Raw genomic sequence first — 112,735 nt, 5'->3', positions numbered from 1 at the left:
ACGTTCCGCAGAATCGGCGGATTGCCGTCAGGGCGTGGAGGCGCTGTCGGGTTCCGCCTCATCCTCGCTGACATGATCGACCATGTCGCCCAGCATGGAGCGCACATGGCCGTCGCTGACGGCATAGAAAACCTGCCGGCCGCGCCGCTCGGCCTGCAGCAGCCGCGCCGCGCGCAGCAGCCGCAGATGGTGCGAGGCCAGGCTGCCGGAAATGCCGATCCGCTCGGCCATCTCGCCGACCGGCGCGGGCGTGTCCAGGCAGGCGAGGATGATCCGCAGCCGGGTCGGGTCGCTCATCAGCCGGAACATCTCGGCCAGTTCCACGACCTGATCCTCGGCGATGGGCGCCCTCACCGCCGGCCGCCCCGCGTCAGGCCGCCGCGACGGCCTGACCGTCCAGCGCCACCGCCGGCGCGGTGTTGCGCAGATGCACCAGGGTGAACAGCCCACCCGGGCGGCAGGGCTCCATCGCCTCAACCTGCACCGCATCGCGGTCGAACAGGTCGCTGAAGGCGAAGTCCGGGTGCCAGCCGAGCAGGCGCGAGAGCGGCGCCATGGTGCGCTCCACCCACCAGCGCGGCCCCGCCTCGGCGGCGAAGTGGTTGACGAACAGCAGATGTCCGCCCGGCCGCACCACCCGCTGCATCTCGGCGAAGAGCTTCTTCGCGTCCGGCACCACGCTGGCGGTGAACATCGCCACCGCGATGTCGAAGGCGCCATCCTGGAACGCCATCGACTCGGCGTCCATCTCCAGCAACCCTTCGACATGGGCGAGCCGCTCGCCGGCCACCCGCTCCTGTGCCTTCAGCAGCATGTCGCGCGAAAGGTCGATGCCGATGACGCGCTTCTCGGGCCGGTAACGTGGCAGGGCCAGACCGGTGCCCACCCCCACTTCCAGAACCCGCGTTCCGGGCAGGCGGTTCACCGCCGCCACAGCCCTGCGCCGGCCGAAGGAGGAGACGCCGCCGAAGACCGCGTCATACACCCCCGCCCAGCGGCGGTAGGCTTCCCTGACCGAATTGGCATCCAGTGCGGCGCGCGGATGGTCCCGCAGCGCCTGATCGACCGCCTGGTCGCGCGGTGTTTCGAGTGTCGTGGCCATTCCCTGTCCTCGCCAGCCTCCCGCTACCCGCTTGCCGCCCGCGGCGCAAGCGCCCGCGTGAGGGCCAGCTTCTCCGGCCGTCCTGAAAGGGGCAGGCACACCCATCGTAACGCCCCCGCGCGCCGGGGGTTACGCCGGGCGCCGCGGCGCCCGGCGCGAAGGCCAGGCCACCAGCAGTCCGCCCACGGCGATGATCGCCGCGCCGAGCAAAGTGAAACGATCCGGCTGGTCGCCAAAGACCAGCATGGAGGCCAGCACGGCCCAGATCAGCTGCGTGTAGCTCATCGGCGCCAGCAGGCTGGCCGGGGCGCGGGCGAAGGCCAGCACCAGCAGCCCATGGCCGACCGCCCCCAGCGCGCCGAGCGCCAGCAGCCCGGCCCAGCCCCAGCCGGTCGGTGTCTGCCACACGAAGGGTTGTGCGAGCGTGCTCAGCGCCGAGGCCGCGAGACCGGTGTGCAGAATGGTGGTGCGCGGGTCGTCCACCGACGCCAGCTTGCGGGTCAGGATCTGATAGACGCCGTAGAGAAGCGCTGTCCCGAGCGGCAGCACGATGGCCCAGTGCGGCAGCGGCCCGCCGGTCAGGAAGGGCGGCCGCAGCGCCACGCCAACGCCGAGCAGCCCCACCGCCACGCCCAGCCAGCGGCGCGGGCTGACCTTCTCCTGCAGCCACACCGCTGCCATCGCCACCGTGAACAGCGGCGAGGCGAAGTTCACTGCCGTGGCGTCGGCCAGCGGCACATGCGCCAGGGCATGGGAGAACAGATAGTTGGCCGAGGCCAGGCAAAGGCTGCGCACCGCCTGCAGCCCCGGCGCGCGAGAGCGCCAGGGCAGCGCGCCGGTGAACACCCGCAGCAGCAGGGCCACGAGCAGCACATGCCCGAGGAAGCGCGCGAAGATGAGCTGCCCGATGGCATAGTCCGCCGCCATCAGCTTGGTGGTGGTGTCCATCGCCACGAAGAAGGCGACGGCGGCGAGTTGCAGGGCAACGCCGGTGAGGATGGCGGACATGTCGCGCGCATCATGACAGGAGCAGCGCAACCACGGCAGTCCACGAGCGGTAACATTTTCCGCGCCCCGAGCGGGAAGGGGAAGGCTCCCCTCCCCCTTTCCACGCGTCAGGCGGCGTCGGCGTGCAGGTGCTCCGCCCGCTTCGGCGACTCGTGTTCCGCCGCCAGCGCGTCAAGCCGGGCCTGCAGGGCGTCCACCTTCTCCAGCACCGTCAGGATATGGGTCTCGGAGCGGAGATTGGTGTCGTAGTCCAGTTCCGCCGCCGCACGGTCACGCGCCGCCTGGCGGTTCTGCGACATCAGGATCAGCGGCGCCTGGAAGGCCGCCAGCATGGACAGCACCAGGTTCAGGAACACGAAGGGATAGGGATCGAAGGCGTGCTCGGCCAGCACCGCCGCGTTCACCAGCGCCCAGAGACCCAGGAGCACGCCGAAGCCCGCAATGAAGCGCCAGGAGCCGCCGAAGGCCGTCACGCGCTCGGCCAGGCGCTCTCCGAAGGTCAGGCGCTCCTCCAGTTCGTCGTTCAGGTCGTGCACCTGGGCGCGGCGGGCGATGCGCTCGATCATCCGGCGCTCGCGCGGGGTGAGCGGCGCGCTGCCGCGGCGCAGCAGGGCCTGAGCGAGCTGGCGGACTTCGCCCTGGGTCTCGATGAAGTCGTTCATGGCGTCCCCCTTCGGGCTGAGGGATTGCGGGGCTGGCGGTTCCTCGTTCCTGAGCGCGCGACGCGCGGGCCCGCGCGGCCTGTGCCGCGTGGCGTCCGCGCGTCAGCGCGATCGGGGGCGCCCGCTTGCCCGGGGACGCGAGAGACGATGATGATGAAGCGGGAGATGGGCCATGGCGGTGCCGCCCCTGACGTCTGTTCCTGGATCCAAGCGCTGCGCGGAACGGCGCGGCGGCTGGGATGCCGGGCGCCGTCAGTGGGTGGGACTACTGCCAGGTTCCATCGTGATCCTCACATGCAGGCGCCCAGCCAAATCCGGTAATGGCGGGGCTCGTGTGCTAACGGCGAGCCGTGTAGCGCATTCCATGTCGCGGCGCAAAACCTGCCGCGCGCCGCCCATGCCCGGAGCGGCACGCGGCAGGCAGTCAGGGCCGCAGGACAAACTCGCCGCTCACCGTCGCGCTCACCGGAACGGCCTCCGGCGCCGAGACGGGCGGCGCGGCCTCCTGGCGCGCCGCCATCATCGCCACCCGCATGCGCGGCATCGGCTGGCTGGCCACGTCTACCTGCAGCTTGCGGAGGTTGGCCACATGCAGCCCGAGCTGCCCCGCCACCGCCTCCGCCCGCTGCCGCAGCGCCGTGATCGCCATCTCGCCCGCCTCTTTCCGGGCCTCGACCTCCCGGGGGCGGGAGAGCGTCCAGTCCAGTCCGGCCATGGCGAGCCCCTGTCCCTGGAGCGCCCCGGTCAGCTCCAGCAGCGGCGTTGCCTCGGTGCTGCGCAGCATCAGCGTCTGGGTGGCCGTCCAGTCGCGCTTCTCCTCGTTGCGGCTGGTCCAGTAGCCGCCGGTGCTGGCCTGCACGCCCTGCACCCCCCGCGCCTGCTCCAGCGCCTTCGCCATGGCCCCGTTCACCTGCGCCTGCACCGCCGCCGCGCTGGCGCCGCGCGCCTCCACCCGCAATGTCGCGCGCACCTCGTCCGGCGCGCGCAGCACCTCCGCCGTCTCCGACAGGGTCAGCACCGTCGCCGCCTCGGGCGCCGCCGCAGGGGCGGGAGCCTGCGCCCAGGCGCTGCCGGCGGCCACGATGCCGCCGAGGGCGAGCGCAGGGAGGGAAGGTCGGACCATGCGGATCTCCTCACTTTGGTTTGCACCCCATATCGGTGCCCTGTGCGGCGGAGGGAAGCGGGGCTATTCCCCTTCGCCCGCCGCGCCCCCGCCGGAGAGCTCCGGCGGGGGCGCCCAAAGGAGCCATGGCCACGTCCGACCGCCTTCCCGATCTCAACCTGCTGCGGCTCTTCGTGGCCCTGGTGGAGGAGCGCCACGTCACCCGCGCGGGCGAGCGGCTGTTCCTGTCGCAACCGGCCGCCTCCGGCGGTCTGAAGCGCCTGCGCGAGCAATTCCAGGACCCGCTGCTGGTGCGCGAGGGCCACGACCTGCGCGTGACCGCCCGCGCCCAGGCACTCTACGACACCATCGCACCGCGGCTCGAGGATCTGGCCGCCGCCGTGGCCGCCGGCAGCCCCTTCGACCCCGCCAGCGATTCGCGCACCTTCCGCCTCGGCTGCACGGACGCGGTGGCCTATGCCATCCTGCCGCCCTTGCTGGCCCGGCTGCGCGAGGCCGCGCCGAACTGCCGACTGGCGGTGCGGATCGGCGATTTCCGCAGCCTGCCGGGCCTGCTGCTGCACGGCGAGATCGGCACCGCGCTCGGCTATCTGGGCGAGGAGCTGCCGGCGAACGCAAGAATCCGGGTGCTGCGCCACGCGCAGTGGGTGTTGCTGCGCGATCCCGCCACGCCGCCCGTCGCGACGCTGGACGACTACTGCGCCCGGCTGCACGCCATGGTGACGCCGCGCGGCGAACTGGAAGGCTTCGTGGACGCGCTGCTGCACCAGCAGGGCCGGTCGCGGCGGGTGGTGCTGGGGGTCAGTTCCTTTGGCCTGCTTTCCGTCGCGCTGCCGGGAAGCGATCTGGTGACCACCCTGCCGGACTTCGTGGGTGAGCGGCTGAGGCTGCGCGCCGGCCTGACCATCGAGCCGCCGCCGATCGCGCCGCCGCCGCTGCCCAACGCCCTCGCCTGGAGCGATGCGCAGGATCGCGACCCCGCCGAGCGGTGGTTCCGCCAGCAGGTGACGGACGCCTTCACCGGCGTGTTCGGCCGGAGCTGACGCACGCCCTCAACAGCCGCGCCCCGGCTCCCTAAGCTGGCGGCCTCCGCCACGCCGGGACTCGCATGCCGCTCTGGATCGCCGTCACCCTCTCCGCCGCCCTGTTCCAGACCTGGCGGACCGCCATGCAGCAGAAGCTGCGCGGCCAGCTCTCGGTGAACGGTGCGGGGGTGGTGCGCTACCTCTACGGCGTTCCCTTCGGGGTGCTGCTGCTGCTGGCCTATGCCGGCCTGACCGGGCAGGCGCCGCCGGCCCCTTCCCTCCCCTTCCTGGCCCTCGCCGCGGCCGGCGGGCTGACGCAGATCCTCGGCACCAACCTGCTGATCCTCTCCTTCGGCGCGCGCGGCTTCGCCGTCGGCACCGCCTATGCCAAGACCGAGGCGGTGCAGGGCGCCATCCTGGCGCTGCTGCTGCTGGGCGAGCGGATCTCGGCCCTGGCCTGGATCGGTATCGCCGTCGGTGTGGGGGGTGTGCTCTACCTCTCCCTCGCCGGGCGGGAGACCAGGCCACGCGGGCTGCTGCGCGCAGCCCTGCAGCCCGCGGCACTCTATGGCCTCAGCGCCGGCACCGGCTTCGCCCTCACCGCCGTGCTGGTCAAGGCGGCCAACCAGGAGCTGCCGCACCCCGACCCCGTCCTGCGCGCCCTGACCACGCTGGTGGCCGCCAACATCCTGCAGACCATCATGCAGGGCGGCTGGCTGGCCTGGCGTGAGCCCGAGCAGTTCCGCGCCGTGTTCCGCACCTGGCGCGACAGCCTGCCGGTGGGCGCCCTCTCGGCCTTCGGCTCGGCCTGCTGGTTCACCGGCTTCGCCCTGGCGCCGGTGGCCATGGTGCGCGCCCTCGGGCAGACCGAGATCCTCTTCACGCTGCTGTTCAGCCGCTTCTACCTGCGCGAGACGATGACGCGCGCCGAGGTGACGGGGGCCGTGGTGGTGGTGCTGGGCGTCGTGCTGGTGCTGATCGGGCGCTGAGCGCCCCGCCGGCTTCCATCGGGATGTCACGCTGGAGTCATCGCCCTGTCATCGGCGGCGCCTATACGCCCCGGGCGACGGCAAGGGGCCAGGGATGCTTCAGCTTGAGAACCTTTCGCGCCGCTTCGGCTCCACCGCGGCGGTGGCGGGCGTCAGCCTGACCGTTCCGGCGGGGCAGATGGTCGGCGTCATCGGCCGCTCGGGCGCCGGCAAATCGACCCTGCTGCGCATGGTCAACCGCCTGACGGAGCCCTCCGAAGGACGCATCCTGCACGAGGGCCATGACGTCACGCGGCTGCGCGGCCAGGCACTGCGCGACTGGCGCACCCGCTGCGGCATGATCTTCCAGCAGTTCAACCTGGCGCCGCGGCTCGACGTGCTGACCAACGTGCTGGTCGGGCGGCTGAACCATCATCCCGGCCTGCTCGGCACGCTCGGCACCCTGTTCAAGCACTTTCCCGCCGAGGAACGGGCCATGGCGCTGATGGCGCTGGACCGCTTCGACCTCGCCGGCCAGGCGCTGCAACGTGCCGACACGCTTTCCGGCGGCCAGCAGCAACGTGTCGCCATCGCGCGCGCGATGCTGCAGCAGCCGCGCATCCTGCTCGCGGACGAACCGATCGCCAGCCTCGACCCCCGCAACGCCCGCACCGTGATGGACGCGCTGCGCGACGTGAACCGGCGCGACGGCATCACCGTGCTCTGCAACCTGCACCACCTCGACACCGCCCGCGAATATTGCGAGCGGATCGTCGCGCTGCAGGCCGGGCGGGTGATGTTCGATGGCCCGCCGGGCGAGCTCACCGCCGGGCGGCTGCGCGAGATCTACGGCGTCACCGAAGCCGAATTCGACGAACAGAGCGCCGCACCGGCCGCCGACAGGGTGGCCGGCGAGCAGGCCGGCTCCAGCCGGGTGGATCCACTGCCCGTCTGATCGCCCATTTGCCGCGGCCCGCGCGGGGCCGCGACCGAAGGAGAAGCGCATGATCACCCGCCGTACCCTTGCCGGCCTGCTGGCCGGCGCCGCCCTGCTGCCCGCCGCTCTTCCCACCGGCCTGCGCGCCGAAGGCGCCGACACCGCGCCGATGCCGAAGCCCGGCAAGCGCGACTGGGCGAGCGAGGTGCCCCAGATCCGCATCGGCCTGCTTGGCGGCGAGAACGAGGCCGACCGTCTCGGCCGCTTCGACGAGTATCGCAAGCTGCTGGAGGACACCTTCAAGGTACCCGTGCGCCTCTTCCCCGCCGCCGACTATGCCGGCGTGATGCAGGCCTTCTCGGCCGCACAGATCGAGGCCTCCTCGATGGGTGCCTCCGGCTATGCCGGCACCTGGCTCGACACCAACGGCGCCGTCGAGCCGCTGGTCGTGCCGGTCGAGGCCGACGGCTCGATCTCCTATATCTCGGTGATGGTGACGCGGAAGGACTCCGGCATCACCAGCCTGGAGCAGATGCAGGGCCACTCCCTCGCCTGGGCCGACCCGAACTCCACCTCGGGCTACCTGATCCCGCGCTCCGAGCTGCGCGGCCAGGGCATCAACATCGACAGCTACTTCTCGCGCACCGGCTTCGCCGGCGGGCACGAGCAGGGCGTGGTGGCGGTGCTGCAGAAGCAGTACGACGCCTGCTGCACCTGGGCCTCCGGCATCGGCGACCAGAGCAAGGGCTTCAGCCGCGGCAACCTGCAGGCGATGGTCGAGAAGGGCATGCTCGACATGGCCACGCTGAACATCATCTGGAAGTCGCGCCCGATCCCGAATGGCCCGCTCGCGGTGCGCAAGGCGCTGCCGGCGAGCTTCAAGAAGGACTTCACCGACTTCCACCTGGCGCTGCCGACCGAGCACCCGAAGGTCTATGCCGATATCGAGCGCGGCGGCGGCAAGGGCTATGCCCGCGTCACGCACGAGCAGTTCGAGCCGATCGTGCAGCTCCGCCGCGAGGAAGCGGCCGAGCGCCGCCGCCGCTCCTGAACACGGCGCCAGCGCATGGCTGAGGCCGGCATGAGCGCCCTTGCCGCGCATCTGCCGGCGGTGCGGCGCGGAGAGGCCGCCTACCAGGCCCTCCGACGCCGCCGCCGCCGGGCGACCCTCGTGGGGCTTGCGGTCCTCGCCGTCGCCTTCCTGGCGGCGGCCCGGATCAGCGAGTTCTATCCTTCCTCCCTGGCGGCCGGCCTGCCGCGCATCGGTGAGTATTTCCACCGCATCCTGCCGACGCTGCAATGGGATGCGCTGTTCGCCGGGACCAAGACCGAGGGCAGCCTGGCCTTCTGGCTCTACCGTCTCGACTCCTGGTTGCTGCTGCTGCTGCAGACCGCGCAGATGGCGGCCCTGGCCACGATCGGCGGCACGGCGGTGGCGCTGCTGCTGGCCTTTCCGGCGGCGCGCAACCTCGCCCCCTCCCGCTGGCTGCACCACCTGACGCGGCGTGGCCTGGAGGCGACGCGCACGGTGCCGGAGATCGTCTATGCGCTGATCTTCGTCTGGGCCTTCGGCGTCGGGCCGCTGGCCGGCATCCTGGCGATCGGCCTGCACACCGCCGGCGCGCTCGGCAAGCTGTTCTCCGAGGTGATCGAGAACGCGCCCATGCAGAGCTGGGACGGGCTGCGCGCCTCCGGCGCCAACTGGGCGCAGGCCTGCCGCTACGCCATCCTGCCGCAGGTGGCGCCGAACCTTCTGAGCTACGCCCTGCTGCGCTTCGAGATCAACCTGCGCGGCGCCACCGTGATCGGCTTCGTCGGCGCCGGCGGCATCGGGCAGGAACTCTATCAGGTCATCGCCTTCAACTACTATGAGGAGATCAGCGCCATCGTCGTGCTGGTCATCCTGTCCGTGGTGCTGATCGACCTGCTCTCCGAGCGGCTGCGGCATCGCCTGATCCACGCCACGGGAGCGCGCTGACGTGCCGCCGACCTCTTCCGCCATCGCCGCCTGGCAGGCGCGCGAACCCCGCGCCTTCGGCGCCCCCCCTGCCCTGCGCGCCCTGCGCTGGCTGGGCGCCGCCGCCTTCCTCGCCTGGCTCGCCTGGAGCTTCTGGCTGTTCGACATCACGCCCACGCGGCTGTGGAACGGCTTCACGGGCCTGCTGGCCATCCTGCGCCTGATGATCCCGCCCAGCCCCGGCGAGCTGTGGATGGATATCCTGAAGGGCATGGCGGAAAGCGTCGCCATGGCCTTCCTCGGCACGGTGCTGGCAAGCCTGGTGGCGCTGCCGCTGGGCTTCCTCGGCGCGCGCAACATCGTCACCGTGACGCTGCTGCGCTTCTCCGTGCGGCGGCTGTTCGACGGGCTGCGCGGCGTGGACCAGCTCATCTGGGCGCTGGCCTATGTGCGCGCGGTGGGCCTCGGCCCGCTGGCCGGCGTGCTCGCCATCTTCAGCAGCGACGTCGCGGTGCTGGCGAAGCTCTATGCCGAGGCGATCGAGAATGCCGAGAAGCGGCAGAGCGAGGGTGTCACCGCCACCGGCGGCCACCGGCTGCACGCCATCCGCTTCGGCATCCTGCCGCAGATCCTGCCGGTGATGCTGGCGCAGGCGCTCTATTTCTTCGAAAGCAACACGCGCGCCGCCGCCATTCTCGGCGTGGTGGGCGCGGGCGGCATCGGCCTGCAGATCGCCGAGCGCATCAAGGTGCGCCACTGGGACGAGGTGGCCTTCATCATCATCCTGATGGTGCTGACGGTCAGCGCCATGGACTGGCTTTCGGGCATGATCCGCCAGCGGCTGATCGGGAGGCGGAGCACCCTGCGAGCCTGAGAAGGCCGCACTCGCCGCGGCACAGGCGGCGGGCGCAGGAAATCCGGGTGAAACAGAAGGCCTCCGGGGGAACTTGTTCCCCCGGAGGCCTTGTTTTTCCTGTTCCGTCAGGCCGCGTCGTCGCGGCGGTCGCGGGCCTTCACATAGGCCACCGCGGCATGCTCGGGGCAGTAGGGCTTGCTGGGGATGGCCTCGGCCGTGCAGAAGCGGAACTCGGGCGTGCCGGGCTCCCCGATCGGCCAGCAGCAGCTGCGCGAGCCGACGCGCTGGAAGGGCCGCACCACCGCGGTCGGCGGCGGTGCCGGACGGCGGGGCGGCAGCGGACGCGCAGCGACCGGCTGTGTGGCAGGCGGCAGCGTGGAGAGAGCGGGCGCGGCGGCCGCAGCCGGGCGCGGCGCTACCGGCGCAGCCGCGGGAGCAGGATTCGGCGCCACCGCCACGGGTTCGGGCGCTGCAACGGGCGCGGGAACCGGAGCGCTGGCTTCCTCGCGGCGGATGGGACTCGGGCGCGGCGGCAGACTCAGCCGGTGCGCCTTGCCCACCACGGCGTTCTTGGAGATGCCCATGCGGCGCCCGATCTCGGCCGTGGAGTGCCCCTCCGCCCAGAGCGCCCGCAAGGTTTCAATCGCTTCTGCTGTCCACTCCATCCCCGGCCTCCAGCCTGCCACCACCATATACGGTAGTGAAACGCAGGGTCGTGGCACAAGATGCGGCAGAGGAGGCGACTCCAAAAAGGTGTGGAAAACCCCACGCGCAAGTTAATTCGGTTTGAACCGATACACGCGGCCCGCACTGTGTCTTTGGTGATTTCTCCTGCGTGCGGCTCACCCTTTCAGCACAGCAAGCCCTTTCGCAGCATTCCGTGAACGCCCTTCTCGCCGTTCACGGTTTGCGTCACCCGGAAATCCACCGCGAGCGAGCAGAACTGGTAGGCCTCGGCCGCCGAGAGTTGCGCACGCGCGACGATGAAGGCGATCATCTCCCGCAGCGCCTGCTTCATCGCGACGTCAAGGTCCTCGTGGATGCCCATGCTGATGAAATGCGTGGGCGTCTCGGCGCGGGGGAAGCGCAGCGCCGGCTGCGCGACGCCGCCGCCCTTCTCCAGCGTCAGGCGGAAATGCCCGGTCAGGCACATCTCCAGCGCGGTGACGCAAACCTCGCCGTCGCCCTGCACGCCATGTCCATCGCCGGCGCTGAACAAGGCGCCCGCATGGTGCACGGGCAGATAGAGCGTGGTGCCCTCCACCAGTTCCTTGTTGTCGAGGTTGCCGCCATGCGCGCGCGGCTCCTTGGTGGAGATGGAGCCCCAGGCCTCCGGCGGCGCCACGCCCATCACGCCGAAAAAGGGCGCGAGCGGCAGCGTGACCGGCTGCACCACGCCCTCGCGCTTCGGGCCGAAGGGCAGCCGGCAGGTCTGCGCCGCGCGGTCCACCGGGATGTGGATCAGGCGACGATAGGGGAAATCCTCCGGCAGCGTACCGACCAGCGGGCGGAAGTGGTTGTAACCCCAGTCGGCGCCCAGCTCGATCTTCTCGATATCGATGCGCAGGCAGTCACCCCGCTCCGCACCCGCCACGGCCACCGGGCCGGTCACCAGGTGCGGGCCGAGGCGCGGCAGCGTGCCGGCCGCGACCGCCTCGTGGATGGCCTGCAGGGCCGGCGGAACGGTCAGGCCGCTCTCCGGCGGCGGCATGACCTCGGCGGGGCCGGAGACGCACTCCATCACCACCCGGTCGCCCGAGGCGACGGTCAGCACCGGCGGGAAGCCGGCGTCGAACGCGCCGAACCGCACGGTCTGCGGCGTGGCGGACAGATGGTGGGTGGTGGGCATGACTCTCACTCCTCCTGCCGCGCCACATTCCGGAGGAAGCGCCCCGGGGTCAACCTCCCACGAAACCGCCGGACTGCCGCTGCCAGAGCCGCGCATAGGTGCCCTCGCGCGCCAGCAGCTCGGCATGGGTGCCCTGCTCGACGATGCGGCCGTGCTCCAGCACCACCAGCCGGTCCATGCTGGCCAGCGTCGAGAGGCGATGGGCGATGGCGATCACGGTCTTGCCCGCCATCAGCCCGCTGAGCTGCTCCTGGATGGCGGCCTCCACCTCCGAGTCGAGCGCACTGGTCGCCTCGTCCAGCACCAGGATCGGCGCGTCCTTCAGCAGCACGCGGGCGATGGCGATGCGCTGGCGCTGGCCGCCCGAGAGCTTCACCCCGCGCTCGCCCACCTGCGCGTCATAGCCGGTGCGGCCGCGCCAGTCGTGCAGCTCGTGGATGAAGTCATGCGCCTCGGCCTGGCGCGCGGCGGCCTCGACCTCGGCATCCGCCGCCCGCGGGCGGCCATAGCGGATGTTGTCGCGCACCGAGCGGTGCAGCAGTGCGGTGTCCTGCGTGACGACGCCGATGGCGGCGCGCAGGCTCTCCTGCGTCACCCCCGCGATGTCCTGCCCGTCGATCAGGATGCGGCCGGCCTGCGGGCTGAAGAAGCGCAGCAGCAGGTTCATCGCCGTGGTCTTGCCGGCGCCGGACTGGCCGACCAGACCGACCCGCTCGCCCGGCGCGATGTCCAGGTCGAAATCCTCCAGCACGCCGCGCCCGCCGCCGGCATAGGCGAAGCGCAGATGCTCGAAGCGGATCGCGCCGCGCGTCACCGCCAGCGGCTTCGCGCCGGGCGGGTCGGGCGCGGTGGGCGGCACCGCGATGCTGCCCGTCGCCTCCTGCACCACGCCGACATTCTCGAAGATGGAGGCGACGTTGAAGGCCACCCAGCCGGAGATGCTGTTGAGCTGCCAGGCCATCGGCAGCGCCGTGGCGACGATGCCGACCTCGATCCGCCCCTGGCTCCACAGCGTCAGCGAGATCGCCGCCATGGAAAAGATCATCAGCGCGTTCAGCGAGGAGAGCAGCAGGCCGTTCAGCGTGATCATCCGCATCTGCCGCTGAAAGGCCTGGGTCAGACCCATGACCCCCTCGCGCACGAAGGCGTCCTCGTCCTCGGCGCGGGAAAAAAGCTTCAGTGTCAGGATGTTGGTGTAGCTGTCCACGATGCGGCCGGTGAGCAGGCTGCGCTGCTCCGAGGCGGCGCGCGCCCGCGCCCGCAGGCGCGGCACGATGAGGCGCAGCAGCGTGCAGTAGCCGGCGAACCAGACCAGGATCGGCGCCGCCAGCCAGAGGTCGGCCGAGGCCAGATAGGCCACCGCCCCCGTGCCATAGACCAGGATGTACCAGACCGCGTTGACCGACTGCACCACGCTCTCGCGCAGCGCCGGCCCGGCCTGCATGACGCGGGTGGCGATGCGTCCGGCGAAGTCCTCCTGGAAGAAGGCCCAGCCCTGGCGCACCACGTGCCAGTGGCTCTGCCAGCGGATCATGCTGGTGACGGCGGCGTTGATGGCCTGCTGGCCGATCAGGTTCTGCGACAGGATGGCGAGCGGCCGCCCGACCAGCAGCACCAGCGCCATGCCGAGCAGGAGGTGCCAGTTCTCCGCGAGCACCGTCTGCGAGGGGCCCTCCGAGAGCATCGCCACGATCCGCCCGATGAAGACCGGGATCATCGCATCCAGCAGCGCCACCGCGAGACCGGCGGCGAAGAGCATCAGGAACAGCACCCGCGCCTGCCGGATGAAGTACCAGTAGAAGGCCACGAGGCCGTGCGGCGGCGGCGCCTCCGGCACGGCGCTGCCCAGCAGCCGGCTGGCCCGCCTGCCTGGCGCCGCGACAGGGTCGATGATTCGCTCGAAGAACTTGCCCACCATGCCGGCGAGCGATGACCCGCCCACGCCCCCTGTCAAGCGCGGCTGCGTGACGATGCGGCGAGGCCGGAGAGCATCACGCCCCCCGGCCCCGTGCGCGTGACTATTGCAGGCCGGCGGGCGCCCCGCAGCCCTCGCCCTGGCGGCGGTAGACCTGCAGCCCATCCACCACCGCAATCTGCCGGTAGCGCGCCCAGACGGCGGCGAAGCCCGGATTCGCCTGGGACAGGACCGCCGGGTAGTTCATCGACTCGCCACGGCGGTCCACCACCACGAGGTCCGGGCAGCCCTCCATGAAATCCTGCACCACCCAGCGGCCGATCGGCCATTCCTCCGGCGCGGTGCCGTCCCGGTGCGCCCGCCACAGCTCGCCGCGCAGCGCCCACATCGAGTCGAAGCGGGAGGCCCAGGTGACGTCGGTGTTGTTCACCACCGGGAAGCCCAGGCCGATCCATTCGGAGAAGGCGACGTAGGAGCGCACCTTCTCCTTCTTGATCAGCTTCTCCAGCCGCACCTCGGTGGTCAGGTCGGGTTCGACCGCCAGCACCAGCCGCTCATAGAAGCGGCTCGAAACGCTGGAAGCAACGACCGCCAGCGGCACCAGGGCGACGCCCAGCAGCGCGCCGCGCCAGCGGACCGGCTGCCGGCGCTGCAGCACCGCGTCGGCGCACCAGAACAGCAGCGCGAAGGTCACCGCGATCAGCGCGGGGATGCGATGATAGAACCAGTTCTTGCCGTCCAGGAACATCGCCAGAGTGGCGGCCGCGGCGAAGGCGGTCAGCACCAGCATCACGCCGGCGGCGGCGCTGCCGCGCGGGGTCCGCCAGGTCAGCAGTGCGCAGGCGCCGAGGCCGAGCAGCAGCCGCCAGGATTCCAGCACCAGGGAGCTGAGCTCGGTGTCGGTGCCGCCGTAGAGGGTGAGCGCCAGCGGCACCGCGCGCTCCACGAAGGCGGGGTATAACAGCACGATCGCGAGGCCGTAGAGCCCCGCTGCGGCGAAGGCCGTGAGCGGCGCCAGCCGGATGCGGAAGCCCCGGTGCAGCCAGGAGGCCAGTTCCACGGCGGCGATGCAGAGCAGGTAGCGTGGCTTCAGCGCGCAGCCGATGCCGGCCAGCAGCCCGCCGCCAAGCGCCACGCCGCGCGGGACGGGCAGCCCCTCCGTCGCCCGGATCAGCGTTGCGAGATGCGGCAGCACGGCCATCACCAGCAGGTGCTCGCGCTGCCCGAACTCCACGCCCGGGGTGATGAGCAGCACGCAGGCGATGGCGGCGAAGACCGGCCCCGGCCGCGCGAAGACCGGGCCGGTGCCCTGCAGCAGCCGGGCGGTGCTCCAGGCCGAGGCCAGCGCCGCCCCGGCGAAGAGCGGCAGCGCCACCTGCTTGGCGGTCAGCCCGAGCAGATCCCCCAGCATCACCGGCAGGGCGTTGATCCAGACGATCAGCGGCGGATTGACCTCGACGATGTCAACATACAGCGCCTCGCCGCGCAGCCATTGCCGCGCGACCCAGAGCAGCCAGGCGAGGTCATCCTTCATCGGCGCGCGCAGCAGCGCGAACAGGACCACGCCCACGGCCAGCGCCACCAGGCCGAGAGAGATGAGCGTGGTGCGCTGCTCGGCGCTGAGCCGCACCCGCCGCGGCGCGATCCCGCGCGGCGCCCCCGGAAAGCTGTAGGTCACGCGATGCTCCCCCCAGACATCAAGGCATCAGAGCCCCGGAAACACCGAAGCCTCCCCTTGCATTCGGGTGAGATTGAGGCAAGCGGAGGCGAAAAATAGCAACAATCCGCATAATTCTGCACAAATCCAGACTGCCTGCCGCCCCTCAGGCAGCCTTCGCCCGCGCCGCGGCGCCGAGCAGGCTGCGCGCCACCGCCTCGGCCGTCTTGATGCCGTCCACCGCCGCCGAGAGGATGCCGCCGGCATAGCCCGCCCCCTCCCCGGCCGGGAACAGGCCGCGTGTGTTCAGGCTCTGCCGGTCCTCGCCGCGCTTCACCCGCACCGGCGAGGAGGTGCGCGTCTCCACCCCTGTCATCACGGCATCCCCCCGGGCGAAGCCACGGAGCTGGCGGTCGAAGGCCGGCAGCGCCTCGCGGATGGCGGCCACGGCATAGTCGGGCAGGAAGGCGGCGAGATCGCTCGGCGTCACGCCCGGCTTGTAGGAGGGCGCGACCTCGCCCAGCGCGGTGGAGGGCCGGCCGGCCAGCAGATCGCCCACCGTCTGGACCGGGGCGCGGTAGTCGCCGCCGCCGGCGCGGAAGGCCGCCTCCTCCAGCCGGCGCTGCAGGTCGATCCCCGCGAGGGGGCCGCCCGGAAAGTCCTGCTCGGGCGTGATGCCCACCACAACGGCCGAGTTCGCGTTGCGCTCGGCGCGCTGATACTGGCTCATGCCATTGGTGACGACGCGGCCCGGCTCCGATGTGGCCGCCACCACCGTGCCGCCCGGGCACATGCAGAAGCTGTAGACCGTGCGCCCGTTCCGGCAATGATGCACCAGCTTGTAGTCGGCGGCGCCGAGCACCTTGTTGCCGGCGAAGGGGCCGAAGCGGCACTCGTTCACCATCCGCTGCGGATGCTCGATGCGCACCCCGATCGAGAAGGGCTTGGCCTCCACATAGACGCCGCGCCGCTCCAGCAGCTCGAAGGTGTCGCGCGCGCTGTGGCCGACCGCCAGCACGACATGGTCGGATTCCAGCACCGTGCCGTCGGCCAGGGCCACGCCGCGGACCTGCCGCGTGCCGTCCGGCGCGGTGTCGATCAGCAGGTCGGTCACGCGGCTCTCGAAGCGGTACTCGCCGCCAAGCGACTCGATGCTCCGCCGCATGTGCTCGACCATCGTCACCAGCCGGAAGGTGCCGATATGCGGCTTGGAGACATAGAGGATCTCCTCCGGCGCGCCGGCCTTCACGAACTCCTCCAGCACCTTGCGGCCGTGGTGCCCGGGGTCGCTGATCTGGCTGTAGAGCTTGCCATCGGAGAAGGTGCCGGCGCCGCCCTCGCCGAACTGCACGTTCGACTCCGGGTGCAGCTCGCTGCGGCGCCAGAGGCCCCAGGTGTCCTTGGTGCGCTCGCGCACCACCTTGCCGCGCTCCAGGATGATCGGGCGGAAGCCCATCTGCGCCAGCAGAAGCCCCGCCAGCAGTCCGCAGGGTCCGGCGCCGATCACCAGCGGGCGCCGGGTGAAGCCGGCGGGCGCCTGGCCGACGAAGCGGTAGGTGGTGTCCGGCCTCGGCCCGACATGGCGGTCGCCCTGGTGCCGCCGCAGCGCGGCGGCCTCGTCCCGCAGGGCGAGGTCGAGGGTATAGACGAGCTGGATGGCGCTCTTCCGTCGCGCGTCGTAGCCGCGGCGGAAGATCTGGAGTTCCAGCAGATCGGCATCGGCGATGCCGAGGCGCGCAAGCACGGCCGCGCGCAGGGCCGGCTCGGGATGATCGAGCGGCAGTCTCAGTTCGGTCAGTCGCAGCATCGGGAGGTTGTTATCCACCGGGGTGAGCGATGCGCGGCCCTATAGCGCCCGCGCCCCGGCGGGGGGAAGGACTTCCCCTCCCCCCGCCCCGCGACTCAGCCCGCCGCCAGGCGCAGGGCGGCGCAGACCGTCTCCACCTGGGCGTCGGTCAGCTCGGGATAGATCGGCAGGCTCAGCACCTCGCGGCTGGCCGCCTCCGTCTCCGTGCAGGCGGCGGGCCCGAGGGCGATGCGCCCCTGGTAGGCCTCCTGCAGATGCACCGGCAGCGGATAATGGATGGCGGTGGCGACGCCCTGGGCGCGCAGGCGGGCCATCACCTCCTCGCGCTCCCGGCTGCGGATGACGTACTGATGGAAGACATGCGTCGCGCCCGGCCGCCGCGCGGGCGGCGCGAGGGGCCCGCCGGCCAGCGCCGCGTCATAGGCGGCGGCGATCGCCTGGCGGCGCGCATTGGCCTCGGCCAGCAGCGGCAGCCGCACCCGCAGCACCGCCGCCTGCAGCTCGTCGAGCCGGCTGTTCACGCCGACCATGTCGGAGAGGTAGCGCCGTTTCCAGCCATACTGGCGGATGGCGGCCATCCGCTCGGCCAGTTCAACGTCCGCGGTGGCGACGATGCCGGCATCGCCCAGCGCCGCGAGGTTCTTGGTCGGGTAGAGGCTGAAGGCGGCGACGTCGCCCAGCGTGCCGAGCATCCGCCCGTTGAGCGTCGCGCCATGCGCCTGGGCGCAGTCCTCGATGACGGCGACGCCGGCGGCGCGGCAGGCCGCCAGCATCGGCGCCATGTCACAGGCCTGGCCGTAGAGGTGCACCGGGATCACGGCGCGGATGGGCGGCAGGCCGGGCGGCGGGTCCTCCAGCACGGCGCGCAGCTCGTCCGCGTCCATGGTGTAGGTGTCGGGATCGATGTCGAGCAGCAGCGGCGTGGCGCCCGCCATCTCGATCGCCGCCACCGTGGCCACCGCGGTATGCGAGACGGTCACCACCGTCGCGCCGGGGCCGATGCCGAGGCCGCGCAGGGCCAGAACCAGCGCATCCGTGCCGTTGGCGCAGCCGACCGCGCGGGAGAGGCCGAGCCACTCGGCGAATTCCTGCTCGAAGGCCGCGCCCTCGCTGCCGAGGATGTACCAGCCCGAGTGCAGCACCCGGGCAATGGCGGCATCGATGGCCGGCTGCTGGGCGCGGTAGGCGGCGCCGGGGTCGGCCTGCGGGACGGTGATCACGGGCAAGTCCATCTGCCCTTCTCCTTCGGGAGCGTGACGCGTTCAGAGATAATTGGCGAGGCGGGGGCGCAGCCAGTCGAGGCTGCGGCGCAGCCCCTCCGGCAGCGACACCACCGGCGCCCAGCCGGTGGCGGCGCGGAAGGCCGCGTCGTCCGCATGGAAGCTGCCGATGTCGATCGGTGCCCGGTCGGCGGGGAATTCCTTCACCACGTAGTGCCCGGCGCCGTTGGCGGCGATCGCCAGCTCGGCCAGCTCGCGCAGCGAGACAGGCGGCGCGCCGCCGATGTTGAAGGTCTGCCCGGCGCAGGCGGGGGTCTCCGCCGCGCGCAGGAAGGCGGCCACCACATCGTCCAGATAGGCCAGGTCGCGCAGCTGCTCGCCGCCCCAGACCTCGAAGGGCTCGCTCTCCAGCAGCCGGCGGAACCAGATGCCGAGGAAGGTCTGCCGCGCGTCCCTCACCCGCAGGCGGGGGCCGTAGCAGTTGGTCAGGCGCAGCGAGACGACCGGGCGGCCATGCACCCGGCCCTCCATCAGCCAGTACTGCTCGCCGGCCAGCTTGGAGACGCCATTGGCGTCGGGCGGCGCGATCGGGTGCTTCTCGTCCACCGGCAGGTAGCGCGGGCGGCCGTAGAACTGCCGGGTCGAGGCATGCACCACCACCGCCTTGGGCGAGCCGGCCCGCAGCGCCGCCATCAACCGGAGCTGGGCGGTGGCGTTGATGGCGAGGTCGGTGAAGGGGTCGGCCATGCTGCCGGCGTGGCTGGTCTGGGCGGCGAGGTTGAAGACGGCGTCGAGCCCCTCGGTGTGGGGGGCGAGATCGGCCTCGCGCAGATCGGCCTCGATGAGCCGAACGCCGCTGTCCCGCAGGTTGGCGCGGTTGGCGCCGCCTTCCGGCAGCATGGCGTCCAGCGCCACCACCTCGGCGCCCGCGGCGGCCAGGGCATGGCAGAGACCGCTGCCGATGAAGCCGGCGCCGCCGGTGACCAGCACCCGGCGGCCGCGCCAGGCCGGACCGGCCGCGCTCATGGCCTCTCCTCCGCCGCATGGCGGCTGTGGGCGGGTTCAGGTCCAGGAATGGCACGCATCGCAGGGCTTCCCAGGCAGAGGGACCGAAGCCTGCCCGGCCATTGCGGCGGAAGCGGGGCAATCGTCGGCTTTGCCATTGCAGCGCGCCTGGGCCGCTCGCCGCAACCTAGCCTGTGGAGGTAGATTGCGGCGGCGGCTGATCACGTCCGGAAGATCATGCCTGCCTGGTGGCCGGCCGGTCGCTCACTCGGCGGCGCGCGGCACCCCGCCGGCCGCGGGGGCTGCATCCTGCAGCGCATGGCTGCTCGGGCCGGCGGCCAGCTCGGCGCGCAGGCGGTTGGCGTCCAGCTCGCCCTCCCAGCGGCTGATGGCGACGCAGGCGACGCCGTTGCCGCAAAGGTTGGTCAGGGCGCGGCACTCGCTCATGAACTTGTCGATGCCGATCAGCACCGCCAGCGCCTGGATCGGGATGTCCGGGATGACCGAGAGGGTGGCTGCCAGGGTGATGAAGCCCGCGCCCGTCACGCCCGAGGCCCCCTTCGAGGTCAGCATCGCCACCAGCAGGATGGTCAACTCCTGGCCCAGCGTCAGGGGCGTGTTCGTGGCATAGGCCAGGAACATCGTCGCCAGGGTCATGTAGATGTTGGTGCCATCCAGGTTGAAGCTGTAGCCCAGCGGCACGGTCAGCCCGACCACATTGGGCGAGCAGCCCAGCCGCTCCAGCTTACGCATCAGCTGCGGCAGCACGCTCTCGCTGCTGGAGGTGCCGAGCACGATCAGCAGCTCCTCGCGGATGTAGTTGAGGAAGCGCAGGATGGAGAAGCCGCAGAACCGGGCGATGATGCCCAGCACCAGCACCACGAAGAGTGCCGAGGTGAGATAGAAGGTCGCCACCAGCTCACCGAGGCGCAGCAGCGAGCCGATGCCATAGGCGCCGATGGTGAAGGCCATGGCGCCGAAGGCGCCGACCGGCGCCGCCTGCACCACGATCCGCACGATGCCGAAGAACACCGCCGCCAGCCGGTCCACCACATGCGCCGTCGCCACCCGCGCCTTCTCCGGCAGGGCGTTGATGGCGAAGCCGGTCAGCACGGCGATCAGCAGCACCTGCAGCAGGTCGCCATTGACGAAGGGACTGAAGAAGCTGTCGGGGATGATACCCATCAGATGCGCGACGACGCTGTCGCCCTGCGCCTTCTGGGTGAAGCCCTGCACGGCCCGGGCATCGAGCTGGGTCGGGTCGATGTTGAAGCCGGCGCCGGTGTGGAAGACCTTGGCGATGATCAGGCCGAGCGCCAGGGCGAAGGTGGAGACCACCTCGAAGTACAGGATCGCCTTCAGCCCGACCCGGCCGACCTTGCTGGCATCCCGAACGCTGGCGATGCCATGCACCACGGTGCAGAACACCACCGGCGCGATGATCAGCTTGATCAGTTTGACGAAGGCGTCGCCCAATGGCTTCAGCGCCGCGCCGGTGGACGGGTAGAACGTGCCCACCAGCACGCCCAGCACGATCGCGATCAGCACCTGCACATAGAGCAGGCCAAGCCAGCGTCTCAACATCAACCAGTTCCCCAAGAGGCGCGCGCCCGCACGGCGCCGGCCATACGCGCGCCAGGGCGCAACGCGCCTGGGGTGCGGGCATGGTCGGTTCTTTGCCGGACGAGGACGTTTCAACATGCGCTGCGGCGCAGGCCTGGAGGCGGGCCGCAGCGCGTTGGCGCTCCCTACCGCGTCCGGGGCGGGCGCAACATTGCCCACTGCGGCGCGCGGCGCTGCCGCCCCCCTGCAGGGAGGCGGCCACGGGGCGAAAAGACGTGTCTTATAGAGGACTTAGCCGAATGTTGCGGAAACCTTAAAGAGTCTCCATCAGGAACTTTTCCGCAACAAAACGACCTCAGCCCGGCGCCAGTGCGATGCCGGTGATCTCGACCTTCCACCGCGGGTCCACCAGCTTGCCCTCGATCGTCATGCGCGCGGGCTTGTGGGCAGGGTCCAGCCAACGGTCCCAGGCACGGTTCATCGCGGCGGTGTCGGCGATATCGGCCAGCACGATCTGCACCTGCAGCAGCGCGCGCTTGTCGGTGCCCGCCGCGGCCAGCAGCGCGTCGATCTGCGCCAGGATGTCGGCGGTCTGTCCCTCGGCGTCGAGCGAGGCGTCGTCCGCCACCTGTCCGGCCAGGAAGACGAAGCCGCCGGCAACGCTGGCGCCGCAGAGGCGTTGCTCCTCCGCCAGACGGCGGATGCGAGGGGTCTGCTCAGACATGGGCACTCCTTCACGAGACAGGGGAGAAACAGTGCCATGGTCGCCTGGCCGGGGCGAGAGGCGCCACCCGACACTCGCCAGCCCAGATCCCGGCTCAGCCGCGACCTGATCGCCCGCACCTTCGAGGGCACGATGCGCCGCCGCCGCACCCGGCCTCGCCCGCCCCCGTCGCGGCTGAAGGATATCCTGACCTGTGTGGAGGAGGCCTGCGGCGAGGCCGAGACGGTTTCCTGCCGGGCCATCCTGGACCAGATCGGCCAGCGCTCCTTCGGCGCGGTGCTGCTGTTGCCGGCGCTGGTCGTCGTCTCGCCCCTCTCCGGCATCATCGGCCTGCCGACCGGCGCGGCGACCCTGATCGTGCTGATCTGCGGCCAGATGCTGCTCGGACGGAAAGAGGCCTGGGTGCCGCGGGCGGTCACCACGCGCAGCATGCGCTGCCAGCGGGTGCAGAAGGCGGTGCGCTTCCTGCGGCCGTTCTCCCGCCTCACCGACCGCATCCTGCGCGCCCGCCTGCGTGGCGTGACGGAAGGCGCGGGCACGCGCTGCATCGCCCTTGCCTGCATCCTGCTGGCGCTGATGATGCCGCCCCTGGAACTGGTGCCCTTCGCCACCTCGCTGATCGCCGCCGTGATCACGCTGTTCGGCCTGGCCCTGGTGGCGAATGACGGGCTGATGGCGCTGATCGCCTATGCCCTGACCGCGGCTGCTCTCGCGGGCGCCGGCTCTGTCATCCTCGGTTGAGGCGGGGCGCGAAAGCGCAAGAAATGGCCAAGCTCAAGCTCTTTACAGAGTAATCAGCACGTGCAATTTCCTGTTGGCCGCACGCGCAGCAGGATCGGGAGAAGGGTTTCCGCCCTGCTGGTCACCGCCTGATGCTCTCAGGCTTCCGCTCGGATTTCCGGGGCGATCTGCCCAGCCACGTCGTGACCCTGGATGCCGCACGAGACGATCAGCCCGCCCGAACCTGCGGAAGCCTTCCTCGCCCGTGCCGCGGCCCTGCTGCAATCCGCACTCCAGCCTATCGTGGAGGTCAGCACGGGGCGGGTGCATGGCTATGAGGCCCTGATGCGCGGCCATGCGCAGATGGGCTTCGCCAGCCCGGCCGCGCTGCTCGCCGCCGCCGCCGCCGCGGATTGCCTGGACGGGCTGGAAGCCCTCGTGCAGCAGCAGGCCTTCGCAGCTTTCCGCACCGCTACCGGCGGCCGCCTCGATACCCTGCTGTTCCTCAACCTCGACCCCCGCCTGCTGCCGCGGCTCGATCCCGCGGAACTGCTGCGGCGGCTGAGCGCCTTCGGCATTCCGGCCAGCGCGCTGTGCGTCGAGGTGTCCGAGCACCAGCACGACGCCGAGGAGCCCGCCACCGGCGTGGCGCTGGCCGCGCTGCGCGGTGCCGGCTGTCGGCTCGCGCTGGATGATTTCGGTCTCGGTGCCGCGCGCCTCTCGCTGCTTGCCGAGGGCCGCGCCGACTACATCAAGATCGACCGCTTCTTCATCGCCGGGCTGCCGGATGATCCGCGCCGGCAACTGATCCTGTCCGGCCTGGCGGCCATGGCACGGCGTCTCGGCCTGACCGTGGTGGCGGAGGGCGTGGAGACGTCGGCGGAGTACCTCGCCTGCCTCGCCGCAGGCTGCGACCTCGTGCAGGGCTACTTCGTCGCCCGGCCAACAACCTCCATCGCCGCACTGCCGCCTGCCTATCCCCATCTGGCCGAGATCCGCCCGCCCCGCTACATCCGTAACGAGGACCGCGCGCAGGAGAACGCACAGTTGCTCGCGGCTGCGGAACGCCTCCCCGCCGTGCAGGAGGATCTGACCGCCGAGGTGCTGTTCGCCCGCTTCTGGGCGGAGCCGGAGCTGGATGTCTGCCCTGTGCTGGCGGCGGATGGCACGCCGCAGGGCCTGGTGCACGAGCGCACCCTGCGGGCTTACGGCTATTCGCTCTTCGGCCGCGCACTGCTCCGCAACCGCTCCCTGCGCTACACGGCCCGGCACTTCGCCCAGGCCTGCCCCGTGGTGGAGGCCGATGCGGGCGCGGACCGGGTGCTGGAAGCCTTCGCCGCAGCGCCGAACGCCGCTGGCGTCATCCTGACGCGGAGCGGTCGCTATCTCGCCGTTCTCTCTGCCAAGGCGCTCCTCCCGGTGCTGCACGAGCGGCGGCTGCGGCAGGCGCGGGACCAAAGCCCGCTGACCGGCCTGCCGGGCAACCTGTCGATCGCCGCGCGGATCGAGACCCTGGCCCTCGCGGCGACGGTGCCACGCTATCTCTGCTATTTCGATCTCAACAATTTCAAAGCCTTCAACGACCGCTACGGCTTCCGCCGCGGCGACCGCGCCATCGAGCTGCTGGCCGAGCATCTGCGCCGCAGCTTCCCTGAAGGACAGGCCTTCCTCGGCCATATCGGCGGGGACGACTTCTTCGCCGGCCTGGAAGGGCTTGCGGGCGGCGCGCTGCGCCGCCGGCTGGCCTGCATGATGTCAGGCTTCGCGGATGCGGCGACGGCGCTGCACGACGGGGCCGACCGCGAGGCAGGACGCATCAGCGGGCATGACCGTTCCGGCCTGGCCCGCAACTTCCCCCTGCTGCGCTGCAGCGCGGCGGTGCTGGAACTGCCGCCGCGTGCCTTCGACGCGGACCCGGACCTGCTGGCCGCCGAAGTGGCCGCCCTCAAGGCCGTGGCGAAGGCCGATCCGGACTGCCTGGCCTGGGGGGTCTCCAGCCTGGCACGGGCGGAGGCGGGCTGAGGCCGCCCTGCCGCCGGTGCCGCGGATCAGCCGCTGAGATGCGGGCGGTGCAGCAGCCGCGCCAGCAGCCCGTCCACCGGCCCCGCCAGCACCGAAAGCGTCCAGGCGCCGCCCGCCACCAGAACGATGGCCGGGCCGCTGGGCAGGTCGAAATGGTAGGAGAGCAGCAACCCCGCCACGCTGGCGAAGACGGCGATGCCGGCGGCGGCATAGGCCATCCCGCCGACGCTCCGCCCCCAGTAGCGGGCCGCCACGGCGGGCAGCATCATCAGCCCGACGGCCATCAGCGTGCCCAGTGCCTGGAAGGCGGCCAGCACGTTCAGCACCACCAGCACCAGGAACAGCATATGCCACCAGCCGCCATGCGCACGGACAGCGGCGGCAAAGCCAGGATCGAAGCATTCCAGCACCAGCGGCCGCCAGGCGAAGGCCAGCGCCAGCAGCGTCAGGCTGGCGACGCCGGCCATCAGGAACAGCGCCGGGTCGTCCACGCCGAGCACGCTGCCGAACAGCAGGTGCGACAACTCGACCGAGCCGGCGCGGGTGGAGATCAGCGTGACGCCGAGCGCCAGGGCCACAAGGTAGAGCGCGGCCAGCGCCGCGTCCTCCCGCCCGCCGGTGGCGCGCGAGACGGCGCCGGCGCCGACGCCGACGATCAGCCCCGCCACCAGCCCGCCGACCGACATGGCGGTGACCGAGAGCCCCGCCACCAGGAAGCCGGCCGCGATGCCGGGCAGGATGCCATGCGCCAGCACGTCGGCGGTCAGGCTCATCCGCCGCAGCATCAGGAAGACGCCGAGCGGCGGCGCGGCCAGGGAGAGGGCCAGGCAGCCCACCAGCGCCCGGCGCATGAAGCCGAACTCGGCGAAGGGCGCCCAGAGGGCATCCCAAAGGGAAGCCTGGAGGAGATGCAGCATGTCAGGCGGCGCTGCGCTCGCAGGCCTCGGCCTCCGCGTCCCAGGCCTCGGCCATCATGCGGGCCTTCATGCGGTTGGCGGCGGTCAGCACCTCGGCGGTCGGGCCCCAGGCGACCGGTTCGCGCGCCAGCAGCAGCGTCTCCGGGAAGTCGTGCCGCACCAGCTCCAGGTCGTGCAGCACGGCCAGGATGGTGCGGCCCTCGCCATGCCAGCGATGCACCAGCGCCAGCAGGTCGGCGGCGGTGCGGGCATCCACCGCGTTGAAGGGCTCGTCCAGCAGGATCACCGGCGCGTCCTGCACCAGCAGGCGGGCGAACAGCACGCGCTGGAACTGGCCGCTGGAAAGGCTGCCGACCGGCCGCCCCTCGAAACCCTCCAGCCCGACGGCGGCCAGCGCATCCCGTGCCGCCTGCCGCTCGGCGGGGCGCAGCGCGCGGAAGGCGCCGGCACGGTTCCAATGGCCGAACAGCACGACATCGAGGCAGGAGATCGGGAAGGCGCGGTCCAGCGCCGCCGCCTGCGGGAGAAGCGCGATGTCCCGCCGCGGCGCGGCGAGGCAGCCCTCATGCGCCGGATGCAGGCCGGCGATGGCGCGCAGCAGGGTGGACTTGCCCGCCCCGTTCGGCCCGACGATGGCGGTCAGGCTACCGGGCGCGAAGCGACCGGAGATGTGATGCACCGCCGGGCGCCGCCCATGGGTCAGCGTCAGGTCGGTGAGCACAATGCTCTCGCCCCGGCTCATGCGGTGCGCGCCCAGAACACGGCGGCCCAGAGCAGCACCAGCAGCAGAGCGGCGAGCAGCAGGCGGGCCGGGGTGCCGGCGGAAAGCGCCAGCGGATCGCTAGGGAGAGGCATCATGGTGTTATAGGATAACATTTCCTTCGCCGGCGACAAGCGCAGCAAGGCGGCGCGGAATTGCGCGGCTTCGGCCGGAAGCCGCGGATTGTCATCCTGCCCGCCTCCCACCCGGGCGACCGCCGCACTACCTTGAGCAGCGATGCATGGCATGCCCCCCCTCCCCGATCCCGAGGCCGAACTCCGCCGCAACCTCACCCGCTACCGCCGTTTCGCCACCGCGCTGCTGGTGCTGATGGCCGCCCTCATGCTCGGCGCCTATCAATTGCCGCCGGGCTACTGGAGCCAGTTGCTGCAGGCCTCCGCCAAGGCCGGGCTGGTCGGCGGGCTGGCCGACTGGTTCGCGGTGACGGCGCTGTTCCGTCGGCCGCTGGGCCTGCCCATCCCGCACACGGCGATCATCCCGCGCCAGAAGGAGCGGCTGGGGCGCGGGCTCGGCCGCTTCGTCGGCAACCATGTGCTGACCGAGACGGAGGTGCAGCGGCTGCTGGCGAAGGTGGACCTCGCCGGGCTGCTGCGCCGGGTGCTGAGCGACCCCGCCAATACCCGCCCCTTCGCCGAGGCGCTGGCCGCCAACCTGCCGCGCGTGCTGGACGCCATGGAGGATGGCCGCGCCCGGCGCCTGATGGCCCGGCTGCTGCCGCGCATGGTCTCCGGCCCCGCCGCCGCGCGGCTGCTGGCGCGGATGCTGCGCGCAATGATGGCGGGCGGGCAGCACCAGGCGGTGTTCGGCCTGGCGCTGGAGCAGATCAAGGTGCTGCTGACCGCCAAGGAGGAGGATCTGCGCCAGGCGATCCAGGCCCGCGTCCGCGCCGAGGGCGGGGCGCTGGTCGGCTGGCTGGCCGGCGGCGCCGTGGCGCGCCGCATCCTGACCGCGATCAACCAGGAACTGGAAAAGGTCGAGCCGGGCGACAGCGACCTGCGCACCGCCTTCGAGACCTGGCTGCTGGCCGAAATCGAGCGGCTGGAGACCGATCCGGCGCGCGCGGAGGCGATTGGCGCGGCGCTCCGCCAGGCGCTGGCGCATCCCACGGTGGCGGTCTGGCTGGGCGATGTCTGGGGCCGCATGAAGGCGGCGGCAGCGGCCGATGCAGCCTCCCCCGAGGGGCGCAGCGTGGCCCTGCTCTCCGGACTGTTCACCAATCTGGGCCGGCTGCTGGCCGAGGATGCGGCCGCCCGCGACCGGCTGAACCTCTGGCTGGAGGGCATGCTGCGCGGCGCCCTGCCCGCCATCCAGGCGCGCATCGCCGACTTCATCGCCGGCGTGGTGGCGCGCTGGGACACGGCGACCGTGGTGGACAAGATCGAGTTGCGGGTCGGACGCGACCTGCAGTTCGTCCGGGTGAACGGCACGCTGGTCGGGTTCCTCGCCGGGGGTGCGCTGTTCATGCTGCTGCAGGCGGTGTTCGGCGAGGTGGCCTATTGAAGGCGGAGCTTAGCGTGCCGCCCCCGGACCCTTTCAGGTTCCCTCATCTCCGCCGCGACCCACAATTCGGCTTCCATGATGGAGAGCAGGGCGGCGGCGAGCCCGCAGCCGGCCTTCCGGGCCCTGTCCTGCGCTTCCGCGATGCGGCCGATCAGCCGGAAGAAGGATCCTGGGGCGGCGGGGGGAAAGGCTCGAAAGGGGGCGTGGTTCACGGAACGCTCCACGAGGCTGGAACGACTCTTTCCTGCCACGAGCATCACGGAAACGCGAGGTTGTTTTCGCCGTAAATCCAAAAATTGATACGGCACCTCTTCTTGCCGGCAGCCGCCCACCGCTGCTGCAGAAAGCGCCGCGTTCCGCTCAGCCTCCGGAACGCATCTCCTTCGGCCGGAATATACCGGCGGGCACAAATCCCTGCGGATTATGCTTGCCTCATCGAAGAACGGCTTCGCACATTCCGGCTGTGAGCACCGACCCTTCCCTCTGCCGGCCGACACCACTGCCGGGAGGCGCCGCCGAGCAACTGGACGCACTGGAGCACGAGCTGCTGCGCGCCGTCGGGCAGCGCGCCCTGCGCCAGATGCTGGAGAGCACTTCCGACAGACCCGCCCTGCTGGCACAGCTCCGGCGCGAGCTGGAAGCAGCGCTGGGTGGCCGTGCCGGCCCGGCCTCCCCGCCAGAGCTCCTGCTGGCTGAGTTCGAGGCACTCTTTGATCGCCTGGAGGCTGCGCCTAGCCCCCACCGCTGAGCGGCCCCTCGCGAATGGGGCGCGCCTGCGCGCGGAATGGTTGCCTCCGCCGCGCATGGCGGGTAAAGGCCGCCCGCCCGTGCGGTGGCTCGACGCCCCGCGCCTTGTTCGTTCAGCCCCGTGAAGCAGGTGCCACGCCATGAAGCAGCAGGCCAACCAGATGCGCCCCGGCCAGGTCATCGAGTACGAGGGCCGGCGCTGGACGGTGCTGAAGATCCAGATCATCACTCCGGGCAAGGGCGGCGCCTTCATCCAGGTCGAGATGCGCGACATCAAGACCGGCACCAAGAAGGATGACCGCTGGCGCACCGCCGATACCGTCGAGCGGCTGATGACCGAGGACAAGGAGTTCACCTACTCCTATTCCGATGGCGAGAACCTGGTGCTGATGGACCCCGAGACCTTCGAGCAGACGATCGTCCCGGCCGCCATCCTCGGCGATCGCCTGCCCTTCCTCACCGAGAACATGACCGTCTCGGTGAAGCTGATCGAGGGCGACCCGGTGGCGATGGACCTGCCGCCCAACGTGACGCTGGAAGTGGCCGAGGCCGACCCGGTGGTGAAGGGGCAGACCGCGTCCTCCTCCTACAAGCCGGCCGTGCTCTCCAACGGCGTCAAGACCCTCGTGCCGCCCTTCGTCACCGCCGGCGAGAAGATCGTGGTGAAGACCGAGGACGGTTCCTACGTCGAGCGCGCCAAGGGCTGAGCCCTGCGGCCCGCGGGGCGCCTTCCCCGCGCCCCGGAACCCTGTTTCCCCTCACCGGTTCTCCGCTGCCGGACGGTGGGAGGTCCGGGAGGCCAAGGCTTCCCGGCGGGAGAACGCGGCAGGGCGCCCCCCGCCCGCCGAGCAGCGCATCCGTCATCCGGAGTTCCCCCATCGTGGCCGCATCCGCCCGCCTCTCCCCCGCCCTGAATGTCGTCGTGGCCGCCGCGCAGAAGGCGGGCCGCCGCCTGCTCCGTGACTTCAGCGAGGTCGAGCAGCTGCAGGTGAGCACCAAGGGGCCGGGCGACTTCGTCTCCCAGGCCGACACGCGCGCGGAGGAAATGCTGCGCACCGAACTCGGCCGTGCCCGCCCGAACTTCGCCTTCCTCGGCGAAGAGGAGGGCCAGAGCGGCAAGGAGGACTGGGAGTGGCGCTGGGTGGTGGACCCGCTGGACGGCACCACCAACTTCCTGCACGGCATTCCCCACTGGGCGATCTCGATCGGCATCGAGAAGCGCACCGGCGAGAACAGCAGCGAGATCGTCGCCGGCGTCATCTACAACCCGGCCGCCGACGAGCTGTTCTGGGCCGAGAAGGGCATGGGCGCCTTCCTCAATGACCGCCGCCTGCGCGTCTCCGGCCGGCGCGACATGCTGAGCGCCGTCTTCGCCACCGGCATCCCCTTCGCCAAGGTGCCGCGCAAGGCCGAGTTCAGCGCCATCCTGGCCAGGCTGATGCCGCAGGTGGCGGGCATCCGCCGGATGGGCGCCGCCGCGCTCGACCTCGCCTGGACCGCCGCCGGCCGCTACGACGGCTACTGGGAGCTGGGCCTGAAGCCCTGGGACATCGCCGCCGGCCTGATCATCCTGAAGGAAGCCGGCGGCTACGTGACCGACCCGGAGGGCGGCGACTCCTTCGCCAGCGGCAATGTCATCGCCGGCAACACTTTCCTGCAGCCCAAGCTGCGGGAGGCGGTGAACGAGGGCATCGCTCTCGTCGGCAAGGCACGCGGCGAGGGCTGAAGCCGGGCGGGCGCCGACCGGGCGCCCGTTTCCCCTCCCGCAGATGTGGGTTAGGCTGCGCAACGATGCGCGCCTCATCCCTTCCATTCCTTCCGCCACTGCGGCGGGCGGCCCCGCTGCTGGCGTTGCTGGCGCTGCTTGCACCTGCCCATGCGCAGGCACCGAACGGCCGGCTCCCCTCCGCCCCTGCCTCCAACGCCCCGGCGCCGCCGGACCTGACGCGTCCGCCCCGCCCCGCCCCCGTCATGCCGCAGCCCGGCTTCAACCTGCCGCGCGGGATCGAGGCCATGCCGGGCGGCGGCTGGCGACTGACCGGCTCGCTGGCACGCGGCATGGTGGAGGGCGCCCCCCACGCCGCCCTCACCGAGATCGCCCGCTGGCTGGCTGACCAGACGACAGGCCGGGTGACGCTGGTGGCGCAGGTCGCGAATCCCCCCGACGACGTTTCGCTCGCCCGCCGGGATTCGCTGGCGCATGCCCTCGCGATCCGGCATGTGCTGGAGCAGGGCGGGCTGGACGGCACCCGCATCGACATCCGCCCCCTGGGCCGCACCCCCGAGGCGCGCAACGCCATCGAGCTGCTGCCGCCCTCTGCCCGCAGCGACACCACCGCCAGCGAGAACCCGAGCCGCCCATGACCCGCCCCACCCAGTACCTGCTGCGGATGTTGGTGTTCCTTGCCGCCGTGGCCGCCATCGCCGTGGTGCTCTCGGGTGCGCTGACCCGCGCCTTCGCCGCCAATCCGGTGCTGAACAGCGTGATCTTCGCGGTGCTGCTGCTTGGCATCGGCTGGAACATCCGTCAGGTGCTGGGGCTGCGCCCGGAGGTGGAGTGGCTGGAGGGCTTCCGCACCGCGCGTCCGGGCGGCTCCAGCCACACGCCGCCGCGCCTGCTGGCGCCGATGGCCTCGATGCTCGCCACCCGGCGCGGCGACCGCATCTCGCTCTCCGCCCCCGCCATGCGCAGCCTGCTCGACGGCATCGCCTCGCGCCTCGACGAAAGCCGCGAGCTGTCGCGCTACATGACCGGGCTGTCGATCTTCCTCGGCCTGCTCGGCACCTTCTGGGGCCTGATCCTGACCATCGGCTCGGTGGCCGACGTCATCAACACCATGTCGGTCGGCTCGGGCGACCTGAACCAGCTCTTCAACCAGCTCAAGTCCGGGCTGGCGCAGCCGCTGGGCGGCATGGGCGTGGCCTTCTCCTCCTCGCTGCTCGGCCTCTCCGGCGCGCTGGTGCTGGGCTTCCTCGACCTGACGGCGGGGCAGGCGCAGAACCGCTTCTACTACGAGTTGGAGGAATGGCTGGCGGGCGTCACCCGCCTCTCCTCCGGCGTGCTGGGGGACAGCGCCGAGACCGGCGGCTCCGTCCCCGCCTATGTCCAGGCGCTGCTGGAGCAGACGGCCGAGAACCTGGAGAACCTGCAGAGCATCCTGGCGCGCGGCGAGGAAGGCCGCGCCGCCAGCGCCCAGGCGCTCAACACGCTGACCGACCGCCTCTCCCTGATGACCGACCAGATGCGCGCCCAGCAGGTGCTGATGCAGCGCTTCGCCGAGGCGCAGTCCGGCCTGGTGCCGACCCTCAGCCGGCTGGCCGAGGCGCAGCAGCAGATCCAGATGCACGGCGTGCTCGACGAGGCCTCGCGCATCCACCTGCGCAACCTCGAGGTCTACATGGCCAGGCTGGTGGAGGATCTCGCCCATGGCCGCGCCCAGGCCACCGCCGAGATCCGCGGCGAGATCAAGATCCTCGCCCGCACCATCGCCGCGCTGGCCGACGAGAGCCCCCGGTGACAGCCCCCGGTGAGCGGAGCCTGACGCCATGGCCCTGAGCCGACGCGGCGGCGCGCGGGAAGCGCCGAACGCCTGGCCCGGCTACGTGGACGCACTCTCCACGCTGCTGATGGTCATCATTTTCGTGTTGCTGGTCTTCGTGCTGGCGCAGGGCTTCCTCTCCGTCACGCTGACCTCGCGCGACAAGGCGCTGGACCGGCTGAACCAGCAGGTGGCCGAGCTGTCCGACATGCTGGCGCTGGAGCGCAGCCAGGGCCAGGAGCTGCGCACCAATCTCGCGCGGCTCTCGGACGAGCTTCGCATCGCCACCGGCGCGCGGGACGCCGCCCTGGCGCAGGTGACCTCCCTGCGCGAGGAGCGCGACCGCCAGGGCGCCGAGCGCGACGCGCTGAAGGTGGAGCGGGACCGGCTGGCCGCCCGGCTGGCCGACCTGGAGCTGACCGCCAGCGGCTCCGCCGCGCGTATCGCCAGCCTGGAGGAGCGGCTGGCGGCTGCCCGGTCCCGCGCCGAGACGATCGGCGGCGACACCGCCCAGACGCTGCAGAACCTGACCGAGACGCGCCGGACCCTGGCCGATGAGCGGCAGAACCTGCAGGCGGCGCGGGCGCAGATCGAGGCCTTGCAGTCCCGCGCCACGGCGGCCGAGGCCAGCCGCGACCAGAACGCCACGGCGCTGGAGCAGACCCGTCAGCAGCTCCAGGCAGCGCAGCAGACCGCCGGGCAGCAGCAGCAGGAAATGGCCCGTCTCGCCGAGCAGATCCGTGCCCTGACCGCCCTGCGCGACGAGCTGGAGAAGCGGGTGGCCGAGGCCCTCTCCCGCGCCGAGGCGCAGGAGCAGCAGGCCAGTGGCGAGGCCGAGCGCCGCCAGCAGGCGGAGGCCCGCGCCGGCGAGCAGGCCCGCCTCGCCGAGAGCGCCCAGGCCCAGGTGGCGCTGTTGAACCGCCAGCTCACCGAGCTGCGGTCGGAGCTGGCCCGCCTCGCCGGGCTGCTCGACGTGCAGGAGAAGACGGGCCGCGACAAGGACGCGCAGATCGCCGATCTCGGCCAGCGGCTGAACACCGCCCTGGCGGCACGGGTGGAGGAGCTGCAACGCTACCGCAGCGACTTCTTCGGCCGGCTGCGCGACGTGCTGGGCGAGCGGCCCGAGGTGCGCATCGTGGGCGACCGCTTCGTCTTCCAGGGCGAGGTGCTCTTCCCCGTCGGCGGCGCCGATCTCTCCGCCGCCGGACAGCAGCAGCTCCGCGAGCTGGCCGAGGTGCTGAAGGAGGTCAGCCGGAAATTCCCGGCCGACCTGCCGTGGATCCTGCGCGTGGATGGCCATGCCGACCGCAGCCCGGTGCGCCCGGGCGGCCGCTATGCCTCGAACTGGGAGCTTTCGGCGGCGCGCGCCATCGCGGTGGCGCAGTTCCTGATCGCCCAGGGGCTGCCGGCCAACCATGTCGCGGCGGCGGCCTTCGGCGACAACCAGCCGATCGACCCGGGCGACTCGCCCGAGGCGCTGGCGCGCAACCGGCGCATCGAGCTGCGCCTGACCGATCGCTGAGGGAGACTGCGAGAGGGGGGATTCGAACCCCCATGACCGAGGTCGGACGATTTTGAGTCGTCTGCGTCTACCGTTCCGCCACTCTCGCGCGGCGGAACGGGTCTAGCGCAAGCGCGGCGCGCCGTCACGGGGGCAGCGCACGCAGCCCGCCACTTCCTTTCAGCTCATCGGTCCCGCGACGATGCGGGCGAAGGGCGGCCGCGCCAGCAGCCGGTCGTACCAGGCGCGCAGGTTGGGCAGGTCCGGCCGCTCGACCGGCAGCGCGAACCAGCGGTGGATATGCGGCCCGAAGGCGATGTCGGCCACCGAGAAGGCGCCCTCCACATAGGGCCTGCCCTCGAGCTGCCGGTCCAGGATGCGCCAGAGCTTGCCGGCCTGGGTGAGCGCCGCCTGGGTGGCCGGCCAGTCGCGCTCCGCCTCGGGCGTGCGGACATGGGTGAAGAAGATCGTCGTCATCGGCGGGGTGAGATGGGCGAGCTGCCAGTCCATCCAGCGCTCCACCTGGGCACGGGCGCGCGGCTCCTGCGGCAGCAGGGCGGCGCCCTCAGGGCGCGTGCTGGCGAGATAGCGCAGGATGGTGTTGCTCTCCCACAGGCACCAGCCGTCCGGCTCCTCCAGCGTCGGCACCAGCGCCATCGGGTTGCGCGCCTTGTAGGCGGGCTCGTTGGTGACGCCGAAGGCGCCGCCGGCATCGCGCCGCTCGTGTTCCAGCCCCGCCTCGGCGCAGAACCAGAGCACCTTCATCACGTTGCTGCTGTTCGTCCGTCCCCAGATCACCGGCATGGCCGACCCTTCCCTGTGCTGACCCTCTGCCCGGCACGCTATGCGCGGAGCGCCAGCCGGTCCAGCCGTGCCGGCGCTTGACCGCGGCCGGGTGGAGCGCCAGCTTCCCGGAGCGTCCCGCCCTGCGCGGTCGCCACCGCCGAGGAGCCCGCATGACCCATCCCGCGCCGCAGACCCCCCCGCGCGAGGCCGCCGGCCTGCTGGACCCTGTCTGGTCGCGCATCCGCCGCGAGGCCGAGGAGGCCGCCCTGCGCGAGCCGGAACTGGCCGGCTTCCTGCACGCGGCGGTGTTGCAGCACGAGACGCTGGAATCCGCCCTCTCCGGCCGCGTCGCCGCCCGCCTGGCCCATGCCGACCTGCCGGAGGCGCTGCTGCGCCGCACCCTGGAGCGCGCCCTGGAGGAAGACCCGGTGCTGCGTGAGGCGGTGCGCTGCGACATCATGGCCGTGGTGGACCGCGACCCCGCCACCAGCCGCGCCCTGGAGCCGGTGCTCTACTACAAGGGCTTCCACGCCATCACGGTGCACCGGCTGGCGCACCGGCTCTGGCGGGAGGGCCGTCGCGACATGGCGCTCTGGCTGCAGTCCCGCTCCTCCGTGGTGTTCCAGACGGACATTCACCCGGCGGTGCGGATGGGCCGCGGCATCTTTCTCGACCACGCCACCGGGCTCGTGGTGGGTGAGACGGCGGAAATCGAGGATGACGTCTCGCTGCTGCAGGGCGTCACGCTCGGCGGCACCGGCAAGGAGAGCGGCGACCGCCACCCGAAGATCCGCCATGGCGTGATGCTTGGCGCCGGCGCCAAGGTGCTCGGCAATATCGAGGTCGGGCATTGCGCCCGCGTCGCCGCGGGCTCGGTGGTGCTGAAGGCGGTGCCGCCCTGCACCACGGTTGCCGGGGTGCCGGCCCGGGTGGTGGGCCAGGCCGGATGCGCCGAGCCCGCGCGCGCCATGGACCAGATGCTGCTCGACTCCCCGGGCGAGTAGCCATGCCGCTCCTGATCGCGGTGCTGGCCGCCGCCGCGCCGCTCTTCGCCATGGCCACGGAGCGCTGGGGCGGGCTGAACCCCTGCCTGCTCTGCCTCTGGCAGCGCTGGCCCTACTGGGTCGGCGCTGCGCTGGCCCTGCTGGCGCTCTGGCTGCCGCGCCGCTGGCTGCTGACGCTGGCCGGCCTCGCCATCCTGGCCTCGGGGGTGTTCGCGGTGGTGCATGTGGGGGTGGAGGCGCATTGGTGGCCCTCCCCCCTGCCCGGCTGCGCCGCCCCCACCGCCGGCAATGCGCGCAACGTGGAGGACCTGCTGGCCAGCATGTCCGCCACCCCCGCCAAGCCCTGCGATGAGCCGGCCTATCTCATTCCCGGCCTGCCGGTTTCCATGGCCGGAATGAATCTGATCTATGCCCTGGCCGTGGGAGGGCTGGCACTCTGGGCCGCGCGGCGCGAGCGGCCTCGCCGGCTTCAGTTCTCCAGCTCGGTGTCCCAGTACAGGTAGTCCCGCCAGCTTTCGTGCAGGTAGTTGGGCGGGAACATGCGGCCGTTGTCCTGCAGCTCCCAGCTCGTCGGCTGGCGCGGCGTGTGGCGGGGGAACATGCGGATCTCCCGCGGCAGCTTGGAACCCTTGCGCAGGTTGCACGGCCCGCAGGCGGTGACGACGTTCTCCCAGCTCGTCCGGCCGCCCCGGCTGCGCGGGATGACGTGGTCGAAGGTCAGCTCATGCGTCGGGTGCTCGGCGCCGCAATAGACGCAGGTGAAGCTGTCGCGCAGGAAGACGTTGAAGCGGGTGAAGGCCGGGCGGCGCGCGGCCGGAATGTACTCCTTCAGCGCAATGACACTCGGCAGCCGGATGGCATGGCGCGGGGAGTGCACCGTGGTGTCGTATTCCGACAGCACAGAGACGCGATCGAGATAGACAGCCTTCACCGCGTCCTGCCAGGACCACAGCGAGAGCGGAAAATACGACAGCGGGCGAAAATCCGCGTTCAGCACCAAGGCCGGGAAGCCACCTTGGCCGCCCAAAGACATCCCGTCAGGCAAGCGCCGCTCCTTTCAAGCTGCGCGCCTCTAGCGCTGGGGCCTGGACCGGGCGGGCAGGCCCCAGATTTCGTGGCGCCGCCGGTGTGCGGCTTCATTCATGCCAGTCCCGCGCGGCCGGCGCAATGTTTGGCCGCGCGAGTTTCACAGCGCCGTCACATGGAACCGGCGATCTGTGCCGCAGCCCGTTGCAGGAAGAGGCCGCCGGCGGAGAGGCCGATCTCGTCGATGCCATGCGCCAGCCGGGGAATGTAGATGCCCTCCACCGGAACGCCCTCCGCCTCCAGCGCCGCCTCCGCCGCCTGGCTGCCGGCCATCGGCACCACCTCGTCCACCTCGCCATGCACCAGCAGCACGGGGGGCCGACTCCGGATCTCGGCGGCGAGCAGCTCCTCCCCGATCAGCCGGCCGGAATAGGCCAGGATGCCGGCAGGCGCGGTCTCGCGCCGCAGGCCGGTGAAGAGGGACATCATCGCGCCCTGGCTGAAGCCCATCAGCACCACCTTGCTCTCCGGCAGGCCCGCGGCGGCGCATTCGGCGGCGATGGTCTCGTCCAGCAGCGGCCGGGCTGTCCGGATGCCGGCCAGCAACGGCCCGGGGTGCCGGTCCTCCAGGCTGAACCATTGGCGGCCATAGGGCGCCCCCGGGCAGGGATGCGGCGCATGCGGTGCGATGAACAGTGCCTCCGGCACCGCCTGCGCCCAATGCGGCGCCAGGTCGATCAGGTCGTTTCCATCGGCGCCGTAGCCGTGCAGGAGGAAGACGATCAGCTTCGGCGCTCCCCCGGCCTTCGGCCCCCAGTGCGGCCCTTCCAGTGCGGCCATGCGGCATCCCCTTGCTGCGGTGGTGCCCGATCCGCTACGCGCGATCGGCGATGCCCGCAACCATTGTCACGCGCTTCGCCCCGAGCCCGACCGGCCGCCTGCATCTGGGCCATGCGCACAGCGCCCTGCTTGGCTGGCGTGCCGCCCGTGCGGCCGGCGGCCGCTTCCTGCTGCGGCTGGAGGATATCGACCCCATCCGCTGCCGCCCCGAGCTCCGCGACGGCATCCTGGAGGATCTCGCCTGGCTCGGGCTCGACTGGGACGGGCCGGTGCGCGTGCAGTCCGAGCACCTGCCGGAGTATCGCACCACCCTGGACCGTCTGGAGGGGATGGGCCTGCTCTATCCCTGCTTCTGCACCCGTGCCGACATCGCCCGCGAGGTGGCGGCGATCGGCCATGCGCCGCACGGGCCGGATGGCCTGCTCTATCCCGGCACCTGCCGCCGGCTCTCCGCCGCCGAGCGGGCGGAGCGGCTGGCCAGCGGCGCACCCTATGCCCTGCGCCTGGACATGACGGCGGCCCTGCACCGGGCGCCGCGCCCCCTCTCCTTCCTCGAACTCGGCGAAGGGCGCATCCGCTGCGACCCGGCCCGCTTCGGCGACGTGGTGCTGGCCCGCAAGGATACGCCCGCCTCCTATCACCTCTGCGTCACCCAGGACGACGCGCTCCAGGGCGTGACGCTGGTGACGCGGGCCGAGGACCTCCGCCCGGCCACCGATCTGCACCGGCTGCTGCAGGCGCTGCTCGGCTTGCCGGTGCCGCGCTACCGGCACCACCGGCTGCTGCTGGGAGCGGACGGCAGGCGGCTTTCGAAGCGGGATAACGCCCCGACGCTGGCAGCCCTGCGCGAGGCTGGCCGCAGCCCGGCCGAGGTGCGCGCCATGGCGGGATGGCCGGACACATAGAAAATGAAGGCCCGGGGGAAGGAATTCCCCCGGACCCCCATCTTTTTTCTGTCAGTCGCTGGAGAAGCGCGCTCCTCAGGTCCGGCCGTAGGTGTCCTCGAAGCGGACGATATCGTCCTCGCCGAGATAGGAGCCGGACTGCACCTCGATCAGCGTCAGCGGGATGATGCCGGGGTTCTCCAGCCGGTGCACCGAGCCGAGCGGCAGATAGATCGACTCATTCTCGCGCAGCATGATCCGCTCGGCGTCCCGCTCGACGACGGCGGTGCCGGCGACCACGACCCAGTGCTCGGCGCGGTGGAAGTGCTTCTGCAGCGAGAGCTTCTCGCCAGGCTTCACCGAGATCTTCTTCACCTGGAAGCGGTCGCCCTGGATCAGCCCCTCGTAATGGCCCCAGGGGCGGTACATGCGCCGATGCTCGGTCGCCTCCTTGCGCCCCTTGGCCTTGAGCTGCTCCAGCAGCTTCTTCACGTCCTGGGCGCAATTGCGGTGCATCGCCAGCACGGCATCGTCGGTGACCACCACCACGGCATCGTCCAGCCCGACCACCCCGGTCAGGATGCCTTCGCTGCGGACGTAGCAGTTGTTCGTCCGGTACAGCTCGACCGGGCCATGCGTCGCATTGCCGGCGGCGTCCTTGGCCGCCACCTCCCAGAGCGCCGCCCAGGAGCCGACATCCGACCAGCCGAGATCGGCCGGCACCACGGCGGCGTGGCTCGTTTTCTCCATCACCGCGTAGTCGATCGAGATGTCGGGCACGCGCTCGAAGGAGGCGGGATCCAGCCGCACGAAATCGAGGTCGCGCGTCGCGCCCTCCACCGCCGCCCGTACGGAGGCCAGCAGCGCCGGCGCCAGGCGCTCCAGCTCGGCCAGCAGCGTCGCCGCCGTGGCGACGAACATGCCGGAGTTCCAGAGATGCCGGCCGCCCTCAAGATAGTCCTGCGCCGTCGCCAGGTCCGGCTTCTCGACGAAGCTCGCGATGGAGGAGACGCCCTCCACCCCCTCCAGCGGCGTGCCCGCCTCGATGTAGCCGTAGCCGGTCTCGGGCGAGGTCGGCTTCATGCCGAAAGCCACGATTCGCCCGGCCCGCGCTGCGGCGGCGGCCTTCCCCAGGGCGGCATGGAGCGCCACGGTGTCGGCGATGGCGGCATCGGCCGCCATCAGCCACAGCACCGCCTCGGGATCCTCCTCATGCGCCAGCAGGGCAGCAGCCGCGATGGCAGGGGCGCTGTTGCGCGCCACCGGCTCCAGCACGATCATGGGGTCCTTAACCTGCGCAGCGCGCAGCTGCTCCGCCACCAGGAAACGGTGGCCCTGGTTGCACACCACCAGCGGGCTGCCGAAGCCGGGGCCCGCCGCCCGGCTCACCGTGTCCTGCAGCATGGTCCGCTCGGAGAGCAGCGGCCAGAACTGCTTGGGAAAGCCCTCGCGCGACAGAGGCCAGAGCCGGCTGCCGGTCCCCCCGCACAAGACTACCGGGACGATACGACGCTGCTCCGTTCCGCTCATCAGGCTGATCTCCACGCTGGGGGGCCGAAGATACGGAGTGCAACGCACAAAAGAAAGCCGCCCCGGGCAACTCGCCCGGGGCGGCGCATGCAGGGCAGGCGGGGGGGGCGGATCAGCCCGCCATCGCCTCCTCCTTCCGCTTGCGCAGGCCGGGCAGCAGCATCAGGCCCAGGGCCAGCGCGGCGATGACCAGCAGCACGGCGGAGATCGGCCGCTCGACGAAGACCATCGGGTCGCCGCGGGAGAGCAGCATGGCGCGGCGCAGATGTTCCTCCATCATCGGGCCGAGCACGAAACCGACCAGCAGCGGCGCCGGCTCCATCTTCAGCTTGGCGAAGGCATAGCCCAGCACCGCGAAGAAGACCGTCTGATAGACGTCGAACACGTTGTTGTTGATGGAGTACACGCCGATCGCGCAGAAGGTCAGGATCGCCGGGTACATGTACTTGTAGGGCACCTGCAGCAGCTTCACCCACATGCCGATCATCGGCAGGTTGATGACCAGCAGCATGACATTGCCGATCCACATCGAGCAGATCAGGCCCCAGAACAGGTCCGGCTGGCTTTCCACCATGCGCGGGCCGGGCTGGATGCCCTGGATGATCAGCGCGCCGACCATCAGCGCCATCACGGCGTTGGAGGGAATGCCCAGCGTCAGCAGCGGGATGAAGCTGGTCTGCGCCGCCGCATTGTTGGCCGCCTCCGGGCCGGCAACGCCCTCGATGGCGCCGGTGCCGAAGTCCTTGCCGCCCTTCGACATCTTCCGCTCCATCATGTAGGAGCCGAAGGAGGCCAGCGAGGCGCCGCCGCCGGGCAGGATGCCGAGCGCCGAGCCGAGCAGGGTGCCGCGCAGCACCGAGGGGATCGCCCGCTTCCATTCCTCCTTGGTGAGGAACAGGCTGCCCACCTTGGCGGAGAGCACGCTGCGGACCTCGGGGCGCTCCAGGTTCAGGATGATCTCGCCGATGCCGAAGACGCCCATGGCGATGGCCGCGAAGTTCAGCCCGTCCGACAGCTCGGGGATACCGAAGGTGAAGCGCTGCTGGCCGGTCTGCACATCGGTGCCGACCAGGCCGAGCGCCACGCCCAGCACCACCATGCCCACCGACTTCACCACCGAGCCCTGCGCCAGCACGGCCGATATGACAAGGCCTAGCAACATCAGCGAGAAGTAGTCCGCCGGGCCGAAGGACAGCGCGATGTCGGTCAGCAGCGGGCCGGAGGCGGCGACCAGGATGGTGGCGACCGAACCGGCGAAGAAGGAGCCGAGCGCCGCGATGGCCAGCGCCGCGCCGGCGCGGCCGTTGCGGGCCATCTTGTAGCCCTCCAGCGTCGTGACGACGGCGGAGACCTCACCCGGCAGGTTCAGCAGGATGGCCGTGGTGGAGCCGCCATATTGCGCGCCGTAATAGATGCCGGCGAGCATGATGATGGCGGTGGTGGCCGGCTGACCGAAGGTGATCGGCAGGAGCAGGGAGATCGTGGCCACCGGGCCGATGCCCGGCAGCACGCCGATCGCCGTGCCGATGAAGGCGCCGAGCAGCGCGAAGAGCAGGTTGTTCAGGCTGAGGGCGACACCGAAGCCGTGTGCCAGGTTCTCGAAGAGAAGTTCCATGTTCCGGTCGCCCTCAGAAAGTCGGCCAGATGTTCACGCGGATGTCCAACTCGTAGATGAACACCCACCAGCACACCACAATCAGGAACACCACGCTGCCGAGCACGCCCAGCGGCCGGTGCTCAGGATCAGCGAGCGCTGCGATCACGACCATGGCGGCGATCGCCAGGAACAGGCCGCCACGGTCGAGCAGCACGCCGAAGACCGTCATGCCGGCAAGGATCAGCGCCATCTTGCGCCAGCCAGGGCTGATCGCCATCACGCCGAAGCCGATCATCATGGCGATGCCGAGTGCGTACCAGTTGTTGCCCAGCGCCGGCGCCACGGAGACGAGCACCGGATAGGCAACCAGCCCGACGGCAACGCCGAGGAACAGGCCGACGAAGTCAATCTTGGTCCAGCGCTCCAGCGGGTCCGGCCCGCTGAACAGCGAGATGCCGAGGACGGCCAGGCCGAGGAGGAACTCCAGCCCGAAGGTCAGCATCGGCATGTAGCCCGGGCCCATGCGGCGCGCCGAGCCCAGCGTGTGATCGGTGTTCAACCACAGCCCGAGCCCGGCCAGCGCCAGTAGCAACAGCGCTGAGGCAAAATCTTTCCCGTTAATCCTCATGCCGATCCTTTCTTGAGCCCCTCGCGTGCGGCAGGCACGCGCTTAGCGCAGCCGAGCCCGACCGTAGCAGCGCCTCGCCGCCCCCGACCGGACCATCGACCTTCGAGTGAAACTGGCCCCTCATGGCTGCCGCCGAGGCCTTCGCATCCGTTAAGGGAAGAGTATGTCCGCCGACGACGCGGAAGCGGGATGCTGCGGCGGCATCCATGAGGTCCCCGCAGATTTCATCAGCCCGCCGTTGCCTCGGCCCACAACTTCCACCTCCCCCTGATGCCCAATGCGAGGCAACCTATGGCAGGGCGATGCGCCGGGGCAAGGCGGCAACAATTGATTGATAAAAGTTCATCTCTTTTGTGCGACGCAACATCGTTGTCGCGAACCGCAATCTGAGGCCATCGAACAGGAACTTCGGACCCATGACACGCGAATTATTGATCAATGATCCCTCGACACGCCTCCAGGCCGCTGCAGCCCGGCTCGCCTCCCCCTTGACAGCGATCCGGCGCGACCTACACGCGCATCCCGAGCTGGCCTTCGAGGAATACCGCACCGCCGGCATTGTGGCGGCCGAGCTGGCGCGGCTCGGCATCCCGCACCGCACCGGAGTCGGCCGCACCGGCGTGCTCGGCATCATCGAGGGCGGCATGCCCGGCCCCACCCTGGCGCTGCGCGCCGACATGGACGCCCTGCCGATTCACGAGGAGACCGGTCTGCCCTTCGCCAGCACCGTGGCGGGCAAGATGCATGCCTGCGGGCACGACATCCATACCGTCACCCTGCTCGGCGCGGCGGAGATCCTGAAGGAACTGGCGCCGCAGCTTGCCGGGCGAATCGTGCTGGTCTTCCAGCCGGCCGAGGAGACGTTGCAAGGGGCCGCCGCCATGATCGCCGACGGCGCCGCCGAGGGCGTGGACATGGCGCTCGGCTTCCACAACCACCCGGACATGCCGGTCGGCCGCTTCAGCTTCGTGCGCGGGCCCTGCCTTGCCGCCTCCGACCTCTTCGACCTGGAGATCCAGGGCCGCTCCGGCCATGCCGCGCACCCCTATGCCGCGGTGGACCCCATCGTCGCGGCGGCGCACTTCGTCACCCAGGCGCAGACCGTGGTCAGCCGCGAGGTGAAGCCGCTGCAGCCCGCCGTCGTCACCATCGGCCAGTCGGTCGGTGGCACCACCTACAACATCATCCCCGAGCGGGTGCAGCTGAAGGGCACCGTGCGCACCCTGCATCCCGAGGCGCGCGACGTGGCCGAGGCCGCCCTGCGGCGCCTGATCCAGGGCATCGAGACGGGCATGCGCGTCAACGCCCGGCTGGAGTACCGCCGCATGGTGCCGCCGCTGGTGAATGATGAGCGCGTGGTGAACCCGGCCGTCGCCGCCCTCATCGCGCAGTTCGGCGCCGAGGCGGTGCAGGAGGGCGAGCCCTCCATGGGCTCCGAGGACTTCTCCGCCTTCGCCGAGCGGGTGCCGGCCTTCCAGCTCGGCATCGGCTCCTCCGCCCCGGGGCGGCAGGACCGGCTGCACAATGCGCACTACCAGCCGGACGAGGGCTGCATCCCGGCCGGTGTCGAAGCGCTCTCGCGCATCGCGCTCGACCTGCTGGCGCCGCGCGCCTGACCCCGCCAGGACAAGGAATCCCGAGATGAAAATCTGTGTCTTTGGTGCCGGCGCGATCGGGGGGCATGTGGCAGCGCGGCTGGCGCTGGGCGGGGCGGAGACCAGCGTGGTCGCCCGTGGCGCCCAGCTCGCCGCCATCCGCGAGAAGGGCCTGACCATCACCGCCCCGGACGGCGCCCATACCGTGCGGGTGAAGGCCGGCGACGCGGCGGCGGTCGGGCCGCAGGACGCGGTGATCGTCACCGTGAAGGCCCCTTCCCTGCCGCAGGTGGCGGAGGCCATCGCGCCGCTGCTCGGGCCCGAGACCACTGTCGCCTTCGTGATGAACGGCATCCCCTGGTGGTATTTCGACCGGCATGGCGGCGAGCTGGACGGCCGGCGCCTGCCGGCGGTGGACCCGGGCGATGCCGTGCGCGAGGCGGTCGGCGTCGGGCGCACGCTGGGCGGCGTGGTCTACTCGGCCTGCACCGTGACGGAGCCGGGCCATGTGCATGTGGAGCATGCCAACAACCGTGTCATCCTGGGCGAGGTGGACGGCCGCGACAGCCCACGCGCCCAGGCCATCGCCGCCTACCTGACCAAGGGCGGCATCTCCGGCGAGGTGACGAAGCAGATCCGGCGCGAGGTCTGGATGAAGCTCATGGGCAACCTCTCGCAGGGGCCTTTCACCATCCTCTCGCGCCAGGGCATGGCCGGCACCCTCGCCGACCCGGCGGTGCGCGCCGCCGTGCGCCAGGCGATGCAGGAGAGCATGGCGATCGCCGCCGCGTTCGGCCAGGGCTTCGAGTTCGACCTGGACAAGCGCCTGGCCGGTTCCGCCAGGCTCGCCCACAAGCCCTCCATCCTGCAGGATCTGGAGCTGGGCCGCGCGATGGAGGTGGATGCCCTGTTCCGCGTCCCGTTGGAGCTGGCGCGCCTCGCGGGCGTCGAGACGCCGACGCTCGATCTCTCCGTGGCGCTGGCGACGCAAGCCGCCTCCGCAGCCGGGTTGTATCGGGGCTGAGAAGGCCGGGGAAAGGAGTTCCCCCCCATCCGCCATCCTCCTGGCCGGAAACTGCCGGAAAAAGATGGGGCCAGAAAAAAGATGGGGGTCTGGGGGAATTCATTCCCCCGGCCTTGTTCCATGCACCCGTGGCAGCGCTGTCTGCCCGAGTACCCAGCCTTCCCAGCGCCGCACCCAGCCATCCTCCGGCACGAAGTCGGGCCGTGCGCCATCGAGCACGCCGATAACGCAGAGCAGTCCGAGCAGGCTGTCGAAGCGGTCCTCGCCCACCGCATCGGTGCCGAACCCTTCCCCCAGCGCCGCCGCGAGGCCCCGGCTCGGCCGCACCCCCAGCCGTGCCATGGCCAGGCGCAGGGAGGGTGCCGCCGCGCGCCGCACTTCCGGCACCCGCTTGCTGCCGGCCAGCACCACGCCGAGATGCCGCAGCGCCTCGGCCGGATAGGTCTCGGCCAACACCGCCGCGCCGGGGGCCAGAAGCTCGTGCAGGCCGCCCTGGAAGGGCCAGAGACGCAGCGGCGCGCCCGCCGCCAGGGCCGGCGCCAGCCAGTCCCGCCACGCCGCGATCGCGGCCTTGCCGGATTGGTTGGCTCCCAGCGTCCAGAAGACGGGAGCGCCGGCGGGCCGCTCGGCGGTGGCACAGTCGCACCAGCGGTTGAGCGCCGCCGCGCCCCCGAGGCCAAGCGCCGCCGCATGGGCCGCGCGGGTCATGCCCCGCAGGCCGCGCGCCGGATAGAAGGGCCGGGCGGCGGAGACCGTCTCCAGTGTCGGGCTGACCAGGAAGAACTCCGGCGTCGCCGTGAGGCCGCGCAGGAAATGGCAGAAATCCGGCTCCACCCGGCCGGCGGCGAAGCCGCGCGGCAGGCCGAGCGGCAGGTCCAGCCCGAAGGCCAGTGGCACGCCCTCGGCGAGCAGGCCGGCGACCAGCGCGGCCGGGTCACCCACCGGGCGGGGCGCCTCGGCGCGCCAGAGCCCGCCCCGCCGCCGGGCAATGCTCACCCAGCGCTTGCGCGGATCAAGACTCCAGTCGGCATGCGCGGCGATCATCGGGGTAGGATCGGCCACGGAGGGGAACGACATGCGCTACAACCGGATGGCTCGCCTGTTGCACTGGGGCACGGCCCTCATCGTGCTGCTGATCATCGCCCTGGGCGTCTGGATCGCCGAGGCGCCGCCCGAGGACGAGGCTCTGAAGCTTCGCCTTTACAACATCCACGAAAGTTTCGGCATCACCATCCTGGTGGTGACGCTGTTCCGCCTGTTCTGGCGCCGGCGCCACCCGCCGCCGCCGATCACCCCGCCCCTGCCCGGCTGGATGCAGCGCGCCGCCACCACCAATCATGCGGCATTTTATGTCCTGCTGATGGTCCAGCCAGTGGTCGGCCTGATGACCACCAATGCCTGGGGCTTTCCGCTGACCGCCTTCGGGCTGATCCCGATTCCCAGCCCCATCGGCCCCAACGAGAAATGGGCGCCGGTTCTCTCCAGCGTGCATGACACCATCGGGCTCACGCTGGCGGCCCTGGTGGCGCTGCATGTCAGCGCCGCCCTGTGGCACCACTTCGTCCGCCGTGACGACACGCTGCGGCGGATGACGTGGTGAGGCGCGGGCCTCAGCCGATCGGCTTCTGCGCCCGCTCCAGCAGCCGGGCGAAGAAGCCGGACTTCTTCGACGGCTCGGCGGCCTTGGCTGCCTTCGCGGCGAGCTGGTCGCGCTCCTGCGCCTTCATGGAGAGCCACTTCTCCAGGCTGACACCGGCCTTGGCCGCCCGCTTCGCCTCGTAGGCGCGCTGGCCTTCGCTCATCCGCACCTGGTCCTGATCCCTGCCTGCCATCGCTGCTCCCTCCGGCTCGCCGGAGCGGTGGATGCCGCGCCGGCCGTCATGCAGCAAGTGCTTTTGTCCGGGGGGAGGCCTGCGGGAAGGCAGGGCTTGCATCGCTCTCGCGCTGCTCCACTCTGGGCGGCATGGAAGCGAAAGTGAAAGCGGGCATCTGGGTCTCGATGGCGATCCGGCTGGCGGACCTGGCCGGGAACTCCGCGATGGTGCTGCGCAAGGGCGACCCGGATTCGGGCGGCATCCTCTGCCTGCTGCGCGGCCGCGAGGGCTGCGTGGTGCTGAGCCAGGCGCGCGACGCCGAGGGCCGGCCGGCCTGGATGCGCGGCACCGGCAAGACCCCGGTGACCGAGGCGGAGGCGGACGCCTATGTGGAGCGGCAGGTACGGCGCGACCCGGATCTCTGGGTGGTGGAGTTCGACGCCCCCGAGCTGCGGCCGCCCTTCGAGGCGATCATCCTGTGAACCGGGGCCGGGGGAAGCGCCTTCCCCCGGCCTTTCGCGTCAGACCTGCGCCATCTTGATCGGCGGCGAGAGGTCGTCCGGCAGCGGGCAGGCATAGGGCGTCTCGGCCGTGCGGGCGGCGAGGTCGGCCTTGGCCTGCTCGATCAGCTGCGGGTCCTGCAGCGCGTCCACCGCGACGCCGGCCATCACCTTGGCCACATGCACCATGCCCTTATGCGCCAGCGGCGACTGCCCCTGCGCCGTGAGCTGCCAGGAATGGCCAGGCGTGCCGATGGCATAGGTCGCGCCGCGCGCCTGCACGGTGGGAACCACCCAGGAGACGTCGCCCACATCGGTCGAGCCGACCATGGCCGCGCCCTTGGCCTCCAGCGGGATGATCTCGTCCGCCAGCGGCACGCCCTTCCGCACCGGCACGCCCATGCGCTTGAAGGCGGAGGCGATGTCCTCGTCGGAGAGCGTCTTCTGGATCTCGGCGGCGAAGGCACGGTCCTCGTCGTCGAAGGGGGGCGGGCCGAGGCGCTCCAGGTTGTTCTGCATCGCCCGCTCGAGCGGCAGGTTGCCGAGCAGGTTGGAGACGGCGGAAACGACCTTGGTGGAGACGCTCGTCTCCGTCATCAGCGCCGCGCCGTCGGCGACCTTGCGGACGCGGGCGACGAGGCCCTGCAGCATCGGCAAATCGCTGGCGCGGATCAGGTAGCGGACCGTCGCCTTGCCCTGCACGACATTCGGCGCGATGCCGCCGGCGTCCAGATAGGCGTAGTGGATGCGCGCCTCGCTCGGCATGTGCTCGCGCATGTAGTTGACGCCCACGTTCATCAGCTCGATGGCGTCGAGCGCCGAGCGGCCGAGATGCGGGGCGGCGGCGGCATGGCTGGAGCGGCCGGTGAAGGTGAAGTCGATGCGGGTATTGGCCAGCGACTTCGCCTCGTTCACCGCGGCGAAGGGGGCCGGGTGCCAGGAGATGGCGATGTCCACGTCCTTGAAGCAGCCCTCGCGCACCATGAAGGCCTTGGCGGCGCCACCCTCTTCGGCCGGGCAGCCGTAGTAGCGCACGCGGCCCTTGATGCCCTTCTTCGCCAGGTAGTCCTTCACCGCCGTCGCCGCCAGCAGGGCGCCAGCGCCGAGCAGGTTGTGCCCGCAGCCATGGCCCGAGCCGTCGCCCGGCAGCGGCCGGTGCTCGGCCACACCGGCTTCCTGCGACAGGCCGGGCAGCGCATCATACTCGCCGAGGATGGCGATCACCGGGCCATCCTCGCCCGCCTCGCCCATGATGGCGGTGGGAATGCCGGCCAGCTTCTCGGTGATGCGGAAGCCGTGGGCCTCCAGCGCCTTCTTGTGCTCGGCGACCGAGCGGACCTCGGCATAGGCCAGTTCCGGCATTTCCCAGACGCGGTCGCTCAGCTCGATGAAGGCCTGCTGGTTGTCGTCCACCAGCCGCCAGATTTCCTCGGTGTTCTGCATTGGGCACTCTCCCGCCGAATCTGCGGCGGTCAAACTGCGTCCGGAGCGCCCGCTTGTCGAGGGGCGGCCCCCCGCTGCGATGGCCCGCGGGCCGCCTTCCGGAGGCTTAACCGTCCGGAAAGCTTTGTCCCGGATAATCGGTACCGGCCTCATCGCCCGATCCAGGCCCTCTGCCTGCGAGACAGGACTTAACGCAATGCAAGTGTCCTCCAACACCCCAACTGGCCTGGTTGATGCCGCCTACGCGGCTGCCCAGGGCATGCGCACAGCCGAGTTCCAGCTCGCCGATGCCGCGGCGGCCATCGCACGGCGGGCGGCCGTGCCGGATTCGCCGCCCCCCGATCCGGCGCGGCGGCCCTTCGCGATCTCCGCTCCCGATCTGAGCCCGGCGCGCGAGGATGTCGCGCCCGAGCTGACGATGATCGAGGCGCAGCACGCCTATGAGAGCAACCTGGCGGTGCAGCGCACCGTCGGGCAGATGGCCGACCACACGCTCGACATCCTGCGCTGAGGCGCGCCTGAGGCGCCCGCGCGGGCGCCTCAGGCGGCCTTGCCCTCGGCCAGCGCCGCCAGCCGCGCGACGCCTCGCGCATCGGCCAGCACCGCGGAAAGCTCCGCGCGCGGCAGGCACAGCGCCTCCTCCAGCCGCTGAGCCTCCTGCAGCTTCGCCAGCCCCATCAGCAGCGCCGGGTCGAAGGGGTCCTGCCGGGGGCGGCGGGGCGGCGGCAGCATCCGGCGGTGCGCCTCCAGCAGTGCCGGCTCGCGGAACAGCCGGGCCACGTCCGCTTCGCCGGCAATGCCGCGCCACTCCATCGTGAGCGCCTTGGCGCGCGACAGCACCAGTGGCGGCGCGGCCTCCTCCGGCGTCAGCAGCAGCCCGAGGCGCCGCAGACCGAGGCCGACATCCCGCCGGGCAGTCAGCGCCGCCAGCGGGATGGCGAGTGCCAGCCCGAGCACCACCGGCGACATCCAGAGCGCCAGATAGGGCGAGACCAGCCAGGCCGCGGCACCGAAGATCAGGCCGAACAGCGTATGGCGCCAGTAGAGCCGCACCACCTGGCCGAAGGGCACCGAGCCGTCATCCCGCCGCTGCGCGTTCCAGCCGGAATCGCGGCCGAGCAGGATGGCAGCGACATCCACCGACTGCGTCAGCATGGTCACCGGCGCCAGGAGGCCGGCGACCAGCGTCTCCAGCAGCATGGAGAGGAAGGCGCGGAGGGCGCCGCCGCAGCCGCGCCGGTCGGTGCCGTGGAAGAGCAGCGCGATCCAGGCCATCAGCTTCGGCGCCAGCAGCAGGCCCATGGTGCCGATGAACACCCACATGGCGCGCACCGGGTCCACCACCGGCCATTCCGGGAAGAGGCTGGGGCCGGCGGGGAAGTATTCCGGGCGGATGAAACGCGCCTGGATGGCCAGCAGCACGCCGAAGACCAGAAAGATGAGCCAGAGCGGCGCGGTGATGTAGGAGCCGATGCCGGTCAGCAGGTGCAGCCGGCTGACCCAGTGCAGACCACGTGCCGGCAGCACGGCGGCGTGCTGCAGGTTGCCCTGGCACCAGCGCCGGTCACGCACGGCGAGGTCCATCAGCGAGGGCGGGCTCTCCTCGTAGGAGCCGCGCAGCCAGGGCACCATGTGGACAGCCCAGCCGGCGCGGCGCAGCAGCGCGGCCTCCACGAAGTCGTGGCTCAGGATATGGCCGCCGAAGGGCTTGCGGCCCGGCAGCTCCGGCAGGCCGGCCGCCTCGGCAAAGGCCTGGGTGCGGATGATGGCGTTGTGCCCCCAGTAGTTGCCCTCGGAGCCGTGCCACCAGGCGATGCCCTCGGCGATCAGCGGGCCATAGACGCGGCCGGCGAATTGCTGCATCCGCGCGAAGAGCGTGTTGCCGCCGGTGATGATCGGCAGGGTCTGGATCAGCCCCACATCCGGATGGCGCTCCATGGCGTCGGCCAGGCGCAGGATGGTATCGGCGTCCATCACGCTGTCGGCGTCGAGCACCAGCATCTGCGGGTAGGCGCCGCCCCAGCGGCGCACCCAGTCGGCGATGTTGCCGGCCTTGCGCTCGGTGTTCTTGGGGCGGCGGCGATAGAAGATGCGCCCCCCCTCGCCCAGCGCGTCGTCGCCGGTGCGGCGCCGCAGTTCGAGGTAGGCAGCCTCCTCGGCGATCCAGGCGCCGGGCTCGGTGCTGTCGCTGAGGATGAAGATGTCGAAGCGGTCCAGCGCACCCGAGGCCGCCAGCGACTCGTGGATCGCCTGCAGCCCGGCCATGATGCGCGCGGGCTCCTCGTTGTAGCTCGGCATCAGCAGGGCGGTCTTCACGCCCGGCCTGGGCAGCGGCCCGCCCGCCGCGATGCCGAGGCGCCGGGCCGGCCCCGCCAGCAACCGGAAGAAGCCGCAGGTGGCGCTGGTGAAGGAGAGCGCGATCCAGGCGAAGAGCACCACGAACAGCACCAGCACGAAGGCCTGCAGCGGCGTCGGCCGCCCGCTGTTCAGCACCAGCCACATCTCGTGCGAGGCATAGGCGGTCAGGGCCAGCGCGGCACCGAGAACCAGCAGCCGGCGCAGCCAGGTGGCGGAAGGGCGGGAGGGCATCCCGCCGGTGCGGCGCGGGGGCCGGGCCCGCAGCGACTGCACGGGCATGTCCAGCGGCGCCTCTGGCGGCAGGGCCCGCCAGGCCGCTCCAGAAATTACGCCGTCCATCGGTAGAGGAAGGTCTCGGCCACCGGCTCGCCCCCTGCCTTCAGCGCGGCCCGCAGTTCGGCGGCGCGGGCATTACCGGGAAAGAGCTCGAAGCTGATGCGCCAGCCGCCCGTCTCCGGGTTGCGCTGCGCCACCGGGTTGCGGATCTCGCCCTGGTTGGTGGTGACGTCCAGCTCGGGCTTCGCCTCCGGGCCGAGCTTGTCGAGCAGGCCGCCATGGACGTCGAGCACGAAAAGCCGGCCGCCCTGGGTATAGGAATTGCCTGACCGCGCATCGACGACGCGGCCGACCTCGGGCGTGCCGGGCGCCTCGTCGCACCAGTGCAGGCGATAGGTGTAGCGGTACTCGCCCTTGGCCCGCAGCGGGTCCTTCGGTCGCCAGAAGGCGACGATGTTGTCGTGGATCTCGCTGGTGGTCGGGATCTCCACGAGATGCACCGCGCCCTCCCCCCAGTCGCCGATCGGCTCGACCCAGAGACTGGGGCGCTTCTCGTAACGCGCCTCCAGGTCCTCGTAGCTGTCGAAGCCGCGGCGGCGCTGCATCAGGCCGAAGCCGCGCGGATTGACATCGCCGAAGGCGCTGAGTTGCAGGTCGCGCGGGTTGTTGAGCGGGCGCCAGATGCGCTCGCCCCGGCCGCTCGCCATCAGCAGCCCGTCCGAGTCATGCACCGCCGGGCGCCAGTCGTCCTTCCCCGCGCGATTCAGCGGCGAGAACCAGAACATGCTGGTCAGTGGCGCAATGCCAGCCGTCGCCATGTCGGTGCGCGGGAAGACCGTGGACTCGACGTCGAACACCGTGCTGGCGCCGGGGCGGATGGCGAAGCGGAAGGCAGCGGCGCAGGAGGGGCTGTCGAGCAGCGCATGCACCGTGGCCGCGTTCACCCCTTGCCGCGGGCGCTCGACCCAGAAGCCGCGGAACAGCGGGAACTCCTCGCCCTTCGGGTCGCCGGTGTTGATGGCGAGGCCGCGCGCCGAAAGGCCATAGATCTGCCCCTTCGCCACCGCCCGGAAGTAGCTGGCGCCGAGGAAGGCGCAGACCTCGTCGAAATAGTCCGGCCGGTTGATCGGCGCGTGCAGGCGGAAGCCGGCGAAGCCGAGATCGGTGGCCGAAGGGCGCGGCAGGTTCTGAAAGGTGAAGAGGTCCGGATTGTAGCGGATCGGCCGGGCCACGCCGTCCGCCACCTCGTGCATCTCGACGCGCGGCTTGTAGAGGAAGCCGCGGTGGAAGAGCTGCATCTGGAAGGGCAGGTCCTGCCCGCGCCACAGCGCCTGATCCGGACGGAAACGGATGTCACGGTACTGATCATAGGTCAGGTCGGAGAGCTCGGGCGGCAGCTCCTCCGAGGGCGCCTTGTAGGACTGCTGCGCCAGGGTGCGCGCCTTCTCCCGCACGGTATTGGCGTCGAAGGGGGCCTCCTCCGCCCCGGCGGCCCGCGCGTCGGAAAAGTGGTTTGCCTCCCCCGCGATGAACACGGTGGAGAGCGACAGGGCAGCGAACAAGGCGTCGCGGCGGTGCACGATGAGCAAACTCCCTTGGGGCGGCGACCGACCAACACCAGGCCGGGTCCAGGGTTTCGCAGCAGCCAGGCTGAAGGCAGAGGAAAGCTCTCAATTTGGCTTTCTTGGCCGCTGATTCCGGTGAAAATCCGGCAGCCTCGCGTCATTCGCGAGATGCATTGCGCCGGGGGGGGGGGGCGGCAGAGAAATTCACACGCATCCAGAGCATCATCACTCACGATCTCTCGTAATGCGTGTGTTTACCGATAGGCCTTAGACTTGGAAGCCAAGGCAGAACCCAAGCCCGCGGCAAGCGCCGCGCGGGGGAGCAGAAGGCGGAACCAGGATCATGGACGGACTTCACCTCGCGCGCGCGCTGCTGATGCCGGTTCAGCTCGCGGCGGTGGCCACCTCGGCGCGCTCCTTCGCCGGCAATCCCATCCTGGGCAGCGAACGGCTGAACCGCTGGGGCCTGCATGCACGCCGGGTGGCGCTGGCGCAGCGATTGGCTGCGCACCGGCGCGACCGCCTTGCCGATCTGATTTCGGAGGAGGACCGCGCGACCTTCGCGCGCGATGGCATCTTGGTGAAGCGGGATGTGCTGCCGCCCGGAAGCTTCGCCCGGCTGAAGGCGGAGATCGAGGCGCTGCGCGCCCCGGCGCGGGAGGTGACGCAGGGCAATGCGCTGACGCGCCTGATCCCGCTGACGCCGGGCGTGCAGGCGGCGCTGCCCGAAACCCGCGCCCTGCTGGCCTCCCCCGCCTGGCAGGCGCCGCTGGACTACGTCGCCAGCACGCGAGTCGGGCCGCTGTTGTTCATCCAGACCATCATCAGCCATGCCACCCCAGGCGCGCCGGACCCGCAGACCGAGTTGCACAGCGACACCTTCTATCCCTCCATGAAGGCATGGCTGTACCTGCAGGACGTGCCTGCAGAAGACGGACCCTTTGTCTATGTGCCCGGCTCGCACCGCGCCACGCAGCGCCGGCTATGGTGGGAAAGGGCCAGCAGCCTCGCTTGGCGCGAGGGCGACGCGCACAGCCGGCGCGGCTCGCTGCGCGTCTCCGAGGCGATGCTGGAGCGGCTCGGCTACGGCGCGCCCGTAACCTATGCCGTGCCGGCCAACACGCTGCTGATCGCCGACACCTACGGCTTTCACGCGCGCGGGCCAAGCCTGCGCCCCTCGACCCGCGTCAGTCTGTGGGCGCAGGCCCGGCGCAACCCCTTCCTGCCCTTCACCGGCGGCTCGCTCACCCGGCCGCGCTGGGTGCGCGACCGGCAGGCGGCCTTCTTCTGGCAGCTGACCGACGGGCTGGCCCGGCTGGGCCTGGCGCGGCAGCCCTGGCACGACGTCGGCCACCGGCGGCCCGGCGACCCGCCCGGGGCGGGGCGCGCGGCCTAAGACGAAACCCCTGCCAGGAATCGCTGAAAGGGGTGGCAGCAGGCGGACCCCTTCGCCCCAGATGCCGCCCTCAGCCCGGATGATCGGGGCTGCGTCGCGGTGGGTGCCGAGCGGGCGCATGGATACTGGCTCTCTGCACGGCCGGGCAAGCGAAGCTCCTGCCTCGGCTCTGTATCCGCCCATCAGGCAGGAAAGGGTGGAGAGTTCAACCGTGCCATTCTGCGTGAGCGTGGGCGCAGCCCTTTCCGCGCACACGGGGGCTCCGCTCGGCCTATCTCACGAGCCAATCTAAAGATCCGCGAGCGATCAAAAGGGCCGGCTTCGGGCCGTGAGCAGCTCCCCTGAGCGGGTTTTCAACCTGGCGCCGGCCGTCAGCTCACCGGCATGAACTGCCCGTCCACCAGGCGGGAGAGCACGCCCGTGCGGATGTCGAAGGAGCCGCCATAGAGGCGCAGCGTGCCCGCTTCCACGCGGCTGGCAACCCAGGGGAAAGTCATCAGGTTCTGCAGCGAGAGCTTTACCGTCTCCAGCTCGCACTGGGCCTCGGCGCCGCCGGGCTGCGCCGGGCTGCAGGCCAACGTGCGGCGGCGTGCTTCGGCGGCGATGCCGGTCATCCAGGGCTCGACGAAGTCGCGCGCGCCCGGTGGGAAGCCGCGCAGCAGCGCCTGCACGCCGCCGCACATGGCATGGCCCAGCACGATGACGCGCGGCACCTCCAGCACGCAGACGGCGAATTCCAGCGCGGCGCTGGTGCCGTGATAGTCGCCGTCCGGCTTGTAGGGCGGCACCAGGTTGGCGACGTTGCGGACGATGAACATCTCGCCCGGCGCGGCATTGAACACCATGCCCGGATCGACGCGGCTGTCGGAGCAGGCGATCACCAGGGCGCGGGGCCGCTGGCCCTCGCGCGCCAGGGTCTCGAACAGCTTGCGCCGCTCCGGCCAGATCTCGGACCGGAAGCGCTGGTAGCCCTCGAACAGGTCCTCAAGGCCTTCGGTAAGCGTGGGATCGGTCATGCGTCTCGTGGTCCCATGGCGCGTGCGGGCCTCCGGGCGGCCCGGATGGGGGAAAGGCCGGGAAGCGACTCTCCCGGGCCCCCTCCGCTTCCTGCCCGCCCGCAGCCAGCCGGGGGCGGGCAGGAAGGAGAGGCAGGCGGAAGGGGAATTCCCGCCGCCGGGCTTGCACGTCAACAGGCGAGCGTCATTTCCCCCCTCCCCCGCCGCACCCGCCTCCATCCCCTGGGCAACCTGCCGGGATGGGACCAGTCAGTTGCTGTCCGGCGCAGCGACGCCAGGCTGGATGTCGAGCGCCGGCGGCAGGCGCTGCGCCAGCAGCGCCTGCAGCACGGTGGCCTCGCGCTGCAGGCGGATGACCGGGGCGCGGCGCGCCGGATCGGTGATCGCCGTCTTCAGCGGCAGCGGCAGGCCCCTGGCGGTGGTCACCACCTGCTCGAAGGCGCGGCGCAGCAGCTCGGCCAGTTCGCCATCCCCCGCCTTCTCGATGACCGGGACGAAGCCAGCCGATGCCATATCGCGCGCCAGCACCAGGTTGGCCTGGATCGCCTGGCCCGAGAGGCCACTGCGCCACCACTCCAGCAGCGCGGGCCGGGCGGCCGTCGCGTCGCTGCCCAATGGCCGCTCCAGCTTGCGGGCCGCCACGCTCCCGACCGTGCTGTGGAGGAGCTTGAACAGCTCCTGCGCCGCTTCCCTGGGTGCGGCATAAGGCTGCCGCGGCCCGGTCAGGGTGGTGGCATAGGGGTTCTCATCGGTGGTCCAGCCGGCCAGGATGTCACGCGCCAGGGTCGCCAGATTGCCGCCGATGGTGCGCAGCAGCGCCGCGCGGTAGCCAGCCTCGGCATCGCCGGCGGCGAGCCGCTCGGCCGCATCCTCGCCGAACAGCAGCCGTTCCAGGGCGGGCAATCCCTGCACAGTGACATTGCCCAAACCCTGCGGCCGGGCCTCCAGCACCGCCGGGTCCCGCGCCGCGACGGCGGCGGCAAGGTCATGGCCGATGCTGTCCTGCGGGTCGGGCCAGGTCTGGATGCGGGCATGGCGGCTGAACAGGTCGGCCGGCCCGAAGCGGACCGGCTGCACACCCTCCCAGGCCAGCACCGTCTGGCCGAAGCCCTGCCGGGCGGCCTGCCAGGGGGCGGCCTCGGCCGGGTTGCGGGCCAGGGTGTCAAGCTGGGCGGCGAAGTTGGCGGTCGCCTCCGCGAAGCGGCGATAGGCCGGCAACAGCACCTGCTCCACCACGGCGCGGTTGAGGGTGCGGTAGCCCTCCTCGTCCGGCGCGGCGCCGGCGCTGCGCGGCCCCAGCAGCAGGGCGGCGGGCAAGGCCAGGACGGCACGGCGGGAAACGCGCATCACAGGGCATCCAAACAGGGCCGACGGAGCGGCACGGGCGCGGCATCGAGGCGCACCGCCCGGCCCGGGGGCCGGTGGTGCCTCCCCGCCTTGCCAGGGGATCGCCTCTGCGGGGTCAGGCGGGTGCGGCCATCATGCCGCAGCATTGCCGCGCCGGGAACCGCCTGAGCCCTCTTCCGCGGCGCCGGCGAAGGGCGGCGGCGCGGGCTGCCTTCCTCCGCGGCCTCCCGCCCGTGCAATCGTCCCGCTGGCGCATTGACGCGTGGCCATCTTCATTCTAGCAAATGCGAAGCATTATCATTCGCAAGGATTCGACATGACCAAGCAGAGCGGGCTGGGCAACGCGGCATGGATGGCAAGCCTCGCCCTGGGCTTTCCCGGCGCGGCCCTGGCCCAGGGCAGCAATGCCCCGCAGGCCGGTGACGCACTCCTGCTCCCGCCGGTGGATGTCGAGGCCACGCAACCCCCCAACACCCTCCAGCGCGCCGCTCCGGTCAACCGCCTGCCCGGCTCGGTGCAGGAGACGCCGCAGACCATCAACGTGATCCCGCGCGAGGTGCTGGAGCAGCAGAACGTCACCACGCTGGAGCAGGCGCTGCGCAACGTCCCTGGCATCACCATGTCGATCGGCGAGGGCAATGGTGGCGTCAACGGCGACCAGTTCCGCATCCGCGGCTTCAACGCCCAGAACGACATCTACGTGGACGGGCTGCGCGAGTTCGGCGCCTATACGCGCGACGCCTTCACCTATGAGGACGTCAGCGTGCTGAAGGGCCCCTCGGGCTTCGCCCTCGGCACCGGCACGGTGGGCGGCGGCGTCGCCGTGGGTACCCGCCTGCCGCATCTCGGCAACAGCTATTCCGGCGTGGCCACCGGCGGCATGGGCCCCTATGCCCGCGGCACGCTCGATCTCAACCAGCAGATCGGCGAGACCACCGCCCTGCGGCTGAACCTGATGGGCCAGTCGAGCAAGCTGGTGGACCGCGAGGACGTGGACAGCCAGCGTTGGGGCATCGCGCCCTCGATCGCCTTCGGCCTCGGCACCAACACCCGCTTCACGCTGCACTACCTGCACTATGAGTACGACAACGCGACCGATGCCGGCGTCCCGGTGGTGACGGTGCCGGGCAGCACGATTGGCCGCCCGGCCACCGAATACGGCCTGTCGCGCTCGCAGTGGTACGGCGCCTCCACCGACCGCGACAAGGTGACGGTGGACCAGGTCACGGCATTGCTCAGCCACGACGTCAACGACTGGCTGACGCTGTCGAACGACATCCGCGTCGGCTTCTATGACCGCGACTTCGCCTATAGCCCGGTGAGCTGCTCGACGGCCTGCGTCAACGCGCTGGTCAGCGGCGGCGATGCGGCGATCTCCTATCAGGGTGGCTACAACCCCTATTCGCAGAGCAGCTGGTCGGTGCAGGACGTGGCCACCGCCACCGCCCGCTTCACCACCGGGCCGCTGCGGCATGAGCTGGTCGGCGGCCTCGATGTCTGGCGCGAGGAGGTGGACCGCACCGGCTACCAGTATAGCCCGGCGCGGCAGGCCGGCACGCTGCGCGGCTCGCAGGCGGATATCGATCTGACGCTCGGCGCCGCCAGCAACACGCGCGAGACCAACACCACCGCCTTCGGCCTGTTTCTCAGCGAGCGGATGTGGCTGACGCCGGAGCTATCGCTGATCGGCGGCCTGCGCTGGACGCGTTACCAGGTGGACTACACCGCAGGCACGCCGGGCGCGGCACCCAGCACCACCATCGATGCGGACGTCAGCGTGGTTGACCCGCGCGCTTCGATCGTGTTCGAGCCGACCAAGAACCAGACCTACTACTTCACCTATTCCACATCCTCGACGCCGCCTGGCTCCTACTTCACCACCTTCCCCGCCGCAGTAAATCAGTACGATCCCGATTTGGACCCGGAGCGCAACACGCTCTATGAGCTGGGCGCCAAGATCGGCCTCTTCGACGGCCGGCTCGGCCTGTATGGCGCGCTGTACCAGATCGAGAAGGAGAATGCGGCGGAAACCGACGCGGCCACCGGCCTGATCAGCCTGACCAGCGACAAGCAGCGCAACCAGGGTATCGAGATCGGCCTCACCGGCCGCGTCACGCCGGCCTGGACGATCAACGCCAACTACACGGCGATGGACAGCGAGACGACCCAGTCCGAAACGGCGGCGAATGTGGGGAAGCGGGTCGCGTATGTGCCGGAACACGCCGCCTCGCTCTGGACGACCTACGACCTGAACCGAGGTCAGCCCTGGAACCTGACGCTCGGCGGCGGCATCACCTGGCGCAGCCAGGTCTACCTGAACGCCGCGAACACCGCGGAGGCGCCGGCCAACTTCGCCTTCGACGCGCTGATCTCGCACCAGATCAACGACAACCTCCGGCTCCAGGTGAACGGCTACAATCTGACCGACGCGCTGAACTACGAGGCAGTGTTCGGCAACCGCGTGGTGCCCTCCGCGGGTCGCACGGTGCTGGTCAGCCTGGCGGCATCCTTCTAGCCGCCGCCCTTCTTTCTCCTCTCGAAGGCCGCTGTGGCGGCCTTCCCCCCTTGCCCAGAGTAAGCCCCCATGCTGGTCCATATCCCCAACGTCCTGACCCCCGAGGAGGTCGCCCATTGCCGCCGCGTGCTGGAGGCCGCCGCGTGGGTGGACGGCCGCGTCACCGCCGGCGACCAGTCGGCCAAGGCCAAGCACAACCTCCAGGTGCCGCAGGATTCGCCCCAGGGCCGCGAACTGGGCGAGGTGATCCTGCGGGCGCTCGGCCGCAACCCGCTGTTCAACACCGCGGCACTGCCGCTGAAGGTCTTCCCGCCGCTGTTCAACCGCTACGACGTCGGCATGACCTTCCACGCCCATGTGGACAATGCCATCCGCCCGGTGCCCGGCGCCGGGGTGCGGATCCGCACCGACGTGTCCTCCACCCTCTTCCTGACGCCCCCCGGGGACTACGACGGCGGCGAGCTGGTGATCGAGGACACCTACGGCACCCAGCGGGTGAAGCTGCCGGCCGGCGACATGGTGATCTATCCCGCGACCAGCCTGCACCGGGTGGAGCCGGTGACGCGCGGCAGCCGCTGGTCCTCCTTCTTCTGGACCCAGTCCATGGTGAAGGACGATGGGCAGCGGCGGCTGCTCTTCGAGCTGGACATGGCGATCATGCGCCTCCGCGCCGATCTGCCGGACAGCCATCCCGGCGTGCTCGGCGTGACCGCCACCTATAACAACCTTCTTCGCCAATGGGTTGAGATGTGAGGCTCCCTTCCGGCACAGGTCCGGGGGGATGACGACCGCGCGATTATCCTGAATTTCAATTGCTTCCAGCGAGCGGCGCCGCGCATGGAGGGAAGGCGGCGCCCCCCTTCCGGCCAGCCTCGGGCCGGGAGGGGGGGCGTCCTGAACGACCCTCCATCTGGTCCCCACCGGACCACCAAGGACCGTCCATGATCAGATCCCGGCCCATCGAAATCGACGGCCGCTTCGTGGGTGTCGCCGTCACGCAGAACGGAATGTGGCGCTTCATCGCAACCGAGCCTGCGGCGCGCCCGGCTGAAGATTCCCTGTTCGAGGCCCTGCCGCAGTTGCAGCGGCGCGTGCAGTCCATGCTGGCCGGCAGCCTTCTCCCTCCCCTCCGGCACGCCAGCTGACCCTCGGGCCGGCACGGTTCCGGCGCCGCCTCGCGCTCCAAACAATCCAAACAAAAAGCGGCCTCTCCCTGCGGAGAGGCCGCGCCGTGACGCCGGGAAGGGCTGCCAGGAAGTCTCAGCGCCAGGCAGGGCGGCCGAGATTGACCTGGCCGGGGCTGGTCAAAGCACCGCCTGCCGCGCCGGCGGCGCCACCGATCAGCGCCCCCGTGCCGGCATTGCCGGAGAAGGAACCGATCGCCGCGCCCGTGCCCGCGCCCAGCAGGCCACCCGAGGCCGCGCGGTCACCGGTGCTGTAGCCGCAGGCCCCCAGTCCAATGCTGGCGAAGGCCAGGAGAGCCAGGGTCGTCTTGCGCATCTTCGCGTTCCTCGATCTTGACAGTTGGGCTGCGCGTGGAACGCGGGGCGGGGGGCAAGGTTTCCCCTGAGCCGACAATTCACGCTTGAGCGGGGCCACGGCGGGAGGTAAGCCACGGCGCCTTGCGCCCCCGGACCTTCGGCGGGATCACAAGCGCGATCTGCCTCAGAAGGTAACCCACATGTTCTCCCGCTTGTTCGGCTTCCTGTCGGCCGACATGGCCATCGACCTCGGCACGGCCAACACACTGGTCTATGTGAAGGGACGCGGGATCGTGCTGAACGAGCCCTCCGTCGTTGCCATCGCCGACATCCGCGGCCGCAAGCAGGTGCTGGCGGTGGGCGAGGAAGCCAAGATGATGCTCGGCCGCACCCCCGGCAACATCGCCGCCATCCGCCCGCTGCGGGACGGCGTGATCGCCGACTTCGAGGTGGCGGAGGAAATGATCAAGCACTTCATCCGCAAGGTGCACAACCGGCGCAGCTTCGCCTCGCCGATGATCATTGTCTGCGTGCCCTCCGGCTCCACCGCCGTCGAGCGCCGCGCCATCCAGGAGAGCGCCGAATCGGCCGGCGCGCGCAAGGTGCTGCTGATCGAGGAGCCGATGGCCGCCGCGATCGGCGCCGGCCTGCCGGTGACCGAGCCCTCCGGCTCGATGATCGTGGATATCGGCGGCGGCACCACCGAGGTGGCGGTGATCAGCCTGGGCGGCATTGTCTATGCGCGCAGCGTGCGCGTCGGCGGGGACAAGCTGGACGAGGCCATCATGTCCTATATCCGCCGCCAGTTTAACCTGCTGATCGGCGAGAGCACCGCCGAGCGCATCAAGCTGGAGATCGGCGCCGCCGCCTATCCCGACTACGGCGAGGAAGGCCCGATGACCGAGGTCAAGGGCCGCGACCTGATGAACGGCGTGCCGCGCGAGGTGGTGGTGAGCCAGCGCCAGATCGCCGAGGCGATCGCCGAGCCGGTCAGCCAGATCATCGAGGCGGTGAAGGTGGCGCTGGAGAACACGCCTCCCGAACTGGCCGCCGACATCGTGGACAAGGGCATCGTGCTGACCGGCGGCGGCGCGCTGCTGCAGCGGATTGACCAGGTGCTGCGCGACGCCACCGGCCTGCCGGTCTCGGTGGCCGAGGATGCGCTGGCCTGTGTCGCGCTTGGCACCGGGCGAGCCCTTGATGAGATGAAGCGGCTTCGCCACGTTTTGTCTTCGATGTACTGAGACGCACAACCTCTGATACGTGTTGCACAGGCTCGCCACACCTGACGGCGGACCCATGGAGGCCGCGTGATCCGTCTGAGCATTCCGCTGCGCCAGGCCCTGTCGCGGCTCTCGCTGCCGGTGCTGATTGCCGCAGCGCTCGGCACCATGCTGCTCGGCAAGGCCGACACCGCGCTGGTCGAGCGCAGCCGCATGGCGGTGGCCGACACCCTGGCGCCGATCTACGGCCTGATCGCCGAGCCGGCCGCCGCGCTGCGCGATGCCGTGCAGGAACTGCGCTTCCTGACCGCCCTGCAGGCGGAGAACGCCCGGCTGCGGGAGGAGAACGACCGGCTGCACCGCTGGCAGGCCGCCGCCCTGGCGCTGGAGGCGGAGAACGGCCTGCTGCGGCGCCAGCTCAACTACATCCCCGAGGCGCCGGCCAGCTTCCACACCGCCCGCGTGGTGGCCGATGCCGGCGGCACCTATGCCCGCGCGGTGCTGCTGGCCATCCAGCCCGGCGGCACCATTCGCAAGGGGCAGGTGGCGCTGGACGAGCGGGGGCTCGTCGGGCGCGTGACCGAGGTGGGCAGCCGCTCCGCCCGCGTGCTGCTGGTCACCGACATGAACAGCCGCATCCCCGTGGTGCTGGAGGGCAGCCGGGCGCGCGCCATGATGACCGGCACCAATGGCGACCGGCCGCGCCTGCAGTTCTGGCCCGAGGGCACCCCGCCGCGGGAGGGCGAGCGGGTGGTGACCAGCGCCGAGGCCGGCGCCTTCCCCGCCGGGCTGCCGGTAGGGGTGGTGCACTGGTCCGAGGGCGGCGCGGCGGAGGTGGAGCTCTTCGCCCGGCCCGGCCGCATGGACCTGCTGCGCATTTTCGACTTCGGCCTGTCCGGCATCCTGCCGCCCGAGGCGGTGGCGCGCCCGGAGCCGCGCGCCCGCCGCTAGCGGCCGCGCCGGAATGCTCCGATGAAACGGCGGCCGCATCCTGTCATGGGCCTGCTGCGGCGGCTCGATGCCTGGGGTCGCGCCGCCTTTCCCGCCGCCAGCACGGCGCTGCTGATGATGCTGGCCGGGGCGCCGGTGGACCTGCCCTCGGCGGTGCCGGCGGTGGCGCTGGCCTGCGTGTTCTTCTGGTCGGTGTTCCGGCCGAGCGCCATGGCGCCGCCCGTCTGCTTCGGCATCGGTCTGTTGCAGGATCTGCTGGGCTTCGCGCCGCTCGGCATCGGTATCCTGACCCTGCTGGTGGTGCATGGCACCGTCCTGCGCTTCCGGCGCTTCCTGGCACGGCAGTCCTTCCTGGTGGTGTGGCTGGTCTTCGCCGGCTTCGCAGCAGGGGCGGCGCTGCTGGGCTTCGTACTGCAGGCGGCGCTGAACTGGCGATTGCCGCCGCCGGCCCTCGGATTGGTGCAGCTCGCGCTCGGCGTCGGCCTCTATCCGGCGATCGCGGCGCTGTTGACCCGCTTGCACAAGGCGATGCGGCGGGCGGAGACTCTGGGCTGAGATGAGCAAGCGGGATGAGGAACGCCGCCGCAACGTGTTCACCCGCCGCGCCCTGCTGCTGGGCGCGGGGCAGCTCGGGCTGCTCGGCTTCCTCGGCTACCGGCTGCAGAAGCTGACCCTGGAGGAAGGCGAGCGCTACGCCACGCTGGCGGAGGAGAACCGCGTCTCCACCCGGCTGATCGCGCCGCCGCGCGGCCGCATCCTCGACCGTGCGGAGCGGGTCGTCGCCGCCAATGCGCTGAACTGGCGCGCCTTGCTGGTGGCCGAGCAGGCGGAGGACATCCACGCGACGCTGGAGACCTTCAGCCACATCCTGCCGCTCAGCGAGGCCGAGCGCACCCGCATCGAGCGCGACATCCGCCGCCGCCGGCGCTTCGTTCCCGTCGTGGTGCGGGACTTCCTGACCTGGGAGGAGATGGCGCGCATCGAGGTCAACGCGCCGGACCTGCCGGGCATCAGCGTGGATGTCGGCACCACCCGCGACTACCCCTGGGCCGAGCATCTGGCGCATGTGGTGGGCTATGTGGCGCCGCCGAGCGAGACCGACATGGATGACGACCCGCTGCTGGCCCTGCCCGGCATCCGGGTCGGCCGCGCCGGGATGGAGCGGTTCCATGACCGGGTGCTGCGCGGCCGCGCCGGCACGCTGGAGCTGGAGGTGAACGCCCTTGGCCGGGTGATCCGCGAGTTGGACCGGCGGGAGGGCGTGCGCGGGCAGGACGTGCAGATCTCGATCGACGCCGAACTGCAGAAGGCGGTGCGCAACCGCATCGAGGAGGGCACCAGCGTCGTCGTGCTGGATGCGCGCAACGGCGAGGTGCTGGCCATGGCCAGCCAGCCCAGCTTCGACCCCAACCTGTTCAGCTCCGGCATCTCCGCCGCGCAGTGGCGCGAATGGACCAGGAGCCGCGCCACACCGCTGATCAACAAGGCCACCAACGGGCTCTACGCGCCGGGCTCCACCTTCAAGATGGTGGTCGGGCTGGCGGCGCTGGAGGCCAAGGCCGTCACCCCCACCGAGCGCATCTTCTGCCCGGGCTACTACGACCTGGGCGACGCCCGCTTCCACTGCTGGCGCAAGGGAGGCCACGGCAACCTGGACCTGCGCAACGCCCTCAAGCACTCCTGCGACGTCTATTTCTACGAGGCCGCCAAGCGCACCGGCATCGACCGCATCGCCGCCATGGCCAAGCGCTTCGGCCTCGGGGTGGATCTGGAGATCGAGCTGCCCGGGGCCAAGGCGGGCTTCGTACCGACCCGCGAGTGGCGCATCCGGCAGGGCAAGGCCTGGAACATCGGCGACACGGTGGTGCACGGCATCGGCCAGGGCTTCTACCAGCTCACGCCGCTCTCGCTGGCCACCATGGCGGCGCGGCTGGCCACCGGGCGCGCGGTGCAGCCGCACCTGACCCATGCCCTGGACGGCAAGGCGCCGCGCGGCGTGAAGGCGGAGGACTGGCCGAGCCTCGGCATCCCCGAGCGGGACCTGAAGCTGGTGCGCGAGGGCATGTGGGCGGTGGTGAACGAGGAGAACGGCACCGCGAAAGTGGCGCGCCTGCCGAACAGTCTCGGCGTCATGGCCGGCAAGACCGGCACCACCCAGGTGCGCCGCGTCTCCCGCGAGCAGCGCGAGCGCGGCTTCCGGGTGGAGAGCCAGCCGCGCGAATGGCGGCCGCATGCGCTGTTCGTCGCCTTCGCTCCCTTCGACAATCCGCAATACGCCATTTCCGTCGTCGTCGAGCACGGCACCAGCGGCGCTGGTGCGGCGGCGCCGCTGGCGCGCGACATCATGGCCGACGTGCTCACCCGCTTCCGCGCGCCGCCCGCGGCCGCCGTCCCTCCCGCCCCCGCCGGCACGCGCAGCACCGAGGCATCGCGCCCGCCCATGCTTGCGGAGGCGCCGCCCCCCCCTGCCCCGGAGACGCCCCGCCGATGATGGTCTTCGAACGCCGCCTGCTGACCCGCGACCGCGGCGCCGGCCTGCTGGAGAAGCTCTGGCTGGTGCCCTGGAGCTTCGTTCTGCTGCTCTGCGCCATTGCGGCGGTGGGCTATGTGGCGCTCTACTCGGCCGGCGGCGGCGCGCCGGAGCCCTATGCCAGCAAGCATGCGCTGCGCTTCGGCTTCAGCCTGGTGATGATGCTCTCCATCGCGATGATCGACATCCGCGTGATCGCGCGGCTCTCCTGGGTCGGCTACGCGCTGGGTGTCGCGCTGCTGGTGCTGGTGGCCGTGCACGGGCAGGTCGGCAAGGGGGCGCAGCGGTGGATCGAGCTGGGGCCGATCCAGCTCCAGCCCTCCGAGCTGATGAAGATCATGCTGGTGCTGGCCCTCGCCCACTGGTTCCATCGCGCAAGCTGGGAGCGGGTCGGCAACCTGCTGTTCCTGGTGCCCCCGACCCTCGCGGTGCTGCTTCCGGTCGGGCTGATCCTGAAGCAACCCAATCTCGGCACCGGGCTGATCACCGCCATGGTGGGCGGCGCGGTGTTCTGGGCGGCCGGGGTGCGTTGGTGGAAGTTCGCGCTGATCCTGGCTTCGGCGGCCGGCATTGCGCCCATCGCCTATGAGCGGCTGCACGACTACCAGCGCGCCCGCATCCAGACCTTCCTGGACCCCGAGAGCGACCCGCTGGGAGCGGGCTACAACATCATCCAGTCGAAGATCGCGCTCGGCTCGGGCGGGCTCTGGGGCAAGGGCTTCCTGCAGGGCACCCAGGGCCACCTGAACTTCCTGCCGGAGAAGCAGACCGACTTCATCTTCACCATGATCTCCGAGGAGTTCGGGCTGGTGGGCGCCCTCGGCACGCTGCTGCTGCTGGCGCTGGTGGTGTTCTTCGCGCTCGCCGTGGCGTTGCGCACCCGCCATCAGTACGGGCGGCTGGTGGCGGTGGGACTGGGGGTGAACTTCTTTCTCTACATCTTCGTCAATATCGCCATGGTCACCGGCTCCATCCCCGTGGGCGGCGTGCCGCTGCCGCTGATCAGCCATGGCGGCTCGGCCATGCTGACCGCCATGCTCGGCTTTGGCCTGCTGCTCTCGGTCTATGTGCACCGCGACGCAGAATTTGGCGCCGCCCGCGAATAAAGGGGGTTGCGATCTCCGCTGGATGGGCTAAAAGCCCGCGCCACGGGAATGACGGTAACGCACTCCCCGGTGGGGCGCATAGCTCAGTTGGTAGAGCAGCTGACTCTTAATCAGCGGGTCCAAGGTTCGAGTCCTTGTGCGCCCACCAAATCTCCTCCGGAGATTTTCCCACCTTCCGCAGTAATTAGGCCGCTTCCGCCGACTCTTCGGCTGCGGCCGGCACCCCTTTCACCAGAGCTGCCGGCCTGAGCGCCGGGATCAGGCGGCACGGATCTCCGCCAGGAAGCCCTGCACCGCCTGACCGAGGGCGGAAGAGCTGCGGGCCAGGTCCTTCGCGGTGCCGCTGAGCCCCTCGGCGCCTTGCGTCGTGCGTCCGGTATCGTTGCGGATGCCGCCGATCAGCTGGTCCACGCGCTGGTTGTGCGCCGCCGCCTGCGCCGCGCTCTTCGCGATCTCGCTGGTGGCGCTGCCCTGTTCCCTCACGGCGGCCGCGATGCCGGAGGTGATGTCGTCGATCTCGGCGATGGTGGTGGCGATGCTGCGGATCGCCTCCACCGCCTGTTGCGTGGCGCCCTGGGTCTGAGCGATCTGGTGGCCGATCTCCTCGGTGGCCTTGGCCGTCTGGCTGGCCAGGTTCTTGACCTCACTGGCCACCACCGCAAAGCCCTTGCCGGCCTCCCCTGCCCGCGCCGCCTCGATCGTGGCGTTCAGCGCCAGGAGGTTGGTCTGCGCCGCAATGTTGCTGATGAGTTGCACCACGTCGCCGATGCGGCCGGCGCCCTCGGCCAGCGCCTGCACCACCGTATCGGTGCGCCGCGCATCGTTCACCGCCTTCTCGGCGATGGTGGCCGACTGCGAGACGCGGCGGCTGATCTCGGCGATGGAGGCCGTGAGCTCCTCTGCCGCAGCCGCCACCGTCTGCACGCCGGAATTGGCTTCCCCGGCGGCGCTCGCGACGGCGCCCGCCTGCTCGGCGGAGTGACTGGCCGCCACGAGGATGCTGTTCGCCACATCGGAGAAGGCGCGCGAGGAGCGGTCGATATCGGTCACCACGCCCTTCAGCTTGGAGTCGAAGGCCACCGCGAGGCGCTCCGTCACCTGCTTGCGGCGCAGCTGCTCCGCCTCGGCATAGGTCTCCAGCAGCACCTCGAGGTCGAACCAGGCGGCCTTCTGCAGCGCGAGGCGCAGGCTGTGCTTGGCCGTCGAGGCCTTGAAGCTGGTGAAGCGGGTGCAGGGCAGGTCCAGCTTCAGGTCGCGGACGATGCCGTTGAGGACCACGGAGTGGCAGATCGTGACGGCATAGGCCGGCACGCCGCGTTCGAAGAGGGTCGTGGCGAGGGCGCGCGCCGATGCCATGAAGCCCTCCCCGATCTGCCCGGAGGCCACCCGCTGCCAATGTGCAAGGCGGATCCGGTGAACGGCAGGCTCCATCAGCGCGCGCTGGATCTCGGGCCAATTGGCCAGCGAGGGGTGCAGCTCCTCGAGCAGGCGCGGCATCCGGCTCGCTGCATAAGCGGCCTGCGTGCGCAGCAACTGCCAATCCTGCTCGGTGAGGGCGAAGGCGGCAAATCGCCGCTTCTGCGCATCGTCGTGGCCACGGTGCATCGGGAACTTCCTGCCGACGGCGCATGATGCGCCGATGGCACTTCCCCTACCGTAGAAGAGATTAAACCGCGCCTAACGGTGAGCCCATCAGGGCGGGGCATCCCGCTGGATGCCCCGCCCGTGCCCGGCTACTGCCGCGAGGATTGCAGCGCGGTCACGCCGCCGCCCTGCTGCCGCCGCTGCAGGATTTGCAGCGCCACCACGCCGCCGCCGCAGAGGATACCGATCCCGTCCGTGATCAGCCCCGGCACGATGAGCGCCATCGCCGCGACGAACAGGGCGATCCGCTCCCACATCGGCATCGGCCGCAGGAGATAGCCATGCAGCGAGGCCGCCAGGAGCAGCGCCCCCGCGATGGCGCTGACCACCGCCACCAGGATGGCCGAGGGCTCGCCGATCAGCAGCAGCGCCGGCTGGTAGACGAACATGAACGGGATGATGAACCCCGCCGCGCCGATCTTCACCGCAGCGAGTCCGGAAGCCCAGAGATCCGACTTCGCCAGGCCCGAGGCGGCGAAGACCGCCAGCGCCACCGGCGGCGTGATGGCCGAGAGGATGGCGAAGTAGAAGGCGAAGAGATGCGCGGCGGGCTCGACGACGCCCAGCGTGATCAGCGCCGGCACCAGCAGCGCCACCATCACGATATAGGCCGGGGTGGTGGGCATGCCCATGCCGAGGATGATGCCGGCCACCATGGTCATCAGCAGCGCCAGCAGCAGGCTCTGCTGCGCCATGTTCACCACAAGCTGGGTGAAGGTGATGCCGACGCCGGTCAGTCCGATCACACCGATCACGATGCCCGCGCAGGCGCAGGCCATGGCGATGCCGAGCGTGTTGCGCGCACCGTCCAGCAGCGCACCGCGGAACTGGCCGAAGCTGACATTGCCGCGACTGTTGCGCCGCAGCGCCGCCGCCGGGAAGCAGGCCAGCGTCGCCACCAGCGCGGCGAGCGGCGCGGAGAAGCCGCCGAACAGGCCGACGATGATGATGATCAGCGGGATCGAGAGATGCCAGCCCGCGGTGATGACGGTGCGCAGCCGCGGCACCTCGCTGTCGGGCAGGCCGGTCAGGCCGGTGCGCTTCGCCTCGAAATGCACCGCCGCGAAGGTGGCGACGTAGTAGAGCAGCGAGGGAATGGCGGCCCAGATCACCACCTGCATGTAGCTGACCTGCAGGAACTCGGCCATGACGAAGGCGGCGGCGCCCATGATGGGCGGCATCATCTGCCCGCCGGTGCTGGCCACGCTCTCCACCCCGGCGGCGAAGGCCGGGCGGAAGCCGCTGCGCTTCATCAGCGGGATCGTCACCTGACCGGTGACCATGACATTCGCCACCGCCGAGCCGGAGACGCTGCCGAACAGCGAGGAGGAGACGACGGCCACCTTGCCCGGCCCGCCGGTGGCCCGCCCGGTCAAGGCGAGGGCGAAGTCCATGAACAGCCGCCCGACGCCCGAGCGTTCCATGAAGGCGCCGAACAGCACGAAGATCACCACGTAACCCGCCGAGACGCCCAGCGTGGAGCCGAAGATCCCCTCGGTCGTCAGGTAGAGCTGGTCGATCAGGCCGAGATTGCTGGCCCCGCCGAAGAACCAGGCCCAGCCCAGGAAGGCCATCGCCGTCAGCGGCAGCGCCCAGCCGATCACGCGCCGCGTCGCCTCCAGGATCAGCACCACCAGCAGCCAGCCGCCGACCACGTCCATCGGGCGCGGGTCGTCGACATAGGGCATGCGATAGACCAGCCAGTCGTAGTCGGCGAAGAGCCGCCCCACCGCCCAGAGCGACAGCACCACCGCCAGCCAGTCCTCCGGGCCGGGATTGGAGGCGCCGCGCCTGGCCCGCAGCGGGAAGATCAGGAACACCAGGGTGGTTGCGAAGAGCAGGTGCGTGCCGCGGAAGATGACGGCTTCCGGCGGCGAGAAGGCGATCACCCACATGTGGTAGAGCGCCATCGCCGAAGCGATGGCACCCGCGAGCCCGTCAACGGCGCGCTTGTAGGTCATTCGGAACAGACCTTACTTCTTGGCCAGGGCATTCGCCTCGCGATAGTAGCGGAGGGCGCCCTCGTGCATCGGCACGCTGATGTCCTGCGCGCCGAACTCCACGTCGGTCTTGCGCATCGAACCGACGACGTTGCGCAGCGCGCCGATGTTGTCCCACATGGCCTTGGTCATCTTGTAGACCTCGTCGGCGTCGCGGTCGCACTGCGTGATGATGTGCGTGGTGTAGGTGATCATCGCCGGCGTGCCCTGCTGGCTCGGATAGGTATCCGCCGGCAGCGGCTTGACGCGGTAGGCCTCGTTGATCTTCCGCATGCCCTGCTCGTATTTCGAGAGGTCGAGCAGGCGGATGTCGCGCGCGCTCGCCAGGTCCATCACCGCGCTCGCCGGCACGGTGGTGCCGAGGGTGAAGGCCTGCGCGTGGCCGTCCTTCATCAGGCCGACGGCATCGGTGTAGCCGGTCTGGAAGTTCGGCTGGATGTCGTCATAGGAAAGCCCGGCCACCTGCAGCAGCTGCTGCGTGATGACCTCGGCGGTATTGCCGCGCGGCTGGATGGCGACCGCCTTGCCCTTCAGGTCCTCGACCTTCTGGATGCCGGAATCCGCCAGCACCGCCACCTGAAACCACTGCGGATAGAGCGAGCCGACGTTGCAGACGTTCTCGGTCTTCTGCGGGAAGGGTGCGCGGCCGTTCAGACCATCCACCGTGCTGATCGAGTTGGCGAAAGCGACACCGGCCTTGCCGGCGGAAACGCCGCGCACGTTGATCACGCCGGCGCCGGGCACCACCTGCACCGAGAGGCCGGGGACGGCCTTTTCCCAGATGTTCTTGAGCGCACCGCCGAGCGGAATCCAGGAGCCACCCTGCGGACCGGTCATCATGCGGAGTTCCTCCGCGCCGGCGGGAGCCGCGAGGGTCGCCGCCAGGGCCAGCCCAAGGAAGAGGCGTGAGCGCATTGTGTTCCTCCGTGTCGATGTTCTTGTCGTGCAGCGTTCTGCATCGCCGCCCCTCGTCCGCGGCGCCGGACGGGCACGCGCCAAGCCTGCGGGCCCGCCATGGCCACTCCGAGGGAAGGCGGGGGCGAGACCATCGACTTGGCTTGCGGGCGGCCGGAAGGATACCCCGTGAAACTACGTAGCGCGCCCGAGGCAGCCGGGCCGCGCCGGCGCGTGCTAGGCTGCGGCCGGCAGGGCGCATGTCAGGACATTCATCGCGGGGGGGGCGGAAAGGCGTGCGGCACGGCATGCGGCTGGTCCATGCCGATACGGAGGAGTAGCCTTTCGGCATGTGGTTCAACGGGTTCGGCTTCCGGCGGGCGGCGCGCCGGCAGCGAGCCGCCGTGCGGGACGATGCACGGCCGGAGCCGCGGAAGGGATGGCCCCTCGCCTGGCATCTGGCGGCCCTCTGCGCCGTGGTGCTGGCACCGATGCTCGCGCTGGAGGCGGCGCTGCTCTTCCATCTCGCGCATGGCGAGCGCGCCCGGCATGAGGCGACCGCACGCGAGGCGGCGCGGCGCATCACCGTCAATCTCAACCGTGAGCTGATCGCGATGCGGACGCTCATGGAGGTGCTCGCCACATCCGACCACCTGAAAGCCGGCGATATCGGCGCCTTCATCAGCCGCGCCGAGGCCGTGCCTCGCCCCGCCGGCGCCGAAATCGTGCTGCAGGACCGCGCCGGCCACCTCCTCGCCAGCACGGCGCGCCCGGCGGAGCGGCGGCGCGCCTTGGCGGGCCTGGCACCTGCCGCGCCGGACCAGGCCGGGATCGCCGCCCCCTTCTCGGGCCTGCTCGCGGCGCCTTCAGGGCAGCGCGCCTTCGCGGTCTCGACGCTGGCGCCGGCGGCCAGTGCGGCGCCGACCTACCGCCTCAGCCTCGAAGTGCCCCTCGCCTTCCTGGACGACCTCGTGCGCGATGCCGAGATCCCTGCCGGGATGGTGGCCAGCCTGCTGGACGGCGCGGGATTCATCCTGGCGCGCAGCCAGGACGCGGCGCGCCTCGTCGGCACGCGCGTGCCGCCGGAGCTGGAGATGCCACTGGCCGAGGCGCAGGGCTGGCGGCACGGCCGCAGCGCCGCAGGCGAGGAGGTGGTGGTGGCCTTCAGCCGCTCCGGCCTCTCCGGCTGGACAGTCACTGTCTTCATGCCGGAGACGGCCTTCGCCGCGCCGCTGCGCCTCTCCTTCTGGACCATGCTCGCGATCGGTCTGCTGCTGGCCGCGCTGGTGGCGGCCATGGCTTCGCTCTTCGCGCGGCGCATCGCCCGCCCCATCGCCGCCCTGGCCGGCTTCGCGGCCGCAGGCGGAGAACCTGCCGCCTTCCGGCCGCACGGCAAGGTGCAGGAGGTCGAGGCGGTGGCCGCCGCGCTGGCGGCCGTCCGCGCGGAATCCACGGCGCGGCTGCGTGAGCGCGAGGACCTGCTGATCACGCTCGACAGCGCACAGGTGGTGGTCCGGGAACCAGAAGGCCGCATCCTCGTCTGGACCTCTGGCAGCGAGCACCTCTACGGCTGGACGCCGGCCGAGGCGCTCGGACGCATCTCGCACGAGCTGCTCGAGACACAATTCCCCTGTCCGCTGGAGCGGATCATGGCGGCGCTGCTGGCGCGCGGCGAATGGCAGGGCGAGCTGCGCCAGCGGCGACGCGACGGCAGCGTGGTGACGGTGATCAGCCAGTGGGCCCTGCGGCGCGGTCCGGACGGCGCGCCCCACACGGTGGTGGAGGCCAGCAACGACATCACCGGCCTGCGCGAGGCGGAGGCGGCCCTGCGCCTCAACCGCGACCTGCTGGCCTCGGTGCTGGACGCCAGCGCCGAGCCGATCTCGGCGCGCGACCTGGAGGGGCGCCTCGTGATCCTCAACCAGCCTTCCGCCGCGGTCTACGGCACCACGGTGGAAGGGGCGATCGGCCGGCGGGTGGAGGAGCTGCTGCCCCCTGCCGCCGCCGCCGCCGCGCGGGCCGCCGACCTCGCCGTGATCACCTCGGGGCGGACGCAGGTGCTGGAGAACGAGATCCCCGCCGGGGATGGCAGCCTGCGTGTCCTGCTCTCCAGCAAGGCACCCTGGCGGGATGGCGCAGGGCGCACGGTGGGCGTGGTGACGGTCTCGCGCGACATCACGGTACGGCGCCGGGCCCAGGCCCGCCTGCAGCAGATGCAGGAGGAACTGCTGCACGTCTCCCGGCTGAGCGCCATGGGCGCCCTGGCGGCGGAACTGGCGCATGAGCTGAACCAGCCGCTGACCGCCGTGGCCAATTTCGCCGACGCCGCGCGGCGGATGCTCGGCAGCGGCGGCACGCCGGACGCGGCGCAGCTCCACGCCGCCCGCGAAGCCATGACCGAGGCGGCCGAGCAGGCCGTGCATGCCGGCCGCATCATCCGGCGGCTGCGCGACTTCATCGGGCGCGGCGAAGCGGAGCGGCAGCCGACGCCGCTGAACATGCTGGTGGAGGAAGCGGTACGGCTGGCCATGGCAGGGGCCGGCAAGCAGGGCGTGGTGCTGCGCCTCGAACTGGCGCCGGACGCGCCGGAGGTGCTGGCGGACCGCGTCCGCATCCAGCAGGTCGTGTTCAACCTGGTGCGCAACGCGCTGGACGCGATGCAGGAGGTGCCGCACCGCGAGTTGCGCATCGGCACGGCGCGGGCAGGCGCGAGCGCGGTGCTCACGGTGGCCGATACCGGACCGGGCCTCAGCAAGGCCGTGGCCGAGCACATCTTCGAGCCTTTCATCAGCACCAAGCCGGAGGGGATGGGGATCGGCCTCTCCATCTGCCGCTCCATCGTCGAGGACCATGGCGGCCGGCTGGCCGCCGAGGCAACGCCGGGCGGCGGCGCGACCTTCCGGGTCACGCTTCCGGCGGTGCCGCAGCACGCCGTCGGAGGCGCGGAGGTGACCCATGGGTGAGGAACGGATCGCCTATGTCGTGGACGATGAGGAGGTGGTGCGTCGCTCGCTCGTGCTGCTGCTGCGCTCGGCCGGTTTCGCGGCATGGGCCTTCCCCTCCGGCGAGGCCTTCCTGCGCGCCTCGGCGGAGGGCCTGCCCTTCGGCTGCGTGCTGCTCGACCTGCGGATGCCGGACCTCGACGGGCTTTCCGTGCAGCGGCGGATCGTCGCGCAGGGGCTGGACATGCCCGTCATCATCGTCACGGCACATGGCGACGTGCCGCTCGCGGTCGAGGCGATGAAGCTGGGCGCCTCGGACTTCATCGAGAAGCCCTATGATGGCGAGGCGTTGCTGCAGGCCACCGAGCACGCGCTGGCGCGCGGCGCCGAAGCCCGGGCGCGCAGCCGCGAGGCGGCGGAGGCGGCGGAGCGCATCGCGATGCTGACCACACGCGAACTGGAGGTGCTGCGAGGCCTCATCGCCGGCAAGCAGAACAAGGAAATCGCCCGCGACCTCGGCCTCAGCCCGCGCACCGTCGAGATTCACCGGGCCAATGTGATGGAGAAGCTTGCCGTGCGGAGTCTGCCAGAGGCGGTGCGGATCGCCCTCTCCGCCGGGGTGGCAACGCAGGGCGCGGGCTGAGGAAGGGCGGGAGGAAAGAATTCCCCCCGACGCCCCCCATCTTCTTTTTGCCAGTTGTGAGCAGCGCTTTCCGCCCGCACCGGAAACCCGAAGAAAAAAGATGGGGGTCTGGGGGAATTCCTTCCCCCAGCCTTGTTCTCCCAGCCGAATTCTCGCTTTCCTGTGTTCCGCTGCGCCGGCTTTCTCGCTGGACGGCGGAAACCTCTGGATTCACAGTGAGTTCCCGTCCTGTTCGCCTCGGGAAAGGCTTGCTCGCCCGGTGTCCCTGCCGCGCCAGCTTCGGACACATCAGCGCCGCCTGGCCGGCGTCGTCGCGGCCATCGCGGCGGGCGCCACCGAGGCACGCGACATCCTCGCGGCCGTGACGCCTGGCGGCGGCAAGTCGCTGCTGCCGGTGATTGCCGCGGCGCGGCTGATGGAGGCCGGCATCGTCCAGCGCATCTGCTGGGTGGTACCGCGCGACAGCCTGCGCCTGCAGGCCGAGGAAGCTTTCGCCGACCCGGCCTGGAGGGCCGCCCTCGGCCACGAGATCGCGGTCCGCTCGGCGGAGAACGCGCCCGATCCCTGCCGCGGGATGCAGGGCTATGTCACCACCTACCAGGGCATCGCCGCGGCGCCTGCGCTGCATCTGGCGGAGTTCCGGCGCTGCCCCACCCTGCTCGTGGTGGACGAGATGCACCACCTCCCTGCCTCGGCGGAGGTGGACCCGGTCGCCGCCGCCCAGGCCGAGACCTCGGGCGAGGAGGACCAGGCCGGGGCCTGGTCGCGGGCCCTGCTGCCGCTGCTGGAATGCGCCACCGTGCGGCTGCTGCTCTCCGGCACGCTGGAGCGGGCGGACGGACGCGGCATCCTCTGGCTGCCCTATCGCCAGGGTCCCAGGCTGCGAACGCGGGAGGTGGACCTCGATGCGCCGGGCTGGGCGGTGGTCGGCTACAGCCGGGCGCAGGCCCTGGCCGAGCGGGCGGTGCTGCCCGTCACTTTCGGCGCGCTGGATGGCGAGGCCACCTGGCGCGACCCGGAGGGGGCCAGCGTCGGTCCACACCGCCTCTCCGGCTACCATCCCGACGAGACGACGCGGCCCGCCTTGTTCACGGCCCTGCGCACCGGCTTCGCCGAGGCGCTGCTGCGCGAGGCCTTCCTCGCCGCGCGGGATCTGCGCGCCCGCCGCCGTCGGGAGCGCAACCTGCCGCCGGACGCCTCGGCGCGCGGCCTGGGCAAGCTGCTGGTGGTGGCGCCGGACCAGATCACCGCCCGGCACTACCTCGCCCTGCTGCGTCGCTGGGTGCCCGCCGGGCAGGCCGAGGAAGTGGTCGGCCTCGCTACCTCCGACAGCGGCGACGCGCACCAGACCCTCGCCGCCTTCCGCCTGCGGCCGGAGCCTTCCATGCTCGTCACGGTCGCCATGGCCTATGAGGGGCTGGACGCGCCGGAGGTCGCGGTGGTGGCCGCCCTCACCCATATCCGCTCGCGGCCCTGGCTGGAGCAGATGGTGGCGCGCGCCACCCGCGTGGACCCGAATGCCGGCCCCTATGAGACGCAGCGCGCGCTCGTCTATCACCCGGACGATCCGCTGTTCAGCCGCTTCCGCATCCGCATGGAGACGGAGCAGGGTACGCTGGCGAAGCGGCCCAGGCCGCGCCTCAGCCAGCAGGCGCTTCCCCTCTGGCTGCGCGAGCAGTTGCCGCCGAGGCGGGAGGGCATCACGCCGCTCGAATCCAATGCTCTGGCGCTACGCTTCGACACGCTGGCGCCAGGCCCCGAGCTGGCCCTGAAGCGGCCGGAACTGGAGGAGGCGCAGGGCGAGATGCTGGAAGCGCCCTCCGTCGCGGAACGGCGGCTGCGCGCGCGGATCGGCGAGATGGTGGCGGCCCAGGCGGTGGAGGACGAGGCGATGCTGCAGGGGCCGCGTGCCGGCGTTGCCGGCCCGGGGCTGTATCATCGTTACAACGCCATCCTGAAGCGCATCATGGGCGGCAAGGCCCGTGCGCAAATGAGCCTGGTGGACCTGGAGGCGGCGATCGGCTGGCTGGAGCGCAACCGGCTCTCCGAGCACCAGCACCTGCTGGCGAACGATCCGCGCTACGCATGGTCCGCCCGCAAGCGCGGCGAGTGGCGCCCGCCCAGCGGCCGGCCCGCCAGGAAGGCGCCCTCCGCGCCGCGCCACAAGCGCGGGGCCTGACGCGCCGAGGCAGGCCCTGTCACGCGCGGCACCACGCCGCGGGAGGGCGCGGGGCAGGAGAACAAAAAAGATCGGGGGAAGGAATTCCCCCGAACCCCCATCTTCTTTTTGCCAGTTGGCGCGGCCGGCGCGGGGCATTCGAAGAAAAGATGGAGGTCCGGGGGAAGACCCACCCCGTCAGGCTGCCCCGGAGCCCATCTTCAGCGGCGGCATCACATCGGCCGGGATCGGGCAGACATAGGGCGTCGCCTCGGTGCGCGCCTTCAGGTCGGCCTTGGCGGCGGCGAGCAGCGCGGGGTTGGCGATCAGGTCCACCGCCGTGCCGGCCATCACCTTGGCCACATGCACCATGCCCTTGTGCGCCGCCGGCGTCTTGCCCTGCGCCGTCCATTGCCAGGAATGCGCCGGCGTGCCGATGGCCTCCGTCGCGCCACTGGCCTGCACGGTGGGCACCACCCAGGAGACGTCGCCCACATCGGTCGAGCCGATCATGCTGACGCCGGTGCGCTCGGCGATCGGCGGCTGGATGGCGTCGGTCAGCGGCAGGTCGGCCTTCGGTGCGAAGCCGCTGCGGTTGTAGTTGCTGGCAATGTCCTGCGGCGAGAGCGTCGCCTGGATCTTGCGCGCGAACTCGCGGTCGGCCTCGTCGAAGGGCACGGGGCCGAGGCGCATGAAGTTGTCCTGCATCGCCTGCTCCAGCGGCGCATTGCCGAGCAGGTTGGCGGTGGCGGAGAGGATCTTGATCTCCACCTCCGTCTCGGTCATCAGCGCGGCGCCCTGGGCGATCTTCTTCACGCGCTCGATCAGGCCGAACATCTCGTGCAGCGTGTGGGCGCGCACGGCGTAGCGCACCTTGGCCTTGCCCTGCACGACGTTCGGCGCGATGCCGCCGGCATCCAGATAGGCATAGTGGATGCGCGCATCGCTCGGCATGTGCTCGCGCATGTAGTTGACGCCGACATTCATCAGCTCGACGGCATCCAGCGCCGAGCGGCCGAGATGCGGCGCGGCAGCGGCGTGGCTGGAGCGGCCGGTGAAGCTGAAGTCGATCCGCGTCATCGCCAGGGAGTCGGCTTCCTGCACGCCAGCCCAGGCGAAGGGGTGCCAGGTGATGGCGGCGTCCACGTCCTTGAAGCAGCCGGCGCGGACCATGAAGGTCTTGGCGGCGCCGCCCTCCTCGGCGGGGCAGCCATAGTAGCGCACCCGCGCCTTGATGCCGTTCTTCGCCAGGTGGTCCTTCACCGCCACGGCGGCCAGCATGGAGCCGGCGCCGAGCAGGTTGTGCCCGCAGCCATGGCCGTTGCCGCCGGGAACGATCGGGCGCGGCTCGGCCACGCCCGCTTCCTGGCTGAGGCCGGGCAGCGCGTCATATTCGCCGAGGATGGCGATCACCGGCCCTTCCTCGCCCGCCTCGCCCATGATGGCGGTCGGGATGCCGGCCAGTTCGCGCGTCACGCGGAAGCCCTCGGCCTCCAGCATCGCCACGTGCTCGGCGCAGGAGCGGGTCTCGGCGTAGAGCAGCTCCGGCATGTCCCAGATGCGGTCGCTGAGATCCGTGTACGCGTCCTTCTTGGCGTCAACGAGCCGCCAGATTTCCTCGGTGTTCTGCACGCCGCTTCTCCATCGCTCCTGCCGGCCCTGGTCAGCGGGCCGGGATGCCTGTGCAGAAGCGGCATCCCGGCCGGGGCGTCAAGCCGGGCGGTCAGGCCGCGCCGGCCGCCAACGGAAGCGAAAGGCGGTAGGTGCGGATGGCATTGTCGTGGAACAGCGCGAGCTGGTCCGGCCAGGGCAGGTCCGCCACCGCCTCGCGGAAGCCATCGAAGATGGTGACGAAGCTGCCGCAGAGCCCGTCCACCGGGAAGTTCGAGGCGAACATGCAGCGCGGTACCCCGAAGATCTCGATGGTCTCGCGGATGATCGGCCGGTTGTCCTCCAGGCTCCAGGGGCGGCCGCGCAGGCCCAGGCCGGAGATCTTCACCGAAGCTTGCGGCGCCTGCGCCAGCCGGCGCATCGCCGCGCGCCAGCCGGCCAGCCCCTCGGCGCTGCGGTCGGAGGGCAGGCCGGTGTGGTTCAGCACCAGCGGCGTCTCCGGGTGGGCCTCGATCAGGTCCAGCGCCTCGCCGAGGTGCCACCAGGGCGCCTGCAGTTCGAAATGCAGCCCGTGCGGGGCGAGCCGGGCATAGCCGGCCCGCCAGCGCGGGTCGCCCATCGAGCCGGGGGCGCCGCGCTCCACCCGGTCAGGGGCGACAGCGGTGCGGGGCTTGTGCCGCACTCCCTTCACCAGCGGGATGGCGGCCTGGGTGGCCAGCACCGCCTCCACGTCCTCCCGGTCCAGCCAGGCCTGCGCCACATGCCCGGCGGGGCGGCCGGTGCGGGCGTGGAGCCGCGCGATCCAGGCGCTCTCGCCGGTCGGGTCGGCCGGGTTCCACTCGCCCTCCATGGTGACGGTGGCGACCACGCGGTGGTGGCCGGTCAGCGCGTCATAGTTCTCGGGCAGGAAGTCCCGGCCGCGCAGGGCGCCGTAGTCGCCGTAGCGGAAGGGGATCGGCGGATGGTCCGGCCGCAGCCAAGGGTGGTCGTTGTGCGTCAGGTCCCAGAAATGGTGGTGCGCGTCGATGATGGGCAGGTCACGCGGCATGGGCACGCCTCCGGCCCCAGGCGCTCCAGGCCGTTCCTATCCAGATCAGCGCCACGGCCAGCGCCAGCACGGCGGCGATCGGGCGCGAGACCAGGGTGAGCGGATCGCCCTGCCCCTTCATCAGCGTCTGGATGAAGTTGAACTCGACCATCTTGCCCAGCACCAGCCCGAGGATCGCGGGCGCGACGGGGATGTCGTTCTCCTCCATGAACCAGCCGAGCGCCCCCATCGCCAGCATCATACCGACATCGAACAGCGCGTTGTTGATGGCATAGGAGCCGATGATGCAGGCGACCAGGATGAAGGCGGCGATCACCCCGCGCGGCACGGCCAGGATATGGCGCGCGATGCGGATCACCGCCCAGCCCAGCGGCACCATCAGGATGTTGGCGAGGATGAAGATGATGAAAATGGCGTAGATCAGGTCGGGCGACGTCACGAAGATCGCCGGACCCGGCTCCATTCCCTTCAGGATCAGCACGCCGATGACGATGGCGGTGATGGAATCGCCGGGGATGCCGAAGACGATGGTGGGCACCCAGGCGCCGGCCAGCGCCGAGTTGTTGGAGGCGCCGGCCTCGGCCAGGCCCTCGATATGGCCGGTGCCGAACTTCTCCGGCGTCCGCGAGAACTTCCGGCTGACGGCATAGGAGATCCAGGCGGCGATGTCGGCCCCCGCGCCCGGCAACGCGCCGATCAGCACGCCGACGATGTTGCCGCGCACCACCTGCACGCGCCATTGCCAGAGGTCGCGCAGCAGATCGCGGAAGGGACTGCCATAGGGTGGCACGACGGCCTTCTTCGTCTCCTTCACCGTCACCAGCCGGATCAGCTCGGGGATGGCGAAGAAGCCGACCAGCGCCGGCACGAAGTCGACGCCGCCCATCAGCTCGGTGGAACCGAAGCTGAAGCGGGTGATGCCGGTGGCGATGTCGATGCCGACGCAGGAGAGGAAGAGCCCGACCAGCAGCGCCAGCATGCCCCGCAGCGGCGAGCCGGAGGCGAGGAAGGCGGCGCAGGTCAGCCCCATGATGCCGAGCCAGAAATACTCGGGCGAGGAGAAGCGGGTGGCGAAATGCGCCAGTGCCGGGGCGGCGAAGATCAGCACGATGGTGCCGAAGATGCCGCCGATGGCGGAGGCGCCCATGCACATGCCCAGGCCCCGCCAGGGCTGGCCCTGCTGCGTCAGCTTGTAGGCCTCGTCGGCATAGGCGGCAGAGGCCGGGGTGCCGGGGATGCGCACCAGGGCGGCGGGGATGTCGCCAGCGAAGATCGCCATCGCCGTCAGCGCCACGATCGAGGCGATGGCGGGCACCGGCTCCATGAAGAAGGTGAAGGGCACCAGCAGTGCCGTGCCCATCACCGCCGTCAGGCCGGGAATGGCGCCCATCACCATGCCGAGCGCGCTGGCGAGCAGGATGACGCCGAGGGTGTGGAACTCGAAGACATGGCCGAAGGCGGCGAGCAGCGCGTCCATCAAACCCAGCCTTCCAGCACGCCGGGCGGCAGGGGCACCCGCAGCACCTCGTTGAAGAGAAGATGAAAGCCGATGGTCCCGAGCACTGCGATCAGGCCGGCGCGCAGCGGCGCGATGCCCATGCGGAGCTGCACCGTCAGCATGATGGCGATGGCGAGGGGGATGAAGCCCACCTGCTCGGCGAAGGCGGCGAACAGCGCGATGGCGAGCACCAGCACCGCGACATTGGTGCGCGCCCAGCCGCTGTGGAGCCAGCCGGGCAGGCGCAGCACCGGCTCGCCCGTCTGGCGCCAGCCGGTGAGCACCAGCAGCAGGCCGGTCAGGATGGCCGCCGCCCCGAGCAGCGCGGGGAAGAACCCCGCGCCCAGTTCCTGCCCCGGCACGCCCGGCAGACGGAGGGCCGTGGCCGACAGCAGCAGCCCCAGGCCGATCGTCAGCACGCCCAGGGCACGGTCGTTCAGCCGCATTGCCCTCAGCCCCGCGCCAGGCCCAGCTCGTTCAGCAGGCCCGAGGTGGTCTTGGCGAACTGCTGCATATAGGCCTCGAAGGCCTTCGGGGTCTCCCAGACCGGCACGATGCCGTGCTGCTTCATGGTGTTCTGCACCTCGGGGCGGGCATGGCCCTTCATGGCGGCCTCGATCAGCCGCTTGCGCACCGGCTCCGGCAGGCCGCGCGGTGTCACCAGGGCGAACCAGTTCATGTAGTCCCAGTTCACGCCCAGCTCCCGCAGCGTCGGCACGTCGGGGAAGGAACTCACGCGCTGGTCGGCCATCACCGCCAGCACGCGCACCTGGCCGGCATCGGCCAGGGGCTTGGCCTCGATCGGCGAGCCGGTGAAGACGCTGATGCCGCCGGCCACGAGATCCTGCAGCGCCGGGGCGCCGCCCTGGCTCGGGATCCAGCGGATGGTGTCCACCTCCATGCCCATGGCCTTCGCCATGCCGGCGGCGGCGAGATGCCAGGAGCCGCCGGTGGAGACGCCGGAGCCGGTGAACTTGCCTTTCGGTGCTTCCTTCAGCGCCGCGGCGAAGCTCTTGAAGTCCTTCCACTCGCCCTCCGCCTTCACCGTCACGCCCGCGGGAATGACGGCGATGCGCGAGACCAAGCCGAAGTTCTGCGGCCCCAGCGAGGACTGGCCCAGCACCTTGAAGTTGACCAGCTCGGAAGTGCCGCAGCCGATGGTGTAGCCATCCGGCGAGGCATTGGCGATGGCGGCATGGCCGACGATGCCGTTGCCGCCGGTGCGATTGACGACGTTGACGGGCTGGCCGAGTTCCGCCTCCAGCCCGGTGGCGAAGATGCGCGTGACCGTGTCCGCCCCGCCGCCCGCCGCCCAGGGAACGACCATCGTGACCGGCCGCGTGGGCCAGGATTGCGCCAGCGCGGCGCGGGGCAGCAGGGCGGGCATGGACAGCGCACCGGCAAGGCCGGCAAGGGCGCGACGTGAAATCATTCTTGTCTTTCCTCCTCCTTGGAGGGACGCCCAAGGCAGGGGCGCCCCGACGGATCGGGCGGTGTCTTCCCGGTACGCCGCGCGTCCGGCGGCCCGGCAGCCCACCCCCCGCCGCACCCGGCAACCGGGTGCGGTGCGGACCTCGCCCCGCCCCGCAGGGCAGGGCGTGACCATCATGTAGCGGAACGGGAGAGGGGCCGGCTGGCGCCGCTCACCATGCCGGCGCGGCGACGCCGCGGCACAGGCCCGGGAGAAGCGGTCGAACGAGGGTGGTGGTGAGCCGGCATGCGTCTTCTCCCACGGCGGCCACGTTCCCCGGAGCCGCGCTTTCCCAAGTTGTGGAACTGTATGCAGTATAAATGCAAGAGGCTATCGCGCCCCCGCTGGCCCCTGCACGCCGCGACAGGAAGCAGCCGGCGCCTCATCCTGCGCCACGGCTCCGGACGATTCCGCCCATGGCCCTTCCGCCCATGGCCCTGGCCGCGCCCAGGCACGCAGCCTGCCGGAATTCTCCTGAGGCGTGCGGGGGGAATGCCGATGCCCGGACATCACTTCGAAGGCCTGCCGGGGAGCGCATGATGGGCGCCAAGTGGCACCGCGCGGCGGCGGAAACCGGCAAGCCGCACCGGCGTCTGGCGCGCGGCCTGCTCAGGCACCGAGCGGGTGTGCTAGCCTGCCGCGGCCTGGCTGGACAGCAGCATCCCGACCGCGGCGCCGAGGGAGTCCGGCGCCATCGGCTTGCGCAGCACGGCGAAAGGCCCGCCTTCGGAGAGGGCGCTGACCGCCAGTGTCGCCTCCTCGTCGAGATTGCCCGTCAGCAGGATGCAGGGCAGCCCGGGCCGCTCCCGCCGCGCCTCGCGCAGCAGCTCGATGCCGCTCAGGCCGGGCATGGTGAGGTCGGTCAGCAGCAGGTCGCAGGGGGCGCCTTCCTTCAGCCGGCGCAGCGCCTCCCCCCCGTTCTCCACCACCTCCGCGCGATGACCCAGCCGCTCGAACACGACGCCGAGCACGGAACGCACCAGCGGGTCGTCATCCACCACCAGCAGCTGCGCCGGGGGCATCGCCGGGAGCGCGGGCGCGGCCGGCGCGGCATCCGCCACGGCGGCCTCGCTGAGGGGAAGGAACAGCGTCACCGTCGTCCCCCTGCCGAGCACCGTGTCGATCACCAGCTCGCCGGCCGACTGTTCGGCGAAGCTGCGCGCCATCGCGAGGCCGAGGCCGGTGCCCTGGCCCTTCGGCTTGGTGGTGAAGAAAGGCTCGGTGGCGCGGGCCAGCGTCGCGGCGCTCATGCCGGTGCCATGGTCACGCACCGTCAGCGCCACGCAGGGCCGCTCGCCCTCCCGCGGCGGGGCCACCTTCGCGGCGAGGGTCACGGTGCCGCCCTCCGGCATGGCATCGCGGGCGTTGATGGCCAGATTCAGCAGCACCGTCTCCAGCTGCGGCTTGTCGGCGAAGACGATCATCTCGCCCGCCGGCGGCATGGCTTCCACCACCACCTCGGTGCGGCCGCCGAGCGTGTAGCTCAGCACCTCCCGCACATCCTCCAGCAGCGCGGCGACGTCGAGATGCGCGGCCCGCAACTCGCCGCGCCGGGCGAAGGTGAGCAGCCGGCGGGCGATGGCTGCGCCGCGCTCGGCCGCGTCCGAGACCAGCCCGGACAGCCGGCGCACCATCTCCGGTTCCTCGGCCTGCAGACCCAGCATCCGGGTGCCGCTGAGCACGGTCTGCAGCACATTGTTCATGTCATGCGCAATGCCGCCGGCAAGCTGGCCGAACACCTCCATCTTCTGCGCCTGGCGCAATCCCTCTTCGGCCCGCTTGCGCGCCGTCACGTCCACCAGCGCCGCCAGGGAGCGCAGGAAGCGCCCGGAGGGCTCGCGCTCGGTGCGCACGGAAACCAGCACGTCCACCACGCTGCCATCCTTGCGGCAGAGCTGGAGCTCCACATCGTCGAACCCGTCGCCCGCCAGCACCATCGGCCAGACGATCTCGCGGAAGCGCAGCCTGGCCGCGGGCGGCATGAACTCGGTGATGTGGCGGCCGATCACCTCCTGCCGCGCCGCATAGCCGAAGAACTCCAGCCAGCGGTCGCTGACGATCAGCAGATGGCCCAGGGGGTCCAGGCAGTGCAGCGGCAGCGGGGTGCGGCGATACAGTGCCTCGGCCACCGCCTCGGCGCGCTGCCGCTCGGCGATTTCGGCGACGAGCCGGGCATTGGCGGCGGCCAGATCGGCGGTGCGCTCGCTCACCCGCGCCTCCAGCGTGGCGTTGAGCTGCCGCAGCTCCCATTCCGCCGCCTGCATGCGCAACAGGGCGCGGATCACCGCGATCAGCTCCTCCGGCGCCACGGGCTGGGTCAGGTAGGAGTCCGCGCCCCCCTCCAGCCCGCGCACCCGGTCAGCGCCGCTGATCATCGCCACGGAGATCTGCAGCACCAGGACGGTCGGATAATCCCGCTTGATGCGGCGGCAGACCTCGATGCCGCTGATGTCGGGCAGCTTGACGTCGAGCAGCACCAGCGCCGGGCCCAGCGTGGCGACCTGCCGCAACGCCTCGGCGCCGGTGGCCGCCTCGGCGACGCGAAGGCCGGCGCGCGTCAGGATGCGCGACTTGGCATAGCGCCCCGCCTCGTCGTCATCGACGTTGAGGATCAATGCCCCGGCCTCGCTCATGCCTGCGCCCCCTCCTCCATTCCCGGCAGGATGCGCCGTAGAGCCCGGGCGATGGCATCCCGGCCGAGGCTTTCCTTCGGCAGCAGGATCGCTCCCGGCGGCAGCATCGCCTGCAGCCCGGCATCGATCACCGAGGCGGTGGCGATCACCACCGGGATGGCGCGCGTCTCCGGCATTTCCGCCAGGCCGCGCAGCACGGCGAAGCCATCGAAGTCCGGCATCCGCAGGTCGAGCATGATGGCCCGGGGCAGCGCGGCGCGCGCCATCGCCAGCCCCTCCCGCCCGCCGGACGCCTCGATCACGGGATAGCCGAGTTCGCCGATCCACTGCCGGAAGACGTAGCGGAAGCTTTCATCGTCGTCGATCACCAGGACCGACGCCGCCCCGGCCGGCGCCAGCGATGCCAGGTCAGGCTGCACGGGCAGGCCGAGCGGCAGGCAGAGGCGGAACACCGAGCCCTCCCCGAGCCTGCTCTCCACCGTGATGCGCCCGCCCAGCAGCTCCGCGAGCCGGCGCGACAGCGGCAGGCCGAGGCCGGTGCCCTTGTGCCGTGCCCGGCCCCCGCCCGCGACCTGCGCACTCTCCACCTGCGAGAACTCGTCGAAGACCCGCTCCAGGTCCTCGGGCGCGATGCCGATGCCGGTGTCGGCCACGGTGAGGACCATTGTCTCGCCCTCCAGCGCGGCGCTGACGCGCACCGTGCCGGCCTGGGTGAACTTCAGCCCGTTGGAGACGAAGTTGCGCAGGATCTGCGCCACCTTGCCCTCGTCCGCATGGAGCGGCGGCAGGCCGGTGGCGTCGTCGAAGGTCAGTTCCACGGCGGCGTTCGGCTGCAGCGGCCGCAGCGAGGCGCGCAGGCCGCCAAACATCTCCGCCACCGAGAACACGGCCGGCCGCAGCGTGACCTTGCCGGCTTCCACCTTCGCCAGATCCAGCAGGTCGTCCACCATCTCCATCAGGTTCTCGGCCGAGCGGCGCATGAGCTGCACCTGCTTCTCCTGCTCCGCCGTGAGCGGCCCGTCGGCGCGTTCGAGCAGCAGGCGCGACAGCGCCAGGATCGAGTTCAGCGGCGTGCGGAACTCGTGGCTCATGTTGGAGAGGAAGCGCGACTTCAGCTCGCTGGCCCGGCGCAGCGCCTCGGCGCGCTCGTCCAGCTCCGCATGCAGCGCGACGACGCCGCGGTTGGTGTCCTCCAGCTCGGCGTTGAGCCGGACCATCTCCTCCTGGCGCTGGCGCAGCTCGTCCAGGCTGCGGACCAGCTCGATGTTCTGCTCGTACAGCGCCCGATGCGGATCGGCAATCTGCTCCGTGCGCAGGCGGCGGATGATCTCCTCGGGCGGCGGCGCCGCCGCGCGGGGCGGCAGCAGGATCGTCAGCCGGATCTGGCGCTCGCCGCCCGGCAGGACGTCCTGATGCACGAGGTCCGCCAGACGCTGCGCGGCCTCGATGCCACTCAGCGGGCCGCCCGGCCGCGCGGACGGGGGGGCGGGCGACGGGGCATGGTGGCGGATGACGGCGCAAAAGGCGGGCTGCGGCGCGCCGAGCAGCAGGAGGCGCGCCTCTCCCCCGCCATGCTGCACCGCATGACGCGCCACCTCCGAGACGGCGGTCGCCATCCGGGTCTGGCCGCGCGGCTCCAGGCCGAGCATCTCGGCGATGTGGCGCGCGGACTGGCGGGCAGCAGCGACATCCATCTCCCGCTCCAGGGGCAGCGTGAAGAGCAGGGTCTCGGTCATCGGCGCTCCCCCCATCGCGCCACCAGCACGGTAGCGTCATCGCGCGCGCGGCCGAAGTCACGGTACAGTACCGCAGCGATCAGGCTGGGATGCAGGACGGAGAGGCCTGGATAGTCCTCCAGCCGCCAGCCGTTGGCAATGCCGTCGGAGTGCAGCACCAGCAGCGGCGGCGCCGGCAGGGTGCAGGCGAAATCCTGGAAGCGGCGCGCGGCATGCCCCAGCGTGCCGTTCATCGACACCATGCGCCGCACCTCGCCGCCGCCAAGCACCACCCCGGCGATGTTGCCGAGGCCGGCGAAGGTGACCGTCATGCCCTGCAGGCGCGCGATCGCGGCGGCGGCGCCGCGGGTGGGGCGCAATTCACCATGCATCGCCTCCAGCATGGCCGCCGGGCCACGGCCGGAAAGGCCGAAGAAGCAGCGGAGCGCCGCCGTGGCGGCCTGGGCGGCCGCCGGGCCATGGCCGAGCCCGTCCGCCACCACCACTTCCAGCCCGTCCGGCAGGGCACGGACGCCCCAGGCGTCGCCGCAGACCTCCTGCCCCGCCAGGGCGACCGAAACCGCGCCCCATTCGGCCTGCCCCGCCGGCGCCGGCGCCGGGCCAGGGCGGGCACGGCGAGGAATCCGCGCCAGCATCGCCGTGCCCTGGCCCGGGCGGGAGAAGATCTCGAACAGCGCCGATTGCCGCGCGATGGCGCCCAGCCCCTGTCCGGCACTGCCGGCAGTCGAGAAGCCATCCCGCCGGCAGGCCACGACATCGGCCATGCCCGGTCCGCGATCGAGCGCCAGCAGCTCGATCCCGCCCTCATCCGGCTCCGCGGCGCCGGCAAGGCTGCCATAGGCACCCACCAGCAACGTGCCGCGCCCGGCATGCTTCACCAAATTGGTGGCCATCTCGGTCGCCACCAGCGCAACGGCGCCAAGTCCGGCCTCACCCATCCCCTGTCCGGCGGCGAGGGTGACGGCCTCCCGCCGTGCCGCCGCCACGCCGCTCGGATCCTCCACCGCCCAGGCATACATGGTCACAGTGCGTCTATGCCTCTTCGGTGGGTTCGCATCACTTCCAGCGCGTGATGGTGACGCGCGTTCCCCGGCCGGGTTGCGACACAAGCTCGAACTCGTTGGAGAGCCGCCGTGCGCCACCGAGGCCAAGGCCAAGCCCGCGGCCGGTGGTGAAGCCGTCGCGCAATGCCTGCTCGACGTCCGCGATGCCGGGCCCCTGGTCCTCGAACTCCAGGCGCAGCCCGGACCGCCCGCCGTTGCGCAGTTCGGTAAGCCGCACCGTGCCGCCGCCGCCATAGTCCAGCGCATTGCGCGCCAGCTCGCTCGCCGCCGTCACGATCTTCGTCTGGTCGACGAGGCTGAAGCCCAGCGCCTGGGCACGGGCGCGCACTTCCTGGCGCACCCGCACCACGTCGTCGGAGGAGCGGATCTCCCGCAGGTCACCGCCGCTCAACGTCCCCCTCCGCCTCCGCGTCGTCGCGCCGGCGGAGCAGGGCCATGCCCCGCTCGACGTCCAGGGCCGTCCGGATGCCGGGGAGTTCCAGCCCCAGCTCCACGAGGGTGATGGCGACCGCCGGCCGCATGCCCACCACCACCGTCTCGGCATCCAGCACGCGCGACACCGAGGCGATGGCATGCAGCATGCGGCCGATGAAGCTGTCCACCACCTCCAGCGCGGAGATGTCGATCAGCACGCCGCGCGCGCCGGTGGCCCAGATCTTCTGCGTCAGGTCCTCCTCCAGCGCCAGGGCCAGCTCGTCATGCATGTCCACCTGGATGGTGACCAGCAGCGCCTGCCCCAGCCGGAGGATCGGGATGCGGTTCATGCGCCGGGGCGCGCGACGGGCGCGGCGCGGCCCACGCTCTGCCCGACGCGGCGCAGCGCGAGCGCGAAGGCATCGGCCAGCGAGGCCTTGGTCACCACGTTGAGATCCACCCCGAGATGCACCATGGTCTGCGCGATCTGCGGCCGGATGCCGCTGATGATGCAGTCCGCCCCCATCAGCCGCGCGGCGGCGATGGTCTTCAGCAGGTGCTGTGCCACCAGCGTGTCCACCGTCGGCACGCCGGTGATGTCGATGATGGCAATCTCCGCATTCAGGTCGACAATATTCTGAAGCAGATTCTCCATCACCACCTGGGTGCGCTCGCTGTCGAGCGTGCCGATCAGCGGCAGGGCCAGCACGCCGTCCCACAGCTTGACGACAGGGGTGGAGAGTTCGGAGATCTCGCGCTGCTGGCGGGCGATGACCTCCTCGCGCGCGCGCTGATAGGCCTCGAAGGTGTAGAGGCCGAAACCGTCAAGCAGCCGGGTCAGGGCCCAGGCGGCGTCCGCGTCCTGCTGCAGGGTGCGGAACATCGCCTCCTTGAGCGCGAAGATGAAAGTCGCCGTCTCCGTCGGAGTGAAGCCTTGGATGGCGCGGCTGCGCGAGAGCTCGCGCAGAACGTCGCGCAGCTCCGTGAAGGCGGGATCCTGCACGGCCTCGGCGCCCTCGGCAAGGCCACGGCGCAGCAGGGAGAGGAAGCGCTCACACTGCACCCGCAGCTCGGCGCTGGAGACGCGGCCGCTGCCCAGCCCGCCGTCCACCTCCTGCAGGCGCAGCCATTCACTGACGATCGCCGCCTCCTCCTGCGCGATGAGCCGGGCGGCAGTTTGGGTATCGGGCAAGGGGCGCTCCTCAGGCCGGAATCAGAGGGGCAGACCATAAGGCGCAGCCTGTGCCGCCACAATCGTGAGATTCGTTCCGGGCGGGGGAGCGGAACCCGGCCCTGCGCAGGTGCCGCGCCGTTCCCGCACGCGAATCCTAGGCCGCGCGCTCCCCGGTGATGCCGGTATGCGAGGGCGGATCGCTGGCGGGGAAACTGTCCTCGCCCTCGGCGTCGAGCCGGTGCTCCTCCGCTTCGTGTTCCGCGGCCTCCAGCGCCGCACGCGCCTCAAGCCAGTGGGCCTCTGCCATCCCCTCCGGCTGGCCGGCCTGCAGCCACAGGAAATAGGCACGTTCACGGATACGCTGCTCCAGATCGTCTCGCATGCCGGGCATACCTTCTCTATCAGGGATACGCAGATGGAGCCCGAACCGGTCCCGGCCCGGATCACCGCTGCGGCCACAGGCGAAACCTTAGCGCGCAGGCCGGCCTCGCGGGCTGATATTGATCAGGGCGCCGCACCGGGCAGGGCCTAGGCTCCGCCGCGATCCCAAGGCGTGACGCCACGGGGCGAAGGCGACGGCCCCCGGAGCGGCCAGGAGGATGCGATGCGGCTGAAGGACATTCTCGTGCATCTCGATGCGAGCGAACAGGGCGAGGCGCGGCTACGGCTGGCCGCAGGCCTGGCGCGGCAGCATGAGGCGCATCTGACCGGTCTGTTCACGGTGGACGTGACGCTGCCGGCGATGGCGACGGCCGAGGCCGGCGGGGCGGCGATGCTGGCCGACATGCTGGAGAGGATGCGGCAGGACAGCCTGGCCGAGGCGGCGAAGGCGCGCCGCAGCTTCGAGGAACTGCTGCGGCGCGAGGGGCAGGCCGGCGAATGGCGTCTGGTCGAGGGCGAGGCGTCGGCACTGCTGGCACTGCACACGCGCTACGCCGACCTCGCGGTGGTCGGCCAGGCCGACCCCCAGGGTGAACAGCCGGCGGCGCGGGCGCTGATCGAGGCGGTGCTGTTCGCCTCCGGGCGGCCGGTGCTGGTGGTGCCGCAGGTCGGCCGCTTCGAGAGCGTGGGCCGGCGCGTGCTGATTGGCTGGAACGCCAGCCGGGAGGCGGCACGCGCGGTGAACGACGCGCTGCCGCTGATCGCCAGTGCGGAGCGGACGACGGTGCTCGCCGTCAACCCGCGCCAGGGCCTCAGCGGGCATGGCGCCGAGCCGGGCGCCGACATCGCCCTGCACCTGGCCCGCCATGGGCTCCAGGTGGAGGTGGAGCACAGCATCGCCCCCGAGGTCGGCGATGGCGACATGCTGCTCAACCGGGCCGCCGAACTTTCCGCCGACCTGCTGGTGATCGGCGCCTATGGCCATTCCCGCCTGCGCGAGATGGTGCTCGGCGGCGTCACCCGCATGCTGCTCCGGCAGATGACCCTCCCCGTCCTCCTGTCCCACTGACTGTCCCATTGAGGCCGGGCGGCCGATGAAATGGCCGCGAGCGCGGCCGGGCGCCGCGCCGGCCCTGCGCTCGATCAGTGCCGGCGCGGCCCCGCTCCGCTGCACTTCGACGCCAGCAGGAGGAGCAGCGCCATGCACGATCGCACGATGGGCGAGATCGTCCGGGACCAGAAGCCGCTGATGATGGGGCCCGAGGCCTCGATCGCCGAGGCCTGTGCCGCGATGTACGGGCGTCGCGTCGGCGCCGTCCTGGTCGTGGAGGACAGGGACCGGCTGATCGGCATCTTCACCGGACGGGACGCGGTGCGCTGCCTGGCCGAGGGCTGCGACGCCACGCACACGCCGCTGCGGCGCGTCATGACCCGCGATCCCGTCACCCTGACGCCGGAGCAGGATGCGATGGGCGCCCTGCGCCTGCTCAGCGATGGCGGGTTCCGGCACCTGCCGGTCTGCCAGGAGGGGCGGGTGCGCGGAATCGTCTCGCGCTACGACTTCCGCGCCCGCGAACACCTGCACCTGGACGAGGAGACGAAGTTCTTCGAGATCCTGCGCTGAGCGGGCGCGGCTTGACCTTCCTCAATGCGGAGGCGCGCGGCGGACCGCAGTATGGGCTTTGCATGCCGGACCTCCGCTCCGGCGACTGAGGGATGCACCATGTCTGCCGACCCTGGGCGCGGCGCAGATCGCACGGATGCGCGAGGCGCGCCCGCACCCCCTGCCGCCCCGCCACTGCCGATGGCGCTCGCCAAGCCGCCTCCCGCCCCGCGCAGCCCGCTTCCGCTGGCGACGCATGACGGCGCACCGGGCCTGCGCCTGCGGACGTCCTGGCGCCGCCTGCTGCTGCTCGCGGTCCTGCTGGCCGCGGCCGGTGCCGTGGTCGTGCCGCGCCTGCTCGGGCCCGTGATCCAGGCCGAGCCGGTGCAGCGCGGCATGCTGGTGCAGACCCTGGTGGCGAGCGGCCGGGTGGAGACGCCGCACCGGGTGAACATCGGCAGTCAGCTCACCGGGGTCGTGGTGGAGGTGCCGGTCCGGGAGGGGCAGGCCGTCGAGGCGGGGCAGCCGCTCGTCACGCTCGACGACCGTGAGCTGTGGGCCGGCATGGAGCAGGCCGAGGGCGCCGTGGCGGAGGCCGAGGCCCGGCTGCGGCAGATGGCCGAGGTGACCCTCCCCATGGCGCAGGAGAGCCTTCAGCAGGCGCAGGCCACCCTGCTGAACGCGCAGCAACAGCATGACCGCGCTGCGCGGCTGCATGCCAGTGGTTTCCAGACCCAGACCGAGCTGGAAAGCACGCGGAAGGCGCTGGACGTGGCGCGGGCGCAGGTCCGCGCGGCGCAGCTCCAGGCCGCCGGCAACGCGCCGGGCGGCACCGAATACGCGGCGGCGGAGGCGGCCCTGCGGCAGGCCCGGGCGGCCCTGCGGGCGGCGCAGTCCCGCCTCGACCACACGCGGATCCGCGCGCCGGTGGCCGGCACCCTGATCGGCCGCAACGTGGAACCCGGCTGGGTGGTGCAGCCCGGCCAGGTTCTGATGGCGCTTTCGCCCGCCGGGGAGACGCAGATCGTGGTGCAGATCGATGAAAAGAACCTGGGCCGCATCGCGCCCGGACAGCGGGCCCTGGCTTCGGCGGATGCCTATCCCGACCAGCGCTTCGCGGCGGAACTGGCCTATGTCAATCCCGCGGTGGACCCGGAGCGCGCCTCGGTCGAGGCGAAGCTCATCGTGCCCTCGCCGCCCGACTATCTGCGGCAGGACATGACCGTCTCGGTGGATATGGTGGTCGCCGAACGGGCGGATACCCTGATCCTCCCCGTCTCCGCCGTGCATGACGCCGCCATGGCCAGCCCTTGGGTGCTCAAGGTCGAGGGCAACCATGCTCGGCGCCAGCCCGTGCGGATCGGCCTGCGCGGACCGAGCCAGGTCGAGATCCTGGAAGGCCTGCGGGAGGGCGACCGCGTCGTTCCCGCCGCCGCGGCCGTGGCCGACGGAGACCGCCTGCGGGTGGCAAGGGAATGAGCCGCTGGCTGCCCTTCGAATGGATCGCCGCCCTGCGTTTCCTGCGCGAAGGGTGGATGCAGACATTCTTCATCCTCGCCGGCATCACCATCGGCGTCGGCGTCATCGTGTTCATGTCGGCGCTGCTGGCCGGGCTGCAGAGCAATTTCCTGCAGCGTGTGCTCAACGCCCAGGCGCAGATCATGCTTCTGCCGCCCGACGAGGTCGCGCGGCCGCTGCGCGACGGCCCCGGCATCGTCGAGGACGCGGTGGTGCAGCGCCCGACGCAGCGGCTCCGCTCCATCGACCAATGGCAGGCCGTGCAGACGCAGATGGCGACGACATCGGGGGTCACCATGACCTCGCCCGTCGCCTCCGGGGCGGCGCTCGCGCTACGGGGCGAGGCGAGCCGCTCGATCACCCTCACCGGCGTGGAGCCGGAGAGCTACTTCCGCATCGTCAGGCTGCCGGACAGCATCGTCGCCGGGCAGGCGCGGCTGCTGAACGACGAGATCATCATCGGCACCGATCTCGCCACCGCCCTGGGCGTCGCCCTCGGCGACAAGCTGCGCGTCACCGCCGCCTCCGGCCGGGATGCGACGCTGACCGTCAGCGGGCTGTTCGACCTCGGCAACCGGCAGGTCAACGAGCGGAACACCTACGTGGCGCTGCGCACGGCACAGAGCCTGCTCAATCTCATCGGCGGGGTGACCAGCCTGCAGCTCACGGTGCAGGACGCCTATGCGGCCGAGACCATGGCGCAGGCGATCCAGGGCGCGACCGGCGTGCGCGCCGACAGCTGGATCCGCACCAACATGGAGTTCTTCACCGCGGTGAACGCGCAGCGCACGGCCAACACCGTGATCCGCCTTTCCGTCGGTCTCTCGGTCGCGCTCGGGATCGCCAGCGTGCTGGTGGTCTCCGTCGTCCAGCGCTCGCGCGAGATCGGCATCCTGCGCGCGATGGGCGGCACGCGCGGGCAGATCCTCCGCATCTTCCTGATCCAGGGCGGCGTGCTCGGCCTGCTGGGTTCGCTGAGCGGTTCCGGGCTGGGCTTCGCCGCGCTGGTCCTGTGGCATCGCTGGGCCCGGCAGGCCGATGGCAGCGAGCTGTTCCCGCTGACGATCCAGCCGGACCTGTTCCTCGCCGCCATGGGGGTCGCCACCCTGACCGGCGTGCTGGCCGCCATGGCCCCCGCCCTGCGCGCCGCGCGGCTCGACCCGGTGGTGGCGATCCGTGGCTGATCCTGCCCCCCTCCCCGCCATGCCCGCCGAGGTCCTGCGCCTGGAGGATATCCGCAAGTCCTTCAACCTCGGCACGCCGCTGGAGACCGAGGTGCTGCATGGCATCGACCTGATGCTGCGGCGGGGCGAGTTCTGCGCGCTGATCGGCCCCTCCGGCTCGGGCAAGAGCACGCTGCTCAACCTGATCGGCCTGCTCGACCGCCCGACCGCCGGGCGGCTCTTCATCGAGGGCCACGACACGCGCGCGCTGGACGACGCGGCGCTGACCCGGCTGCGCGGCCACAGCATCGGCTTCGTCTTTCAGTATCATCACCTGATCGGCGCCTTCACCGCCGCGGAGAACGTGATGATGCCTCTGCTGCTGGACCGCGGCCACCCCGACGATACGATGCGCTCCACGGCCGAGGACCTGCTGGACCGCGTGGGCCTGCTGCCCTGGAAGGAAAGCCGCGTCGGCAATCTCTCGGGCGGGCAGCAGCAGCGTGTGGCGATCGCTCGCGCGCTGGCGATGAATCCCGCCCTGGTGCTGGCGGACGAGCCGACCGGCAATCTCGATACCAGGAGCGCCGACGGGGTCTTCGCCCTGATGCGGGAGGTGAACCGGACGCATGGCACGGCCTTCCTGATCGTCACCCATGATCCTCGCCTGGCCCGGCGCTGCGACCGGATCGTCGAGGTGGTGGATGGGCGCATCGTCACGAACGAGGCGGTCGTCCATTCCGCGGCGGAGGAGGCATGAGCGCCGGGCACCCTGAGGCTGCGCCCGCCCTTGCCCGGCTGCGTCCCTTCCTCCTGCTCCTCCTGGCCCTGGCCGGCGCCGCAACCGGGCTGGGCCTGTGGCTGGGCGGCCGGGGCGAGGCGGCGACCCTCGCCTGGGCCGCCGTGACGCTGCTGGCCGGCGCGCATGTCGCCTTCGCCGTGCTGCGCGCGCTGGCCGGCGGGCGCCTCGGCGTCGATGTCATCGCGCTGGCCGCCATGGCCGCCGCCCTGGCGCTCGGGGAGGCCGCCACAGGCGCGGTGATCGCCCTGATGGTCGCTGGCGGCGAGGCGCTGGAGGCCTGGGCGGCGGGCCGCGCCACCCGCGCCCTCTCCGATCTGATGGCTCGTGCCCCGCGCCGCGCCGCGCGGGTAAGCGGCGCGGGGATCGAGGAGATCGGGGTGGAGGCGATCCGCCCGGACGACATCCTGCTGATCCGGCCCGGCGAGACCGTGCCCGCCGACGGCGCCCTGCTGGACGAGGCGGCGCTGCTGGACGAAAGCGTGCTGACCGGCGAGCCGCTGCCCGCCGCAGCCACCGCCGGCGCCGCCCTGCGCAGCGGCGCGGTGAATGCCGGCCAGGCCTTCCGGATGCGGGCGAGTTCCGACGCGGCGGCCAGCACCTACGCCGCCATCCTGCGGCTGGCCAGCGCGGCGGCGGAGACGCGCCCGCCCCTGGCGCGGCTCGCTGACCGCTGGGCGCTGGGCTTCGTCGGCTTCACCGCGGCCATGGCGGGCGGCGCCTGGATCCTGGCCGGCGAGCCGGTGCGGGCGCTGGCGGTGCTGGTGGTGGCCACGCCCTGCCCGCTGATCCTGGCGGCCCCGATCGCCCTGGTGGCGGGGATCGGGCGGGCGGCGCGGCGCGGCATCGTGGTGAAGGATGGCGGTGCGCTGGAGCGCCTGGCGCGCATCCGCACCGTGCTGTTCGACAAGACCGGCACCCTCACCCCCGGCCGGCCGCGCCTCGCCATGCTGGAGGCCGAGCCGGGGCTGGGGCGCGAGGCGGCGCTGCGGCTGGCCGCGGCCCTGGCGCAGGGCTCGACCCATCCGGTTTCGGCCGCCCTCGTCGCGGCGGCCCGGGGGCGCGGCCTGCAACTGCCCTCGCCCGAGCGGGTCAGCGAGGTGCCGGGGGGCGGCCTGTCCGGCACCGTCGAAGGGACGGAGGCCGCGTTGGGAAGCGAGGCCTTCCTTCGGCAGCGCGGCATCCTCCCGGCGGAGCAACTGGGCGCGGTGGCCTCGGTGGCCGCGGCGGCGGGCGCGGTCGCCTGGCTCGCGGTCAGCGGACAGGCCGCCGCCGCCTTCGTCATGGCGGACGGGCTGCGGCCGGAGGCCCCGCGCGCGGTGCGGCGCCTGCGCGCCCTCGGCGTCAGGCGGCTGGTGATGGTGACGGGCGACCGTGCCGCCGCCGCCGCGCCGATCGGCGTGGCGCTGCGGCTGGATGCGGTGCTGGCCGACCGCTCGCCCGCCGAGAAGGTGGAGGCGGTCCGGCAGGAGGCGGCGCGCGCACCCACGGCCATGATCGGCGACGGGGTGAACGACGCGCCGGCCCTCGCGGCCGCCGATGTCGGCATCGCCATGGGCGCCCACGGCACCGCCGCCGCCGCCGAGGCGGGCGACGTCGTGCTCATGGTGGACCGGCTGGACCGCGCCGCCGAGGCCCTCGCCATCGCGCGCCGTTCCCGCCGCATCGCGCTGCAGGCGATCGTCCTGGGCATGGGGCTCTCGGGCGCGGCGATGGTCGCGGCCGCCGCCGGGCTGCTGGCGCCGCTCGCCGGTGCCGTGCTGCAGGAGGCGATCGACATCGCCGCCATTCTCTTCGCCCTCACGGCGCTCCGGCCCGGCCGCGGCGAGGCCGTGCCGGAGCCGGTCCCCGCCGGGGCCGGTCTGGTGGAACGCATGGCCGAGCATGCCAGCCTGCGCCACCTGGCCAGGATGCTGCGCGAGGCCGGCGAGGCGATTTCGGAGACACCAGCCTCCCTGCCGGCGCTGCGTGGGCTGGAGGCGCGGCTCCGCGCCGAGCTTCTGCCGCACCAGCGGAAGGAGGAAGCCGCGCTCTACCCGGCCGCCGCCGGGCGGCTGGGCGGGCGCGATCCGATGGGAGCGCTGGTCCGCATGCATACGGAGATCGAGGCGCAGGTGGAGCGCATCTCGGCCCTGCTGAACCTCGCGGACGGGGAGACGGGCTGGGCCGGCGCCGCCCCGGAACTGCGCCGCAGCCTGTTCGCGCTGGAGGCGCTGCTGGCGCTGCATCTCGCGGCGGAGGAGGAGGTGCTGACCGACCTGACGGGCGACCAGCTTCCGCAGGACCAGCGCGCGGAAGCGTGAGACGGGCAGGCGCGTGGCCTGCGCTCGATCAGGGCGTCGGCCAGCCGGGGGGGCTTCCCTGCACGGCATAGCCAGGGAGGCAAGCATGCCGAAGACCATGAAGGCCGCCGTCTTCGTCCGGCCGGGCCGGATCGAGCTGCGGGAGAAGCGCGTGCCGGAGGTGGGCCCGCTGGACGCGCTGCTGCGTATCACCACCACCACCATCTGCGGCACCGACGTGCACATCCTGAAGGGCGAGTACCCGGTGGCCGAGGGGCTCACCATCGGTCACGAGCCGGTGGGCGTGATCGAGCGGCTGGGCGGGGCGGTGAAGGGTTATCGCGAGGGGCAGCGGGTGATCGCCGGGGCCATCACGCCGAGCGGCCACAGCAATGCCTGCCTCTGCGGCTTCTGCTCGCAGGACGGCGCCGGCACCGCGCATGGCTGGAAGCCCCTCGGCGGCTGGAAGTTCGGCAACACGATCGACGGCTGCCAGGCGGACTACGTGCTGGTGCCGGATGCGATGGCCAACCTCGCGCCCGTGCCGGAAGGGCTGACCGACGAGCAGGTGCTGATGTGCCCGGACATCATGTCCACCGGCTTCGGCGGGGCGGAGAGCGGGCATATCCGCATCGGCGACACGGTGGCCGTCTTCGCCCAGGGGCCGATCGGCCTCTGCGCCACGGGCGGCGCCAGGCTGATGGGTGCCACCACCATCATCGCCGTGGACCGCGTGCCGGAACGGCTGGAAATGGCGCGGCGGCTGGGCGCCGACCATGTGGTGGATTTCTCGCAGGAGAACCCGGTGGAGGCGATCCGCCGGATCACCGGCGGGCGCGGCGTGGATGTCGCGATCGAGGCCCTGGGCACCCAGGGCACCTTCGAGGCAGCGCTGCGCGTGCTGCGGCCGGGCGGCACGCTCTCCTCGCTCGGGGTCTATTCCAGCGACCTGCGCATTCCGCTGGATGCCTTCGCCGCCGGCCTCGGCGATCACCGCATCATCACCACCCTCTGCCCCGGCGGCAAGGAGCGGATGCGGCGGCTGATGGAGGTGATCGCCGGCGGGCGGCTGGACCTGAAGCCATTGGTGACCCACCGCTTCCCGCTCGACCGGATCGAGGAAGCCTATGACCTGTTCAGCCATCAGCGCGACGGCGTGCTGAAGGTCGCCATCACGCCGTGAGATGCGGGAGGGCAGGCTGGCGCCTGCCCTCCCCCGTTCAGCGCAGCCAGCGCAGCGGACCGAGTACCAGCCACGGCATCAGCGTCAGCGCCAGCAGCACCACGACCTGCGAGGTCAGGAAGGGCAGCACGCCCCGGATCACCGAGCCCATGCGGACCCTCGCCACCGCGCAGACCACGTTCAGCACCGCACCGACCGGCGGCGTCAGCAGCCCGATGGCGCAGTTCAGGATGAACAGCACGCCGAAATAGACCGGGTCGATGCCGGCCTCGCGCACGATGGGCATCAGCACCGGCGTGAGGATCAGGATGGTCGGGATGAAGTCGAGCGCGGTGCCGACGAGGATGACCAGCAGCATGATGGCCAGCATCAGGCTGATGCGATCGCCCATGAAGGGTTCGAGGAGGTTCCGCACCTCGCCGGGGATGTCGGCGATGGTGATGAGGTAGGCCGAGACGGAGGCGGCGGCGACCAGGAACATCACCGCCGCGCTGGTGCGCACGGCGTTCAGCATCACCTGGGGCAGGTCGCGCGGCTTCAGCTCGCGATAGATCACCATTCCGGCGAAGAGCGCATAGACCGCGGCCACCACCGCCGCCTCGGTCGGCGTGAAGATGCCGAACTTCAGGCCGCCGATGATGAGCGCCGGCAGCACCAGCGCCAGCGCCGCGTCGCGCAGCGCCGCCAGCCGCTCGGCGCCGTTCATCACCGGCATCACGGCCGAGCTCTCGCGCCGCGCGACGATCGCCCAGGTGATGGCCAGCGCCGCGCCCATCAGGATGCCGGGGACGACGCCGGCCAGGAACAGCGCGGTGATCGAGGTGTTCGCCGCCACGCCGAAGACGATGTAGCCGATCGAGGGCGGGATCACCGGCGCGATGATGCCGCCCGCCGCCATCAGCCCCGCCGCGCGCGGCACGTCGTGCCCGGCCTGCCGCATCACCGGCATCAGCACGGCGGCCAGCGCCGCGGTGTCCGCCACCGCCGAGCCGGAGAGCGAGGCGAGGAAGATCGCCGCGACGATCGCCACATAGCCGAGGCCGCCGCGCACATGTCCGACCAGCGCCATGCCGAGATGCACGAGGCGCCGTGAGAGGCCACCCGCGTTCATCGCCTCGCCCGCCAGCATGAAGAAGGGGATGGCGAGCAGCGCGAAGCTGTCGGCGCCGTTCAGCATCTGCAACGCCATCGCCTGAGGCTGGAAGAGGTCCAGATGCCACATCAGCGCCAGCGAGGAGGCCATCAGCGCGAAAGCAATGGGCATCCCCACCGCCATCGCGCCCAGCAGCGAGGCGGCGAAGATGAACAGCGTCACGCGCCGGCCTCCCCTTCCATGTGGCGCTCTGGCGGCTCCTGGCCCATGAGCGCGGCGGTCAGGTCGACGAGCGCCAGCAGGCCCAGCCCGACGCCCGCCACCACGGCGGAGGCATAGGTCCAGCCCAGCGGCACGCCGGAGACGGGCGCCAGGTTGCCCATGTTCAGCGCCGTCTGCAGCCAGGCGCCCCAGAGGAAGACGGCGCAGCAGACCAGGATCAGCAGGCCGGAGATGATGCGGCAGACGTGCCGCCCGGCCTTGGGAAGCGCGCCCGTCACCAGATCGAAGCCGAGATGGCCGCCCTGGCGCAGCACCACCACGGCGCCGAGAAAGGTGAGCCAGACGAAGAGCAGGCGCGAGATTTCGTCGGTGACGGTGATGCCGGAGTTGAAGGCGTAGCGCAGCACCACATTCCCGAAGACCATCACCACCATGATTCCCAATGCCAACACCAGCAGCCACTCGGCCAGGGCGAAGACCCTGTCCGAGAGCCGGGCGAGGCGGGCGATCATGCCGCCAGGCCCTCGATGGCGAAGACCCGTGCCGGCGCACCGTCGGCGCCCGGGATCAGCAGCGGCGCGGCGCAGAGGAAGGTGCGGCTGCCCTCCAACGCCGTGGTGTTGATCAGGTACTCGATCAGCGTCACGCCGTGGCGCAGCAGCACGTCATGCGTCACATGCTGGTCGAAGGGAACTTCCTGCTTGTCCAGCAGCAGGCGGATCGGGAAGTCCTGCGGGAAGTCGAAGGCCACCGCCGTCGGCTTCAGGGTGGCGAGGTATTCCGCCGCGTCGCGCGTCAGCCAGGGGGATTCGGTCCAGAACTCGCGGGTGTTGCGGTCGCGGCGGCCGTCCCAGCCGGCGGAGAGCAGCAGGATCTCGCCCTCCGGCCCGCCAGGATCGGCGGCGCGCAGGCGGGCAGCGTCGATGGCGGCGTTATCCGGCGCCGCGCGGAGGTCGAAGATGCGGGCCGGCCCGACCACGCGGTCGAGCGGCGTGCTCTCGATGGTCGGTGCGTCCGCCAGGATATGCGCGCGCGCGTCCACATGGCTGAAGCCGTGGCAGGTGGTGTGCAGCTTCGTCACGCGGAACTGGTCGCCGGCGGCGATGTCGCCAGTGACGGAGATCTCCGGACGCCAGCGGAAATGCGGCGCGATGGGCATGGACAGGTCGATCAGGCGCATGGCGCGCATTCTCCGGCTGGGGTCGCGCTCAGGCGCCGGTGGCGTGGATGGCTTCGGGCAGTTCCGCGCCGAACTGGCTGGTGTATTCGGCGCGCACCGGGGCGACCACGATCTTGGCCATGGACTCGCGGTCCGGCTCCGCGACCACCTGCATGCCCTCCTCCTTCAGCTTGGCGATGGAGCCGGGCTCGGCATCCTCGTTCATCTGCCGCTGCTTCGGGGTGACCTCGGCGGCCACGGCGCGGATCAGTTCGCGATGCTTCTCCGGCAGGGAGTCCAGCCGCTGCTTCGACATCGCCAGGATGCCGGCGGTGTAGGCGTGGCGCGTCAGGCTGAGATGCTTCTGCACCTCGAAGAAGCGCGCGTTCAGGATCAGCGTCGTCGGGTTCTCCTGTCCGTCCACGGTGCGCGTCTCCAGCGCGGTGAACAGCTCGGTGAAGGCGAGCGGCGTCGGGTTCGCGCCGAGGAGCTGGAAGGCCTTGATATGCGCCGGGTTCGGCGTGGTGCGGATCTTCAGCCCCTCGATGTCGGCGGCGGTCTGCACGGCGCGGCGCGAGTTGGTCAGGTTGCGGAAGCCGATATCCCAGAAGCCCAGCACCACCAGCCCCGAGGGCTCCAGCTCCGGCTTCAGCTTGTCGCCGATCGGGCCGTCCAGCACTGCGGCGACGTGCTTGCGGTCGCGGAACTGGAAGGGCAGGTCGAGCACGTTCAGCTTCGGCGCCAGGCCGGTGAAGTAGGGGTTGCCGGTCAGCGCGATGTCCAGCGTGCCGCCGCGCGCGGCGGAGATGATGGTGGGATCGCTGCCCAGTGCGCCGTTGGGGAAGACCTGAACGGTGATGGCCCCGTCCGAGCGCTCTTTCAGCGTCCGGGCGAAGAGCAGCGCGGCGCGGTGCCAGCTGTCGCTCTCGGGGTGCGGGTGGGCGAAGCGGATGCGGGTGGTCTGCGCATGGGCCGGAGCGGCAACCCAGGGCATGGCAAGACCGGCTGCGGCGGCGAAAGCCGCGCGGCGGGTGATTTCAACCATGGACGTTGTTCCTCGTTTGGCCGGGTAGCAAGGGCGGTATACAGAATACGGACAGCTTTCCTGGCTGCGCAAGGCCCTTGTCCCATTGTAGGACAGGACAACGATACGGGCAGGAAGCCATGCTGCCCGGCCCCTGCGGGCGCGGAAGGCCGCGGTCACGCCGAATTGGTGCGGCAGGATCGCCCGTCTTCGCCGTGGCGCTTGCGGGTCGCCGCCCGGCGCGCCCACCATTTCCGGAATGGCCAAGGAGAGCAGCCATGCTGATCCGGGATTTCCTGAACCTCCTGCTCGACGACACACTGGAAGAGGCGCGCCTCCGCCGCCGCAGCCCGGACGCCACCCTGGCCTTCCAGGGCGCCGAGCGTGCCGTCGCCGACTGTCGGCAGGCCATGGCCGGCGAGCGGATGCGCGCAGGGCTGCGGAATCTGCTCGTCGAGGCCCGCGAGCGTTCGGCCGCCGCCGCCGGCCGCCCGGATGAGGCCTTCTGGTTCTCCCGCGAACTGCACATCGAGTGGATCGCGAAGGTGGTCAGCGTCGTGCTGCTGACGGCGCGGGTGGAGGCCATCGTCCCGCCCTCGCGCGAGGCGGCCCTGAAGGCGGCGCAGCTGATGGAACTCGGCCCGGGCTGAGCCTGCCGCACGGCCCGCCGCCTCTCGCGCCGGAGCGATGGGCGTCGTAGCCTGGGCGGGTCAGTGCCCAGGAAGCCCGGAGAACCGTCATCCATGCATGATGTGATTGTGGTCGGCGCGGGTTCGGCCGGCGCGCCGCTTGCCGCGCGGCTGTCGGAAGACCCCTCCCGCCGCGTGCTGCTGCTGGAAGCGGGGCGCGACTGGCGGAGCGCCGAGGCGCCCCCCGCCCTGCGCAGCGCCAACATCATTCCCTTCATGCACAGCCCCACGCACCAGGCCGAATGGCAGTGGCCGGAGCTGATGGCCCGCCGCACGCGGACGCAGGCGCCGCGCTTCTACTGGCGCGGCAGGGCGCTCGGCGGCTCCTCGACAGTCAACGCGCAGATCGCCATCCGCGGCGTGCCGGCGGCCTTCGACGCCTGGGCGGAGGCGGGCTGCGAGGGCTGGTCGGCGGTCGAGGTGCTGCCGGTCTTCGACGCCATCGAGGATGACGCGGAGACCGGCACCGCGCCCGGCATCCGGCGTGGCGGGCCACTGCCGGTGCATCGCACGCCGCTCGCCGAATGGGGCGCGGTGGACCTGGCGCTGCGCGAGGCCGCCCTCGCCGCCGGCTATCCCTGGAAGCCCGATCAGAACGCGCCTGAGGGCGAAGGCGTCTCCTGCCATCCGATCAACAGCCGCGACGGGCAGCGCGTCACCACCAATGACGGCTATCTGGAGCCGGCGCGCGGCCGCCCGAACCTGGAGATCCGCGGCGGCGCGCTGGTGGACCGGGTGCTGTTCGAGGGCAAGGCGGCGTGCGGCGTGCGCGTGCGCTTCGAGGGCAGCGGCGAATGGCAGGAGCTGGCCGCGCGCGAGGTGGTGCTCTGCGCCGGCGCCATCCACAGCCCGGCCATCCTGATGCGCTCCGGCATCGGGCCGGCGGCGGCGCTGGCGGCGCTCGGCATCCCCGTGCTGCACGACCAGCCGGCCGTGGGGCGGCACTTCATGGACCATCCCATCCTGCGCGCGAGCCTTGCGCTGCGCCCGGAGCACCGCGCGCGCGGGCGGGACGCGCGCCACACCAACTGCTGCGTCACCTACAGCAGCGGCTTCGGCGGCGAGCGCGACATGATCATGGTGGCCTACAACCACCGCAACCTGCCGCCCGGCGAGGAGCCCTCCCCGGCCGGCGGCATCGGCGTCGCGCTCTACGATGCCCTCTCACGCGGGGAACTGCGGCTGGTCTCCGCCGCGCCCGAGGCGCAGCCGGAGGTGGAGGAGAACATGCTCGACCATCCCGCCGACCGGCTGCGGCTGCGCGACGGGGTGCGGCGCCTCGCCCGGCTGACGGCGATGGCGCCGGTGCAGCGCATCGTGACGGCCGCCACCTTCGGCGACACCGGGCTGGACATGGCCGAGGCCGCCGCCCTGCCGGACGACGCGCTGGACGCGCTGATGCTGGAGCAGGCCGGCGACATCCAGCACGCCGCCGGCACCTGCCGCATGACCGCCCACGAGGACCCGCGCGGCGTCGTGGACCCCGACCTGCGCGTGCGCGGCGTGCGGGGTTTGCGTGTGGGCGATGCCTCGATCATGCCGAGCGACTGCCGGGCCAACCTGCATTTCACCTGCGTGATGATCGGCGAGATGCTGGCCCGGCGGATGCGCCGGGCGGCCTGAAGGCGGGAGCGGATGGCAGGGTCCGGGATGACACGGTCAACTCGGTTCTCGGCAAAGGCATGCCGCGGAGCAGGCGTACACCCTGCTTCGCCGGCAGCACGGGCCTGGCATGGCGGGCGGGCAGATTGAGGGTCATCGCGCTCCGGCAGTGGCCGGCCCTGGTCCTGGGCTAGCCGGCGGGCCGCGTGCCGGCACTCCGAAAGGGCCAGAACGCCGCAAGGCCGGCGCCAAGTCGGCCACGCCGCAAGGCTGCGTCGAGAGCGGCGGCGAAATGGTGGATCGCCTGGGTGAGCGCGGCCAGGGCGGTACCCTCACCGCCCGGTGCGCCAGCCGTGCCGCCGCCTGCGGGCAGGGGCGCGCCACACTCGATGGCCTCGATGATCCGCTCCAGATCCGCGCGCAGGGCGGCGACGTCGCCGGATTGCGGCGCGCCCCGCCGGCACAGGGCCAGCCATTCGTCAAGCAGGTAAGCACAGGCCATCGCGGCCTGGACGGTCTCCCGCATCGCGGGCGGCGTTGCCACGGCCCAGCCGCGGTCGAGCGGACCGGCCGCGGCGCGCAGGGTCTGCACGCACCGGCGCACAGGACCGGCCTGGGAATGTGCCGCCGCCTCGGGATGGGGTGCCTCCCACGGCCGGGAGCCGAGCACGGCGCAGAGTGCGCGCAGGAAGCCGAGCCCGGCTTCGCGCAGGGCATCGCGCGTCCGCCGTGGCAGCAGCGCCGCCGCCACGGCCATGCCCGCCGCCGCGCCGATGACCGTCTCGCCCAGGCGGATTTCCAGCAGCCCGGCCTGGAAGTGGCCGAGCAGCGCATAGAGCAGCGACAGCATGACGGTGATCCAGAAGATCATCACCGCATAGGCCGCCTGGAAGGCATAGAAGGCCAGGAATTCGCAGAGCAGGGCCAGCAGCAGAATCAGCCCCTGGTTGCCCTGCACCGCCGCACCGATGGCCAGCCCGGCACCGATGCCGAGCAGCGTTCCGAGGATCCGTTGCAGGGCCTTGGTCAGGGTCGCAGTGCGCGGCCCGGTGCCGGCGAAGATGATGAAGGCCGCCAGCACGCTCCAGTACCAGCGCTGGCTGGACAGCAGCTGGCCCAGCAGCATGGCCGCGCCGCTCGCCACCGTGACCTGAATGACCTGCCGCCCACCAGGACCGAGCCAACCCACCTCCACTCCGCCGCCCTGCGACGCATCCGCCGCGGCGGGCTTCTCCGCCTCGCCCAGGGGCAGCCGCTCCCGGGCCGCCGTCAGGATCGCCCCCGGCGCGCGGGGCAGGTCCCGCACGGTGGCGGACAGGCGCTCCAGGGCGTGACCGAGCGGGGTGTGATCCCGCGCCTCCTGGCGGGCGGCCGGTTCTCCACCGCCGGGCGACAGGCCCAGTTGCCGGATGATCCGGTCGAGCCGGTGGAGCAGGGCTGGCCCGGCCTGCCCTTCCCGCGCAGGGTCCGTGCAGAGCAGCGCAACCCGCTGTGCACCGAGCTGCAGTTCCAGAAGCTGCATGGTGAGCCGGCTCATCCCCCCTTCCCCGGCACCATGCAGCCGCTCGATCTGTTCCTCCGCGGCCAGGATCGCCTCCTGCAGCCGCGCCCGCCGGCGGATCAGGCGGCGCGGCTCTCCGGCCGGAGGTGATCGGCGCACCTCGTCCAGCAGATGGGCGGCCTGGCGCTCCACGCTCCGCACCAGGCGCGGCAGGGCAGCCGCCGGCCGCTCGGGGAACAGCACCAGGCGGACCAGCAGCGCGGTCAGGATGACGAAGCCCACGGCCCCGGCGCCATAAGGCAACTGCTCCGGCTGCAGCTGCAGGAGCTGGGCGATGTAGAAGCCGACGAAGCCCTGCATGCCGCAGGCCGCCAGCCGCAGCCCCCGGCCACGCGCCAGGGCGGCCGCGAAGACCACCAGCAGGAAGCCGAGATCGGTTGCCCAGCGCCAGGGGGCGACGACGGAGGCGAGCGCGGCGCCCGCCAGGGCCGGAAGCCCGATTAGGAGCGTCGTGACCGCCTGCGCCCGCGGCGTCGGGTCGCGCACCGCCGCGCCGCTGAACTGCGCCACCATGAAGCCGAGCGCGGCGGCTGGCACGGGCATGGCCGCCCAGCGGTGCAGGGCAATGAGGCCCAGCGCCGCGAGAGCGACCAGCAGCGTGACCCGGGCGGCGAAACGCAGGCGGAGCAGCCCGGGGTCGGCGCCCAGCCCCTGCTCCAGCCACTCCGCCACGCGCAGCCCGGCGCGCGGCATCACATAGGGGCGCGATGGCATTAAGATCTCTCATTCCTGACCAGGCCTGTAACGTGGCGAGAAGCCATCCGCTTCGGACACCACACCGCAGCGGCGAGCCTTCTCAGCCGCACTTTTGCTCCGCCTCGCCAGTGGTCCGGCATGGCAGGCCGCGGCGGCCCGGCACATGAATAAGGCGTTTTCAGGAACCAGAGGCCCTGCCGGGCGGTTACGGAGCCATCCCTGAGCTGCGGAGCCGCCATGCCGACCGACACCCGGAAGCCCCTCGCCATCGTCACCGGCGCCTCGACCGGCATCGGCTATGAGCTCGCGAAATGCTGCGCCCAGAACGGGTTCGATCTGCTGGTCGCGGCGGATGAGGCCGCCATCAACGACGCCGCCGCGGATTTCCGAGGCCTCGGCGCCGCGGTGGATGCGGTGGAGGCCGACCTCGCCACGCCGGAGGGCGTGGACAAGCTCTGGGCCGCGCTCGGCGGCCGCCCGGTCGATGCGCTGCTGGCCAATGCGGGGCGCGGCCTCGGCGAGGGCTTCCTGGACCAGGATTTCGATGCGGTGCGCCGCGTCATCGACACCAACATCACGGGCACCCTTTCCCTGATCCAGAGGGCTGGCCGCGCGATGCGCATGCAGGGGCACGGCAAGATCCTCATCACCGGCTCCATCGCCGGCTTCATCCCCGGCACCTATCAGGCGGTCTACAATGCATCCAAGGCCTTCCTGGACTCCTTCTCCTTCGCGCTGCGCCACGAGGTGAAGGATCAGGGCATCACCGTCACCTGCCTGATGCCCGGCGCGACCGAGACCGACTTCTTCGAACGCGCCGGCATGGAGGACACCAAGATCGGCCAGGCGAAGAAGGACGATCCCGCCGATGTCGCAAAGACCGGCTTCGACGCGATGATGCGCGGCGATGGCGACGTGGTGAGCGGCTGGCACAACAAGCTGCAGACGGCGATCGCCTCCGTCACGCCGGCCGGCATGCTCGCCAGGCAGCACAGTGCCGCCGCCGCGCCCGACTCAGGCAAGCACTAGAATATTTTCTGTTCGCCCTGGCTCCCGGAAAACGCTCCAGCCGTTTGTTTTGGCGAGCATCTTCACCCGTTCCGATGATGCCATCGGAACGCGATCTGCTCCAGGCGCCGGCGCCGCACCGCCCCTTTCCCGACCGCAACCTTTTCGAAGAGATCCTCCATGAAAGCACTGACCTGGCACGGCAAGGGCGATATTCGCTGCGAGGCGGTCCCCGATCCCAAGATCGAACACGGCCGCGACGCCATCATCAAGGTCACCGCCTGTGCGATTTGCGGCTCCGACCTGCACCTGATGGGCGGCTTCGTCCCCACCATGGAAAGCGGCGACGTGCTCGGCCATGAATGCATGGGGGAGGTCGTCGAGGTCGGGCGCGAGAACAGCAAGCTGAAGGTGGGCGACCGCGTGGTGGTGCCCTTCACCATCTGCTGCGGCGAGTGCCGGCAGTGCAAATGGGGCAACTGGTCGCTCTGCGAGCGCTCCAACCGCAACGGCAAGATGCAGGCGGAGCAGTTCGGCTATGCGACGGCGGGGCTGTTCGGCTACTCGCATGTCACCGGCGGCTATGCCGGTGGCCAGGCTGAGTATATCCGCGTGCCCTTCGCCGATGTCAGCCACCTCAAGGTGCCGGAAAGCCTGACCGACGAGCAGGTGCTGTTCCTCTCCGACATCTTCCCGACCGCCTGGATGGCGGCCGAGAACTGCGAGATCAAGCCGGGCGACACCATCGCCGTCTGGGGCTGCGGACCGGTCGGGCAGCTCACCATCCGCTCCTGCTTCCTGCAGGGCGCCAGGCGTGTCATCGCGATCGACACGGTGCCGGAGCGGCTGGCCCTGGCGCGCGAGGCCGGCGCCGAGACGATCGACTATGGCGAGGGCAAGGTGCAGGAGAACATCCTTGAGCTGACCAAGGGTCTGGGCCCCGATGCGGTGATCGAGGCGGTGGGCATGGAGAGCCATGGCGCGGACACGCTGGCGCAGAGCGTGACCTCCAATGTGATGAGCCACACCATCAGCATGGAGCGGCCCTTCGCGCTGAATCAGGCGATCCTGGCCTGCCGGCCGGGCGGCATCGTCTCCGTGCCCGGTGTCTATGTGAGCTTCTCGCCGGTCGCCATGGGCGCCTTCATGAACAAGGCGCTGACCATGAAGACCGGCCAGACCCATATGCTGCGCTACATGGAGCCGCTGCTGCGGCGCATCGAGAAGGGCGAGATCGATCCGTCCTTCATCATCACCCACCGCTCGGCCTCCCTGGAGGACGGGCCGGAACTCTACAACACCTTCCGTGACAAGAAGGATGGCTGCGTGAAGGTTGTCCTCCGCCCGAACGGCTGAGAAGGCCTGCGCAGCGGCAGCGGGGCGAACCCCCGCTGCCGGCCCGCCCGGCTCAGTCCGCGTACTGGCCGGCGTCCTGGATGATCGGGCGCCAGCGGGCCACCTCCTCCGCCAGGAAGCGGGCGTGATAGGCGGGGGTGGCGCGCTCCTGGCTGGCAGGCGCCGTCACCAGTTCGCTGAAGCGGGCCAGCAACCGCTCCTCGCGCAGCGCGGCGCGGATGGCGGTGGAGAGCCGCTCCTGCACCTCGGGCGGCGTGCCACGCGGGGCGTAGAGACCGTGCCAGGTGCTCATCGAGAGTTGCGGCGCGCCGGCCTCGGCGGTGGTCGGCAGGTCGAGGCCCGGCACCCGCTCCGGCAGCGTCACGGCATAGGCCTTGATGCGTCCGTCGCGGATGAAGCCTACCGTGTTGGTCGCCTGGTCGCAGAACAGGTCGATGCGGCCGGCCATCAGGTCGGTGATGGCGGGGGCACTGCCGCGGAACACCACGCTGGTCAGCGCCTTGCCCGCCGTGCGTTGCAGCAGCATGCCGCAGAGCTGATTGGCGCCGCCGAGGCCGGAATGCGCCAGGGTCAGCGCATCCCCCTTCTCCTGGATGGCGGCCAGCACGGCCTTCAGGTCCGTGGCGGGGAAGTCGGGGCGCGCCACGATGGTCATCGCCGCATCCGACACCAGGCCGAGCGGCGCGAAGCTCTCCTGCACGTCATAGGGCAGCTTGCGGTACAGCGTCGCCGTGCTGGCATGGCCGATATGGTGCATCAGCAGGGTGTAGCCATCCGGCCGCGCCTGGGCGACGCGCGCGGCGGCGATGGTGCCGCCGGCACCGGTGACGTTCTCCACCACCACCGGCTGGCCGAGATTCTTCGACATCCCCTCGGCCACCAGCCGGCTGACCACGTCGGTCGGGCCGCCGGCGGCGAAGGGCACGGTGATGGTGACGGCATGGTCGGGGAAATCCGCCGCCCGTGCGGAGCGCAGGGCGGGGATGGCCAGCAGGGCGGAGCCTGCGGCGAGCAGGGTGCGGCGTTGCAGCATGGACGTTTCCTCGTTGCTCTCTTGTCGTTCCGGCCGGCTCAGATATTCGCGCTGTGGATGGCGTCGCAGACCGCCTCCGTCACCTCCTTCGTCGTCGCCTTGCCGCCCAGGTCGGGCGTCAGGATGCCGGCCCCGGTGACGCGCTCCACCGCCCGCATCAGGCGCGCGGCGGCCTCAGGCTCGCCGAGGTGCTCCAGCATCTGCGCGCCGGTCCAGAAGGTGGCGACCGGGTTGGCGATGCCCTTGCCCGTGATGTCGAAGGCCGAGCCGTGGATCGGTTCGAACATCGAGGGGAAGCGCCGCTCCGGGTCCACATTGCCGGTGGGAGCCACGCCGAGCGAGCCGGCCAGCGCGGCGGCGAGGTCGGAGAGGATGTCGGCGTGCAGGTTGGTGGCGACGATGGTGTCGAGGCTCTGCGGCTTCAGCACCATGCGCATGGTCATGGCGTCCACCAGCATCTTGTCCCAGGTGACGTCGGGGAACTCCCTCGAGACCTCCTCGGCGATCTCGTCCCACATCACCATGCCGAAGCGCTGGGCGTTGGACTTGGTGACGACGGTGAGGAACTTGCGGGGCCGCGCCTGGGCCAGGCGGAAGGCGTAGCGCATGATCCGCGTGACGCCGACGCGGGTGAAGATGGCCACCTCGGTCGCCACCTCCTCCGGCAGGCCGCGATGCGCGCGGCCGCCATGGCCGGCATATTCGCCCTCCGAGTTCTCGCGCACGATCACCCAGTCGAGGTCGCCCGGGCCGCAGCCGCGCAGCGGCGGGGTGACGCCGGGCAGGATCTTGGTGGGACGGACATTGGCGTACTGGTCGAAGCCCTGGCAGATCGGCAGGCGCAGGCCCCAGAGGGTGACGTGGTCCGGTACGTCCGGCGCCCCGACCGCGCCGAAATAGATCGCGTCGAACTTCTTCAGCGTGGCCAGCCCGTCCGCCGGCATCATCACGCCGTGTTGCCTGTAGTAGTCGGAGCCCCAGGGGAAGGTCTCGACATGCAGGCGGAAGCTGCCCATTCGCCGCTCCAGGGCGGCCAGGGCCTGCAGGCCGGCGGCGATGACCTCTGGGCCGATGCCATCGGCCGGGATGGCGGCGATGCTGTACTCGCGCATGGGCGGTCCTCTCCACGATTTGCCTCCTAGGCTAGGCCAGGCGGGCCGCGGCGGCCGCATCCGAAAGATTGCCCAAAAAAGGCGATAATCGGCGCCGCCGGGACTGTTCCGCTCCCAGAGATGCTGTGTAGAAAGGCAAGCGCCCTGGAGGGCCGCCTTGCCTATCAAGGAGGCAATTGTGAGCTGTGGTCCCGTTTGCTTTGGCAGTGGCCTTGGGGAAGGTCACTTTCTCTGAACACGTCCCTGCGTGGACACATGCAGTGGGCTTGTGCAAAGGCGACGCTGTTGATCCGGCGACTTCCGCACTGCGGTGCAAAATCCTTCATGTTCGCACGATCTATCCCGAACCAAAACAAAGGCCAGCTTCCCATGGCGGACAGTGGCAATTTTGAGTTGACGAGTGGGGGACGATGAACTAGCTCACGGGGCAGACGACAGGTCCAGTTGCCTTTCGCGTAAGCGTTAACGTCAACCAACGCACCACTGCTGGCTGCGCTCCATTGTGGCGCAATCGCTCGTGCGAGGTTGTTGTGTCCGCTACCCCAAACATCATTATACCTGCGCCCAGGTCCAGGCTGACGCTTTGCGTCGGCATCATCTTGATCGGCGCTAACCTCCGCGCGCCTATTACTAGCCTGGGACCGGTGCTTCCGGATATCCAGCAGGCACTGCATCTCGACGGGACAGCGGCCGGCCTACTCAATGCCCTTCCGCTTCTGCTCTTCGCGGTCTTATCTCTGGTTGCGCCGGCGCTCGGACGGCGGCACGGGCTTGAGCGAATTCTGGCAAGCTCCATCCTGGCAATTCTCCTCGGCACGTTGATCCGCTCGCTAGCGCTACCTGGTGCGATTTGGCTGGGGACCGCGCTTCTAAGTATTGGAATCGCTTTCGGAAACGTACTTTTACCCGGGCTCGTCAAGCGTGACTTCCCCGTGCGCGGGGCAGGGCTAATTGGTCTCTACGCAGCTGCGATGGCGGGAACTGCAGGACTGTCCGCCGGGATCGCGGTGCCGATAGCACAATTGCCGGGATCTGACTGGCGTTGGTCGATCGGCGCGTGGGCGCTGCTGGCGCTCGTCACCTTGCTCGTCTGGATGCCGCAAATGCGAGGACGGCAGCACCATCTGGCTTCGATGACTGCCGCGCAGCCCTATGTCTCCCCCTGGCGTCATGCGATCGGCTGGCAGGTCTCGATCTTCTTCGCACTTCACTCACTCATCTTCTATGCGATCGTGGACTGGTTTGCGTCCTATGCTGCTAATTCCGGTCTACCGCTCGGCACTGCTGGGCTGTACCTCCTCGTCTATCAGGTGGTGGCAGTGGCGACGAACTTGGGCAGTGCTTCCCTCATTCGACGCTCGCACGATCAAATGCTGCTCGGCTTCAGCTGCGGTATTTTTCTGCTTGTTGGCACCGTTGGTCTGCTGGCGCGGCCTGACTATTCTCTGCTTTGGCTGGCAAGTGCGGGACTTGGCGCAGGCATCGCGATGGTCACGAGCCTTTCTCTGTTTGCTCTCCGCACGCATGACCACCACCAGGCCTCTGCCCTCTCAGGGATGGCCCAGTTCATCGGCTATGCAGGCGCAGCGGCTGGGCCACTTCTCGTCGGCGTCTTGCATGAAGCGACCGGAAGCTGGACCTCGCCCCTGTCTCTACTGATCGTATCAAGCGTTCTGGTAACTGTCTTCGCCACGCTCGCTGGGCGGCGGCAGGTCATCGAATGAAATAAGATATCCTGACGTGGCTTTTCAGGAAGGCTTGCCTTTCAGCGTAGGCGTTAACGTCAACCAACGCATCACCACTCAACCAGGTTGTGTCTCGATGCTTGATGTCTGTATCTCTCATCCTTCCCTCGCCGGAAATTCCGTCGACCGCGTGCAAGCTGCACTGCATCAGCTTCGTCGCGGCGGCGGTGTCATCGTCGTTGACGATGAAGATCGTGAAAATGAAGGCGACATGATCTTCGCCACTGACACGCTGACCGTGAATCAGATGGCACTTATGATCCGCGAAGGTAGCGGGATCGTCTGCCTGGTGCTGACGGCCGAGCGAGCTGATGCTCTGAATCTCCCGCTCATGGTGGAGCACAACACGTCCAGCTTTGGCACAGGCTTCACCGTCTCCATCGAGGCTAAGGAAGGCGTGTCGTCGGGTGTTTCAGCAGCGGATCGGCTGACCACCATCCGTGCCGCTGTAAGCCCTGATGCACTGCCCGAAGACCTGGCCAGGCCGGGCCATGTCTTTCCGCTACGGGCGCACCGAGCCGGCTTGGTAGGCAGGCAAGGGCATACAGAGGCGACCATAGCGCTGATGGCCATGGCGGGCCTGTCGCGATCGGGCGTGCTTTGCGAGGTCACCAACCCCGATGGCAGCATGGCAAGGCTGCCGGAGCTACAGCGATTTTCGCAACTGCATGCCATGCCGATCGTCAGCATCGCTGATCTGCATTCCATTGTGATTACGGAATAGATCCTTGATACGAGCCCTGCTGCCTATACCGATCCTTGGCTATGAGCACGGCAGAATCTTGCAATAAGCGCCGCATCAAGCTTGTCAGTCTTGTTGCGCGCCAACTCGCTTTGTCCATAAGACTTTACCCGAGATGGATTGACGATACTGACTTGGATGCCCGTTCCATGAAGGATTTCGGCAAGATCCAGTCTGGAGTTGCCCCCATCAAACCGGACACGGGGCTGGTTGAGACTGGGCGCGGATGAACTCACGGGGTGAACACATCCGCAAGCCCTTGTGGGGGTGGACTTCGTTGTAGTCCTCGATCCG

101 protein-coding genes and 2 tRNA genes are annotated in these 112,735 nt (G+C 70.9%); 49 read left to right on the top strand and 54 right to left on the bottom strand.

Annotated features, from left to right (window positions below):
• Window positions 1-27 precede the first annotated feature (27 nt).
• From QMO56_RS14890 to QMO56_RS14870, 5 genes are all read right to left on the bottom strand, one after another.
• Window positions 28-354 carry a metalloregulator ArsR/SmtB family transcription factor gene (locus QMO56_RS14890; RefSeq protein WP_283526847.1) on the bottom strand — a complete coding sequence of 109 codons (327 nt, stop codon included), beginning with the start codon at window positions 352-354 and terminating at the stop codon, window positions 28-30.
• Between the two features lie 16 nt (window positions 355-370).
• A complete protein-coding gene (locus QMO56_RS14885) occupies window positions 371-1,102 on the bottom strand; it encodes a class I SAM-dependent methyltransferase (protein WP_283526845.1) in 732 nt (243 codons plus the stop codon).
• A 129-nt stretch (window positions 1,103-1,231) separates the two neighbouring features.
• Complete coding sequence (locus QMO56_RS14880; protein WP_283526843.1) at window positions 1,232-2,110, bottom strand: DMT family transporter; 879 nt, start codon at window positions 2,108-2,110, stop codon at window positions 1,232-1,234.
• Between the two features lie 107 nt (window positions 2,111-2,217).
• Window positions 2,218-2,772, bottom strand: a complete 555-nt coding sequence (locus QMO56_RS14875; protein ID WP_283526841.1) for a DUF1003 domain-containing protein — start codon at window positions 2,770-2,772, stop codon at window positions 2,218-2,220.
• Between the two features lie 424 nt (window positions 2,773-3,196).
• The gene (locus tag QMO56_RS14870) at window positions 3,197-3,895 is read right to left on the bottom strand and encodes an SIMPL domain-containing protein (RefSeq protein ID WP_283526839.1); all 699 of its coding nucleotides are present in this window, start codon (window positions 3,893-3,895) and stop codon (window positions 3,197-3,199) included.
• A gap of 125 nt (window positions 3,896-4,020) precedes the next feature.
• Between QMO56_RS14870 and QMO56_RS14865 the strand changes: the two genes are divergently transcribed.
• The 6 genes from QMO56_RS14865 to phnE (QMO56_RS14840) all read left to right on the top strand — a co-directional run bounded on the left by QMO56_RS14865 (window position 4,021) and on the right by phnE (QMO56_RS14840) (window position 9,656).
• On the top strand, window positions 4,021-4,938 hold the full coding sequence (locus QMO56_RS14865) for a LysR substrate-binding domain-containing protein (protein ID WP_283526837.1): 918 nt from the start codon (window positions 4,021-4,023) through the stop codon (window positions 4,936-4,938).
• Window positions 4,939-5,003: 65 nt separating this feature from the next.
• Window positions 5,004-5,909, top strand: coding sequence for an EamA family transporter (locus QMO56_RS14860; RefSeq protein WP_283526835.1), 906 nt, complete (start codon window positions 5,004-5,006; stop codon window positions 5,907-5,909).
• Window positions 5,910-6,003: 94 nt separating this feature from the next.
• Entirely contained in the window at window positions 6,004-6,843 is an 840-nt protein-coding gene (phnC, locus tag QMO56_RS14855) for a phosphonate ABC transporter ATP-binding protein (RefSeq protein ID WP_283526833.1), read from the top strand.
• Between the two features lie 49 nt (window positions 6,844-6,892).
• The gene (gene phnD, locus QMO56_RS14850) at window positions 6,893-7,876 is read left to right on the top strand and encodes a phosphate/phosphite/phosphonate ABC transporter substrate-binding protein (protein WP_283526831.1); all 984 of its coding nucleotides are present in this window, start codon (window positions 6,893-6,895) and stop codon (window positions 7,874-7,876) included.
• 30 nt (window positions 7,877-7,906) lie between these two features.
• Entirely contained in the window at window positions 7,907-8,803 is an 897-nt protein-coding gene (gene phnE / locus QMO56_RS14845; RefSeq protein ID WP_283526829.1) for a phosphonate ABC transporter, permease protein PhnE, read from the top strand.
• 1 nt (window position 8,804) lies between these two features.
• Window positions 8,805-9,656 (top strand): phosphonate ABC transporter, permease protein PhnE, encoded by an 852-nt coding sequence (gene phnE / locus QMO56_RS14840; protein WP_283526827.1) that lies wholly within the window; start codon window positions 8,805-8,807, stop codon window positions 9,654-9,656.
• Between the two features lie 107 nt (window positions 9,657-9,763).
• Here the strand turns inward: phnE (QMO56_RS14840) and QMO56_RS14835 are convergent, their stop codons facing one another.
• The 9 genes from QMO56_RS14835 to QMO56_RS14795 all read right to left on the bottom strand — a co-directional run bounded on the left by QMO56_RS14835 (window position 9,764) and on the right by QMO56_RS14795 (window position 21,378).
• Window positions 9,764-10,303: a GcrA family cell cycle regulator gene (locus tag QMO56_RS14835; protein ID WP_283526825.1), complete on the bottom strand. Its 540-nt coding sequence runs from the start codon at window positions 10,301-10,303 to the stop codon at window positions 9,764-9,766.
• A gap of 185 nt (window positions 10,304-10,488) precedes the next feature.
• On the bottom strand, window positions 10,489-11,487 hold the full coding sequence (locus tag QMO56_RS14830; RefSeq protein WP_283526823.1) for an acetamidase/formamidase family protein: 999 nt from the start codon (window positions 11,485-11,487) through the stop codon (window positions 10,489-10,491).
• A 49-nt stretch (window positions 11,488-11,536) separates the two neighbouring features.
• Window positions 11,537-13,429: an ABC transporter ATP-binding protein gene (locus QMO56_RS14825; protein WP_349362363.1), complete on the bottom strand. Its 1,893-nt coding sequence runs from the start codon at window positions 13,427-13,429 to the stop codon at window positions 11,537-11,539.
• 76 nt (window positions 13,430-13,505) lie between these two features.
• Window positions 13,506-15,080, bottom strand: coding sequence for a hypothetical protein (locus QMO56_RS14820; protein WP_283526822.1), 1,575 nt, complete (start codon window positions 15,078-15,080; stop codon window positions 13,506-13,508).
• 145 nt (window positions 15,081-15,225) lie between these two features.
• Window positions 15,226-16,866: an NAD(P)/FAD-dependent oxidoreductase gene (locus QMO56_RS14815; RefSeq protein ID WP_283526820.1), complete on the bottom strand. Its 1,641-nt coding sequence runs from the start codon at window positions 16,864-16,866 to the stop codon at window positions 15,226-15,228.
• Window positions 16,867-16,961: 95 nt separating this feature from the next.
• A complete protein-coding gene (locus QMO56_RS14810) occupies window positions 16,962-18,098 on the bottom strand; it encodes a DegT/DnrJ/EryC1/StrS aminotransferase family protein (RefSeq protein WP_283526818.1) in 1,137 nt (378 codons plus the stop codon).
• A gap of 30 nt (window positions 18,099-18,128) precedes the next feature.
• A complete protein-coding gene (locus QMO56_RS14805; protein WP_283526816.1) occupies window positions 18,129-19,112 on the bottom strand; it encodes an NAD(P)-dependent oxidoreductase in 984 nt (327 codons plus the stop codon).
• 243 nt (window positions 19,113-19,355) lie between these two features.
• Entirely contained in the window at window positions 19,356-20,675 is a 1,320-nt protein-coding gene (locus QMO56_RS14800) for a dicarboxylate/amino acid:cation symporter (RefSeq protein WP_349362362.1), read from the bottom strand.
• A gap of 334 nt (window positions 20,676-21,009) precedes the next feature.
• Window positions 21,010-21,378, bottom strand: a complete 369-nt coding sequence (locus QMO56_RS14795) for a RidA family protein (RefSeq protein ID WP_283526815.1) — start codon at window positions 21,376-21,378, stop codon at window positions 21,010-21,012.
• 36 nt (window positions 21,379-21,414) lie between these two features.
• On the opposite strand from QMO56_RS14795, the gene QMO56_RS14790 reads away from it, so the two are divergent.
• Window positions 21,415-22,119 carry an exopolysaccharide biosynthesis protein gene (locus QMO56_RS14790; protein ID WP_283526813.1) on the top strand — a complete coding sequence of 235 codons (705 nt, stop codon included), beginning with the start codon at window positions 21,415-21,417 and terminating at the stop codon, window positions 22,117-22,119.
• Between the two features lie 192 nt (window positions 22,120-22,311).
• Window positions 22,312-24,120: a GGDEF domain-containing protein gene (locus QMO56_RS14785; RefSeq protein WP_283526811.1), complete on the top strand. Its 1,809-nt coding sequence runs from the start codon at window positions 22,312-22,314 to the stop codon at window positions 24,118-24,120.
• A gap of 26 nt (window positions 24,121-24,146) precedes the next feature.
• On the opposite strand, the gene QMO56_RS14780 is transcribed toward QMO56_RS14785, so the two are convergent.
• Window positions 24,147-25,037, bottom strand: a complete 891-nt coding sequence (locus tag QMO56_RS14780; RefSeq protein ID WP_283526809.1) for a metal ABC transporter permease — start codon at window positions 25,035-25,037, stop codon at window positions 24,147-24,149.
• Window position 25,038: 1 nt separating this feature from the next.
• Entirely contained in the window at window positions 25,039-25,779 is a 741-nt protein-coding gene (locus QMO56_RS14775) for a metal ABC transporter ATP-binding protein (protein ID WP_283526807.1), read from the bottom strand.
• A 264-nt stretch (window positions 25,780-26,043) separates the two neighbouring features.
• On the opposite strand from QMO56_RS14775, the gene QMO56_RS14770 reads away from it, so the two are divergent.
• The 7 genes from QMO56_RS14770 to QMO56_RS14740 all read left to right on the top strand — a co-directional run bounded on the left by QMO56_RS14770 (window position 26,044) and on the right by QMO56_RS14740 (window position 33,126).
• A complete protein-coding gene (locus QMO56_RS14770; RefSeq protein WP_283526805.1) occupies window positions 26,044-27,318 on the top strand; it encodes a DUF445 domain-containing protein in 1,275 nt (424 codons plus the stop codon).
• A gap of 463 nt (window positions 27,319-27,781) precedes the next feature.
• Window positions 27,782-28,066, top strand: a complete 285-nt coding sequence (locus QMO56_RS14765) for a hypothetical protein (protein WP_283526804.1) — start codon at window positions 27,782-27,784, stop codon at window positions 28,064-28,066.
• A 139-nt stretch (window positions 28,067-28,205) separates the two neighbouring features.
• Window positions 28,206-28,772: an elongation factor P gene (gene efp, locus QMO56_RS14760; protein WP_283526802.1), complete on the top strand. Its 567-nt coding sequence runs from the start codon at window positions 28,206-28,208 to the stop codon at window positions 28,770-28,772.
• Window positions 28,773-28,945: 173 nt separating this feature from the next.
• On the top strand, window positions 28,946-29,791 hold the full coding sequence (locus QMO56_RS14755; RefSeq protein WP_283526800.1) for an inositol monophosphatase family protein: 846 nt from the start codon (window positions 28,946-28,948) through the stop codon (window positions 29,789-29,791).
• A gap of 65 nt (window positions 29,792-29,856) precedes the next feature.
• Window positions 29,857-30,429: a hypothetical protein gene (locus tag QMO56_RS14750; protein WP_283526798.1), complete on the top strand. Its 573-nt coding sequence runs from the start codon at window positions 29,857-29,859 to the stop codon at window positions 30,427-30,429.
• Window positions 30,426-31,583 (top strand): MotA/TolQ/ExbB proton channel family protein, encoded by a 1,158-nt coding sequence (locus QMO56_RS14745; protein ID WP_283526796.1) that lies wholly within the window; start codon window positions 30,426-30,428, stop codon window positions 31,581-31,583. The genes QMO56_RS14750 and QMO56_RS14745 overlap by 4 nt, the downstream gene beginning before the upstream one ends.
• Before the next feature lie 28 nt (window positions 31,584-31,611).
• On the top strand, window positions 31,612-33,126 hold the full coding sequence (locus QMO56_RS14740) for a peptidoglycan -binding protein (RefSeq protein WP_283526794.1): 1,515 nt from the start codon (window positions 31,612-31,614) through the stop codon (window positions 33,124-33,126).
• A 7-nt stretch (window positions 33,127-33,133) separates the two neighbouring features.
• Here the strand turns inward: QMO56_RS14740 and QMO56_RS14735 are convergent.
• A tRNA-Leu gene (locus QMO56_RS14735) sits at window positions 33,134-33,214 on the bottom strand.
• A gap of 71 nt (window positions 33,215-33,285) precedes the next feature.
• Window positions 33,286-33,909 (bottom strand): glutathione S-transferase family protein, encoded by a 624-nt coding sequence (locus QMO56_RS14730; RefSeq protein WP_283526792.1) that lies wholly within the window; start codon window positions 33,907-33,909, stop codon window positions 33,286-33,288.
• Between the two features lie 152 nt (window positions 33,910-34,061).
• Here QMO56_RS14730 and cysE point away from each other — a divergent pair, with 152 nt between their 5' ends.
• Together cysE and QMO56_RS14720 are read left to right on the top strand one after the other, a co-directional pair.
• On the top strand, window positions 34,062-34,895 hold the full coding sequence (gene cysE, locus QMO56_RS14725) for a serine O-acetyltransferase (protein WP_283526790.1): 834 nt from the start codon (window positions 34,062-34,064) through the stop codon (window positions 34,893-34,895).
• A 2-nt stretch (window positions 34,896-34,897) separates the two neighbouring features.
• A complete protein-coding gene (locus tag QMO56_RS14720) occupies window positions 34,898-35,398 on the top strand; it encodes a disulfide bond formation protein B (RefSeq protein WP_283526788.1) in 501 nt (166 codons plus the stop codon).
• Here the strand turns inward: QMO56_RS14720 and QMO56_RS14715 are convergent.
• Both QMO56_RS14715 and QMO56_RS14710 read right to left on the bottom strand, forming a co-directional pair.
• A complete protein-coding gene (locus QMO56_RS14715; protein WP_283526787.1) occupies window positions 35,365-35,940 on the bottom strand; it encodes an HNH endonuclease in 576 nt (191 codons plus the stop codon). The genes QMO56_RS14720 and QMO56_RS14715 overlap by 34 nt on opposite strands.
• 152 nt (window positions 35,941-36,092) lie before the next feature.
• Window positions 36,093-36,761 carry an alpha/beta hydrolase gene (locus tag QMO56_RS14710; RefSeq protein ID WP_283526785.1) on the bottom strand — a complete coding sequence of 223 codons (669 nt, stop codon included), beginning with the start codon at window positions 36,759-36,761 and terminating at the stop codon, window positions 36,093-36,095.
• Window positions 36,762-36,811: 50 nt separating this feature from the next.
• On the opposite strand from QMO56_RS14710, the gene gluQRS reads away from it, so the two are divergent.
• Window positions 36,812-37,666, top strand: coding sequence for a tRNA glutamyl-Q(34) synthetase GluQRS (gene gluQRS / locus QMO56_RS14705; RefSeq protein WP_283526783.1), 855 nt, complete (start codon window positions 36,812-36,814; stop codon window positions 37,664-37,666).
• A gap of 75 nt (window positions 37,667-37,741) precedes the next feature.
• On the opposite strand, the gene QMO56_RS14700 is transcribed toward gluQRS, so the two are convergent.
• The 3 genes from QMO56_RS14700 to QMO56_RS14690 form a co-directional block, all read right to left on the bottom strand.
• On the bottom strand, window positions 37,742-39,175 hold the full coding sequence (locus QMO56_RS14700) for a mannose-1-phosphate guanylyltransferase/mannose-6-phosphate isomerase (RefSeq protein WP_283526781.1): 1,434 nt from the start codon (window positions 39,173-39,175) through the stop codon (window positions 37,742-37,744).
• 112 nt (window positions 39,176-39,287) lie between these two features.
• Entirely contained in the window at window positions 39,288-40,790 is a 1,503-nt protein-coding gene (locus QMO56_RS14695; RefSeq protein ID WP_283526779.1) for a tripartite tricarboxylate transporter permease, read from the bottom strand.
• 13 nt (window positions 40,791-40,803) lie between these two features.
• A complete protein-coding gene (locus tag QMO56_RS14690; protein WP_283526777.1) occupies window positions 40,804-41,400 on the bottom strand; it encodes a hypothetical protein in 597 nt (198 codons plus the stop codon).
• Between the two features lie 416 nt (window positions 41,401-41,816).
• Between QMO56_RS14690 and QMO56_RS14685 the strand changes: the two genes are divergently transcribed.
• Both QMO56_RS14685 and QMO56_RS14680 read left to right on the top strand, forming a co-directional pair.
• Window positions 41,817-43,016 carry a M20 family metallopeptidase gene (locus QMO56_RS14685; protein WP_283526775.1) on the top strand — a complete coding sequence of 400 codons (1,200 nt, stop codon included), beginning with the start codon at window positions 41,817-41,819 and terminating at the stop codon, window positions 43,014-43,016.
• 25 nt (window positions 43,017-43,041) lie between these two features.
• Window positions 43,042-44,019, top strand: a complete 978-nt coding sequence (locus tag QMO56_RS14680) for a ketopantoate reductase family protein (protein ID WP_283526773.1) — start codon at window positions 43,042-43,044, stop codon at window positions 44,017-44,019.
• 99 nt (window positions 44,020-44,118) lie between these two features.
• On the opposite strand, the gene QMO56_RS14675 is transcribed toward QMO56_RS14680, so the two are convergent.
• Complete coding sequence (locus QMO56_RS14675; RefSeq protein ID WP_283526771.1) at window positions 44,119-45,096, bottom strand: hypothetical protein; 978 nt, start codon at window positions 45,094-45,096, stop codon at window positions 44,119-44,121.
• Between QMO56_RS14675 and QMO56_RS14670 the strand changes: the two genes are divergently transcribed.
• Window positions 45,095-45,619, top strand: coding sequence for a cytochrome b (locus QMO56_RS14670; protein ID WP_283526769.1), 525 nt, complete (start codon window positions 45,095-45,097; stop codon window positions 45,617-45,619). The genes QMO56_RS14675 and QMO56_RS14670 overlap by 2 nt on opposite strands.
• Before the next feature lie 10 nt (window positions 45,620-45,629).
• On the opposite strand, the gene QMO56_RS14665 is transcribed toward QMO56_RS14670, so the two are convergent.
• Window positions 45,630-45,908: a hypothetical protein gene (locus tag QMO56_RS14665; RefSeq protein ID WP_349362361.1), complete on the bottom strand. Its 279-nt coding sequence runs from the start codon at window positions 45,906-45,908 to the stop codon at window positions 45,630-45,632.
• A gap of 74 nt (window positions 45,909-45,982) precedes the next feature.
• On the opposite strand from QMO56_RS14665, the gene QMO56_RS14660 reads away from it, so the two are divergent.
• Window positions 45,983-46,315: a DUF1491 family protein gene (locus QMO56_RS14660; RefSeq protein ID WP_283526767.1), complete on the top strand. Its 333-nt coding sequence runs from the start codon at window positions 45,983-45,985 to the stop codon at window positions 46,313-46,315.
• A 39-nt stretch (window positions 46,316-46,354) separates the two neighbouring features.
• Here the strand turns inward: QMO56_RS14660 and QMO56_RS14655 are convergent, their stop codons facing one another.
• Window positions 46,355-47,776, bottom strand: a complete 1,422-nt coding sequence (locus QMO56_RS14655) for a M20 family metallopeptidase (protein WP_283526766.1) — start codon at window positions 47,774-47,776, stop codon at window positions 46,355-46,357.
• 196 nt (window positions 47,777-47,972) lie between these two features.
• On the opposite strand from QMO56_RS14655, the gene QMO56_RS14650 reads away from it, so the two are divergent.
• Entirely contained in the window at window positions 47,973-48,287 is a 315-nt protein-coding gene (locus tag QMO56_RS14650; RefSeq protein WP_283526764.1) for a hypothetical protein, read from the top strand.
• A 29-nt stretch (window positions 48,288-48,316) separates the two neighbouring features.
• On the opposite strand, the gene mdoH is transcribed toward QMO56_RS14650, so the two are convergent.
• Window positions 48,317-50,473: a glucans biosynthesis glucosyltransferase MdoH gene (gene mdoH, locus QMO56_RS14645; protein ID WP_283526762.1), complete on the bottom strand. Its 2,157-nt coding sequence runs from the start codon at window positions 50,471-50,473 to the stop codon at window positions 48,317-48,319.
• Window positions 50,461-51,990 carry a glucan biosynthesis protein gene (locus QMO56_RS14640; protein ID WP_283526760.1) on the bottom strand — a complete coding sequence of 510 codons (1,530 nt, stop codon included), beginning with the start codon at window positions 51,988-51,990 and terminating at the stop codon, window positions 50,461-50,463. The genes mdoH and QMO56_RS14640 overlap by 13 nt, the downstream gene beginning before the upstream one ends.
• Window positions 51,991-52,318: 328 nt before the next feature.
• Here QMO56_RS14640 and QMO56_RS14635 point away from each other — a divergent pair, with 328 nt between their 5' ends.
• Window positions 52,319-53,371 (top strand): phytanoyl-CoA dioxygenase family protein, encoded by a 1,053-nt coding sequence (locus tag QMO56_RS14635; RefSeq protein ID WP_283526758.1) that lies wholly within the window; start codon window positions 52,319-52,321, stop codon window positions 53,369-53,371.
• A 371-nt stretch (window positions 53,372-53,742) separates the two neighbouring features.
• Here the strand turns inward: QMO56_RS14635 and QMO56_RS14630 are convergent, their stop codons facing one another.
• Both QMO56_RS14630 and QMO56_RS14625 read right to left on the bottom strand, forming a co-directional pair.
• Window positions 53,743-54,387: a carbonic anhydrase gene (locus QMO56_RS14630; RefSeq protein WP_283526756.1), complete on the bottom strand. Its 645-nt coding sequence runs from the start codon at window positions 54,385-54,387 to the stop codon at window positions 53,743-53,745.
• Window positions 54,388-54,636: 249 nt separating this feature from the next.
• Window positions 54,637-55,734, bottom strand: a complete 1,098-nt coding sequence (locus QMO56_RS14625) for an imelysin family protein (RefSeq protein WP_283526754.1) — start codon at window positions 55,732-55,734, stop codon at window positions 54,637-54,639.
• Between the two features lie 316 nt (window positions 55,735-56,050).
• On the opposite strand from QMO56_RS14625, the gene QMO56_RS14620 reads away from it, so the two are divergent.
• From QMO56_RS14620 to QMO56_RS14610, 3 genes are all read left to right on the top strand, one after another.
• Entirely contained in the window at window positions 56,051-58,249 is a 2,199-nt protein-coding gene (locus tag QMO56_RS14620) for a TonB-dependent siderophore receptor (protein ID WP_283526752.1), read from the top strand.
• A 69-nt stretch (window positions 58,250-58,318) separates the two neighbouring features.
• Window positions 58,319-59,002, top strand: a complete 684-nt coding sequence (locus QMO56_RS14615) for a Fe2+-dependent dioxygenase (protein WP_283526750.1) — start codon at window positions 58,319-58,321, stop codon at window positions 59,000-59,002.
• Window positions 59,003-59,190: 188 nt separating this feature from the next.
• Complete coding sequence (locus QMO56_RS14610) at window positions 59,191-59,394, top strand: hypothetical protein (protein ID WP_283526748.1); 204 nt, start codon at window positions 59,191-59,193, stop codon at window positions 59,392-59,394.
• Window positions 59,395-59,509: 115 nt separating this feature from the next.
• Here the strand turns inward: QMO56_RS14610 and QMO56_RS14605 are convergent, their stop codons facing one another.
• Entirely contained in the window at window positions 59,510-59,749 is a 240-nt protein-coding gene (locus QMO56_RS14605; RefSeq protein ID WP_283526746.1) for a YMGG-like glycine zipper-containing protein, read from the bottom strand.
• 181 nt (window positions 59,750-59,930) lie between these two features.
• Between QMO56_RS14605 and QMO56_RS14600 the strand changes: the two genes are divergently transcribed.
• The 6 genes from QMO56_RS14600 to QMO56_RS14575 all read left to right on the top strand — a co-directional run bounded on the left by QMO56_RS14600 (window position 59,931) and on the right by QMO56_RS14575 (window position 65,688).
• The gene (locus QMO56_RS14600; protein ID WP_283526744.1) at window positions 59,931-60,974 is read left to right on the top strand and encodes a rod shape-determining protein; all 1,044 of its coding nucleotides are present in this window, start codon (window positions 59,931-59,933) and stop codon (window positions 60,972-60,974) included.
• A 66-nt stretch (window positions 60,975-61,040) separates the two neighbouring features.
• Complete coding sequence (gene mreC / locus QMO56_RS14595; RefSeq protein WP_283526742.1) at window positions 61,041-61,904, top strand: rod shape-determining protein MreC; 864 nt, start codon at window positions 61,041-61,043, stop codon at window positions 61,902-61,904.
• A 21-nt stretch (window positions 61,905-61,925) separates the two neighbouring features.
• Window positions 61,926-62,459: a rod shape-determining protein MreD gene (gene mreD / locus QMO56_RS14590; RefSeq protein WP_283526740.1), complete on the top strand. Its 534-nt coding sequence runs from the start codon at window positions 61,926-61,928 to the stop codon at window positions 62,457-62,459.
• A 1-nt stretch (window position 62,460) separates the two neighbouring features.
• Window positions 62,461-64,395 (top strand): penicillin-binding protein 2, encoded by a 1,935-nt coding sequence (gene mrdA, locus QMO56_RS14585; protein ID WP_283526738.1) that lies wholly within the window; start codon window positions 62,461-62,463, stop codon window positions 64,393-64,395.
• On the top strand, window positions 64,395-65,540 hold the full coding sequence (rodA, locus tag QMO56_RS14580) for a rod shape-determining protein RodA (protein ID WP_283526888.1): 1,146 nt from the start codon (window positions 64,395-64,397) through the stop codon (window positions 65,538-65,540). Before mrdA ends, rodA begins: the two co-directional genes overlap by 1 nt.
• A 72-nt stretch (window positions 65,541-65,612) precedes the next feature.
• Window positions 65,613-65,688, top strand: a tRNA-Lys gene (locus QMO56_RS14575).
• Window positions 65,689-65,798: 110 nt separating this feature from the next.
• On the opposite strand, the gene QMO56_RS14570 is transcribed toward QMO56_RS14575, so the two are convergent.
• The 3 genes from QMO56_RS14570 to QMO56_RS14560 all read right to left on the bottom strand — a co-directional run bounded on the left by QMO56_RS14570 (window position 65,799) and on the right by QMO56_RS14560 (window position 70,099).
• Entirely contained in the window at window positions 65,799-67,145 is a 1,347-nt protein-coding gene (locus tag QMO56_RS14570; protein WP_283526736.1) for a globin-coupled sensor protein, read from the bottom strand.
• A 128-nt stretch (window positions 67,146-67,273) separates the two neighbouring features.
• Window positions 67,274-69,145, bottom strand: a complete 1,872-nt coding sequence (locus tag QMO56_RS14565; protein WP_283526734.1) for a TRAP transporter permease — start codon at window positions 69,143-69,145, stop codon at window positions 67,274-67,276.
• A 12-nt stretch (window positions 69,146-69,157) separates the two neighbouring features.
• A complete protein-coding gene (locus tag QMO56_RS14560; RefSeq protein WP_283526732.1) occupies window positions 69,158-70,099 on the bottom strand; it encodes a TAXI family TRAP transporter solute-binding subunit in 942 nt (313 codons plus the stop codon).
• A 329-nt stretch (window positions 70,100-70,428) separates the two neighbouring features.
• Here QMO56_RS14560 and QMO56_RS14555 point away from each other — a divergent pair, with 329 nt between their 5' ends.
• The 3 genes from QMO56_RS14555 to QMO56_RS14545 all read left to right on the top strand — a co-directional run bounded on the left by QMO56_RS14555 (window position 70,429) and on the right by QMO56_RS14545 (window position 75,842).
• Complete coding sequence (locus QMO56_RS14555) at window positions 70,429-73,041, top strand: ATP-binding protein (RefSeq protein ID WP_283526730.1); 2,613 nt, start codon at window positions 70,429-70,431, stop codon at window positions 73,039-73,041.
• A complete protein-coding gene (locus QMO56_RS14550) occupies window positions 73,034-73,663 on the top strand; it encodes a response regulator transcription factor (RefSeq protein WP_283526728.1) in 630 nt (209 codons plus the stop codon). The genes QMO56_RS14555 and QMO56_RS14550 overlap by 8 nt, the downstream gene beginning before the upstream one ends.
• A 259-nt stretch (window positions 73,664-73,922) precedes the next feature.
• Window positions 73,923-75,842, top strand: a complete 1,920-nt coding sequence (locus tag QMO56_RS14545; RefSeq protein WP_283526727.1) for a DEAD/DEAH box helicase — start codon at window positions 73,923-73,925, stop codon at window positions 75,840-75,842.
• A gap of 177 nt (window positions 75,843-76,019) precedes the next feature.
• Here QMO56_RS14545 and QMO56_RS14540 read toward each other — a convergent pair whose 3' ends face one another.
• The 12 genes from QMO56_RS14540 to QMO56_RS14485 form a co-directional block, all read right to left on the bottom strand.
• The gene (locus tag QMO56_RS14540; protein ID WP_283526726.1) at window positions 76,020-77,453 is read right to left on the bottom strand and encodes a M20 family metallopeptidase; all 1,434 of its coding nucleotides are present in this window, start codon (window positions 77,451-77,453) and stop codon (window positions 76,020-76,022) included.
• Window positions 77,454-77,544: 91 nt separating this feature from the next.
• Window positions 77,545-78,480 (bottom strand): amidohydrolase, encoded by a 936-nt coding sequence (locus QMO56_RS14535; protein ID WP_283526725.1) that lies wholly within the window; start codon window positions 78,478-78,480, stop codon window positions 77,545-77,547.
• Complete coding sequence (locus tag QMO56_RS14530; protein WP_283526723.1) at window positions 78,470-79,957, bottom strand: tripartite tricarboxylate transporter permease; 1,488 nt, start codon at window positions 79,955-79,957, stop codon at window positions 78,470-78,472. Before QMO56_RS14530 ends, QMO56_RS14535 begins: the two co-directional genes overlap by 11 nt.
• On the bottom strand, window positions 79,957-80,424 hold the full coding sequence (locus QMO56_RS14525) for a tripartite tricarboxylate transporter TctB family protein (RefSeq protein WP_283526721.1): 468 nt from the start codon (window positions 80,422-80,424) through the stop codon (window positions 79,957-79,959). The genes QMO56_RS14530 and QMO56_RS14525 overlap by 1 nt, the downstream gene beginning before the upstream one ends.
• A 5-nt stretch (window positions 80,425-80,429) precedes the next feature.
• Window positions 80,430-81,410, bottom strand: a complete 981-nt coding sequence (locus QMO56_RS14520) for a tripartite tricarboxylate transporter substrate binding protein (RefSeq protein WP_283526719.1) — start codon at window positions 81,408-81,410, stop codon at window positions 80,430-80,432.
• Window positions 81,411-82,078: 668 nt separating this feature from the next.
• On the bottom strand, window positions 82,079-84,082 hold the full coding sequence (locus QMO56_RS14515; RefSeq protein ID WP_283526717.1) for a response regulator: 2,004 nt from the start codon (window positions 84,080-84,082) through the stop codon (window positions 82,079-82,081).
• The gene (locus QMO56_RS14510; protein ID WP_283526716.1) at window positions 84,079-85,818 is read right to left on the bottom strand and encodes an ATP-binding protein; all 1,740 of its coding nucleotides are present in this window, start codon (window positions 85,816-85,818) and stop codon (window positions 84,079-84,081) included. The genes QMO56_RS14515 and QMO56_RS14510 overlap by 4 nt, the downstream gene beginning before the upstream one ends.
• Window positions 85,815-86,837, bottom strand: coding sequence for a SpoIIE family protein phosphatase (locus tag QMO56_RS14505; RefSeq protein WP_283526886.1), 1,023 nt, complete (start codon window positions 86,835-86,837; stop codon window positions 85,815-85,817). Before QMO56_RS14505 ends, QMO56_RS14510 begins: the two co-directional genes overlap by 4 nt.
• 37 nt (window positions 86,838-86,874) lie before the next feature.
• Window positions 86,875-87,273 (bottom strand): anti-sigma regulatory factor, encoded by a 399-nt coding sequence (locus QMO56_RS14500; RefSeq protein WP_283526714.1) that lies wholly within the window; start codon window positions 87,271-87,273, stop codon window positions 86,875-86,877.
• Window positions 87,260-87,646: an STAS domain-containing protein gene (locus QMO56_RS14495; RefSeq protein WP_283526712.1), complete on the bottom strand. Its 387-nt coding sequence runs from the start codon at window positions 87,644-87,646 to the stop codon at window positions 87,260-87,262. Before QMO56_RS14495 ends, QMO56_RS14500 begins: the two co-directional genes overlap by 14 nt.
• Entirely contained in the window at window positions 87,643-88,488 is an 846-nt protein-coding gene (locus QMO56_RS14490; protein ID WP_283526710.1) for an STAS domain-containing protein, read from the bottom strand. The genes QMO56_RS14495 and QMO56_RS14490 overlap by 4 nt, the downstream gene beginning before the upstream one ends.
• A gap of 136 nt (window positions 88,489-88,624) precedes the next feature.
• Window positions 88,625-88,852 (bottom strand): DUF2934 domain-containing protein, encoded by a 228-nt coding sequence (locus QMO56_RS14485; protein WP_283526709.1) that lies wholly within the window; start codon window positions 88,850-88,852, stop codon window positions 88,625-88,627.
• A gap of 222 nt (window positions 88,853-89,074) precedes the next feature.
• Here QMO56_RS14485 and QMO56_RS14480 point away from each other — a divergent pair, with 222 nt between their 5' ends.
• The 7 genes from QMO56_RS14480 (at window position 89,075) to QMO56_RS14450 (ending at window position 97,399) form a co-directional block, all read left to right on the top strand.
• Window positions 89,075-89,920, top strand: coding sequence for a universal stress protein (locus QMO56_RS14480; protein ID WP_283526707.1), 846 nt, complete (start codon window positions 89,075-89,077; stop codon window positions 89,918-89,920).
• Window positions 89,921-90,052: 132 nt separating this feature from the next.
• A complete protein-coding gene (locus tag QMO56_RS14475) occupies window positions 90,053-90,475 on the top strand; it encodes a CBS domain-containing protein (protein WP_283526705.1) in 423 nt (140 codons plus the stop codon).
• A gap of 99 nt (window positions 90,476-90,574) precedes the next feature.
• Window positions 90,575-91,933: an efflux RND transporter periplasmic adaptor subunit gene (locus QMO56_RS14470; protein WP_283526703.1), complete on the top strand. Its 1,359-nt coding sequence runs from the start codon at window positions 90,575-90,577 to the stop codon at window positions 91,931-91,933.
• On the top strand, window positions 91,930-93,156 hold the full coding sequence (locus QMO56_RS14465) for an FtsX-like permease family protein (protein ID WP_283526701.1): 1,227 nt from the start codon (window positions 91,930-91,932) through the stop codon (window positions 93,154-93,156). The genes QMO56_RS14470 and QMO56_RS14465 overlap by 4 nt, the downstream gene beginning before the upstream one ends.
• Entirely contained in the window at window positions 93,149-93,895 is a 747-nt protein-coding gene (locus tag QMO56_RS14460) for an ABC transporter ATP-binding protein (RefSeq protein WP_283526699.1), read from the top strand. The genes QMO56_RS14465 and QMO56_RS14460 overlap by 8 nt, the downstream gene beginning before the upstream one ends.
• Window positions 93,892-96,237: a heavy metal translocating P-type ATPase gene (locus QMO56_RS14455; RefSeq protein WP_283526697.1), complete on the top strand. Its 2,346-nt coding sequence runs from the start codon at window positions 93,892-93,894 to the stop codon at window positions 96,235-96,237. The genes QMO56_RS14460 and QMO56_RS14455 overlap by 4 nt, the downstream gene beginning before the upstream one ends.
• An 85-nt stretch (window positions 96,238-96,322) precedes the next feature.
• On the top strand, window positions 96,323-97,399 hold the full coding sequence (locus tag QMO56_RS14450; RefSeq protein WP_283526695.1) for an NAD(P)-dependent alcohol dehydrogenase: 1,077 nt from the start codon (window positions 96,323-96,325) through the stop codon (window positions 97,397-97,399).
• Window positions 97,400-97,436: 37 nt separating this feature from the next.
• Here QMO56_RS14450 and QMO56_RS14445 read toward each other — a convergent pair whose 3' ends face one another.
• From QMO56_RS14445 to QMO56_RS14430, 4 genes are read right to left on the bottom strand one after another with little or no spacing between them, the layout of a single operon-like run.
• The gene (locus QMO56_RS14445) at window positions 97,437-98,714 is read right to left on the bottom strand and encodes a TRAP transporter large permease (RefSeq protein WP_283526693.1); all 1,278 of its coding nucleotides are present in this window, start codon (window positions 98,712-98,714) and stop codon (window positions 97,437-97,439) included.
• Window positions 98,711-99,226: a TRAP transporter small permease gene (locus QMO56_RS14440; RefSeq protein WP_283526691.1), complete on the bottom strand. Its 516-nt coding sequence runs from the start codon at window positions 99,224-99,226 to the stop codon at window positions 98,711-98,713. The genes QMO56_RS14445 and QMO56_RS14440 overlap by 4 nt, the downstream gene beginning before the upstream one ends.
• Window positions 99,223-99,894 carry a cyclase family protein gene (locus QMO56_RS14435; RefSeq protein WP_283526689.1) on the bottom strand — a complete coding sequence of 224 codons (672 nt, stop codon included), beginning with the start codon at window positions 99,892-99,894 and terminating at the stop codon, window positions 99,223-99,225. Before QMO56_RS14435 ends, QMO56_RS14440 begins: the two co-directional genes overlap by 4 nt.
• Window positions 99,895-99,922: 28 nt before the next feature.
• Window positions 99,923-100,918, bottom strand: a complete 996-nt coding sequence (locus QMO56_RS14430; protein ID WP_283526688.1) for a TRAP transporter substrate-binding protein — start codon at window positions 100,916-100,918, stop codon at window positions 99,923-99,925.
• A 257-nt stretch (window positions 100,919-101,175) separates the two neighbouring features.
• On the opposite strand from QMO56_RS14430, the gene QMO56_RS14425 reads away from it, so the two are divergent.
• Window positions 101,176-101,547 (top strand): hypothetical protein, encoded by a 372-nt coding sequence (locus QMO56_RS14425; protein ID WP_283526685.1) that lies wholly within the window; start codon window positions 101,176-101,178, stop codon window positions 101,545-101,547.
• A gap of 93 nt (window positions 101,548-101,640) precedes the next feature.
• The gene (locus QMO56_RS14420) at window positions 101,641-103,209 is read left to right on the top strand and encodes a GMC family oxidoreductase (protein WP_283526683.1); all 1,569 of its coding nucleotides are present in this window, start codon (window positions 101,641-101,643) and stop codon (window positions 103,207-103,209) included.
• A gap of 169 nt (window positions 103,210-103,378) precedes the next feature.
• Here QMO56_RS14420 and QMO56_RS14415 read toward each other — a convergent pair whose 3' ends face one another.
• Complete coding sequence (locus QMO56_RS14415; protein WP_283526681.1) at window positions 103,379-105,463, bottom strand: FUSC family protein; 2,085 nt, start codon at window positions 105,461-105,463, stop codon at window positions 103,379-103,381.
• Between the two features lie 219 nt (window positions 105,464-105,682).
• Between QMO56_RS14415 and QMO56_RS14410 the strand changes: the two genes are divergently transcribed.
• Complete coding sequence (locus QMO56_RS14410; RefSeq protein ID WP_283526678.1) at window positions 105,683-106,474, top strand: SDR family oxidoreductase; 792 nt, start codon at window positions 105,683-105,685, stop codon at window positions 106,472-106,474.
• Between the two features lie 159 nt (window positions 106,475-106,633).
• Window positions 106,634-107,809, top strand: a complete 1,176-nt coding sequence (locus QMO56_RS14405; RefSeq protein WP_283526676.1) for a zinc-dependent alcohol dehydrogenase — start codon at window positions 106,634-106,636, stop codon at window positions 107,807-107,809.
• 52 nt (window positions 107,810-107,861) lie between these two features.
• Here the strand turns inward: QMO56_RS14405 and QMO56_RS14400 are convergent, their stop codons facing one another.
• Window positions 107,862-108,842 carry a tripartite tricarboxylate transporter substrate-binding protein gene (locus QMO56_RS14400; RefSeq protein ID WP_283526674.1) on the bottom strand — a complete coding sequence of 327 codons (981 nt, stop codon included), beginning with the start codon at window positions 108,840-108,842 and terminating at the stop codon, window positions 107,862-107,864.
• Between the two features lie 38 nt (window positions 108,843-108,880).
• On the bottom strand, window positions 108,881-109,954 hold the full coding sequence (locus tag QMO56_RS14395; protein ID WP_283526672.1) for a tartrate dehydrogenase: 1,074 nt from the start codon (window positions 109,952-109,954) through the stop codon (window positions 108,881-108,883).
• A gap of 530 nt (window positions 109,955-110,484) precedes the next feature.
• On the opposite strand from QMO56_RS14395, the gene QMO56_RS14390 reads away from it, so the two are divergent.
• A complete protein-coding gene (locus QMO56_RS14390) occupies window positions 110,485-111,678 on the top strand; it encodes an MFS transporter (protein WP_283526670.1) in 1,194 nt (397 codons plus the stop codon).
• A 97-nt stretch (window positions 111,679-111,775) separates the two neighbouring features.
• Window positions 111,776-112,423: a 3,4-dihydroxy-2-butanone-4-phosphate synthase gene (ribB, locus tag QMO56_RS14385; RefSeq protein ID WP_283526884.1), complete on the top strand. Its 648-nt coding sequence runs from the start codon at window positions 111,776-111,778 to the stop codon at window positions 112,421-112,423.
• A 23-nt stretch (window positions 112,424-112,446) separates the two neighbouring features.
• Here the strand turns inward: ribB and QMO56_RS14380 are convergent, their stop codons facing one another.
• Window positions 112,447-112,677 carry a transposase gene (locus QMO56_RS14380; protein ID WP_408906530.1) on the bottom strand — a complete coding sequence of 77 codons (231 nt, stop codon included), beginning with the start codon at window positions 112,675-112,677 and terminating at the stop codon, window positions 112,447-112,449.
• Window positions 112,678-112,735 lie beyond the last annotated feature (58 nt).

It is taken from the genome of Roseomonas sp. E05 (assembly GCF_030063475.1).
GTDB lineage: Bacteria > Pseudomonadota > Alphaproteobacteria > Acetobacterales > Acetobacteraceae > Pseudoroseomonas.
Note: the sequence above shows the minus strand (reverse complement) of the source record. Positions and strands in the feature narration are given on the sequence as shown.

Bases quoted from the DNA above. Each gene is read 5' to 3' on its own strand.
- QMO56_RS14885 (WP_283526845.1), bottom strand. From the start codon at position 1,102: ATGGCCACGACACTCGAAACACCGCGCGACCAGGCGGTCGATCAGGCG.
- QMO56_RS14880 (WP_283526843.1), bottom strand. From the start codon at position 2,110: ATGTCCGCCATCCTCACCGGCGTTGCCCTGCAACTCGCCGCCGTCGCC.
- QMO56_RS14875 (WP_283526841.1), bottom strand. From the start codon at position 2,772: ATGAACGACTTCATCGAGACCCAGGGCGAAGTCCGCCAGCTCGCTCAG.
- QMO56_RS14870 (WP_283526839.1), bottom strand. From the start codon at position 3,895: ATGGTCCGACCTTCCCTCCCTGCGCTCGCCCTCGGCGGCATCGTGGCC.
- QMO56_RS14865 (WP_283526837.1), top strand. From the start codon at position 4,021: ATGGCCACGTCCGACCGCCTTCCCGATCTCAACCTGCTGCGGCTCTTC.
- QMO56_RS14860 (WP_283526835.1), top strand. From the start codon at position 5,004: ATGCCGCTCTGGATCGCCGTCACCCTCTCCGCCGCCCTGTTCCAGACC.
- phnC (WP_283526833.1), top strand. From the start codon at position 6,004: ATGCTTCAGCTTGAGAACCTTTCGCGCCGCTTCGGCTCCACCGCGGCG.
- phnD (WP_283526831.1), top strand. From the start codon at position 6,893: ATGATCACCCGCCGTACCCTTGCCGGCCTGCTGGCCGGCGCCGCCCTG.
- phnE (WP_283526829.1), top strand. From the start codon at position 7,907: ATGAGCGCCCTTGCCGCGCATCTGCCGGCGGTGCGGCGCGGAGAGGCC.
- QMO56_RS14835 (WP_283526825.1), bottom strand. From the start codon at position 10,303: ATGGAGTGGACAGCAGAAGCGATTGAAACCTTGCGGGCGCTCTGGGCG.
- QMO56_RS14830 (WP_283526823.1), bottom strand. From the start codon at position 11,487: ATGCCCACCACCCACCATCTGTCCGCCACGCCGCAGACCGTGCGGTTC.
- QMO56_RS14815 (WP_283526820.1), bottom strand. From the start codon at position 16,866: ATGCTGCGACTGACCGAACTGAGACTGCCGCTCGATCATCCCGAGCCG.
- QMO56_RS14810 (WP_283526818.1), bottom strand. From the start codon at position 18,098: ATGGACTTGCCCGTGATCACCGTCCCGCAGGCCGACCCCGGCGCCGCC.
- QMO56_RS14805 (WP_283526816.1), bottom strand. From the start codon at position 19,112: ATGAGCGCGGCCGGTCCGGCCTGGCGCGGCCGCCGGGTGCTGGTCACC.
- QMO56_RS14800 (WP_349362362.1), bottom strand. From the start codon at position 20,675: ATGTTGAGACGCTGGCTTGGCCTGCTCTATGTGCAGGTGCTGATCGCG.
- QMO56_RS14795 (WP_283526815.1), bottom strand. From the start codon at position 21,378: ATGTCTGAGCAGACCCCTCGCATCCGCCGTCTGGCGGAGGAGCAACGC.
- QMO56_RS14790 (WP_283526813.1), top strand. From the start codon at position 21,415: ATGGTCGCCTGGCCGGGGCGAGAGGCGCCACCCGACACTCGCCAGCCC.
- QMO56_RS14785 (WP_283526811.1), top strand. From the start codon at position 22,312: ATGCCGCACGAGACGATCAGCCCGCCCGAACCTGCGGAAGCCTTCCTC.
- QMO56_RS14780 (WP_283526809.1), bottom strand. From the start codon at position 25,037: ATGCTGCATCTCCTCCAGGCTTCCCTTTGGGATGCCCTCTGGGCGCCC.
- QMO56_RS14775 (WP_283526807.1), bottom strand. From the start codon at position 25,779: ATGAGCCGGGGCGAGAGCATTGTGCTCACCGACCTGACGCTGACCCAT.
- QMO56_RS14770 (WP_283526805.1), top strand. From the start codon at position 26,044: ATGCCCCCCCTCCCCGATCCCGAGGCCGAACTCCGCCGCAACCTCACC.
- efp (WP_283526802.1), top strand. From the start codon at position 28,206: ATGAAGCAGCAGGCCAACCAGATGCGCCCCGGCCAGGTCATCGAGTAC.
- QMO56_RS14750 (WP_283526798.1), top strand. From the start codon at position 29,857: ATGCGCGCCTCATCCCTTCCATTCCTTCCGCCACTGCGGCGGGCGGCC.
- QMO56_RS14745 (WP_283526796.1), top strand. From the start codon at position 30,426: ATGACCCGCCCCACCCAGTACCTGCTGCGGATGTTGGTGTTCCTTGCC.
- QMO56_RS14740 (WP_283526794.1), top strand. From the start codon at position 31,612: ATGGCCCTGAGCCGACGCGGCGGCGCGCGGGAAGCGCCGAACGCCTGG.
- QMO56_RS14730 (WP_283526792.1), bottom strand. From the start codon at position 33,909: ATGCCGGTGATCTGGGGACGGACGAACAGCAGCAACGTGATGAAGGTG.
- cysE (WP_283526790.1), top strand. From the start codon at position 34,062: ATGACCCATCCCGCGCCGCAGACCCCCCCGCGCGAGGCCGCCGGCCTG.
- QMO56_RS14720 (WP_283526788.1), top strand. From the start codon at position 34,898: ATGCCGCTCCTGATCGCGGTGCTGGCCGCCGCCGCGCCGCTCTTCGCC.
- QMO56_RS14710 (WP_283526785.1), bottom strand. From the start codon at position 36,761: ATGGCCGCACTGGAAGGGCCGCACTGGGGGCCGAAGGCCGGGGGAGCG.
- gluQRS (WP_283526783.1), top strand. From the start codon at position 36,812: ATGCCCGCAACCATTGTCACGCGCTTCGCCCCGAGCCCGACCGGCCGC.
- QMO56_RS14700 (WP_283526781.1), bottom strand. From the start codon at position 39,175: ATGAGCGGAACGGAGCAGCGTCGTATCGTCCCGGTAGTCTTGTGCGGG.
- QMO56_RS14695 (WP_283526779.1), bottom strand. From the start codon at position 40,790: ATGGAACTTCTCTTCGAGAACCTGGCACACGGCTTCGGTGTCGCCCTC.
- QMO56_RS14690 (WP_283526777.1), bottom strand. From the start codon at position 41,400: ATGAGGATTAACGGGAAAGATTTTGCCTCAGCGCTGTTGCTACTGGCG.
- QMO56_RS14685 (WP_283526775.1), top strand. From the start codon at position 41,817: ATGACACGCGAATTATTGATCAATGATCCCTCGACACGCCTCCAGGCC.
- QMO56_RS14680 (WP_283526773.1), top strand. From the start codon at position 43,042: ATGAAAATCTGTGTCTTTGGTGCCGGCGCGATCGGGGGGCATGTGGCA.
- QMO56_RS14670 (WP_283526769.1), top strand. From the start codon at position 45,095: ATGCGCTACAACCGGATGGCTCGCCTGTTGCACTGGGGCACGGCCCTC.
- QMO56_RS14675 (WP_283526771.1), bottom strand. From the start codon at position 45,096: ATGTCGTTCCCCTCCGTGGCCGATCCTACCCCGATGATCGCCGCGCAT.
- QMO56_RS14660 (WP_283526767.1), top strand. From the start codon at position 45,983: ATGGAAGCGAAAGTGAAAGCGGGCATCTGGGTCTCGATGGCGATCCGG.
- QMO56_RS14655 (WP_283526766.1), bottom strand. From the start codon at position 47,776: ATGCAGAACACCGAGGAAATCTGGCGGCTGGTGGACGACAACCAGCAG.
- QMO56_RS14650 (WP_283526764.1), top strand. From the start codon at position 47,973: ATGCAAGTGTCCTCCAACACCCCAACTGGCCTGGTTGATGCCGCCTAC.
- mdoH (WP_283526762.1), bottom strand. From the start codon at position 50,473: ATGGACGGCGTAATTTCTGGAGCGGCCTGGCGGGCCCTGCCGCCAGAG.
- QMO56_RS14635 (WP_283526758.1), top strand. From the start codon at position 52,319: ATGGACGGACTTCACCTCGCGCGCGCGCTGCTGATGCCGGTTCAGCTC.
- QMO56_RS14630 (WP_283526756.1), bottom strand. From the start codon at position 54,387: ATGACCGATCCCACGCTTACCGAAGGCCTTGAGGACCTGTTCGAGGGC.
- QMO56_RS14625 (WP_283526754.1), bottom strand. From the start codon at position 55,734: ATGCGCGTTTCCCGCCGTGCCGTCCTGGCCTTGCCCGCCGCCCTGCTG.
- QMO56_RS14620 (WP_283526752.1), top strand. From the start codon at position 56,051: ATGACCAAGCAGAGCGGGCTGGGCAACGCGGCATGGATGGCAAGCCTC.
- QMO56_RS14615 (WP_283526750.1), top strand. From the start codon at position 58,319: ATGCTGGTCCATATCCCCAACGTCCTGACCCCCGAGGAGGTCGCCCAT.
- QMO56_RS14610 (WP_283526748.1), top strand. From the start codon at position 59,191: ATGATCAGATCCCGGCCCATCGAAATCGACGGCCGCTTCGTGGGTGTC.
- QMO56_RS14605 (WP_283526746.1), bottom strand. From the start codon at position 59,749: ATGCGCAAGACGACCCTGGCTCTCCTGGCCTTCGCCAGCATTGGACTG.
- QMO56_RS14600 (WP_283526744.1), top strand. From the start codon at position 59,931: ATGTTCTCCCGCTTGTTCGGCTTCCTGTCGGCCGACATGGCCATCGAC.
- mreD (WP_283526740.1), top strand. From the start codon at position 61,926: ATGAAACGGCGGCCGCATCCTGTCATGGGCCTGCTGCGGCGGCTCGAT.
- mrdA (WP_283526738.1), top strand. From the start codon at position 62,461: ATGAGCAAGCGGGATGAGGAACGCCGCCGCAACGTGTTCACCCGCCGC.
- rodA (WP_283526888.1), top strand. From the start codon at position 64,395: ATGGTCTTCGAACGCCGCCTGCTGACCCGCGACCGCGGCGCCGGCCTG.
- QMO56_RS14570 (WP_283526736.1), bottom strand. From the start codon at position 67,145: ATGCACCGTGGCCACGACGATGCGCAGAAGCGGCGATTTGCCGCCTTC.
- QMO56_RS14565 (WP_283526734.1), bottom strand. From the start codon at position 69,145: ATGACCTACAAGCGCGCCGTTGACGGGCTCGCGGGTGCCATCGCTTCG.
- QMO56_RS14560 (WP_283526732.1), bottom strand. From the start codon at position 70,099: ATGCGCTCACGCCTCTTCCTTGGGCTGGCCCTGGCGGCGACCCTCGCG.
- QMO56_RS14555 (WP_283526730.1), top strand. From the start codon at position 70,429: ATGTGGTTCAACGGGTTCGGCTTCCGGCGGGCGGCGCGCCGGCAGCGA.
- QMO56_RS14550 (WP_283526728.1), top strand. From the start codon at position 73,034: ATGGGTGAGGAACGGATCGCCTATGTCGTGGACGATGAGGAGGTGGTG.
- QMO56_RS14535 (WP_283526725.1), bottom strand. From the start codon at position 78,480: ATGCCGCGTGACCTGCCCATCATCGACGCGCACCACCATTTCTGGGAC.
- QMO56_RS14530 (WP_283526723.1), bottom strand. From the start codon at position 79,957: ATGGACGCGCTGCTCGCCGCCTTCGGCCATGTCTTCGAGTTCCACACC.
- QMO56_RS14525 (WP_283526721.1), bottom strand. From the start codon at position 80,424: ATGCGGCTGAACGACCGTGCCCTGGGCGTGCTGACGATCGGCCTGGGG.
- QMO56_RS14520 (WP_283526719.1), bottom strand. From the start codon at position 81,410: ATGATTTCACGTCGCGCCCTTGCCGGCCTTGCCGGTGCGCTGTCCATG.
- QMO56_RS14515 (WP_283526717.1), bottom strand. From the start codon at position 84,082: ATGAGCGAGGCCGGGGCATTGATCCTCAACGTCGATGACGACGAGGCG.
- QMO56_RS14510 (WP_283526716.1), bottom strand. From the start codon at position 85,818: ATGACCGAGACCCTGCTCTTCACGCTGCCCCTGGAGCGGGAGATGGAT.
- QMO56_RS14505 (WP_283526886.1), bottom strand. From the start codon at position 86,837: ATGTATGCCTGGGCGGTGGAGGATCCGAGCGGCGTGGCGGCGGCACGG.
- QMO56_RS14495 (WP_283526712.1), bottom strand. From the start codon at position 87,646: ATGAACCGCATCCCGATCCTCCGGCTGGGGCAGGCGCTGCTGGTCACC.
- QMO56_RS14485 (WP_283526709.1), bottom strand. From the start codon at position 88,852: ATGCGAGACGATCTGGAGCAGCGTATCCGTGAACGTGCCTATTTCCTG.
- QMO56_RS14480 (WP_283526707.1), top strand. From the start codon at position 89,075: ATGCGGCTGAAGGACATTCTCGTGCATCTCGATGCGAGCGAACAGGGC.
- QMO56_RS14475 (WP_283526705.1), top strand. From the start codon at position 90,053: ATGCACGATCGCACGATGGGCGAGATCGTCCGGGACCAGAAGCCGCTG.
- QMO56_RS14470 (WP_283526703.1), top strand. From the start codon at position 90,575: ATGTCTGCCGACCCTGGGCGCGGCGCAGATCGCACGGATGCGCGAGGC.
- QMO56_RS14465 (WP_283526701.1), top strand. From the start codon at position 91,930: ATGAGCCGCTGGCTGCCCTTCGAATGGATCGCCGCCCTGCGTTTCCTG.
- QMO56_RS14455 (WP_283526697.1), top strand. From the start codon at position 93,892: ATGAGCGCCGGGCACCCTGAGGCTGCGCCCGCCCTTGCCCGGCTGCGT.
- QMO56_RS14450 (WP_283526695.1), top strand. From the start codon at position 96,323: ATGCCGAAGACCATGAAGGCCGCCGTCTTCGTCCGGCCGGGCCGGATC.
- QMO56_RS14440 (WP_283526691.1), bottom strand. From the start codon at position 99,226: ATGATCGCCCGCCTCGCCCGGCTCTCGGACAGGGTCTTCGCCCTGGCC.
- QMO56_RS14435 (WP_283526689.1), bottom strand. From the start codon at position 99,894: ATGCGCCTGATCGACCTGTCCATGCCCATCGCGCCGCATTTCCGCTGG.
- QMO56_RS14430 (WP_283526688.1), bottom strand. From the start codon at position 100,918: ATGGTTGAAATCACCCGCCGCGCGGCTTTCGCCGCCGCAGCCGGTCTT.
- QMO56_RS14425 (WP_283526685.1), top strand. From the start codon at position 101,176: ATGCTGATCCGGGATTTCCTGAACCTCCTGCTCGACGACACACTGGAA.
- QMO56_RS14420 (WP_283526683.1), top strand. From the start codon at position 101,641: ATGCATGATGTGATTGTGGTCGGCGCGGGTTCGGCCGGCGCGCCGCTT.
- QMO56_RS14415 (WP_283526681.1), bottom strand. From the start codon at position 105,463: ATGCCATCGCGCCCCTATGTGATGCCGCGCGCCGGGCTGCGCGTGGCG.
- QMO56_RS14410 (WP_283526678.1), top strand. From the start codon at position 105,683: ATGCCGACCGACACCCGGAAGCCCCTCGCCATCGTCACCGGCGCCTCG.
- QMO56_RS14405 (WP_283526676.1), top strand. From the start codon at position 106,634: ATGAAAGCACTGACCTGGCACGGCAAGGGCGATATTCGCTGCGAGGCG.
- QMO56_RS14400 (WP_283526674.1), bottom strand. From the start codon at position 108,842: ATGCTGCAACGCCGCACCCTGCTCGCCGCAGGCTCCGCCCTGCTGGCC.
- QMO56_RS14395 (WP_283526672.1), bottom strand. From the start codon at position 109,954: ATGCGCGAGTACAGCATCGCCGCCATCCCGGCCGATGGCATCGGCCCA.
- ribB (WP_283526884.1), top strand. From the start codon at position 111,776: ATGCTTGATGTCTGTATCTCTCATCCTTCCCTCGCCGGAAATTCCGTC.